At 61.0% G+C, this 109,749-nt stretch carries 121 protein-coding genes, 5 tRNA genes and 1 pseudogene (2 of these 127 cut by a window edge); 74 read left to right on the forward strand and 53 right to left on the reverse strand.

Features of this window, described 5'->3' with window-relative positions; genetic code table 11:
* Window positions 1-264: the 3' portion of an acyloxyacyl hydrolase gene (locus tag MOQ67_RS04855; RefSeq protein WP_017844396.1), read on the forward strand. It extends 255 nt beyond the left edge of the window; the window shows 264 of its 519 coding nt (coding positions 256-519); the start codon falls outside the window, past its left edge; the stop codon is at window positions 262-264.
* 439 nt (window positions 265-703) lie between these two features.
* Here MOQ67_RS04855 and MOQ67_RS04860 read toward each other — a convergent pair whose 3' ends face one another.
* The 11 genes from MOQ67_RS04860 to MOQ67_RS04910 form a co-directional block, all read right to left on the reverse strand.
* The gene (locus tag MOQ67_RS04860) at window positions 704-1,009 is read right to left on the reverse strand and encodes a YkgJ family cysteine cluster protein (protein WP_104903973.1); all 306 of its coding nucleotides are present in this window, start codon (window positions 1,007-1,009) and stop codon (window positions 704-706) included.
* A gap of 75 nt (window positions 1,010-1,084) precedes the next feature.
* Entirely contained in the window at window positions 1,085-2,356 is a 1,272-nt protein-coding gene (locus MOQ67_RS04865; RefSeq protein ID WP_017845512.1) for an SAM-dependent methyltransferase, read from the reverse strand.
* Window positions 2,343-3,152: a DUF1365 domain-containing protein gene (locus MOQ67_RS04870; RefSeq protein WP_198717095.1), complete on the reverse strand. Its 810-nt coding sequence runs from the start codon at window positions 3,150-3,152 to the stop codon at window positions 2,343-2,345. Before MOQ67_RS04870 ends, MOQ67_RS04865 begins: the two co-directional genes overlap by 14 nt.
* Window positions 3,149-4,396, reverse strand: coding sequence for an NAD(P)/FAD-dependent oxidoreductase (locus MOQ67_RS04875; RefSeq protein ID WP_079442823.1), 1,248 nt, complete (start codon window positions 4,394-4,396; stop codon window positions 3,149-3,151). Before MOQ67_RS04875 ends, MOQ67_RS04870 begins: the two co-directional genes overlap by 4 nt.
* Window positions 4,393-5,175, reverse strand: a complete 783-nt coding sequence (locus MOQ67_RS04880) for an SDR family NAD(P)-dependent oxidoreductase (protein ID WP_046384752.1) — start codon at window positions 5,173-5,175, stop codon at window positions 4,393-4,395. Before MOQ67_RS04880 ends, MOQ67_RS04875 begins: the two co-directional genes overlap by 4 nt.
* Window positions 5,172-5,594 carry a nuclear transport factor 2 family protein gene (locus MOQ67_RS04885; RefSeq protein WP_017845508.1) on the reverse strand — a complete coding sequence of 141 codons (423 nt, stop codon included), beginning with the start codon at window positions 5,592-5,594 and terminating at the stop codon, window positions 5,172-5,174. Before MOQ67_RS04885 ends, MOQ67_RS04880 begins: the two co-directional genes overlap by 4 nt.
* Window positions 5,587-7,032, reverse strand: coding sequence for a deoxyribodipyrimidine photo-lyase (phrB, locus tag MOQ67_RS04890; RefSeq protein WP_198717094.1), 1,446 nt, complete (start codon window positions 7,030-7,032; stop codon window positions 5,587-5,589). The genes MOQ67_RS04885 and phrB overlap by 8 nt, the downstream gene beginning before the upstream one ends.
* Entirely contained in the window at window positions 7,033-7,962 is a 930-nt protein-coding gene (locus tag MOQ67_RS04895) for a MerR family transcriptional regulator (protein ID WP_046384750.1), read from the reverse strand.
* 15 nt (window positions 7,963-7,977) lie between these two features.
* Complete coding sequence (locus MOQ67_RS04900) at window positions 7,978-8,943, reverse strand: YbgA family protein (protein WP_017845505.1); 966 nt, start codon at window positions 8,941-8,943, stop codon at window positions 7,978-7,980.
* Window positions 8,944-9,055: 112 nt separating this feature from the next.
* The gene (locus MOQ67_RS04905; protein WP_017845504.1) at window positions 9,056-9,271 is read right to left on the reverse strand and encodes a TIGR02450 family Trp-rich protein; all 216 of its coding nucleotides are present in this window, start codon (window positions 9,269-9,271) and stop codon (window positions 9,056-9,058) included.
* Window positions 9,271-10,254: an NAD(P)/FAD-dependent oxidoreductase gene (locus MOQ67_RS04910; protein WP_017845503.1), complete on the reverse strand. Its 984-nt coding sequence runs from the start codon at window positions 10,252-10,254 to the stop codon at window positions 9,271-9,273. Before MOQ67_RS04910 ends, MOQ67_RS04905 begins: the two co-directional genes overlap by 1 nt.
* 211 nt (window positions 10,255-10,465) lie before the next feature.
* On the opposite strand from MOQ67_RS04910, the gene MOQ67_RS04915 reads away from it, so the two are divergent.
* Entirely contained in the window at window positions 10,466-11,365 is a 900-nt protein-coding gene (locus MOQ67_RS04915) for a TIGR01777 family oxidoreductase (protein ID WP_046488062.1), read from the forward strand.
* Between the two features lie 14 nt (window positions 11,366-11,379).
* Window positions 11,380-12,405, forward strand: coding sequence for a ferrochelatase (hemH, locus tag MOQ67_RS04920; RefSeq protein WP_017845501.1), 1,026 nt, complete (start codon window positions 11,380-11,382; stop codon window positions 12,403-12,405).
* 102 nt (window positions 12,406-12,507) lie between these two features.
* On the opposite strand, the gene MOQ67_RS04925 is transcribed toward hemH, so the two are convergent.
* A complete protein-coding gene (locus MOQ67_RS04925) occupies window positions 12,508-14,604 on the reverse strand; it encodes a TonB-dependent siderophore receptor (RefSeq protein WP_198717093.1) in 2,097 nt (698 codons plus the stop codon).
* 114 nt (window positions 14,605-14,718) lie between these two features.
* Window positions 14,719-15,873 (reverse strand): Do family serine endopeptidase AlgW, encoded by a 1,155-nt coding sequence (algW, locus tag MOQ67_RS04930; protein WP_017845499.1) that lies wholly within the window; start codon window positions 15,871-15,873, stop codon window positions 14,719-14,721.
* A gap of 102 nt (window positions 15,874-15,975) precedes the next feature.
* Here algW and MOQ67_RS04935 point away from each other — a divergent pair, with 102 nt between their 5' ends.
* The 3 genes from MOQ67_RS04935 (at window position 15,976) to cysN (ending at window position 19,740) form a co-directional block, all read left to right on the forward strand.
* On the forward strand, window positions 15,976-16,734 hold the full coding sequence (locus MOQ67_RS04935) for a Nif3-like dinuclear metal center hexameric protein (RefSeq protein ID WP_102617163.1): 759 nt from the start codon (window positions 15,976-15,978) through the stop codon (window positions 16,732-16,734).
* Between the two features lie 180 nt (window positions 16,735-16,914).
* Window positions 16,915-17,832: a sulfate adenylyltransferase subunit CysD gene (cysD, locus tag MOQ67_RS04940; protein WP_010565604.1), complete on the forward strand. Its 918-nt coding sequence runs from the start codon at window positions 16,915-16,917 to the stop codon at window positions 17,830-17,832.
* Window positions 17,833-17,841: 9 nt separating this feature from the next.
* A complete protein-coding gene (gene cysN, locus MOQ67_RS04945; protein ID WP_104903965.1) occupies window positions 17,842-19,740 on the forward strand; it encodes a sulfate adenylyltransferase subunit CysN in 1,899 nt (632 codons plus the stop codon).
* 177 nt (window positions 19,741-19,917) lie between these two features.
* Here the strand turns inward: cysN and MOQ67_RS04950 are convergent, their stop codons facing one another.
* The 3 genes from MOQ67_RS04950 to MOQ67_RS04960 form a co-directional block, all read right to left on the reverse strand.
* The gene (locus tag MOQ67_RS04950) at window positions 19,918-20,817 is read right to left on the reverse strand and encodes an acyltransferase (protein ID WP_198717091.1); all 900 of its coding nucleotides are present in this window, start codon (window positions 20,815-20,817) and stop codon (window positions 19,918-19,920) included.
* Window positions 20,818-22,917, reverse strand: a complete 2,100-nt coding sequence (gene pta, locus MOQ67_RS04955) for a phosphate acetyltransferase (protein ID WP_017845495.1) — start codon at window positions 22,915-22,917, stop codon at window positions 20,818-20,820.
* Between the two features lie 79 nt (window positions 22,918-22,996).
* Window positions 22,997-23,287: a DUF3565 domain-containing protein gene (locus MOQ67_RS04960; protein ID WP_046384743.1), complete on the reverse strand. Its 291-nt coding sequence runs from the start codon at window positions 23,285-23,287 to the stop codon at window positions 22,997-22,999.
* Here MOQ67_RS04960 and MOQ67_RS04965 point away from each other — a divergent pair.
* The gene (locus tag MOQ67_RS04965) at window positions 23,286-23,771 is read left to right on the forward strand and encodes an FKBP-type peptidyl-prolyl cis-trans isomerase (RefSeq protein WP_017845493.1); all 486 of its coding nucleotides are present in this window, start codon (window positions 23,286-23,288) and stop codon (window positions 23,769-23,771) included. The two genes, MOQ67_RS04960 and MOQ67_RS04965, sit on opposite strands and share 2 nt — an antisense overlap.
* A gap of 164 nt (window positions 23,772-23,935) precedes the next feature.
* On the opposite strand, the gene rpsT is transcribed toward MOQ67_RS04965, so the two are convergent.
* Window positions 23,936-24,214, reverse strand: coding sequence for a 30S ribosomal protein S20 (gene rpsT / locus MOQ67_RS04970; RefSeq protein WP_003215870.1), 279 nt, complete (start codon window positions 24,212-24,214; stop codon window positions 23,936-23,938).
* 253 nt (window positions 24,215-24,467) lie between these two features.
* Between rpsT and murJ the strand changes: the two genes are divergently transcribed.
* From murJ to ispH, 6 genes are all read left to right on the forward strand, one after another.
* The gene (gene murJ / locus MOQ67_RS04975; RefSeq protein ID WP_017845492.1) at window positions 24,468-26,006 is read left to right on the forward strand and encodes a murein biosynthesis integral membrane protein MurJ; all 1,539 of its coding nucleotides are present in this window, start codon (window positions 24,468-24,470) and stop codon (window positions 26,004-26,006) included.
* 120 nt (window positions 26,007-26,126) lie between these two features.
* Window positions 26,127-27,065, forward strand: coding sequence for a bifunctional riboflavin kinase/FAD synthetase (ribF, locus tag MOQ67_RS04980; protein ID WP_017845491.1), 939 nt, complete (start codon window positions 26,127-26,129; stop codon window positions 27,063-27,065).
* A gap of 14 nt (window positions 27,066-27,079) precedes the next feature.
* The gene (ileS, locus tag MOQ67_RS04985) at window positions 27,080-29,911 is read left to right on the forward strand and encodes an isoleucine--tRNA ligase (RefSeq protein WP_102617161.1); all 2,832 of its coding nucleotides are present in this window, start codon (window positions 27,080-27,082) and stop codon (window positions 29,909-29,911) included.
* On the forward strand, window positions 29,904-30,413 hold the full coding sequence (gene lspA / locus MOQ67_RS04990; RefSeq protein ID WP_017845489.1) for a signal peptidase II: 510 nt from the start codon (window positions 29,904-29,906) through the stop codon (window positions 30,411-30,413). Before ileS ends, lspA begins: the two co-directional genes overlap by 8 nt.
* Before the next feature lie 7 nt (window positions 30,414-30,420).
* Window positions 30,421-30,858 (forward strand): FKBP-type peptidyl-prolyl cis-trans isomerase, encoded by a 438-nt coding sequence (gene fkpB / locus MOQ67_RS04995; protein ID WP_169850802.1) that lies wholly within the window; start codon window positions 30,421-30,423, stop codon window positions 30,856-30,858.
* 137 nt (window positions 30,859-30,995) lie between these two features.
* Window positions 30,996-31,943 carry a 4-hydroxy-3-methylbut-2-enyl diphosphate reductase gene (ispH, locus tag MOQ67_RS05000; RefSeq protein ID WP_017845487.1) on the forward strand — a complete coding sequence of 316 codons (948 nt, stop codon included), beginning with the start codon at window positions 30,996-30,998 and terminating at the stop codon, window positions 31,941-31,943.
* Here ispH and MOQ67_RS05005 read toward each other — a convergent pair.
* The gene (locus tag MOQ67_RS05005; protein WP_126585816.1) at window positions 31,897-32,478 is read right to left on the reverse strand and encodes a GspH/FimT family pseudopilin; all 582 of its coding nucleotides are present in this window, start codon (window positions 32,476-32,478) and stop codon (window positions 31,897-31,899) included. The two genes, ispH and MOQ67_RS05005, sit on opposite strands and share 47 nt — an antisense overlap.
* 204 nt (window positions 32,479-32,682) lie before the next feature.
* Between MOQ67_RS05005 and pilV the strand changes: the two genes are divergently transcribed.
* From pilV to thiO, 5 genes are all read left to right on the forward strand, one after another.
* Window positions 32,683-33,168: a type IV pilus modification protein PilV gene (gene pilV / locus MOQ67_RS05010; RefSeq protein ID WP_032804232.1), complete on the forward strand. Its 486-nt coding sequence runs from the start codon at window positions 32,683-32,685 to the stop codon at window positions 33,166-33,168.
* Window positions 33,165-33,872 carry a PilW family protein gene (locus tag MOQ67_RS05015; protein WP_198717090.1) on the forward strand — a complete coding sequence of 236 codons (708 nt, stop codon included), beginning with the start codon at window positions 33,165-33,167 and terminating at the stop codon, window positions 33,870-33,872. The genes pilV and MOQ67_RS05015 overlap by 4 nt, the downstream gene beginning before the upstream one ends.
* Window positions 33,873-33,918: 46 nt before the next feature.
* Window positions 33,919-34,410 carry a pilus assembly PilX family protein gene (locus tag MOQ67_RS05020; RefSeq protein ID WP_232925416.1) on the forward strand — a complete coding sequence of 164 codons (492 nt, stop codon included), beginning with the start codon at window positions 33,919-33,921 and terminating at the stop codon, window positions 34,408-34,410.
* A gap of 11 nt (window positions 34,411-34,421) precedes the next feature.
* Window positions 34,422-34,823 carry a type IV pilin protein gene (locus MOQ67_RS05025; protein WP_017845482.1) on the forward strand — a complete coding sequence of 134 codons (402 nt, stop codon included), beginning with the start codon at window positions 34,422-34,424 and terminating at the stop codon, window positions 34,821-34,823.
* A 62-nt stretch (window positions 34,824-34,885) separates the two neighbouring features.
* Complete coding sequence (gene thiO / locus MOQ67_RS05030) at window positions 34,886-35,995, forward strand: glycine oxidase ThiO (RefSeq protein WP_046488079.1); 1,110 nt, start codon at window positions 34,886-34,888, stop codon at window positions 35,993-35,995.
* Here the strand turns inward: thiO and MOQ67_RS05035 are convergent.
* Both MOQ67_RS05035 and MOQ67_RS05040 read right to left on the reverse strand, forming a co-directional pair.
* A complete protein-coding gene (locus tag MOQ67_RS05035; RefSeq protein ID WP_026139830.1) occupies window positions 35,982-36,215 on the reverse strand; it encodes a PP0621 family protein in 234 nt (77 codons plus the stop codon). The two genes, thiO and MOQ67_RS05035, sit on opposite strands and share 14 nt — an antisense overlap.
* Before the next feature lie 125 nt (window positions 36,216-36,340).
* The gene (locus MOQ67_RS05040; protein ID WP_017845480.1) at window positions 36,341-37,366 is read right to left on the reverse strand and encodes an outer membrane protein assembly factor BamD; all 1,026 of its coding nucleotides are present in this window, start codon (window positions 37,364-37,366) and stop codon (window positions 36,341-36,343) included.
* 149 nt (window positions 37,367-37,515) lie between these two features.
* On the opposite strand from MOQ67_RS05040, the gene rluD reads away from it, so the two are divergent.
* From rluD to MOQ67_RS05075, 7 genes are all read left to right on the forward strand, one after another.
* Window positions 37,516-38,478, forward strand: a complete 963-nt coding sequence (gene rluD / locus MOQ67_RS05045) for a 23S rRNA pseudouridine(1911/1915/1917) synthase RluD (RefSeq protein ID WP_046488081.1) — start codon at window positions 37,516-37,518, stop codon at window positions 38,476-38,478.
* A complete protein-coding gene (pgeF, locus tag MOQ67_RS05050; protein ID WP_104903961.1) occupies window positions 38,475-39,200 on the forward strand; it encodes a peptidoglycan editing factor PgeF in 726 nt (241 codons plus the stop codon). Before rluD ends, pgeF begins: the two co-directional genes overlap by 4 nt.
* Before the next feature lie 131 nt (window positions 39,201-39,331).
* Window positions 39,332-41,896, forward strand: coding sequence for an ATP-dependent chaperone ClpB (gene clpB / locus MOQ67_RS05055; protein ID WP_017845477.1), 2,565 nt, complete (start codon window positions 39,332-39,334; stop codon window positions 41,894-41,896).
* 304 nt (window positions 41,897-42,200) lie between these two features.
* Window positions 42,201-42,276: transfer RNA gene (locus MOQ67_RS05060), tRNA-Asn, on the forward strand.
* A gap of 10 nt (window positions 42,277-42,286) precedes the next feature.
* Window positions 42,287-42,363: transfer RNA gene (locus MOQ67_RS05065), tRNA-Pro, on the forward strand.
* Between the two features lie 5 nt (window positions 42,364-42,368).
* Window positions 42,369-42,444: transfer RNA gene (locus tag MOQ67_RS05070), tRNA-Lys, on the forward strand.
* 94 nt (window positions 42,445-42,538) lie between these two features.
* Window positions 42,539-42,615 (forward strand) — tRNA-Pro (locus MOQ67_RS05075).
* A 115-nt stretch (window positions 42,616-42,730) separates the two neighbouring features.
* Here the strand turns inward: MOQ67_RS05075 and MOQ67_RS05080 are convergent.
* The 3 genes from MOQ67_RS05080 to MOQ67_RS05090 all read right to left on the reverse strand — a co-directional run bounded on the left by MOQ67_RS05080 (window position 42,731) and on the right by MOQ67_RS05090 (window position 44,983).
* Window positions 42,731-44,029: an NAD(P)/FAD-dependent oxidoreductase gene (locus tag MOQ67_RS05080; protein ID WP_017845476.1), complete on the reverse strand. Its 1,299-nt coding sequence runs from the start codon at window positions 44,027-44,029 to the stop codon at window positions 42,731-42,733.
* A gap of 60 nt (window positions 44,030-44,089) precedes the next feature.
* The gene (locus MOQ67_RS05085; RefSeq protein WP_016976295.1) at window positions 44,090-44,263 is read right to left on the reverse strand and encodes a DUF3094 family protein; all 174 of its coding nucleotides are present in this window, start codon (window positions 44,261-44,263) and stop codon (window positions 44,090-44,092) included.
* Window positions 44,264-44,353: 90 nt separating this feature from the next.
* Window positions 44,354-44,983 (reverse strand): DUF1780 domain-containing protein, encoded by a 630-nt coding sequence (locus tag MOQ67_RS05090; RefSeq protein ID WP_017845475.1) that lies wholly within the window; start codon window positions 44,981-44,983, stop codon window positions 44,354-44,356.
* 99 nt (window positions 44,984-45,082) lie between these two features.
* Here MOQ67_RS05090 and MOQ67_RS05095 point away from each other — a divergent pair, with 99 nt between their 5' ends.
* The 3 genes from MOQ67_RS05095 (at window position 45,083) to MOQ67_RS05105 (ending at window position 46,528) form a co-directional block, all read left to right on the forward strand.
* Window positions 45,083-45,550 (forward strand): FAD/FMN-containing dehydrogenase, encoded by a 468-nt coding sequence (locus MOQ67_RS05095; RefSeq protein ID WP_198717405.1) that lies wholly within the window; start codon window positions 45,083-45,085, stop codon window positions 45,548-45,550.
* Window positions 45,547-46,236, forward strand: a complete 690-nt coding sequence (locus MOQ67_RS05100) for an energy-coupling factor ABC transporter permease (RefSeq protein ID WP_017845473.1) — start codon at window positions 45,547-45,549, stop codon at window positions 46,234-46,236. The genes MOQ67_RS05095 and MOQ67_RS05100 overlap by 4 nt, the downstream gene beginning before the upstream one ends.
* A gap of 76 nt (window positions 46,237-46,312) precedes the next feature.
* Window positions 46,313-46,528 (forward strand): hypothetical protein, encoded by a 216-nt coding sequence (locus MOQ67_RS05105; RefSeq protein ID WP_003171680.1) that lies wholly within the window; start codon window positions 46,313-46,315, stop codon window positions 46,526-46,528.
* On the opposite strand, the gene yacG is transcribed toward MOQ67_RS05105, so the two are convergent.
* The 4 genes from yacG to MOQ67_RS05125 are packed head-to-tail and all read right to left on the reverse strand — an operon-like array spanning window position 46,525 to window position 49,413.
* Window positions 46,525-46,725 carry a DNA gyrase inhibitor YacG gene (gene yacG, locus MOQ67_RS05110; RefSeq protein WP_017845472.1) on the reverse strand — a complete coding sequence of 67 codons (201 nt, stop codon included), beginning with the start codon at window positions 46,723-46,725 and terminating at the stop codon, window positions 46,525-46,527. The genes MOQ67_RS05105 and yacG overlap by 4 nt on opposite strands.
* Window positions 46,722-47,345, reverse strand: coding sequence for a dephospho-CoA kinase (coaE, locus tag MOQ67_RS05115; protein ID WP_017845471.1), 624 nt, complete (start codon window positions 47,343-47,345; stop codon window positions 46,722-46,724). Before coaE ends, yacG begins: the two co-directional genes overlap by 4 nt.
* Complete coding sequence (locus MOQ67_RS05120; RefSeq protein WP_448675822.1) at window positions 47,342-48,208, reverse strand: prepilin peptidase; 867 nt, start codon at window positions 48,206-48,208, stop codon at window positions 47,342-47,344. Before MOQ67_RS05120 ends, coaE begins: the two co-directional genes overlap by 4 nt.
* Window positions 48,205-49,413 (reverse strand): type II secretion system F family protein, encoded by a 1,209-nt coding sequence (locus MOQ67_RS05125; RefSeq protein WP_198717406.1) that lies wholly within the window; start codon window positions 49,411-49,413, stop codon window positions 48,205-48,207. Before MOQ67_RS05125 ends, MOQ67_RS05120 begins: the two co-directional genes overlap by 4 nt.
* A gap of 201 nt (window positions 49,414-49,614) precedes the next feature.
* On the opposite strand from MOQ67_RS05125, the gene MOQ67_RS05130 reads away from it, so the two are divergent.
* From MOQ67_RS05130 to MOQ67_RS05145, 4 genes are all read left to right on the forward strand, one after another.
* A complete protein-coding gene (locus MOQ67_RS05130; RefSeq protein ID WP_017845468.1) occupies window positions 49,615-50,028 on the forward strand; it encodes a pilin in 414 nt (137 codons plus the stop codon).
* 35 nt (window positions 50,029-50,063) lie between these two features.
* Complete coding sequence (locus MOQ67_RS05135) at window positions 50,064-51,473, forward strand: O-antigen ligase family protein (protein WP_448675823.1); 1,410 nt, start codon at window positions 50,064-50,066, stop codon at window positions 51,471-51,473.
* A gap of 39 nt (window positions 51,474-51,512) precedes the next feature.
* Window positions 51,513-51,585 (forward strand) — tRNA-Thr (locus MOQ67_RS05140).
* A gap of 167 nt (window positions 51,586-51,752) precedes the next feature.
* The gene (locus tag MOQ67_RS05145) at window positions 51,753-52,985 is read left to right on the forward strand and encodes a tyrosine-type recombinase/integrase (protein WP_448675824.1); all 1,233 of its coding nucleotides are present in this window, start codon (window positions 51,753-51,755) and stop codon (window positions 52,983-52,985) included.
* Here the strand turns inward: MOQ67_RS05145 and MOQ67_RS05150 are convergent.
* The 19 genes from MOQ67_RS05150 to MOQ67_RS05240 form a co-directional block, all read right to left on the reverse strand.
* On the reverse strand, window positions 52,955-53,197 hold the full coding sequence (locus MOQ67_RS05150; RefSeq protein ID WP_448675825.1) for a helix-turn-helix transcriptional regulator: 243 nt from the start codon (window positions 53,195-53,197) through the stop codon (window positions 52,955-52,957). The genes MOQ67_RS05145 and MOQ67_RS05150 overlap by 31 nt on opposite strands.
* Before the next feature lie 79 nt (window positions 53,198-53,276).
* Window positions 53,277-54,110 carry a hypothetical protein gene (locus tag MOQ67_RS05155; protein ID WP_448675826.1) on the reverse strand — a complete coding sequence of 278 codons (834 nt, stop codon included), beginning with the start codon at window positions 54,108-54,110 and terminating at the stop codon, window positions 53,277-53,279.
* Window positions 54,110-54,280 carry a hypothetical protein gene (locus tag MOQ67_RS05160; protein ID WP_448675827.1) on the reverse strand — a complete coding sequence of 57 codons (171 nt, stop codon included), beginning with the start codon at window positions 54,278-54,280 and terminating at the stop codon, window positions 54,110-54,112. Before MOQ67_RS05160 ends, MOQ67_RS05155 begins: the two co-directional genes overlap by 1 nt.
* Window positions 54,281-54,283: 3 nt before the next feature.
* Window positions 54,284-54,478, reverse strand: a complete 195-nt coding sequence (locus MOQ67_RS05165; RefSeq protein WP_448675828.1) for a hypothetical protein — start codon at window positions 54,476-54,478, stop codon at window positions 54,284-54,286.
* Window positions 54,475-54,903 (reverse strand): hypothetical protein, encoded by a 429-nt coding sequence (locus tag MOQ67_RS05170; protein ID WP_448675829.1) that lies wholly within the window; start codon window positions 54,901-54,903, stop codon window positions 54,475-54,477. Before MOQ67_RS05170 ends, MOQ67_RS05165 begins: the two co-directional genes overlap by 4 nt.
* A complete protein-coding gene (locus MOQ67_RS05175; protein ID WP_448675830.1) occupies window positions 54,903-55,223 on the reverse strand; it encodes a hypothetical protein in 321 nt (106 codons plus the stop codon). Before MOQ67_RS05175 ends, MOQ67_RS05170 begins: the two co-directional genes overlap by 1 nt.
* On the reverse strand, window positions 55,220-56,896 hold the full coding sequence (locus tag MOQ67_RS05180; RefSeq protein WP_448675831.1) for a DNA cytosine methyltransferase: 1,677 nt from the start codon (window positions 56,894-56,896) through the stop codon (window positions 55,220-55,222). Before MOQ67_RS05180 ends, MOQ67_RS05175 begins: the two co-directional genes overlap by 4 nt.
* A gap of 58 nt (window positions 56,897-56,954) precedes the next feature.
* Window positions 56,955-57,566, reverse strand: coding sequence for a 3'-5' exonuclease (locus MOQ67_RS05185; RefSeq protein WP_448675832.1), 612 nt, complete (start codon window positions 57,564-57,566; stop codon window positions 56,955-56,957).
* Window positions 57,563-58,054, reverse strand: coding sequence for a hypothetical protein (locus tag MOQ67_RS05190; protein WP_448675833.1), 492 nt, complete (start codon window positions 58,052-58,054; stop codon window positions 57,563-57,565). The genes MOQ67_RS05185 and MOQ67_RS05190 overlap by 4 nt, the downstream gene beginning before the upstream one ends.
* 63 nt (window positions 58,055-58,117) lie before the next feature.
* Window positions 58,118-59,875: an AAA family ATPase gene (locus MOQ67_RS05195; protein ID WP_448675834.1), complete on the reverse strand. Its 1,758-nt coding sequence runs from the start codon at window positions 59,873-59,875 to the stop codon at window positions 58,118-58,120.
* A gap of 3 nt (window positions 59,876-59,878) precedes the next feature.
* Window positions 59,879-60,718 carry a DNA translocase FtsK gene (locus tag MOQ67_RS05200; RefSeq protein WP_448675835.1) on the reverse strand — a complete coding sequence of 280 codons (840 nt, stop codon included), beginning with the start codon at window positions 60,716-60,718 and terminating at the stop codon, window positions 59,879-59,881.
* A gap of 9 nt (window positions 60,719-60,727) precedes the next feature.
* Window positions 60,728-60,928: a hypothetical protein gene (locus MOQ67_RS05205; RefSeq protein ID WP_448675836.1), complete on the reverse strand. Its 201-nt coding sequence runs from the start codon at window positions 60,926-60,928 to the stop codon at window positions 60,728-60,730.
* A 5-nt stretch (window positions 60,929-60,933) separates the two neighbouring features.
* Window positions 60,934-61,881, reverse strand: coding sequence for a hypothetical protein (locus tag MOQ67_RS05210; RefSeq protein WP_448675837.1), 948 nt, complete (start codon window positions 61,879-61,881; stop codon window positions 60,934-60,936).
* Window positions 61,882-61,887: 6 nt separating this feature from the next.
* The gene (locus tag MOQ67_RS05215; protein ID WP_448675838.1) at window positions 61,888-62,691 is read right to left on the reverse strand and encodes a RecB family exonuclease; all 804 of its coding nucleotides are present in this window, start codon (window positions 62,689-62,691) and stop codon (window positions 61,888-61,890) included.
* 125 nt (window positions 62,692-62,816) lie between these two features.
* Window positions 62,817-62,999, reverse strand: coding sequence for a hypothetical protein (locus MOQ67_RS05220; RefSeq protein WP_448675839.1), 183 nt, complete (start codon window positions 62,997-62,999; stop codon window positions 62,817-62,819).
* Window positions 62,996-63,133, reverse strand: a complete 138-nt coding sequence (locus MOQ67_RS05225; protein ID WP_448675840.1) for a hypothetical protein — start codon at window positions 63,131-63,133, stop codon at window positions 62,996-62,998. Before MOQ67_RS05225 ends, MOQ67_RS05220 begins: the two co-directional genes overlap by 4 nt.
* Complete coding sequence (locus MOQ67_RS05230) at window positions 63,130-63,348, reverse strand: hypothetical protein (protein WP_448675841.1); 219 nt, start codon at window positions 63,346-63,348, stop codon at window positions 63,130-63,132. The genes MOQ67_RS05225 and MOQ67_RS05230 overlap by 4 nt, the downstream gene beginning before the upstream one ends.
* Window positions 63,345-63,632, reverse strand: coding sequence for a hypothetical protein (locus MOQ67_RS05235; protein WP_448675842.1), 288 nt, complete (start codon window positions 63,630-63,632; stop codon window positions 63,345-63,347). Before MOQ67_RS05235 ends, MOQ67_RS05230 begins: the two co-directional genes overlap by 4 nt.
* A 65-nt stretch (window positions 63,633-63,697) precedes the next feature.
* On the reverse strand, window positions 63,698-63,829 hold the full coding sequence (locus tag MOQ67_RS05240; protein ID WP_448675843.1) for a hypothetical protein: 132 nt from the start codon (window positions 63,827-63,829) through the stop codon (window positions 63,698-63,700).
* A 541-nt stretch (window positions 63,830-64,370) separates the two neighbouring features.
* On the opposite strand from MOQ67_RS05240, the gene MOQ67_RS05245 reads away from it, so the two are divergent.
* Window positions 64,371-64,508 (forward strand): hypothetical protein, encoded by a 138-nt coding sequence (locus MOQ67_RS05245; protein ID WP_448675844.1) that lies wholly within the window; start codon window positions 64,371-64,373, stop codon window positions 64,506-64,508.
* A 45-nt stretch (window positions 64,509-64,553) separates the two neighbouring features.
* Here MOQ67_RS05245 and MOQ67_RS05250 read toward each other — a convergent pair whose 3' ends face one another.
* Genes MOQ67_RS05250 through MOQ67_RS05260 form a run of 3 tightly spaced genes read right to left on the reverse strand, consistent with a single transcriptional unit; the run spans window position 64,554 to window position 65,889 of the window.
* Complete coding sequence (locus MOQ67_RS05250) at window positions 64,554-64,823, reverse strand: hypothetical protein (RefSeq protein ID WP_448675845.1); 270 nt, start codon at window positions 64,821-64,823, stop codon at window positions 64,554-64,556.
* 10 nt (window positions 64,824-64,833) lie between these two features.
* The gene (locus tag MOQ67_RS05255; protein ID WP_448675846.1) at window positions 64,834-65,241 is read right to left on the reverse strand and encodes a hypothetical protein; all 408 of its coding nucleotides are present in this window, start codon (window positions 65,239-65,241) and stop codon (window positions 64,834-64,836) included.
* 15 nt (window positions 65,242-65,256) lie between these two features.
* On the reverse strand, window positions 65,257-65,889 hold the full coding sequence (locus tag MOQ67_RS05260; protein WP_448675847.1) for a LexA family protein: 633 nt from the start codon (window positions 65,887-65,889) through the stop codon (window positions 65,257-65,259).
* 115 nt (window positions 65,890-66,004) lie between these two features.
* On the opposite strand from MOQ67_RS05260, the gene MOQ67_RS05265 reads away from it, so the two are divergent.
* The 24 genes from MOQ67_RS05265 (at window position 66,005) to MOQ67_RS05380 (ending at window position 82,296) form a co-directional block, all read left to right on the forward strand.
* Entirely contained in the window at window positions 66,005-66,241 is a 237-nt protein-coding gene (locus MOQ67_RS05265; protein ID WP_169871265.1) for a helix-turn-helix domain-containing protein, read from the forward strand.
* Window positions 66,242-66,243: 2 nt separating this feature from the next.
* Window positions 66,244-66,552, forward strand: a complete 309-nt coding sequence (locus MOQ67_RS05270; RefSeq protein WP_172312210.1) for a CII family transcriptional regulator — start codon at window positions 66,244-66,246, stop codon at window positions 66,550-66,552.
* Between the two features lie 2 nt (window positions 66,553-66,554).
* Window positions 66,555-67,397 carry a DnaT-like ssDNA-binding domain-containing protein gene (locus MOQ67_RS05275; RefSeq protein ID WP_448675848.1) on the forward strand — a complete coding sequence of 281 codons (843 nt, stop codon included), beginning with the start codon at window positions 66,555-66,557 and terminating at the stop codon, window positions 67,395-67,397.
* 37 nt (window positions 67,398-67,434) lie between these two features.
* Window positions 67,435-68,043, forward strand: a complete 609-nt coding sequence (locus MOQ67_RS05280) for a replication protein P (RefSeq protein ID WP_448675849.1) — start codon at window positions 67,435-67,437, stop codon at window positions 68,041-68,043.
* A complete protein-coding gene (locus MOQ67_RS05285) occupies window positions 68,036-68,470 on the forward strand; it encodes a RusA family crossover junction endodeoxyribonuclease (RefSeq protein ID WP_448675850.1) in 435 nt (144 codons plus the stop codon). Before MOQ67_RS05280 ends, MOQ67_RS05285 begins: the two co-directional genes overlap by 8 nt.
* A gap of 40 nt (window positions 68,471-68,510) precedes the next feature.
* Window positions 68,511-69,392, forward strand: a complete 882-nt coding sequence (locus MOQ67_RS05290; protein ID WP_448675851.1) for a hypothetical protein — start codon at window positions 68,511-68,513, stop codon at window positions 69,390-69,392.
* Window positions 69,393-69,540: 148 nt separating this feature from the next.
* Entirely contained in the window at window positions 69,541-69,936 is a 396-nt protein-coding gene (locus MOQ67_RS05295; RefSeq protein WP_017847631.1) for a putative holin, read from the forward strand.
* Window positions 69,929-70,213: a phage holin family protein gene (locus tag MOQ67_RS05300; protein ID WP_017847630.1), complete on the forward strand. Its 285-nt coding sequence runs from the start codon at window positions 69,929-69,931 to the stop codon at window positions 70,211-70,213. The genes MOQ67_RS05295 and MOQ67_RS05300 overlap by 8 nt, the downstream gene beginning before the upstream one ends.
* Window positions 70,213-70,833, forward strand: coding sequence for a glycoside hydrolase family 19 protein (locus tag MOQ67_RS05305; RefSeq protein WP_448675852.1), 621 nt, complete (start codon window positions 70,213-70,215; stop codon window positions 70,831-70,833). The genes MOQ67_RS05300 and MOQ67_RS05305 overlap by 1 nt, the downstream gene beginning before the upstream one ends.
* Window positions 70,830-71,093 carry a hypothetical protein gene (locus MOQ67_RS05310; protein ID WP_448675853.1) on the forward strand — a complete coding sequence of 88 codons (264 nt, stop codon included), beginning with the start codon at window positions 70,830-70,832 and terminating at the stop codon, window positions 71,091-71,093. The genes MOQ67_RS05305 and MOQ67_RS05310 overlap by 4 nt, the downstream gene beginning before the upstream one ends.
* 26 nt (window positions 71,094-71,119) lie before the next feature.
* Window positions 71,120-71,488: a Gp49 family protein gene (locus MOQ67_RS05315; protein ID WP_448675854.1), complete on the forward strand. Its 369-nt coding sequence runs from the start codon at window positions 71,120-71,122 to the stop codon at window positions 71,486-71,488.
* Between the two features lie 11 nt (window positions 71,489-71,499).
* On the forward strand, window positions 71,500-71,967 hold the full coding sequence (locus MOQ67_RS05320) for a lysis system i-spanin subunit Rz (RefSeq protein WP_448675855.1): 468 nt from the start codon (window positions 71,500-71,502) through the stop codon (window positions 71,965-71,967).
* Between the two features lie 3 nt (window positions 71,968-71,970).
* A complete protein-coding gene (locus MOQ67_RS05325) occupies window positions 71,971-72,507 on the forward strand; it encodes a terminase small subunit (protein ID WP_443492846.1) in 537 nt (178 codons plus the stop codon).
* Window positions 72,485-73,996: a terminase gene (locus MOQ67_RS05330; RefSeq protein WP_448675856.1), complete on the forward strand. Its 1,512-nt coding sequence runs from the start codon at window positions 72,485-72,487 to the stop codon at window positions 73,994-73,996. Before MOQ67_RS05325 ends, MOQ67_RS05330 begins: the two co-directional genes overlap by 23 nt.
* Window position 73,997: 1 nt before the next feature.
* Window positions 73,998-74,345, forward strand: coding sequence for a hypothetical protein (locus tag MOQ67_RS05335; protein WP_448675857.1), 348 nt, complete (start codon window positions 73,998-74,000; stop codon window positions 74,343-74,345).
* A gap of 1 nt (window position 74,346) precedes the next feature.
* Entirely contained in the window at window positions 74,347-76,041 is a 1,695-nt protein-coding gene (locus MOQ67_RS05340) for a portal protein (protein ID WP_448675858.1), read from the forward strand.
* Window positions 76,041-76,334, forward strand: a complete 294-nt coding sequence (locus MOQ67_RS05345; protein WP_448675859.1) for a Bbp19 family protein — start codon at window positions 76,041-76,043, stop codon at window positions 76,332-76,334. The genes MOQ67_RS05340 and MOQ67_RS05345 overlap by 1 nt, the downstream gene beginning before the upstream one ends.
* Entirely contained in the window at window positions 76,331-77,044 is a 714-nt protein-coding gene (locus MOQ67_RS05350; protein WP_448675860.1) for a hypothetical protein, read from the forward strand. Before MOQ67_RS05345 ends, MOQ67_RS05350 begins: the two co-directional genes overlap by 4 nt.
* Before the next feature lie 29 nt (window positions 77,045-77,073).
* Window positions 77,074-78,069 (forward strand): major capsid protein, encoded by a 996-nt coding sequence (locus MOQ67_RS05355; RefSeq protein ID WP_078826087.1) that lies wholly within the window; start codon window positions 77,074-77,076, stop codon window positions 78,067-78,069.
* A 37-nt stretch (window positions 78,070-78,106) separates the two neighbouring features.
* Window positions 78,107-78,499, forward strand: coding sequence for a Bbp16 family capsid cement protein (locus MOQ67_RS05360; protein ID WP_448675861.1), 393 nt, complete (start codon window positions 78,107-78,109; stop codon window positions 78,497-78,499).
* Window positions 78,492-78,842, forward strand: a complete 351-nt coding sequence (locus MOQ67_RS05365; protein ID WP_448675862.1) for a hypothetical protein — start codon at window positions 78,492-78,494, stop codon at window positions 78,840-78,842. Before MOQ67_RS05360 ends, MOQ67_RS05365 begins: the two co-directional genes overlap by 8 nt.
* 58 nt (window positions 78,843-78,900) lie before the next feature.
* Window positions 78,901-79,500: a hypothetical protein gene (locus tag MOQ67_RS05370; RefSeq protein ID WP_448675863.1), complete on the forward strand. Its 600-nt coding sequence runs from the start codon at window positions 78,901-78,903 to the stop codon at window positions 79,498-79,500.
* Entirely contained in the window at window positions 79,497-81,839 is a 2,343-nt protein-coding gene (locus MOQ67_RS05375; protein ID WP_448675864.1) for a hypothetical protein, read from the forward strand. Before MOQ67_RS05370 ends, MOQ67_RS05375 begins: the two co-directional genes overlap by 4 nt.
* Window positions 81,826-82,296: a phage protein Gp13 family protein gene (locus MOQ67_RS05380; protein WP_448675865.1), complete on the forward strand. Its 471-nt coding sequence runs from the start codon at window positions 81,826-81,828 to the stop codon at window positions 82,294-82,296. Before MOQ67_RS05375 ends, MOQ67_RS05380 begins: the two co-directional genes overlap by 14 nt.
* Here MOQ67_RS05380 and MOQ67_RS05385 read toward each other — a convergent pair.
* On the reverse strand, window positions 82,271-82,798 hold the full coding sequence (locus MOQ67_RS05385) for an HNH endonuclease (protein WP_448675866.1): 528 nt from the start codon (window positions 82,796-82,798) through the stop codon (window positions 82,271-82,273). The genes MOQ67_RS05380 and MOQ67_RS05385 overlap by 26 nt on opposite strands.
* Before the next feature lie 144 nt (window positions 82,799-82,942).
* Here MOQ67_RS05385 and MOQ67_RS05390 point away from each other — a divergent pair, with 144 nt between their 5' ends.
* The 8 genes from MOQ67_RS05390 to MOQ67_RS05425 all read left to right on the forward strand — a co-directional run bounded on the left by MOQ67_RS05390 (window position 82,943) and on the right by MOQ67_RS05425 (window position 95,197).
* Window positions 82,943-83,404 carry a virion core protein, T7 gp14 family gene (locus MOQ67_RS05390; protein WP_448675867.1) on the forward strand — a complete coding sequence of 154 codons (462 nt, stop codon included), beginning with the start codon at window positions 82,943-82,945 and terminating at the stop codon, window positions 83,402-83,404.
* On the forward strand, window positions 83,405-85,441 hold the full coding sequence (locus tag MOQ67_RS05395; protein WP_448675868.1) for a hypothetical protein: 2,037 nt from the start codon (window positions 83,405-83,407) through the stop codon (window positions 85,439-85,441).
* Window positions 85,438-87,357, forward strand: a complete 1,920-nt coding sequence (locus MOQ67_RS05400; protein ID WP_448675869.1) for a hypothetical protein — start codon at window positions 85,438-85,440, stop codon at window positions 87,355-87,357. Before MOQ67_RS05395 ends, MOQ67_RS05400 begins: the two co-directional genes overlap by 4 nt.
* Window positions 87,357-89,909, forward strand: coding sequence for a hypothetical protein (locus MOQ67_RS05405; RefSeq protein WP_448675870.1), 2,553 nt, complete (start codon window positions 87,357-87,359; stop codon window positions 89,907-89,909). The genes MOQ67_RS05400 and MOQ67_RS05405 overlap by 1 nt, the downstream gene beginning before the upstream one ends.
* A 341-nt stretch (window positions 89,910-90,250) precedes the next feature.
* Window positions 90,251-90,604 carry a hypothetical protein gene (locus MOQ67_RS05410; protein WP_448675871.1) on the forward strand — a complete coding sequence of 118 codons (354 nt, stop codon included), beginning with the start codon at window positions 90,251-90,253 and terminating at the stop codon, window positions 90,602-90,604.
* A 119-nt stretch (window positions 90,605-90,723) separates the two neighbouring features.
* Window positions 90,724-93,249 carry a GDSL-type esterase/lipase family protein gene (locus MOQ67_RS05415; protein WP_448675872.1) on the forward strand — a complete coding sequence of 842 codons (2,526 nt, stop codon included), beginning with the start codon at window positions 90,724-90,726 and terminating at the stop codon, window positions 93,247-93,249.
* Between the two features lie 214 nt (window positions 93,250-93,463).
* A complete protein-coding gene (locus MOQ67_RS05420) occupies window positions 93,464-94,525 on the forward strand; it encodes an acyltransferase family protein (protein ID WP_448675873.1) in 1,062 nt (353 codons plus the stop codon).
* Window positions 94,526-94,891: 366 nt separating this feature from the next.
* On the forward strand, window positions 94,892-95,197 hold the full coding sequence (locus tag MOQ67_RS05425) for a DUF6388 family protein (protein ID WP_017845466.1): 306 nt from the start codon (window positions 94,892-94,894) through the stop codon (window positions 95,195-95,197).
* A gap of 43 nt (window positions 95,198-95,240) precedes the next feature.
* Here MOQ67_RS05425 and nadC read toward each other — a convergent pair whose 3' ends face one another.
* Window positions 95,241-96,089, reverse strand: coding sequence for a carboxylating nicotinate-nucleotide diphosphorylase (nadC, locus tag MOQ67_RS05430; RefSeq protein ID WP_198717408.1), 849 nt, complete (start codon window positions 96,087-96,089; stop codon window positions 95,241-95,243).
* Between the two features lie 242 nt (window positions 96,090-96,331).
* Here nadC and MOQ67_RS05435 point away from each other — a divergent pair, with 242 nt between their 5' ends.
* The 6 genes and pseudogenes from MOQ67_RS05435 to MOQ67_RS05460 all read left to right on the forward strand — a co-directional run bounded on the left by MOQ67_RS05435 (window position 96,332) and on the right by MOQ67_RS05460 (window position 102,689).
* Window positions 96,332-98,482, forward strand: a complete 2,151-nt coding sequence (locus MOQ67_RS05435; RefSeq protein WP_198717409.1) for a DUF1631 domain-containing protein — start codon at window positions 96,332-96,334, stop codon at window positions 98,480-98,482.
* 61 nt (window positions 98,483-98,543) lie between these two features.
* The gene (gene ampD, locus MOQ67_RS05440) at window positions 98,544-99,107 is read left to right on the forward strand and encodes a 1,6-anhydro-N-acetylmuramyl-L-alanine amidase AmpD (RefSeq protein WP_198717410.1); all 564 of its coding nucleotides are present in this window, start codon (window positions 98,544-98,546) and stop codon (window positions 99,105-99,107) included.
* A complete protein-coding gene (gene ampE / locus MOQ67_RS05445) occupies window positions 99,104-99,940 on the forward strand; it encodes a regulatory signaling modulator protein AmpE (protein ID WP_198717411.1) in 837 nt (278 codons plus the stop codon). Before ampD ends, ampE begins: the two co-directional genes overlap by 4 nt.
* Before the next feature lie 1,132 nt (window positions 99,941-101,072).
* Window positions 101,073-101,276 (forward strand): annotated as a pseudogene (locus MOQ67_RS05450) (HAMP domain-containing protein); the annotation flags it as partial.
* A 153-nt stretch (window positions 101,277-101,429) separates the two neighbouring features.
* Window positions 101,430-102,134 carry a methyl-accepting chemotaxis protein gene (locus MOQ67_RS05455; protein ID WP_370737529.1) on the forward strand — a complete coding sequence of 235 codons (705 nt, stop codon included), beginning with the start codon at window positions 101,430-101,432 and terminating at the stop codon, window positions 102,132-102,134.
* A gap of 126 nt (window positions 102,135-102,260) precedes the next feature.
* Window positions 102,261-102,689 (forward strand): hypothetical protein, encoded by a 429-nt coding sequence (locus MOQ67_RS05460; RefSeq protein WP_046488108.1) that lies wholly within the window; start codon window positions 102,261-102,263, stop codon window positions 102,687-102,689.
* Here MOQ67_RS05460 and MOQ67_RS05465 read toward each other — a convergent pair.
* Both MOQ67_RS05465 and cra read right to left on the reverse strand, forming a co-directional pair.
* Window positions 102,636-103,412 (reverse strand): TatD family hydrolase, encoded by a 777-nt coding sequence (locus tag MOQ67_RS05465; protein WP_046488111.1) that lies wholly within the window; start codon window positions 103,410-103,412, stop codon window positions 102,636-102,638. The two genes, MOQ67_RS05460 and MOQ67_RS05465, sit on opposite strands and share 54 nt — an antisense overlap.
* A 2-nt stretch (window positions 103,413-103,414) precedes the next feature.
* On the reverse strand, window positions 103,415-104,410 hold the full coding sequence (gene cra, locus MOQ67_RS05470) for a catabolite repressor/activator (RefSeq protein ID WP_017845458.1): 996 nt from the start codon (window positions 104,408-104,410) through the stop codon (window positions 103,415-103,417).
* 295 nt (window positions 104,411-104,705) lie between these two features.
* Between cra and ptsP the strand changes: the two genes are divergently transcribed.
* The 3 genes in view from ptsP to MOQ67_RS05485 are tightly spaced (at most 11 nt apart) and all read left to right on the forward strand, a layout consistent with a single transcriptional unit that may run on beyond the window.
* The gene (gene ptsP, locus MOQ67_RS05475) at window positions 104,706-107,564 is read left to right on the forward strand and encodes a phosphoenolpyruvate--protein phosphotransferase (RefSeq protein ID WP_017845457.1); all 2,859 of its coding nucleotides are present in this window, start codon (window positions 104,706-104,708) and stop codon (window positions 107,562-107,564) included.
* On the forward strand, window positions 107,565-108,506 hold the full coding sequence (gene pfkB, locus MOQ67_RS05480; protein ID WP_046384720.1) for a 1-phosphofructokinase: 942 nt from the start codon (window positions 107,565-107,567) through the stop codon (window positions 108,504-108,506).
* 11 nt (window positions 108,507-108,517) lie between these two features.
* Window positions 108,518-109,749: the 5' portion of a PTS fructose-like transporter subunit IIB gene (locus MOQ67_RS05485; protein WP_104903956.1), read on the forward strand. The gene runs 487 nt beyond the window's last position; the window shows 1,232 of its 1,719 coding nt (coding positions 1-1,232); its start codon is at window positions 108,518-108,520; its stop codon lies beyond the right edge, outside the window.

Consider the following 109,749-nt stretch of genomic DNA (forward strand, 5'->3'; position numbering starts at 1 on the left):
CCGGTATTTGTGTATGAGTTCGCCGGGGAATCGGTAAAGCCTTACATCGAGGCCGGGATCGGGGTGGCGGCATTCTCCCGCACGCGGTTGGAAGACAACAACCTCGGCCAGGCCTTCCAGTTCGAAGACCGCCTGGGCTTCGGTTTGCGCTTTAACGGCGGGCATGAAGTGGGCATTCGTGCCATGCACTACTCCAACGCCGGGCTCAGCGACCATAACGACGGCATCGAAAACTACTCGTTGCACTACACGATGCCGCTGTAACTTCAGAACCCTGCAAAACCCTGTGGGAGGGGGCAAGCCCCCTCCCACATTGAGATATTCATCGGCCTGAGATCAGCGGTAAGCGGTCGCGAATCCCTTCGCGTTCGGTGGCATCGAAAACTACTCGTTACCCTGCAAAACCCTGTGGGAGGGGGCTTGCCCCCGATAGCGCAGTGTCAGTCGCAGAATTTGCCAACTGACCCACTGCTATCGGGGGCAAGCCCCCTCCCACATTGAGATATTCGTCGGCCTGAGATCAGCGGTAAGCGGTCGCAATCCCTTCGCGTTCGGCGGCATCGAAAACTATTCGTTACCCTGCAAAACCCTGTGGGAGGGGGCTTGCCCCCGATAGCGCAGTGTCAGCCGCAGAATTTGCCAACTGACCCACTGCTATCGGGGGCAAGCCCCCTCCCACATTGAGATATTCGTCGGTCTGAGATCAGCGGTAAGCGGTCGCAATCCCTTCGCGTTCGGTCAGGCATTCCGGCGCGCCCATCTCGAATTCCCGGCAGATCAGCGGCCGACGCGTATAAATCGTACACATCATCGTGTCCCGGTCCAGCGCCGCGCACCAGCCGTCGTCCAGGCGCAGCATGACTTCGCCGCCCCAATCGTCGGTGTCGATAAAGCGCTCGGGCACGCCCGTGTCGGTGATCAGCATGACTTCCAGCTGGCAGCAGCAGGCCGCGCACGTCGAGCAGGTGACGGCGGGGGTGGTGATTTGGGTGTGGGGGATGTTGGTCATAGGCACGCAGTGTAAGGCAAGCGGGTGACACAGGTGTGAAAGGGCTGACAGACGTTAGCGTACCCGGCGCATTGGTTAAGCACTGAAACGCCCAAGCAACGGCGGGTTGATGGCTGCCGGCTTGGCCAGCAGCAACTGCGCGGTGCCGATGGTGCGCTCCATAAAGCCGCCTTCGCAGTAGCACAGGTAAAACTCCCACAACCGCAGGAAGTATTCGTCGTAGCCCAATTCCATGAGGCGGCCGTGGGCGCGGCGAAAGTTCTCATGCCACAGGCGCAGGGTTCGCGCGTAATGCAGGCCGAAATCTTCCATGTGCAGCAGGTTCATGTCGGTGTCGCGGCTGATGATCTGCAGCATGTTCTGCACACAGGGCAAGGCGCCGCCGGGGAAGATATAGCGCTGGATGAAGTCGACGCTGTTCTTGGCCTGTTCAAAGCGTTGCTCACGGATGGTGATGGCTTGCAGCAGCATCAGCCCATCGCTCTTGAGCAGGCGCGCGCACTGTTTGAAGTAGGTCGGCAGGAAGCGATGGCCCACCGCTTCGATCATTTCGATGGACACCAGCTTGTCGTATTGGCCGCTCAGGTCGCGGTAGTCCTGCAACAGCAGCGTCACCTGGTCTTGCAGCCCCATGGCGGCGATGCGTTGCTGGGTGTAGACAAACTGTTCCCTGGACAAGGTCGTGGTGGTGACTTTGCAGCCATAGTGCCGCGCCGCGTACAACGCCATGCTGCCCCAGCCGGTGCCGATCTCCAGCAGATGGTCGGTGGGTTTAAGCGCGAGTTTCTGGCAGATGCGTTCCAGCTTGTTCAGTTGCGCCTGTTCCAGGGTGTCTTCGGCGCTCAGGAACTGCGCCGCCGAATACATCATGGTCGGGTCGAGGAATTCTTCGAACAGGTCGTTGCCCAGGTCATAGTGGGCGGCGATGTTCTTCTGCGAACCCTTGCGCGTATTGCGGTTGAGCCAATGCAAGCCTTGGGTGAACGGCCGCGCCAGCTTGGCCAGGCCGCCCTCCAGCGCGTCGAGCACCTCCAGGTTGCTGACCATCACACGCACCACGGCGGTCAGGTCCGGGCTGCTCCAATAACCGTGGATAAACGCTTCGCCCGCACCGATCGAGCCGTTGGCCGCCACCAAGCCCCACACCGCCGAATCGAGGATCTGGATCTCGCCCAGCAGATGCGCTTCGCGGGCGCCGAACACTTGGCGTTCGCCGTCTTCGATCAGCACCAGTTGGCCGTGGCGCAATTGGCTGAGTTGCCGCAGCACGGCCTTGCGCAGCAGTGCGGTGGTCACGCCGTTGACGTTCAGGCGGTTGGCCTTGACCGATAAGCTAGGGGATTTCATGGCGGCGATCCTTGGTGTACCCGACGGCGGTGCGAGAGGCGCCATCGGCGGCCTGATGGGGAAAAATCGGTGTGCGTTTGAGCAACAGGCGCAGGGCCTGCCAATAAATCGCCAGGCAGGTCTTGGCGGTCATCCACGGAAAGCGCCACAGATAGCGGTGCAGGCTGGCGCGGTTGAGGGCTTCGCGCTGCAGGCTCAAGGTGGCGTCGAAGACTTTCCGATCGCCCTGCCAGTCGGCCATGTGGACCCCAAGCCTGGCGGCGGGCGGGCTGAAGCTCATGCGGTATTCCAGGTCGGGCGGCAGGAACGGCGATACATGAAACGCCTTGGCCACGGCGAAGTGCTGATGCTCCTCGGCGCCCAGCGCCAGGGCCGGCAGCACGTAGTGATAGCGCTCGCGCCATGGGGTGTTGGTCACTTCACACAGGATCGCGGCCAATTGTCCGTCGGCCTCAAAGCAGTAGAAGAAACTCACCGGGTTAAACGCCAGGCCCCAACTGCGGGCCTGAGTCAGTAGGCAGATAGCGCCCTGGGGTGTACGCCCCAGCGCCTTGCCGACGTGCTGGCGCACGGCATCGCTCAGGCTCATGCCGTGACGGGTGAGTTCACGCAGGTAATCCTGCTGGCGAAAGCCGAAGGCGGCCAGGCGACCTGCGCCGGCCAGGGGCGACAGCCCGAGCACTGCGTCCTGTTCGCTCAAGTCCAGGTACAGCAAGCCGATGCGGTAGCGAAACGCGTGGGCCTTGGGCGCAAACCGGCGATGGGCGATCCAGCCGCTGTACAAGGCGCTGTTCACAGGGCTTCTCCAAACGCCTGGGCCACGCGCAAGGCGCTGATCACGCCGTCTTCGTGGAAGCCGTTGGCCCAATAGGCGCCGCAATAATAGGTATGCTGCGCACCGTTCAACTCTTCCCAACGCGCTTGTGCGGCCACGGCCGCCAGGCTGTATTGCGGGTGGGCATAGGTGTAGCGGGCGAGGATCTTCAGCGGGTTGATCATCGATGTCTGGTTGAGGCTGACGCAAAAGGTCGTGGCGCTGTCGATGCCTTGCAGGATGTTCATGTCATAGGTCACCGCCGCCTGGCTCTGCGCATTGCCGCTGAGCCGGTAGTTCCAGCTGGCCCAGGCCAGTTTGCGGTCTGGCAGCAGGCGCGTGTCGGTGTGCAGCACCACGTCATTGTCGGCGTAGGGCAGGGCGCCGAGGATCTGCTGCTCGGCACTGCTCGGCTCGCCCAGCAGGCCCAGCGCCTGGTCGCTGTGGCAGGCGAACACCACTTTGTCGAAGGTTTCGGTGCCCGCAGCGCTGTGGATCGTCACGCCCTGTGCATCGCGCTCGACCCGATGCACGGGGCAATCGAGGCGAATCCGTTCACGAAAGCCGCGGGTCAGCGGTTCGATGTAGCGGCTTGAGCCGCCCTCGATCACGCACCATTGCGGGCGGTTGCTCACCGACAGCAAGCCGTGGTTCTTGAAGAAGCGCACAAAGAACTGCAAGGGGAAACCGAGCATGTCCGCCAGGGACATCGACCAGATCGCTGCGCCCATCGGCACGATGTAATGCCGGATGAATCGCGGGCCGTAGCCGCCGGCGTCGAGGTAATCGCCCAGGGTCATGTCGGCACTGATGCGTTGCGCTTGCAGGTCCGCCGGCGCCTCGCGGTTGAAGCGCAGAATATCGCGCAACATGCCCCAGAACCCCGGCGACAACAGATTGCGCCGCTGCGCAAACAGGCTGTTGAGGTTATTGCCGTTGTACTCGAACCCGCTGCGGCGGTCGCACACCGAAAAGCTCATCTCGGTGGGTTTGAACTTCACGCCGACCTGACCCAGCAGGCGGATGAAGTTGGGGTAGGTCCAGTCGTTGAATACGATAAAACCGGTGTCCACCGCATAGCTTTTACCCTCGACGGTGACGTTGACCGTGTGGGTATGCCCGCCTATGCGATCGCCCGCTTCGAACAGGGTGATGTCGTGGCGACGGCTGAGCAGGTAGGCGCTGGTCAGCCCGGCAATGCCGCTGCCGATAATCGCGATCTTCACAGGTCGTCCTTTTTTGGCGGCGGGCTGCGCAGCATGCGTTTGCCGATGATCAGTTGCGCGCGATTCGGCAGTTTCGACAACGGCCACAGGGTGGCGATGAACATCGCCGGGAAGGCGATTTCCAGTGGGCGTTTGTCCAGCTTGGCGAAGATATGCCGGGCCGCCTTGTCGGCAGACCAGGCCAGGGGCATCGGGAAGTCATTGCGCTCGGTCAGCGGGGTGTCGACAAAGCCCGGGCTGATCACGGTGACGTCGATGTTTTCCGGCGACAGGCTGATGCGCAGGGATTCGAACAGGTAGCGCAAACCGGCCTTGGACGCGCCATAGGCTTCGGCGCGCGGCATCGGCAGGTAGGTCACGGCGCTGGCCACGCCCACCAGGTGCGGTGCGCGCCCGGCGCGCAACAGTGGCAGTGCGGCTTCGATGCAATAACTGCTGGCGAGCAGGTTGGTGCGTACCACGTGTTCGACGATCGACGCGTCGAATTGCTTGGCATCGACATATTCACAGGTGCCGGCATTGAGGATCACGGTGTCCAGCGACCCCCAGACCTGGGCGATGTGTTCGCCGATTTCGCGCACGGTCTGGCTGTTGGTCAAGTCGCCCGCCACGACCAGCACTTGGCCGGGAAAGCGTTGGGCGAGCGCTTGCAGCGGGCCTTTGGAGCGCGAGCTGAGAGCGACGTGGGCGCCGCTGTTGAGCAGCTCCACGGCGAGGGAGGCGCCGATGCCACTGCTGGCGCCGGTCAGCCAATAACGACGGGGCGGTGTGAGGTTCATCCGACTCTCCTTTTCAGCCAACTGATCACACGGCCGAACACCGGCAAGTGTTCGTAAAGCATTGCGCCGGCATCGAAATAATCCCGATGGCGGTACACCTTGTCGCGCCACATCAGGTGCGAGCAGCCTTCCACTCGGATCACCTTGCCCTTGGCCAGGCGCGGGTGGCAAAAGCTCATTTTCCAGCGCAGGTAACCTTCGCCTTCGGCCACCTGGTCGAAGCCGTGGAAGTCGAAGCGCAACTGGCTGACATTACCGTACAACTGCGCGAAATAGTGGTGCAGCGGCGTGAGCCCGTGGACCTCGTGCAGCGGGTCGGTGAAGACGATGTCCTTGCTGTACAGGCTGTCGAGCAGGTGCAGGTTGTGCTTGTCCAGAGTGGCGAAGGCCTGGGCGAAGCGGCGCAGGAAGTCACTCATGTTCGGCTCCGACGGCCTGGCGCGACGGCAGGCTGCGGAATGCCGCCAATGCACGTTCGCGGGAGTGTTTCAGGTCGACGATCGAGCGCGGGTAGTCGGCCGCGCCGAACAGGCCGCCGACGGCCTGCGGGTTGTGTACGTCGTTTTTATTCAGCGTCGCCAGTTGCGGCAGCCAGTGCTTGATGAATACGCCGTCGCGGTCGAATTTCTGCGACTGGCTCAGCGGGCTGAAAATCCGGAAATACGGCGCCGAATCGGTGCCGGTGGAGGCGCTCCACTGCCAGCCGCCATTGTTGGCTGCCAGGTCGCCGTCGATCAGGTGGCGCATGAAAAAGCGCTCGCCTTCGCGCCAGTCGATCAGCAGGTTCTTGGTCAGGAACATCGCCACCACCATGCGCAGGCGGTTGTGCATCCAGCCGGTTTCCAGCAGTTGGCGCATGGCCGCGTCGATGATCGGCAAACCGGTGCGCGCCTGCTGCCAGGCGGCGAGGTCGTTGGGCGCGTCGCGCCAGGCCACTGCCTCGGTTTCGGGGCGGAAGGCGCGGTGGCGGGACACCCGCGGGTAGCCCACCAGGATGTGCTTGTAGAACTCACGCCAGAGCAGTTCGTTGACCCAGGTGATCGTGCCGATATCGCCGCTTTCGAACTCGCCCTGGTTGCGCTGCAGCGCGGCATGCAGGCACTGGCGCGGCGAAACCACACCCGCCGCGAGGTACGCCGACAGCTGGCTGGTGCCGGGCTTGGCCGGGAAGTCGCGCTCATCCTTGTAATAGCTGATCTGCTGCGCGGCGAATACGTCGAGGCGGCGGCGCGCTTCGTCTTCACCGGCGGGCCAGAGGGCGCGCAGCGTTTCGCTCGGCGTTTCGAAACCGTCGACCTGTTGCGGCACCGGGTCGCTGGTCAGCGCGAGGGCCGCTTGAGCCTTGGGCGTGGCCACCCGGCGCGGCAGGGCGCTGTGCAGGCGGGCGTAGCAGACTTTGCGGAACTGGCTGAACACCTGGAAGTAGGTGCCGGTCTTGGTCAGCACGCTGCCGGGCTGGAAAAACAATTGGTCCAGGTAACGGTGGAAGCTCACGCCGTCGGCTTCCAGGGCCTTGGCCACCGCCGCATCGCGACGGCTTTCGTGGATGCCGTATTCCTCGTTGACGTGGACCGACTCGACCGATAGCTCACGGCACAGCTGGCCGAGTACGGCGGGCGCCTGGTCCCAGGTCGCGGCGCGGCGGATCAGCAAGGGAATATTCAGCGCGCCGAGGGCCTGGCTCAAGTGCTGCAGGTTGCGCAGCCAGAAGTCGACTTTGCACGGCGCATCATCGTGGGCCAGCCATTGCTGCGGGGTGATCAGGTACACGGCCGCCACCGGGCCGCGCTGGCTCGCGGCGGTCAGGGCGGTGTTGTCATGCAGGCGCAGGTCGGTGCGCAGCCAGATCAAGTGCATTTAAACAAGTCCCTGCTGGATCAGTATCTGGTGAGCCGACAATGGGTCTTCGGCGACGAACAATTCAGGGGTGTCGCCAGCTAATGCCGTCAGCTCGGCCTGGTGGATGCATACCGTTGGTCCGACGATCAACTTTGGGCAAGCGATGCCGCCCAGAAGTTTTGCGAGTGCCGACAAATGGAGCGCCTGGCTGGAATACAGCAGCACCGCCCGCGGTTGCAGGTGTTCCACGGCCAGCGCCAGTTCACCGGTCGGCAGCGGCCAGTCGAAGACTTCCACCGGGCAGTCGGCGCTGCTGGCCAGCCAGGCGCTGAGCCACAGGTGCGGTGCCAGGGGCAGGTCGGAATGATTCACCAGCAGCAGCGGTGCGCCGTGCAACTGGCGATTGTTGTGATAGATCCGCGCGCCGAACTTGCTGCGCAACCAGGACAGGAAGAACACCCGTTCCATCTGCGCGCCGAATTGGCCCTGCCAGCGTTGCTCCAGTTCGCGGAGCAGCGGCAGCAGCAGTTGTTCGCACAGGGTGCGCGGCGGGTAGAGCGCCATGGCCTGGTTGAAGGCATCGTCGACCCGGCGTTCGGCCAGCTCGCTGATGGCCTGCACCAGGGTCTGGCGCAGGGTGTGCCATTCGTTTTCGACGGCGTCGGGAGCGACGTGCGCGGAGTCGATCAGGTTTTTCACCTGGCTGACCGGCACGCCGCGATTGAGCCAGGTGAGGATGGTGTGGATGCGTTGCACATGGTCGTGGCTGAACAGCCGGTGGCCCTTGGGCGTGCGCTGCGGCACGATCAGGCCATAGCGGCGTTCCCAGGCGCGCAGGGTCACGGCGTTGACGCCGGTCTGGCGCGCCACTTCACGGATCGGCAGCCAGCCGTCTTCGAGGGCTTGGGCGATATCTTCGCCGGGTTCGTCTTGCAAGGCTGCGGTCATGAGGTTTTTCATGGTTCAGATCGCATTGCGCAGGCTGAGATTTTCCGGGTGTGGCTGCAAGTAAGCCTGCTGCGCGATGTAGCGGTCCGGGTGGAGGCGAAAGTGGTGCTTGAGCAAGGTCAGCGGCACCACCAGCGGCACGATGCCTTGGCGGTATTGGCCGATCACGGTTTGCATTTCCTGTTTGTCGTCGGCGCTGATGGCCTGCTTGAGGTAACCGCTGATGTGTTGCAGCACATTGGTGTGGGTGCCGCGGGTGGCGCACTTTTTCAAGCCGCTCATCAGCGCGCTGAAATAGCCGCTGCCCAATGCGTCGAGGTCCTCGCCCTTGGCCATGCCGCCGAGCAGGTTGCCGAGGCTTTTGTAATGCGCCGGGCTGTGGGCCATCAGCAGGTATTTGTAGCGCGCGTGAAAGGCCAGCAGGCGATGGCGGCTCAGGCCTTCGCCGAGCAATTGTTGCCAGCTGGCGTAGACGAAGACGCGGGTCAGGAAGTTTTCCCGCAGCACCGGGTCATTCAGGCGGCCGTCTTCTTCCACGGGCAGGTTGGGGTGGCGCGCGCAAAAGGCTTGGGCATAGATGCCACGCCCGCCGCCGTCCACCGGTGCGCCGTTTTCACGGTAGACCTTGACCCGTTCCAGGCCGCAGGACGGCGATTTCTGCATGAAGATATAGCCGCACAGGTCGCTGTGCTCGGCGGCCATTTTTTCGCCGTATTCACCCAGCGGCGCGGTGACGTTCAGCTCGCGATGCACGCTGCCCACGGCTTGAGGGGACGCGGCATCGCCCACCAGGCGAATGGTCTCCCGGGGAATGCCCAGGCCGATCGCCACTTCCGGGCACAACGGCACAAAGTCGAAGTACGCAGCGAGCACCTCGCTGCAGAGTTGCGATTGCTTGTGGCCACCGTTGAAACGGACGTTCTCGCCCAGCAGGCAGGCGCTGATACCAATCTTCGGCTTGAAGGACGGGGTGCTGGACATGGGCAAACCTCTGCAAGATTCCTGTACAAGCGTAAAAGCATGTACAGCTAAATCTCATCATAGGTTTGATGCTGTACAAGTCAAATGGTTTGTACAAGTATTTGTGCGAGGGCTATTTCCAGCCGATTCGCCAGTCCTCGGCGCTTTGCAGGGTTTGCCAGGGCAGGCGTTCACCGCGCCGGGTCATGACGGCTTGCAGCTCGATGTCGAGCACGTTGCCTTCTTCATCACAAAACAGTTCGGTGACCAGGAAGTGTTTTTCCTTGTTGCGCGGGTGTGCTGCTGTCCACTTCGACAGCAGCAATTTAGCGGGGTTTATGCGGTTCATTACAGGTGCTCGATCAAGCGTCGCGCGGCTTCCTGGCCACTGAGCCAGGCGCCTTCCACGCGGCCCGACAGGCACCAGTCGCCACAGACGTACAAGCCCAGGTCGGCGTCGGCCAGCACGCCGAATTCATGGGCGCTGGACGGTCGTGCGTAGAGCCAGCGGTGCGCCAGGCTGAACGAAGGCGCGGGCATGGCGCTGTGCAGCAGTTCGGCGAAGGCGCCGTGCAGGTGTTCGATCACCGCTTCTTTGGGCAGGTCCAGATGTTCTTTGCTCCAGGCGCTGGTGGCGTGCAGCACCCAGGTGTCGAGAACGGTGTCGCGCCCCGGTTTGCTGCGGTTGCGGGCCAGCCAGTCGAGGGCGCTGTCTTGCACGAAGCAGCCTTCCATCGGGGTTTCCAGCGGCTTGTCGAAGGCCAGGGCAATGGCCCAGGTCGGGTCCATCTTCACGCCGGCGGCGGCACTTGCCAGCTTCGGTGCGGCGGCCAGCAGGGCGGTCGCTTGCGGGGCGGGCGTGGCGATGATGACGTGGCTGAACGGACCATGGTTGCCGCCGTCGGCGTCCAGCAGGTTCCAGTGCCGTTTGCCTTGGAACACTTCGGTGATACGGCAGCTGAACTGCACCGGCAGGTCGTCGAGCAGGGCGCGGGTGATGGCGCTCATGCGCGGCGTGCCGACCCAGCGGATCTGTTCATCGGGGGAGGGCGTGAGTTCGCCGGACTTGAAGTTATACAGCTGCGGCTTCCATTGCTCGGCCCAGCCATTACCTTGCCAGCGCTGCACTTCGTTGACGAAGCGGCGGTCGCGGGCGGTGAAGTACTGCGCGCCCATGTCCAGTGCGCCGGCGTCGCTGCGCTTGCTGGACATGCGGCCACCACTGCCGCGGCTTTTATCGAAGAGTTGTACAACATGCCCGGCGTCTCGTAACGCTCGGGCGGCGGAGAGACCGGCGATGCCGGTGCCGATGATCGCGATGGGGACAGTCATGGGAGGCCTCGTTTTACCGTTGGGTACAGACTACGCCGACACCAATAGCTGTACAATATTGTTTTTTGGTATAAGTTTTGGCGTACCTGATCGTTTGGAGTGACCTATGGTTAAAGCTGAGGCTTAAATCAATGTCACGCCCGATTGCAAATGATCCCTGCTTATAAAATAGACCAGTGATCGGTGGCGAACGTTACATGAGGAAGATCCCATGCATATTTTGCTGACCGGCGGTACCGGCCTGATCGGCCGTCAACTCTGCCAACATTGGCGGGCGCAAGGGCATCGCCTGACGGTGTGGAGCCGTCGCCCTGAACAGGTCGCCCGGTTATGTGGCGATGCGGTGCGCGGTGTCGCCAGCCTGCAAGAGGTTATCGGCCCGGTGGACGCCGTCATTAATCTGGCCGGCGCGCCAATCGCCGATCGCCCCTGGACGCATAAACGCAAGGCGCTGCTGTGGAGCAGCCGCATCAGCCTGACCGAAACCCTGCTGGTGTGGCTGGAAGGCCTGGCGGAGAAACCGGCGGTGTTGATTTCCGGTTCTGCCGTGGGCTGGTACGGCGACGGCGGCGAGCGCGAACTGACCGAAGCCAGCGGCCCGGTGCAGGACGATTTCCCCAGCCAGTTGTGCGTCGCCTGGGAAGAAACCGCCCAGCGCGCCGAAGCCCTGGGCATTCGCGTGGTGCTGGTGCGTACCGGGCTGGTGCTGGCGGCCGAGGGCGGCTTTTTGTCGCGGCTGTTGCTGCCGTTCAAGCTGGCACTGGGCGGGCCGATTGGGAATGGTCGGCAGTGGATGCCGTGGGTGCATATCCACGATCAAATCGCGCTGATAGATTTTCTTCTGCACCAGCACGACGCCCGCGGTCCCTATAATGCCTGCGCGCCGCACCCGGTGCGTAACCGCGAGTTTGCCAAGACGTTGGGCCAGGTGCTGCACCGCCCGGCGTTCATGCCCATGCCGGCCTTCGTGTTGAAGGTGGGGTTGGGCGAGTTGTCCGGTTTGTTGCTGGGCGGCCAGAAAGCTTTGCCCGAACGCCTGTTGGCGGCCGGTTTCACTTTCCAGTTCACTGAGTTGAAGGCGGCCTTGGACGACTTGTCCAGCCGCCTCTAGAGATAGGATGTTGCATGACGGATCACGCGTTGTTACTGGTCAACCTGGGGTCACCGGCGTCTACTTCGGTGGCCGATGTGCGCAGCTACCTCAATCAGTTCCTGATGGACCCTTACGTGATCGACCTGCCGTGGCCGGTGCGGCGCTTGCTGGTGTCGCTGATCCTGATCAAGCGTCCCGAGCAGTCGGCCCATGCCTATGCCTCGATCTGGTGGGAGGAAGGCTCGCCGCTGGTGGTGCTCAGCCAGCGCCTGCAACAGAAAATGACTGCGCAGTGGACCCAGGGTCCGGTGGAGCTGGCGATGCGTTATGGCGAGCCGTCCCTTGAAACGACCCTGACGCGCCTGGCCGCCCAGGGCGTTCAGAAAATCACCCTGGCGCCGTTGTACCCGCAGTTCGCCGACAGCACCGTGACCACGGTGATTGAAGAAGCCCAGCGGGTGGTGCGCGACAAGAAGCTCAAGGTGCAGTTCTCGATCCTGCAACCGTTCTACGATCAGCCGGAGTACCTCGATGCGTTGGCGGCGAGCGTGCGGCCTTACGTGGCGCAGGAGTACGACCACCTGCTCCTGAGTTTCCACGGCCTGCCCGAGCGCCATCTGACCAAGCTCGACCCTACCGGCGCGCATTGCTTCAAGGATGCCGATTGCTGCCGCAACGCTTCGCCGCAGGTGCTTGCCACGTGTTACCGCGCACAGTGCTTCAGCGTCGCCCGCAATTTTGCCGAGCGCATGGGGCTGCCGGACGGTAAATGGTCGGTGGCATTCCAGTCGCGCCTGGGCCGGGCGAAGTGGATCGAACCCTACACCGAGGCACGCCTGGAAGCGTTGGCCCAGCAAGGCGTGAAAAAGCTGCTGGTGATGTGCCCGGCGTTCGTGGCCGACTGCATCGAGACGCTGGAAGAGATCGGCGACCGTGGCCGGGAGCAATTCCGCGCAGCGGGCGGCGAGGAGTTGGTGCTGGTGCCGTGCTTGAATGACAGCGAGCAGTGGGCGGTGGCGCTTAACACCCTGTGCGAGCGGGCCCCCGTGGCACTGTAATGTGGGAAGGGGCTTGCTCCCGATAGTGGTTTGCCAGTCACCGGATGAGGTGACTGTTGTAGCGCTATCGGGGGCAAGCCCCCTCCCACAGGTTTGACCGTGTTACAGGTTGAGGGTCAGGCTGACCGTGAAGTTGCGCGGTTCACCGGGGCTGACCCAATAGTTGCTGTAGGAGCGTTCGTAGTACTTTTCATCAAACAGGTTGTTAAGGTTCAGGCCCACGGTGACGTTGTCGGTGGCTTTGTAATGCGCCAGCAGGTCCACGGTGTGATAGGCGGGCAGTTCGAAGCTGCCGCCGGCTTCACCGGAGCGATCACCGACATAGGTGAACGCCGCGCCCACGTCTGAACCGCGCAACGTGCCGTCCTGGAATTCATACACGCCCAACAGGCTGCCGCTGCGCTTGGCCACGCCGAGAATGCGGCTGCCGGTGGGGATGGCTTTATCGCCCTTGGTCACTTCGGCATCGATGTAGGCGAACGCGCCGATCACGCGCACCGCCTCGCTCAGTTGCCCGCTCAGTTGCAGGTCAAACCCTTGGCTGCGTGCCTTGCCCATGGCGCGTTGGGTGTCGGTGGCGGGGTCCACGGCCAGCACGTTTTCCTTCTCGATGTGGAACGCGGCGAGGGTCGCGCTGAGGCGCTCGTCGAACAGCTCGCTCTTGATCCCCACTTCATACCCCACGCCCTCTTCAGGCTTGAAGGATTGGCCGCCAGCGTCCAGGCCGTTGTTCGGCTTGAATGAGGTCGAGGCGTTGGCGAACACCCCGACTTCAGGTGTGAGCTGATAGAGCAGGCCGGCGCGCTGGGTCAGGGCGTCGTGGGTCTGGCGGCTCTTGGCGTGATCGCGGGTGAAGTCGTCGGTGTGTTGCTCGAAGTGCTCGAAGCGCGCGCCGAACATGCCGCGCAGGCGTTCGGTGAAGACGATCTGGTCTTGCAGGTTCAGTGCCTGGCTTTTTACCTGTTCGGAGAAGTCAGTGCCGGAGCGCTCGCCATCGGGTTTGGGCTGGCCGTAGACCGGGTTGTAGATGTCGATCGCGTAGGGGCTACCGGCGATGGCGGTCACGCGTTCCTTCTTGCGGTAATCCTCGTACTCGGTGCCGATCAGCAACTCGTGTTGCCAACGACCGATGTCGAACAGACCGCGCAGTTCCAGCTGGGTGATGCTGTCGTGCCAACCCATGGAGCGTTCGCGGTAGCGGCGGTTGACGGTGTGGCCGTCGCTGTTCAGCGCGCGGTTTTCCGAAGCGTCGCCCCACAGGCTGCCTTGTTTGTAATGGCTGGCCAGGCGCAGGGCCCACGTGTCGTTGAGGTGATGTTCGAGGGTGGCCTGGAGGCGGTTGTTGTGGTTGTTGATGTCGCCGTCGTTGGGCTCGCCGAGGAAGGTGGAGCGCGACATGCCGCGCGGCGCGACGATGCCGCGGTCGAAGGTGGAGCGGTGGCGCACGAATTCGCTTTCCACCAGCAGGTGCGTGTCGGGGGCCAGTTGCCAGCTGAAGGACGGCGCGACGAACACCCGCTTGGCGTCTACGTGATCGCGGAAACTATGGTTGTCTTCCACCGCCAGGTTGACCCGTGTCAGCAGTTGCCCTTCGCTGTCGAGCGGGGTGTTCACGTCCAGCGCGGTGCGATAGCGGTCCCAACTGCCGGCGCTGGTTTGCAGGGTGGTGAACGCGTCGGGCTGGGGTTTTTTGGTGACGATATTCACCGTGCCGCCGGGATCGCCGCGCCCGTACAGGCTGGCGGCGGGGCCTTTGAGCACTTCGATGCGTTCGAGATTGGCGGCGTCCGGCGTGCTCGGGTAACCGCGGTTGGCGCTGAAGCCGTCCTGGTAGAACTCCGACGTAGTGAAGCCGCGCACGCTGTATTCATAGAGGGTGAGGCCGCCGAAGTTGTTCTGCTTGGAGACGCCGCCGGCAAATTCCAGGGCGCGTTCCACGTCGGTGCTGCCCAGGTCCTTGAGCACGTTGGCGGGAATCACGCTGATGGATTGCGGGATGTCGCGCAGTGCGGTGTCGGTCTTGGTTGCGCTGGCGGAGCGGGTGGCGCGATAGCCGTTGACCGGGCCGGTGGCGGATTCGTAGGCGTCGGTGGTGACGCTGATGGCGTCCAGTTCAATGCGGGTGTCTTCGGCGCAGGCGGGGTCCAGCAGCAAACCCAAGGCCAGGCCGGCCAAGGGGGGAAACGTGCGAGGCGACATGATAGAGCGTTCCAATAGCGATATTGAAACAATATAACATGTCATTATGTCGGCGATTCGGTTCTGAAATATGTGCTTACAGGTGCCCGCAAACGGGCACCCGGAGGGCGCAGGTTATTCCTCTTCCGTCACCGGCGCGGGCGGTGGGCGCAGGCCGATTTCCGCCGTCAGGTTGAGCTCTTTACCGTTGCGCATCACCTGGATCGTGACCTTGTCGGTCGGCTTGATCCGCGCCACTTGGTTCATCGACTTGCGGCCATCACCGGCCGGTTCGCCGTCGATGCTGAGGATCACATCGCCCAGTTGCAGGCCGGCCTTTTGCGCCGGGCCATCGCGGAAGATCCCGGCGACCACGATGCCCGGGCGCCCGGTCAGGCCAAACGACTCGGCCAGTTCCTTGCTCAGCGGCTGCACTTCGATCCCCAGCCAGCCACGGATCACCTGGCCGTGCTCAATGATCGACTTCATCACTTCCATCGCCAGCTTGACCGGGATCGCAAAACCGATGCCCTGGGAGCCGCCGGACTTGGAGAAAATCGCCGTGTTGATGCCGGTCAGGTTGCCGTTGGCATCCACCAGCGCGCCGCCGGAGTTGCCCGGGTTGATCGCGGCGTCGGTCTGGATGAAGTCTTCGTAGCTGTTGAGGCCCAACTGGTTACGCCCGGTGGCGCTGATGATGCCCATGGTGACCGTCTGGCCGACGCCGAACGGGTTGCCGATGGCCAGCGCGACATCGCCGACCCGCAGCCCTTCGGAGCGGCCGATGGTGATCGCGGGCAGGTTTTTCAGGTCGATCTTCAACACCGCGAGGTCGGTTTCCGGGTCGCTGCCGACCACGCGGGCCAGGGTTTCGCGGCCGTCGCGCAGGGCTACCACAATCTGGTCGGCGCCGGTGGTCACGTGGTTGTTGGTGAGGATGTAGCCTTCCGGGCTCATGATCACCCCGGACCCCAGGCTGGATTCCATGCGTCGCTGCTTGGGGCTGTTGTCGCCGAAATAGCGGCGGAACTGCGGGTCTTCGAACAGCGGGTGCGCCGGCTTGTTGACGACCTTGGTGGTGTACAGGTTGACCACCGCAGGGGCGGCGATGACCACGGCGTCGGCGTAGGTCACCGGGCCTTGCACCATCGTATTGGTTTGCGGGGCCTGTTGCAGGTTCACATCAAGGCTCGGTAAGCCCACCCACTGGGGGTAACGCTGAATAATCATCATCGCGATCAGCACGCCAGCCAGCAATGGCCATCCAAAAAAACGCAGTGCCTTGAGCATCAAGTAAGTCCTGACAGGTTGCAGGGGGCGGGGGAGCGCCCATAATGTCGCGCATTATACGAGGCTGCGAGCGCCTCGGAACGGGATATTTAGGAGTCTTTTATGGCCGTTGCTTTGAGCACCCTCGTCGAGGAAGCGGACCGCTACCTTGGCAGCGCAAAAATTGCCGATTACTGCCCCAACGGCCTGCAGGTCGAGGGGCGCCCGCAGGTGATGCGTATCGTCAGCGGCGTCACCGCCAGCCAGGCATTGCTCGACGCCGCCGTCGAAGCCCAGGCCGACCTGGTGCTGGTCCACCACGGTTATTTCTGGAAGGGCGAGAACCCGTGCATCACCGGCATGAAGCAGCGCCGTCTGAAGACCCTGCTCAAGCACGACATCAGCCTGCTGGCCTACCACCTGCCGCTGGACCTGCACGCCGAGGTCGGCAACAACGTACAGCTTGCTCGGCAGTTGGACATCACCGTCGAAGGCCCGCTGGACCCGGCCGACCTCAAGATCGTCGGGCTGGTCGGCTCTCTCGCGGAGCCGCTGTCGCCGCGTGACTTCGCCCACCGCGTGCAGAGCGTGTTGGGGCGCGAGCCGCTGCTGATCGAAGGCAGCGAGATGATCCGCCGCGTCGGCTGGTGTACCGGCGGTGGCCAGGGTTACATCGATCAGGCGATTGCGGCCAGCGTCGACCTGTACCTGAGCGGCGAAGCCTCCGAACAGACCTTCCACAGCGCCCGCGAAAACGACATCAGCTTTATCGCCGCCGGCCATCACGCCACCGAGCGTTACGGTGTGCAGGCGTTGGGCGATTACCTGGCGCGGCGTTTCGCCCTGGAGCATTTGTTCATCGATTGTCCCAACCCGATCTAACGCACACCACCCTCCCACATTTGGGAGGGTTCGGCCGCCCATCGCCGCCAAACCTCGGGGCATATCCATATACCGTTTCGATCTAGTCGGCGCCCTGAATAGAAGCAGGTGCTGTGCTAGCATGCCTCGCTCGAACACGGCCCGCTGGCCGTCCATAAGATCGTTTTTCCGTGAGTAGCCATGGTCGACAAACTGACGCATCTGAAACAGCTGGAGGCGGAAAGCATCCACATCATCCGCGAGGTCGCCGCCGAGTTCGACAACCCGGTGATGCTCTACTCGATCGGTAAAGACTCCGCCGTGATGCTGCACCTGGCACGCAAGGCGTTCTTCCCGGGCAAGCTGCCGTTCCCGGTGATGCACGTCGACACCCAGTGGAAATTCCAGGAGATGTACACGTTCCGCGACCGCATGGTTGAAGAACTGGGCCTGGACCTGATCACCCACGTCAACCCGGACGGTGTGGCGCAGGGCATCAACCCGTTCACCCACGGCAGCGCCAAGCACACCGACATCATGAAGACCGAAGGCCTCAAGCAGGCCCTGGACAAGTATGGTTTCGACGCAGCCTTCGGCGGTGCCCGTCGCGATGAAGAGAAATCCCGTGCCAAAGAGCGCGTGTACTCGTTCCGCGACAGCAAGCACCGCTGGGACCCGAAAAACCAGCGCCCGGAGCTGTGGAACGTCTATAACGGCAACGTCAACAAGGGCGAGTCGATCCGTGTGTTCCCGCTGTCCAACTGGACCGAACTGGACATCTGGCAATACATCTACCTGGAAGGCATCCCGATCGTGCCGCTGTACTTCGCCGCCGAGCGCGATGTGATCGAGAAGAACGGCACGTTGATCATGATCGACGACGACCGCATCCTCGAGCACTTGTCCGACGAAGACAAAGCCCGCATCGTCAAAAAGAAAGTCCGTTTCCGTACCCTTGGCTGCTACCCGTTGACGGGCGCGGTGGAGTCCGAAGCGGAGACGCTGACGGACATCATTCAGGAAATGCTCCTGACGCGAACTTCCGAGCGCCAGGGCCGGGTCATCGACCACGATGGTGCCGGCTCGATGGAAGATAAAAAACGTCAAGGCTATTTCTAAGGGGTTGTCATGTCGCATCAATCTGATTTGATCAGCGAGGACATCCTCGCCTACCTGGGCCAGCACGAGCGCAAGGAAATGTTGCGCTTCCTGACCTGCGGCAACGTCGACGACGGCAAGAGCACCCTGATCGGGCGCCTGCTGCACGACTCCAAGATGATCTACGAAGATCACCTGGAAGCCATCACCCGCGATTCGAAGAAGGTCGGCACCACCGGTGACGACATCGACCTGGCTCTGCTGGTCGACGGCCTGCAGGCCGAGCGCGAGCAAGGCATCACCATCGATGTCGCCTACCGCTACTTCTCCACCGCCAAGCGTAAATTCATCATTGCCGACACCCCCGGCCATGAGCAGTACACCCGCAACATGGCCACCGGTGCGTCCACCTGTGACCTGGCGATCATCCTGGTCGACGCGCGCTACGGCGTGCAGACCCAGACCCGTCGCCACAGCTTCATTGCCTCGTTGCTGGGCATCAAGCACATCGTGGTCGCCATCAACAAGATGGACCTCAACGGCTTCGACGAAGGCGTATTCGAGCAGATCAAGGCCGACTACCTGAAGTTCGCCGACGGCATCGCCTTCAAACCGAGCACCATGGCGTTCGTGCCGATGTCGGCGCTCAAGGGCGACAACGTGGTGAACAAGAGCGAGCGTTCGCCGTGGTACACCGGCCAGTCGCTGATGGAGATCCTCGAGACCGTCGAGATCGCCAACGACCGCAACTACACCGACCTGCGTTTCCCAGTGCAGTACGTCAACCGTCCGAACCTGAACTTCCGCGGTTTCGCCGGCACCCTGGCCAGCGGCATCGTCCACAAGGGCGACGAAGTCGTGGTGCTGCCGTCGGGCAAGAGCAGCCGCGTCAAATCCATCGTCACCTTCGACGGTGAACTGGAACACGCCGGTCCCGGCCAGGCCGTGACCCTGACCATGGAAGACGAGATCGACATCTCCCGTGGCGACCTGCTGGTGCATGCCGACAACGTGCCGCAAGTGACCGACGCCTTCGACGCCATGCTGGTGTGGATGGCCGAAGAGCCGATGCTGCCGGGCAAGAAATACGACATCAAGCGCGCCACCAGCTACGTGCCGGGTTCCATCACCAGCATCGTGCATCGCGTGGACGTGAACACCCTGGCCGAAGGCCCGGCGAGTTCGCTGCAGTTGAACGAAATCGGCCGGGTCAAGGTCAGCCTCGACGCCGCCATCGCCCTGGACGGTTACGCGAGCAACCGCACCACCGGCGCGTTCATCGTCATCGACCGCTTGACCAATGGCACCGTGGCCGCGGGCATGATCATCGCGCCGCCGGTCAGCCACGGCAGCGTTGCGCAGCACGGCAAGTTGGCCCATGTGGCCACCGAAGAGCGCGCCCAGCGCTTCGGCCAGCAGCCGGCCACCGTGTTGTTCAGCGGCTTGTCGGGCGCCGGCAAAAGCACCCTGGCCTATGCGGTTGAGCGCAAGTTGTTCGACATGGGCCGCGCGGTGTTTGTGCTGGATGGCCAGAACCTGCGCCACGACCTGAACAAAGGTTTGCCGCAGGATCGCGTTGGGCGTACCGAGAACTGGCGTCGTGCGGCTCACGTCGCACGCCAGTTCAACGAAGCCGGCCTGCTGACCCTGGCCGCGTTCGTTGCGCCGGATGCCGAAGGGCGTGAACAGGCCAAGGCACTGATCGGTGCCGACCGCTTGCTGACGGTCTACGTGCAGGCTTCGCCGCTGGTGTGCGCCGAGCGTGATCCACAAGGCTTGTACGCGGCCGGTGGGGATAACATCCCTGGCGAGTCCTTCCCCTACGACGTGCCGTTGAATGCCGATCTGGTGATCGACACCCAGGCCCTGTCGCTGGAAGACAGCGTCAAGCAAGTGCTGGAGCTGTTGCGTCAGCGCGGCGCGATCTAAACCTCGCCGCTACAAAAAAGCCCGCCACCGAGTGATCGGTGGCGGGCTTTTTCACATCCTCAAGATCGGGCTCGGTCAAATGTGGGAGGGGGCTTGCCCCCGATTGCAGAGTGTCAGTCAGAGCATCGGGTGACTGAACCACCGCTATCGGGGGCAAGCCCCCCTCCCACATTTTGATCAGTGGCGGCCTGGGTAGTCGGTGTGCAACTGTTTCAGCAGCGCGTCCTTGTCTTCCCACAACCGGTTGATCCAGGCCTGGAACGCCAGCCGATACTCGCTATCCTGCTCATAATTCTTGCCAATGAACTCGGCCGGAATCTGCACCTCTTCGAACTGCACCACCACGTCCTGCACATTCCCACACAACAAGTCCCAGTAGCCTGGGCGCCCGGCGGGGTAGTGGATGGTCACATTGACCAACGACTTGAGCTGCTCACCCATGGCATCCAGCACAAACGCGATACCGCCAGCCTTGGGCTTGAGCAGGTAGCGAAACGGCGACTTCTGCTGCGCATGCTTGCCGACGGTAAACCGCGTGCCTTCGGCAAAGTTGAAAATGCCCACAGGGTTGGCGCGAAACTTCGCGCAGGTCTTGCGGGTGGTTTCCAGGTCCTTGCCTTTCTTCTCCGGGTGTTTTTCCAGGTAGGCCTTGGAGTAGCGCTTCATGAACGGAAAGCCCAACGCCCACCAGGCCAGGCCAATCACCGGCACCCAGATCAGTTCCTGCTTGAGAAAGAACTTCAGCGGGCGAATGCGGCGATTGAGCACGTATTGCAGGACCATGATGTCGACCCAGCTCTGGTGGTTGCTGGTCACCAGATAAGAGTGCTGGTAGTCCAGCCCTTCCAGGCCTTTGAGGTGCCAGCGGGTGCGCCGCACCAGGTTCATCCACGCCTTGTTGTTGCTGATCCAGGCTTCATGGGTGTGGTTCATCAGCCATTCGCTGAAACGTTTGGTGAACGGCAGGGCCTTGAACAGCGCGACGATGAACAGGAACGAACACAGCAGGATCGTGTTCAGCGCCAGCAGCAACGACGCGATTACCCCGCGCACGGCGGCAGGTAGAAAATCCAGCATTTAGATATCCATAGGTCGGTTGGCGGCTTGAATCGCGGTCAGGGCGATGGTGTACACAATGTCGTCGACCTGGGCGCCGCGCGGCAGGTCGTTCACCGGTTTGCGCAGGCCCTGGAGCATCGGCCCGAGGCTGACGCAATCGGCGCTGCGTTGTACCGCCTTGTGGGTGGTGTTGCCGGTGTTCAGGTCGGGGAACACGAAGACCGTGGCCTTGCCCGCCACCAGGCTGTTGGGCGCCAGTTGCCGGGCGACGGTTTCGTTGGCGGCGGCATCGTATTGCAACGGGCCGTCGATCAGCAGCGAACTTTGCTGTTCATGGGCGAGCAGGGTGGCTTCGCGGACCTTTTCCACCTCTTCGCCGCTGGCCGACTCACCGCTGGAATAGCTGATCATCGCCACCCGCGGGGTGATACCGAACGCGGCCGCCGAGTCGGCGCTCTGCAGGGCGATTTCCGCCAGTTCGACGGCGCTCGGGTGCGGGTTCATCACACAGTCGCCGTACACCAGCACCTGTTCGGGGAACAGCATGAAGAACACCGACGACACCAGGGTGCAGCCCGGCGCGGTCTTGATCAGTTGCAGGGCCGGGCGGATGGTGTTCGCGGTGGAGTGGATAACGCCGGAGACCAGGCCGTCGACTTCATCCAGGGCGAGCATCATGGTCGCGATCACCACGGTGTCTTCGAGCTGCTGTTCGGCCATCGGCGCGTTGAGGCTTTTGCTTTTGCGCAACGCGACCATCGGTTCGACATAACGCTCGCGGATCAGGTCCGGGTCGAGAATCTCCAGGCCTTCGGGCAATTCGATGCCCTGGGCGCGGGCGACCGCTTCCACATCCGCCGGCTTGGCCAGCAACACGCAGCGGGCAATGCCACGGGCCTGGCAGATCGCGGCGGCTTGCACGGTCAACGGCTCGCTGCCTTCGGGCAGGACAATGCGCTTGTTGGCGGCCTGGGCGCGTTGGATCAACTGGTAGCGGAACACTGCCGGCGACAGGCGCATCTCCCGTGGCGTGCCGCAGCGTTGGTGCAGCCAGCGCGCATCGAGGTGGCTGGCGACGAAATCGGTGATGATCTCGGCCCGCTCACGGTCATCGATGGGAATTTCCTTGTTCAGGTTGTTGAGCAGGTTCGCGGTCTCGTAGGAACCGGTACTCACCGACAGCACCGGCAGCCCGGCCTGGAACGCGCCTCGGCAGAGGTCCATGATGCGCGGGTCGGGCAGGGTGTCGCTGGTCAGCAGCAGGCCGGCCAGGGGCACGCCGTTGATCGCCGCCAGGCTGACGGCGAGGATGATGTCGTCGCGGTCACCCGGTGTCACCACCAGCACGCCCGGCTTGAGCAGTTCCACGGTGTTGCGCATGGTGCGGGCGCAGATGATGATCTTGGTCATGCGCCGGGTTTCGTAATCCCCGGCGTTGAGGATCTGCGCGCTCATCAGGTCGGCGACGTCACGGGTGCGCGGCGCGTTGAGTTCGGGCTGGAAAGGAATGCAGCCGAGCAGGCGGAAATCCCCGCTGCGCAGCAACGGCGAATGCTCCTTGAGGCGCGCCGAGAAGGCCTCCATGCTTTCATCGGTGCGTACCTTGTTGAGGATCACGCCGAGCACTTTCGGGTCCTTCGGGCCGCCGAACAGTTGGGCCTGCAGCTCCACGCGGCCGGAGAGTTCGGTGAGCACTTCGTTTTCCGGCGCCGAGACCAGGATTACTTCCGCATCCAGGCTCTTGGCCAGGTGCAGGTTGACCCGCGCCGCATAGCTGGCGCTGCGGGTCGGCACCATGCCTTCGACGATCAGCACGTCCTTGCCCACGGCGGCCTGCTGATACAGGGTGATGATTTCTTCGAGCAACTCGTCGAGCTGGCCGTCGCCGAGCATCCGCTCGACATGGGCCAGGCCCAGGGGCTGCGGCGGTTTGAGGCCGTGGGTGCGCGCGACCAGCTCGGTGGAGCGTTCGGGGCCGGTGTCGCCGGGGTGCGGCTGGGCAATCGGTTTGAAGAAGCCGACTTTCAACCCGGCACGTTCAAGGGTGCGGACCAGCCCAAGGCTGATAGAGGTCAGACCCACACCAAAATCGGTGGGCGCGATAAAAAAAGTCTGCATGCGAATTCTCTGGAGGTGCATGGCTTCGGTGGCGCTCTATGGTTGAGTGCCTACCGGGAATCAGGCGCCAAGGTTATCGTTATTCGCGCTCCTGCGCACACCAGCCGCAGGCAAAGGGCTGGCCTATTTTTTCCAGGCGGCGTGCGGGGTCGAGCACCCAGGCGCGCGATTGCCAGGGCGGCTGGTGGCGCAGGTGCTGGGTGTGGCCGCAGGACAGCTCGGCAACCCAGTGCCGGTCGTCGTCCTGGTGGAATCCGATGATGACGACGGCCGTTGATTGGTCCCGTCCGTCCGGGTTCTGTTCGCTTTCGGGCAAATCCTTGTTTAGACTTGTCCGTTCTTCATTCTTATGCAAAAGGTCTCGCCCCATGACGATCGCCGCTAACAAGGCTGTCTCCATCGACTATACCCTGACCAACGACGCTGGTGAGGTCATCGACAGCTCAGCCGGCGGCGCGCCGCTGGTCTACCTGCAAGGCGCAGGCAACATTATCCCGGGCCTGGAAAACGCCCTGGTCGGCAAGAGCGTCGGTGATGAACTGACCGTTGTCGTAGAGCCTGAAAATGCTTACGGCGAATACTCCGCCGAACTGGTCAGCACCCTGAGCCGCAGCATGTTCGAAGGTGTCGACGAACTGGAAGTGGGCATGCAGTTCCACGCTTCCGCGCCAGACGGCCAAATGCAGATCGTCACCATCCGTGATCTGGACGGCGACGACGTCACTGTCGACGGTAACCACCCTCTGGCAGGCCAGCGCCTGAACTTCCAAGTGAAGATCGTTGCCATCCGCGACGCTTCCCAGGAAGAAGTCGCTCACGGCCACGTCCACGGTGAAGGCGGTCATCACCATTGATCGATGTTTTGATCAGGTGGTAGCAAAAACGCCCCGACTGGTTCGGGGCGTTTTTTTGTGCGTGCAATAAAGATGTATGGCGCCCAAACAAAAATGCCCCGGACCTTTCGGTACGGGGCATTTCTTAACTGTTACGCAGGTAAACCTGCGTGGCAGTTTATCGCTTAGGCTGCAGCAGCAAGGTTCAGAGCCTTGATGTGGCCGTTCAGGCGACCTTTATGGCGAGCAGCTTTGTTCTTGTGGATGATGCCTTTATCGGCCATACGGTCGATAACTGGCACAGCCAGAACGTAAGCAGCTTGAGCTTTTTCAGCGTCTTTTGCGTCAATGGCCTTAACTACATTCTTGATGTAGGTACGAACCATGGAACGCAGGCTGGCGTTGTGGCTGCGACGCTTCTCAGCCTGTTTTGCACGTTTTTTGGCGGAAGGTGTGTTGGCCACCGTCGAGCTCCTCGAAAGACTTTTTAGGAAATAGCAAACAAAATAGGCCGCGAATCATGCCGATGAGTTGATGGGTTGTCAAGGGCGGTTGATGCGAACTGCTGAGTGGTCGATCTGAAGAGGCGGGTGATTTATTTCCGGCGCTTGACCTGTAAACTCGCGAGCTTTGGCGCTGTGCTGTTGCAGGCGCGCAGTATCGCATAAGTAGGCGCGTAGTTCGCCTGCTCTTTATCTATAGGCGCAAACTCTTTCAATGAATCTGCTCAAATCGTTGGCTGCCGTCAGCTCAATCACGATGATTTCCCGGGTATTGGGGTTTGTGCGTGACACCTTGTTGGCTCGCATTTTCGGCGCCAGCATGGCCACGGATGCGTTCTTCATTGCCTTTAAACTGCCCAACCTGTTGCGGCGGATCTTCGCCGAGGGCGCGTTTTCCCAGGCGTTCGTGCCGATTCTGGCGGAATACAAGACGCAGCAGGGCGAGGAGGCGACCCGCACATTCATCGCCTATGTCTCGGGCTTGCTGACCCTGGTGTTGATGCTGGTGACTGTGGCCGGCATGCTCGCCGCGCCGTGGGTGATCTGGGCCACGGCGCCTGGTTTTGCCAATACGCCGGAAAGATTCGCACTGACCACTGATCTGCTGCGGGTGACTTTCCCCTACATATTGCTGATTTCCCTGTCATCCCTGGCTGGCGCCATCCTCAATACCTGGAACCGTTTCTCGGTGCCGGCGTTCGTGCCGACCCTGCTTAACGTCAGCATGATTATTTTCGCGCTGTTCCTCACTCCCTACTTCGATCCGCCGGTCATGGCCCTGGGCTGGGCCGTCCTGGCCGGCGGCCTGGCGCAATTGCTCTACCAACTGCCGCACCTGAAAAAGATCGGCATGCTCGTGTTGCCGCGCCTGAACCTCAAGGACACCGGCGTCTGGCGCGTGATGCGCAATATGCTGCCGGCGATCCTCGGGGTTTCGGTCAGCCAGATTTCGCTGATCATCAACACCGCGTTCGCCTCATTGCTGGTGTCCGGTTCGGTGTCGTGGATGTACTACGCCGATCGCTTGATGGAGCTGCCGTCCGGCGTCCTCGGCGTGGCCCTGGGCACGATTCTGCTGCCGACGCTGGCGCGTACTTACGCGAGCAAGGACCGCCATGAATACTCGCGCATTCTCGATTGGGGCCTGCGCCTGTGCTTCGTGCTGGTGTTGCCGTGCTCCCTGGCCCTGGGAATCCTCGCCGAGCCGCTGACGGTGTCGTTGTTCCAGTACGGGCAATTCGGCGCACACGATGCCTTGATGACTCAGCGCGCGCTGATCGCTTACTCGGTCGGTCTGCTTGGGATTATCGTGATCAAAGTGCTGGCGCCGGGGTTCTACGCCCAGCAAAACATCCGCACGCCGGTGAAGATCGCGATCTTCACGCTGGTCGTCACGCAACTGCTCAACCTGGTGTTCATCGGTCCGCTGGCGCATGCCGGCCTGGCCCTGGCCATCAGCGCCGGTGCCTGTATCAATGCCGGCCTGCTGTTTTACCAACTGCGCAAACAGCAGATGTTCCAGCCGCAGCCTGGCTGGGGCATGTTTGCCCTCAAGCTGCTGGTGGCGGTGGCGATGATGTCGGCGGTATTGCTGGGCCTGATGCACTTCATGCCGGCCTGGGATCAAGGCCATATGCTCGAGCGTTTCTTGCGCCTGGGCGTGCTGGTGGTGGCGGGCGTGGTGGTGTACTTCGGGATGTTGCTGCTGCAAGGTTTCCGCCTGCGGGATTTCAATCGCAAGGCGCTGGGTTAGCGAGTTTGCCGCGATAAAACCGGTGTTTTATCGATTCCATCCATTTTGCCCTGCGCTGTTGCCTGTGATCCGGGGCCGGGTGTGGTTATAATCGACCACTTTATGAGCAAGAAGCGCGTTATGCAGCTGGTTCGAGGTCTCCACAACCTGCGCCCCCAGCATCGGGGCTGCGTCGCCACTATTGGCAACTTTGACGGTGTACACCGTGGCCACCAGGCTATCCTGGCCCGGCTGCGCGAGCGCGCGGTCGAGTTGGGCGTGCCCAGCTGCGTGGTGATTTTTGAGCCACAGCCGCGGGAATTCTTTACCCCGGAAACGGCGCCAGCGCGCCTGGCCCGCTTGCGCGACAAGCTGCAACTGTTGGCCGAGGAGGGCGTGGACCGTGTGCTGTGCCTGGCCTTCAACCAGCGTTTGCGCAGCCTCAGCGCCGCCGAGTTCGTCGACCGTATCCTGGTGGATGGCTTGGGCGTACAGCACCTGGAGGTCGGCGACGACTTCCGTTTCGGCTGTGATCGGGTCGGCGATTTCGATTTTCTGCAGCACGCCGGCGTAACCCAGGGTTTTACCGTCGAAGCCGCGCAAACCGTCGAACTGGACGGCCTGCGCGTGAGCAGTACCCAGGTGCGTAATGCCCTGGCCGCTGCCGACTTCGCCTTGGCCGAGCGTTTGCTCGGTCGCCCGTTCCGCATTGCCGGGCGGGTATTGCACGGCCAGAAGCTGGCGCGCCAACTGGGCACGCCAACCGCCAACGTGCAGCTCAAGCGCCGTCGTGTGCCGCTGACCGGGGTTTACCTGGTGAGCGTCGACATCGACGGCCAATCGTGGCCGGGAGTCGCCAATATAGGCGTCAGGCCCACGGTTGCAGGTGATGGCAAGGCCCACCTGGAAGTTCACCTTTTGGATTTTGCCGGTGATCTGTATGACCGGCGTTTGACGGTGGTTTTCCACCAAAAGCTGCGTGAAGAGCAGCGTTTCGCCTCCCTCGAGGCGTTGAAAACGGCGATCAATGCGGATGTCGCCGCCGCCCGTGCCCTAGCCGCACCTAGCGCCCATCGCTAACCGAAGAGCCTTAAATGACCGACTATAAAGCCACGCTAAACCTTCCGGACACCGCCTTCCCAATGAAGGCCGGCCTGCCACAGCGCGAACCGCAGATCCTGCAGCGCTGGGACAGTATTGGCCTGTACGGAAAGTTGCGCGAAATTGGCAAGGATCGTCCGAAATTCGTCCTGCACGACGGCCCTCCTTATGCCAACGGCACGATTCACATCGGTCATGCGCTGAACAAGATTCTCAAGGACATGATCGTCCGCTCGAAGACCCTGTCGGGATTCGACGCGCCGTATGTCCCGGGTTGGGATTGCCACGGCCTGCCGATCGAACACAAAGTCGAAGTGACCCACGGCAAGAACCTGGGCGCCGATAAAACCCGCGAACTGTGCCGTGCCTACGCCACCGAGCAGATCGAAGGGCAGAAGTCCGAGTTCATCCGCCTGGGTGTCCTGGGCGACTGGGCCAACCCGTACAAAACCATGGACTTCAAGAACGAAGCCGGTGAAATCCGCGCCTTGGCCGAAATCGTCAAGGGCGGTTTCGTGTTCAAGGGCCTCAAGCCCGTGAACTGGTGCTTCGACTGCGGTTCGGCCCTGGCTGAGGCGGAAGTCGAGTACGAAGACAAGAAGTCCTCGACCATCGACGTGGCCTTCCCGATCGCCGACGACGCCAAGCTGGCCGCGGCCTTTGGCCTGGCAAGCCTGGCCAAGCCAGCCGCCATCGTGATCTGGACCACCACCCCATGGACCATCCCCGCCAACCAGGCGCTGAACGTCCACCCGGAATTCACCTACGCCCTGGTGGATGTCGGTGATCGCCTGCTGGTGCTGGCCGAAGAGATGGTCGAAGCCTGCCTGGCGCGTTACGCGCTGGAAGGTTCGGTGATCGCCACCACCACCGGTTCCGCGCTGGAACTGATCAACTTCCGTCACCCGTTCTACGACCGCCTGTCGCCGGTGTACCTGGCTGACTACGTTGAACTGGGCGCCGGCACCGGCATCGTTCATTCCGCGCCTGCTTACGGCGTAGACGACTTCGTGACCTGCAAGGCCTACGGCATGGTCAACGACGACATCTTGAACCCGGTGCAGAGCAACGGTGTTTATGCGCCGTCCCTGGAATTCTTCGGTGGCCAGTTCATCTTCAAGGCCAACCAGCCGATCATCGACAAGCTGTCGGAAGTCGGCGCGCTGCTGCACACCGAGACCATCAAGCACAGCTACATGCACTGCTGGCGCCACAAGACCCCGCTGATCTACCGCGCCACTGCGCAGTGGTTCATCGGCATGGATAAAGAACCGGCCAGCGGCGACACCTTGCGCAACCGCGCGATCAAAGCCATCGAAGACACCAAGTTCGTCCCGGCCTGGGGTCAGGCGCGCCTGCACTCGATGATCGCCAACCGTCCGGACTGGTGCATCTCCCGCCAGCGCAACTGGGGCGTGCCGATCCCGTTCTTCCTCAACAAGGAAAGCGGCGAGCTGCACCCGCGTACCGTCGAACTGATGGAAGTCGTGGCCCAGCGCGTTGAGCTGGAAGGCATCGAAGCCTGGTTCAAGCTGGACGCCGTCGAGCTGCTGGGCGACGAAGCGCCGCTGTACGACAAGATCAGCGACACCCTCGACGTGTGGTTCGACTCCGGCACCACCCATTGGCACGTGCTGCGCGGTTCGCACCCGATGGGGCATGCGGCCGGCCCGCGCGCCGACCTGTACCTGGAAGGTTCGGACCAGCACCGCGGCTGGTTCCACTCGTCGCTTTTGACAGGTTGCGCCATCGACGACCACGCACCGTACCGCGAACTGCTGACCCACGGTTTCACCGTCGACGAAAACGGCCGCAAGATGTCCAAGTCCCTGGGCAACGTGATCGCGCCGCAAAAGGTCAACGACACCCTGGGCGCCGATATCATGCGTCTGTGGGTGGCCTCGACCGATTATTCGGGCGAGATGGCCGTGTCGGAGCAGATCCTGCAGCGTAGCGCCGATGCCTACCGCCGTATCCGCAATACCGCACGCTTCATGCTGTCGAACCTGACCGGTTTCAACCCGGCCACCGACATCCTGCCGGCCGAGGACATGCTCGCCCTGGACCGTTGGGCCGTGGACCGTACCCTGTTGCTGCAGCGCGAGTTGCAAGAGCACTACGGCGAATACCGCTTCTGGAACGTCTACTCGAAGATCCACAACTTCTGCGTGCAGGAGCTGGGCGGTTTCTACCTCGACATCATCAAGGACCGCCAGTACACCACCGGCGTCAACAGCAAGGCGCGCCGCTCGGCGCAGACCGCGCTGTACCACATCTCCGAAGCGCTGGTGCGCTGGATCGCACCGATCCTGGCCTTCACCGCCGACGAACTGTGGGAATACCTGCCGGGCGAGCGCAACGAATCGGTGATGCTCAACACTTGGTACGAAGGCCTGACCGAACTGCCGGCCGACTTCGAACTGGGTCGCGAGTACTGGGACGGCGTGATGGCGGTGAAAGTGGCCGTGAACAAGGAGCTGGAAGTGCAGCGCGCGGCCAAGGCCGTCGGTGGCAACCTGCAAGCCGAAGTCACCCTGTTTGCCGAGGAGGGCCTGAGCGCCGACCTGGCCAAGCTGAGCAACGAACTGCGCTTCGTGCTGATCACCTCCACCGCGAGCCTGGCGCCATTCGCCCAGGCCCCGGCGGACGCCGTGGCCACCGAAGTGCCTGGCCTGAAGCTCAAAGTCGTCAAGTCGGCCTTCCCCAAGTGCGCCCGTTGCTGGCACTGCCGTGAAGATGTCGGCGTGAACCCTGAGCATCCGGAAATCTGCGGTCGTTGCGTCGACAACATCAGCGGTGCCGGCGAGGTTCGTCACTATGCCTAACGCCAGTCGTTTCGGACGTCTTGGCTGGCTCGTATTGAGCGTGCTGGTCCTGGTCATCGACCAGGTCAGCAAGGCTCACTTCGAGGGCTCCCTGGAGATGTTCCAGCAGATCGTGGTGATCCCGGATTACTTCAGCTGGACGCTGGCCTATAACACGGGCGCGGCGTTCAGCTTCCTGGCCGATGGCGGCGGCTGGCAACGCTGGTTGTTCGCCCTGATCGCCGTGGTGGTCAGTGCGGTGCTGGTGGTCTGGCTCAAGCGCCTGGGGCGCGATGACACCTGGCTGGCCATCGCCTTGGCACTGGTGCTGGGTGGCGCGCTGGGCAACCTGTACGACCGCATCGCCCTGGGCCATGTGATCGACTTCATTCTGGTGCATTGGCAGAACCGCTGGTACTTCCCCGCGTTCAATTTTGCCGACAGCGCCATCACCGTCGGTGCAATCATGCTGGCACTCGATATGTTCAAAAGTAAGAAAACCGGAGAGACCGTTCATGACTGATCAGGTATTGGCTGAACAACGCATCGGCCAGAACACGGAAGTCACCTTGCATTTCGCATTGCGCCTGGAGAATGGCGACACGGTCGACAGCACGTTCGACAAATCCCCCGCGACCTTCAAGGTGGGCGATGGCAACCTGCTGCCGGGTTTTGAAGCGGCCTTGTTCGGCTTCAAGGCCGGCGACAAGCGTACCCTGCAGATCCTGCCGGAAAACGCCTTTGGCCAGCCCAACCCGCAAAACGTACAGATCATCCCGCGTTCGCAGTTCCAGGACATGGAGCTGTCGGAAGGCCTGCTGGTGATCTTCAACGATGCAGCGAACACCGAGCTGCCGGGTGTGGTCAAAGCCTTCGATGACGCGCAAGTGACCATCGACTTCAACCATCCGTTGGCCGGTAAAACCTTGACGTTTGACGTAGAAATCTTCGACGTTAAAGCGCTCTAACTGACAGAACCGGCTCCTGCGGGCGCTGGCTTGTGTGGGAGCTGGCTTGCCTGCGATGGCATCACCTCGGTGTACCTGATACACCGAGTCGACCGCATCGCAGGCAAGCCAGCTCCCACAAAGACACGAGGCACAGCATGCAAATCAAACTCGCCAACCCCCGTGGCTTCTGCGCCGGCGTGGACCGCGCGATCGAAATCGTCAACCGTGCCCTGGAAGTCTTCGGGCCGCCGATTTATGTGCGCCATGAAGTCGTCCACAACAAATTCGTGGTCGAAGACTTGCGCGCTCGCGGCGCCATCTTTGTCGAAGAACTCGACCAGGTGCCGGACGACGTTATCGTTATCTTCAGCGCCCATGGCGTATCCCAGGCGGTGCGGACCGAAGCGGCAGGCCGCGGCCTGAAAGTGTTCGATGCCACCTGCCCATTGGTTACCAAGGTGCATATCGAAGTCGCGCGCTACAGCCGCGATGGCCGTGAATGCATCCTGATCGGCCACGCCGGCCACCCGGAAGTCGAAGGCACCATGGGCCAGTACGATGGCAGCAACGGTGGCGCGATCTACCTGGTGGAAGACGAAAAAGACGTCGCCAACCTGCAGGTACGCAACCCTGAGCGTTTGGCCTTCGTCACCCAGACCACGTTGTCGATGGACGACACCAGCCGAGTGATCGATGCCCTGCGCACACGCTTCCCGGCAATTGGCGGCCCACGCAAGGACGACATCTGCTACGCCACGCAAAACCGCCAGGACGCAGTCAAGCAACTGGCCGATGAATGTGATGTGGTGCTGGTTGTCGGCAGCCCTAACAGCTCCAACTCCAACCGCCTGCGTGAACTGGCTGAACGCATGGCCACGCCGGCGTACCTGATCGACGGCGCCGAGGACATGCAGCGCAGCTGGTTCGACGGCGTCGAGCGCATCGGTATCACTGCGGGCGCCTCGGCACCGGAAGTGCTGGTGCGCGGTGTGATCCAGCAGTTGCAGGCCTGGGGCGCTACCGGTGCCGATGAGTTGGCCGGTCGTGAGGAGAACATCACTTTCTCCATGCCCAAGGAGCTGCGGGTGCGTTCGCTGCTCTGAGTCCCAGGGTGTTGAGCGAGCCCCGGCATAATGCCTGCTCGGTTTTATCCCGGCGCAGGCTGATGCGTCCGCTGGGGGCCAGCACCACTTGAAACAGGCTTTGTGCCTGATCCGTGGCGCATACATGCACGGTGCCGGCACGAAAGCCCCCGCCGGAAAAGACCGGCTCGCCCAGCCCGCTGAAGCGTACCTGGCTCCTGACCGGGCCATTGCCCACGATCGGTACGCGCCCATTGTCCTGGTGCTCCAGCAGTACGGGATTATCGTCGTCCAGATGGCCGCGCCCGTTCAGGTCCACGATCACCCGCCAGCCCCGGCTCCAATCGTCGTCCAAGGCATGAATGACTACCGCCCGGTTGCGTGCGATGGCTTCGCTGCGCGCATAGCGCAGGCCGCCAACCAGAGACTGGGCCGCACTGTGTCGCTGCTGGGACTCCAGCAACCCCTTGAAACTGGGGACCGCCAGCTGCGCGAGGATGCCGCTCAGGATCAGCCCGAGCAGTAGTTCGATCAGGGTGAAGCCTCGTTGTGTCATGTGCGGTCCCTCCGTGGACTCGATGAATATTCAGGTGGCATGCTTAGGTATAGCGCTCCGGTCGTGGCGTTGAATGCTGGCCTTTATGTCCAAAGTATTTCCCTTTGTTCCGGGAGCGGCACAGGCCGAAAACCGCCGCTAGTCTTGGGCCGCACAGCAGGTTTTTCCTGCTTTTTCCGGCCTCTGACAGGGATGACGACGGTAATGCTTGCTTGCTCGACTGCTTTGTTTCGACCAGTGACTTCCCGCCACCAAACCGGCATGACCCTGATCGAGGTGGTGGTGGCGGTGCTGATTCTGGTGATCGGCCTGCTGGGCGCTGCGGTGGTCCAGCTCAATGCGCTCAAGTACACCGACAGTACGCGGATGACCAGCCAGGCCAGCTTCATCGCCTACGACATGCTGGACCGCATTCGCGCCAATGCTGGCGCCGACTATTCGTGGGTGCGAACCGAGCGCGCGCCACTGTTCACGTCGACGGGCAGCGTGCGCGACCTCGACCTGCACGATTTCGAGGCCAATATCATCGGTTTCGCTGGCGACAGCGGCAGTGGCTCGGTGCTCGTTCGTGCCGACGAGGTGACCGTGAGCATCAGTTGGGATGATGCCAGGGGGGCAAAAAAAGCCGGGGCGAGGGAAACGCTCACACTCACCAGCCGCATCGCCGATGAATCGCAGGTGTCGCAATGAATCGGCGGGTGCGGGGTTTCAGTGTGTTGGAGCTGCTGCTGGCGTTGACGCTCGGGTTGGTGCTGAGCCTTGGGTTCAGCCAAATCGCCATCAGCGCTCGAACCACCGATGCCAGCCAGCAGGCCGCCATGCTGCTGCAGGATGATGCGCGGTTTGCGCTCGGCAAGCTGATTCAGGACATTCGCCTGGCGGGCATGTTCGGTTGCCTGGCTACGGCATCGATCGAAGGTGCGCCGTTGGCTTTCGATCGACCAATCAGCTGGAGTGCCACGGGTGACGCAAGGTCGCTGACGCTGGTCAGCGCTGAGGTCGGCGAGGACGGCGGCACGCCGGATTGGACCGTATTGTCCGACTGCTCCGGCTCTGCCCACGCTTATACCGGTACGCCACCACCCGCCGTGCCGGGGCAGATACGCTTTGCGATACGTCAGCTCACCTACACCTTCGAGGCTGGCCAGCTGAAAGTCAGTACCCCGTCAGCCCCGGCCAGGGCGGTGCTGGTGGACAACGTGCAGGCGTTCGAGATCAGTTTCGGCGTCGCAGCCAAGCCTGACTCGACGCCGGTGGTGGGGTATGACCCCGGCCCGGCCGACAATTCGCTGATACGCAGTGTACGCATCCGTTTGACGCTGCAAGACCCGGACGGGTTGGTGAAGGCGCAAACCTGGAGCGTGGTTGCAGCGCTGCGCAACCGGCTGGGGTAGGGCGACCATGGCAGGGTTTCGTGTTGTTGAACGACGGCAGGCGGGCATGGTGCTGCTGATCAGCCTGGTGTTCCTGTTGCTGTTATCGCTGATCGCGTTGTCTTCGATGCAGGGTGCGGTGTCCCAGCAGAAGGTCGTTGGCAGTGTCTGGCATCGCAACCAGTCGCTGCAAAGTGCCGAAAGTGGCCTGAGGCTGGGGGAGGCGGCCGTGCGGCGGGCAGGCGCCGCGTGGCCTGTGTGCGCGGCGATCATCACCTGTGCGCCGCCGCGCGAGTCGTCTTCGGTGATAGCTCCCGGAACCGATCCCGTTTCGAGGGTGAACTGGGCCGCCATGGACGGTGGTCTTTACGCGGTTCAAGCGCTCGGACCTGTCGTGGGGCTGGCTCATTTGCCTGCGCAGATGCCGGCAATGCTCTATCGGGTTACGGCGGTGGGGCTCCGTGGCCAATCGCGCACGGTGCTGGAGGCCATGTATGCGCGGGTGGACGAGGGGGGGCGCTCGCGGTTTCAGCGAGTGATGTGGCGACAACTTTACTGAGGAGCGGCGCAATGGGCATGGATAGCCAGGGTTTTACATTGATTGAGTTACTGACTGCCGTGGCGATCGTCGCGGTGCTGGCCGGTGTCGTTTATCCGGCGTATGTCGGCCATGTGAACAAGGCCTATCGCGCGGAAATTGTCGTGCTGTTGACCGAGCAAGCTCAGTCTCTGGAGCGGTATTACACGAGCAATGGCAGTTTTATTGATGCAAGCGGCGTCAGCGTCGGCAATGATCGCTATAGAATCACGGCTGCGCTGAACCCTCAGGATTTCAGCCTGTTGGCCACACCAGGCGTCGACTCTGTCATGGCAGGTGACGCTTGCGGGGCATTCAGCCTGACCAGTAGCGGTGCGCGGACCAACCCCGGAGCGGCCCCAGGCATGTCGCGCAAGACATGCTGGGGGCAGTGATGGGTGTACTCCATGAGTGGGCGCCGAGTGCGCTTTTCCCTTTTTATCGGCTGGATCAAATGATGGCTAAGCAACAGCGAGTGGTGGTGGTCGGTGGCGGAGTAATCGGCTTGTTGACGGCGTTCAACCTGGCGACCCAGGGCCTGGCAGTCGTACTGCTGGAACGCTCGGGGCTCGGGCAGGAGTCCTCGTGGGCAGGCGGCGGCATTGTCTCGCCACTGTACCCGTGGCGCTACAGCCCGGCAGTCACGGCTTTGGCTCATTGGTCCCAGGACTTTTATCCACAACTGGCCGAGCGCTTGTTTGCCGATACCGGCGTTGACCCGGAGGTCCACACCACCGGCCTCTACTGGCTGGACCTGGAGGATGAAGCCGACGCATTGGCCTGGGCCGCGCGCGAAGGGCGGCCATTGAGCAAGGTGGATGTGTCGGTCGCCCATGATGCGGTTCCGGTGCTGGGCGGTGGTTACTCCCAGGCGATCTACATGGCGAATGTGGCGAATGTGCGCAACCCGCGCCTGATCAAATCCCTCAAGGCGGCGCTGCTGGCGCTGCCAGGCGTGACGATTCATGAACAGTGCGAAGTTGACGGGTTTGTGTTGGACGGCGACAACATCGTCGGCGTGAATACGCCTGCCGGGCCGGTGCTCGGTGATCAGGTCGTGCTTGCGGCGGGGGCCTGGAGTGGGCAGTTGCTGGACAAGCTGGGCCTGTCGCTGCCGGTTGAGCCGGTCAAAGGCCAGATGATTTTGTACAAATGCGCCTCGGACTTTCTGTCGAGCATGGTCCTGGCCAACGGACGTTATGCGATCCCGCGGCGTGACGGGCACATTCTGATTGGCAGTACCCTGGAACATGAAGGGTTCGACAAGACGCCGACCGGATCGGCGCTGGAGAGCCTGAAGGCTTCGGCCGTGGAGTTGATTCCCGCCCTGGCGGATGCCGAGGTGGTGGGCCATTGGGCGGGCCTGCGGCCAGGCTCGCCGGAAGGTATTCCCTACATCGGTCCTGTCCCCGGTTTCAACGGGCTGTGGCTCAATTGCGGGCATTACCGCAACGGCCTCGTGCTGGCGCCGGCGTCGTGCCAGTTATTCGCCGATTTGTTGCTGGGGCACACGCCGATCATCGACCCGGCGCCCTACGCGCCCGCAGGTCGGATCAACGTTGGATAGCTTTCGGCCCTTGCTCCAGATGCGCCTGGGTGCAATACCATTCTTGCCGTGAGCTTAGTGCTCGGTCCTGCGGCAGATGTACGCCGCAGTGAGCGCAGCGCACCATTGGCGTTGCGTCGGGTTCGCCGGAGCGTTGTTGTTTGACGGCCGGGTTTTTGAATTTGCGCCAGAACCATACCGCGGCAGCAATGACGGCAATCCAGAACAGTAGACGAACCATGATGGGCAGTTTCTCGACAAGGAATGCGCCAGTTTAGCCAAGGACGTGGCAGGCGCACAGCGCAATAATGCTTGCGCATAAAAAAGGGAGCCTCGAGGGCTCCCTTTTTACGTTGCGTCGGATGATCAGTCGAACACACCGAAGGTCATGTAGCTGAACCACGAGCGGTCTTGGTTGTTGCCCAGGGCTTGCGGCGCTTGTTCTTCGATCACATCGCCATTTTCATCATGGGGCTTGAGGTCCGCAGGGATGGCTTCCTTGGCGTCCTGGAACTGTTTCATCACGTCCTGGTTGGCGCGGGTTTCACCCGGCGGCAGCGGTGGACGCGACTCGATCAGGCCCAGGGTGTACTTGCTCAGCCACGAACGGTTGTCCGCTTCGGCAACCTGAGGCACGAACTGGCCGTCTTTCAGGCTTGGGTGATCCGGGTAGTTGAGCTTCAGGGTTTCCAGGCTGGTGGCCGCCAGGGCGTCCAGGTGCAGGCGCTGGTAGGCCTCGGTCATCACCGCCAGGCCGTCACCCACGGAAGGGGTTTCCTGGAAGTTTTCCACGACATAGCGACCACGGTTGGCGGCTGCCACGTAAGCCTGACGGGTCAGGTAGTAGTGGGCCACGTGGATTTCGTAGGAGGCCAGCAGGTTGCGCAGGTAGATCATGCGCTGCTTGGCGTCCGGCGCGTAGCGGCTGTTGGGATAGCGGCTGGTCAGCTGGGCGAACTCGTTGTAGGAGTCGCGGGCAGCGCCCGGGTCACGCTTGGTCATGTCCAGCGGCAGGAAGCGCGCCAGCAGGCCAACGTCCTGGTCGAACGAGGTCAGGCCCTTGAGGTAGTAGGCGTAGTCGACGTTCGGGTGTTGCGGGTGCAGGCGGATAAAACGCTCGGCGGCGGACTTGGCGGCTTCCGGCTCGGCGTTCTTGTAGTTGGCGTAGATCAGCTCGAGCTGGGCCTGGTCGGCGTAGCGCCCGAACGGATAGCGCGACTCCAGGGCCTTCAGCTTGGCTGTGGCACTGGTGTAGCTATTATTGTCCAAGTCTTTTTGAGCTTGTTGATACAGCTCGACTTCGCTCAGGTTTTCGTCGACGACTTCCTTTGTTGACGAGCAAGCAGCAGTCATGGCGAGGATGGCGATCAGCAGCAGGTGTTTCACTTGCATGGCGGCTTGCGTCCCTATGACGGCCGCTGTCTTGGGCGGGGCCGTCCTGTTATGATGAGCGCCCCGTTGAAAGCATCGGGGCAAAAGACGCCGTATTTAACCACAAGCGCGCAGCCGAAACCAAAGGCTGTGCCACGCCTAGTCTGAGCATGTCCGATAAAATTGAACTTCGCGCAGAGGTGCCGTCCGAATTGGGCGGCCAACGCCTCGATCAAGTCGCCGCACAATTATTCGCTGAGCACTCGCGCTCGCGCCTTTCCGCCTGGATCAAAGACGGCCGCCTGACTGTGGATGGAGCGGTTATCCGCCCGCGAGACATAGTCCATGGCGGTGCGATTCTTGAGCTGACTGCCGAGCAGGAAGCCCAGGGAGAATGGATCGCCCAGGACATCGAGCTGGACATCGTCTATGAAGACGACGACATCCTGGTCATCAACAAACCCGCAGGCCTGGTGGTTCACCCGGCGGCCGGGCACGCTGATGGCACCTTGCTCAATGCTCTGTTGCACCATGTGCCGGACATCATCAATGTCCCGCGCTGCGGCATCGTACACCGCCTGGACAAGGACACGACCGGCTTGATGGTGGTGGCCAAGACCATTCAGGCCCAGACGCAGCTGGTTACACAGTTGCAGAGCCGCAGCGTCAGCCGGATCTACGAGTGCATCGTGATCGGCGTCGTGGTGGCGGGTGGCAAGATCAATGCGCCTATCGGTCGTCACGGCCAGCAGCGCCAGCGTATGGCGGTGATGGAAGGCGGCAAGCAGGCCGTCAGCCACTACCGTGTGCTGGAGCGTTTCCGGTCCCACACCCATGTGCGGGTCAAGCTGGAAACCGGCCGTACCCACCAGATTCGCGTACACATGGCGCACATCAACTTCCCGTTGGTCGGAGATCCGGCCTACGGCGGTCGCTTCCGTATTCCGCCGGCGGCCAGTGCCACCATGGTTGAATCGCTGAAGTCCTTCCCGCGTCAGGCGCTGCATGCGCGGTTCCTGGAGCTGGATCATCCGACGAGCGGTAAGCGGATGAGCTGGGAATCGCCTCTGCCGGACGATCTGGTCTGGTTGCTGTCGCTGCTCAGGCAGGATCGCGAGGCATTTATCGGATGAGTGACTGGCTGATTCCTGACTGGCCCGCGCCGGCTCAGGTCAAGGCCTGCGTCACCACCCGTGCGGGCGGCGTCAGCCTGGCGCCGTTCGACAGCCTCAACCTGGGCGATCACGTCGAGGACAGCCCCGAGGCTGTGCTTGAAAATCGCCGTCGCCTCACCGAAGTCTTTCATGTCCGGCCGGCCTGGCTCCGCCAGGTCCACGGCGTGAACGTGGTCGAGGCCGACCCCGAGCGCATTGCCGAAGCCGACGGCAGTTGGACCAGCACGCCGGGCATCGCCTGCACCTCCATGACCGCCGATTGCCTGCCTGCGTTGTTCTGCAACCGCGCCGGCACACGCGTCGCCGCCGCTCACGCGGGTTGGCGTGGCTTGGCCGCGGGCGTGCTGGAGGCCACCGCCGAAAGCCTGCAAGCCGAGCCTGCCGACATATTGGTCTGGCTGGGCCCGGCCATTGGCCCGCAAGCCTTCGAAGTCGGCCCGGAAGTGCGGGAAGCGTTCGTGCAGCAACTGCCGGGCACCGCCCAGGCCTTTGTGCCCAGCCTCAACCCTGGCAAGTTCATGGCCGACATCTACCAACTGGCCCGTTTGCGCCTGGCTGCCCGCGGTATCACTGCCGTTTACGGTGGCGGGTTCTGCACCGTGAACGATCCGCGCTTCTTTTCTTTCCGCCGCAGTCCACGCACGGGTCGGTTCGCCTCCCTTATTTGGCTGGAGCGCTAGACTCTTCTGATCTACGTCAACTGTCCGACGCTTGAATCTCCCAGAATCGACCACATCTATAGGGCTATCTGGCAGGTTTCTTCATTCAGGATGTGTTTGTAGCTCCGGCCTGCTCAAAAGGAAGGTGACTAATGCGTATTGATCGTTTAACCAGTAAATTGCAATTGGCCTTATCCGACTCCCAATCCCTGGCGGTCGGCCTCGACCACCCGGCCATTGAGCCCGCGCACTTGATGCAGGCGCTCCTGGAACAGCAAGGTGGTTCTATCAAGCCCTTGCTGATGCAGGTGGGCTTCGACGTCAACAGCCTGCGCAAGGAGTTGAGCAAAGAGCTCGACCAACTGCCGAAAATCCAGAATCCTACGGGCGACGTGAATATGTCCCAGGACCTGGCGCGCCTGCTCAATCAAGCGGACCGCCTGGCTCAGCAGAAGGGCGACCAGTTCATCTCCAGCGAGCTGGTGCTGCTCGCCGCCATGGACGAAAACAGCAAGCTCGGCAAATTGTTGCTGGGCCAGGGCGTCAGCAAAAAAGCCCTGGAAAACGCCATCAACAACCTGCGTGGCGGCGAAGCGGTGAACGACCCCAACCACGAGGAGTCGCGCCAGGCCCTGGATAAATACACTGTCGACCTGACCAAGCGCGCCGAAGAAGGCAAGCTGGACCCGGTGATCGGCCGTGACGACGAGATTCGTCGCACCATCCAGGTCCTGCAGCGCCGTACCAAGAACAACCCGGTGCTGATCGGTGAGCCTGGCGTGGGTAAAACCGCGATTGCCGAGGGCCTGGCCCAGCGCATCATCAACGGTGAAGTGCCGGACGGCCTCAAGGGCAAGCGCCTGCTGTCCCTGGACATGGGGTCGCTGATCGCCGGCGCGAAATTCCGCGGCGAGTTCGAAGAGCGTCTCAAATCCCTGCTTAACGAGCTGTCGAAGCAGGAAGGGCAGATCATTCTGTTTATCGACGAGCTGCACACCATGGTCGGCGCCGGTAAAGGCGAAGGCTCGATGGACGCCGGCAACATGCTCAAGCCTGCCTTGGCGCGGGGCGAGTTGCACTGCGTGGGTGCCACCACGCTCAACGAATACCGCCAGTACATCGAGAAGGATGCGGCCCTTGAGCGGCGTTTCCAGAAAGTGCTGGTGGAAGAACCGAGCGAAGAAGACACCATCGCGATCCTGCGGGGCCTGAAAGAACGCTATGAGGTCCACCACAAGGTAGCGATCACTGACGGCGCGATCATTGCGGCGGCGAAATTGAGCCATCGCTATATCACCGACCGGCAGTTGCCCGACAAGGCCATCGACCTGATCGACGAAGCGGCCAGCCGTATCCGCATGGAGATCGACTCCAAGCCGGAAGTGCTCGACCGTCTGGATCGGCGCCTGATTCAACTGAAAGTCGAATCCCAGGCACTGAAAAAAGAAGAGGACGAAGCGGCGAAAAAACGCCTGGAAAAACTCCAGGAAGAAATCCTCCGCCTGGAACGCGAGTACTCGGACCTCGAGGAAATCTGGAACGCGGAAAAAGCTGAAGTACAGGGTTCGGCACAGATCCAGCAAAAGATCGAGCAGTCGCGCCAGGAGCTGGAAACCGCACGCCGTAAGGGCGACCTGAACCGCATGGCCGAGTTGCAGTACGGGGTGATCCCGGACCTGGAACGCAGCCTGCAGATGGTCGACCAGCATGGTCACAGCGAGAACCAATTGCTGCGCAGCAAGGTGACCGAGGAAGAAATTGCCGAAGTTGTCTCGAAGTGGACCGGTATCCCCGTGTCGAAAATGCTCGAAGGCGAACGCGACAAGCTGATGAAGATGGAAAGCCTGTTGCACCAGCGCGTCATCGGCCAGGAAGAGGCGGTGGTGGCGGTGTCCAACGCGGTACGGCGTTCCCGTGCCGGGTTGTCCGACCCGAATCGCCCAAGTGGCTCGTTCATGTTCCTCGGCCCGACCGGTGTGGGTAAGACCGAGTTGTGCAAGGCCTTGGCCGAGTTCCTCTTCGACACCGAAGAAGCCATGGTGCGGATCGATATGTCCGAGTTCATGGAGAAACATTCCGTGGCTCGCCTGATCGGGGCGCCACCGGGCTACGTAGGCTACGAGGAAGGCGGTTACCTGACCGAAGCGGTACGGCGCAAGCCCTACTCGGTGATCCTGCTGGATGAGGTCGAGAAGGCCCACCCGGACGTGTTCAACATCTTGCTGCAGGTGCTGGAAGATGGCCGGCTGACGGACAGCCACGGGCGTACTGTGGATTTCCGCAACACGGTGATCGTGATGACCTCCAACCTGGGGTCGGTGCAGATCCAGGAACTGGTGGGCGATCGTGAAGCCCAGCGCGCAGCTGTGATGGATGCGCTGACCACGCACTTCCGTCCGGAATTCATCAACCGGGTCGATGAAGTGGTGATCTTCGAGCCTTTGGCGCGGGATCAGATCGCGGGCATCACCGAGATCCAGTTGGGCCGCCTGCGCAGCCGTCTGGCTGAGCGCGAGCTGGCGCTGGAGCTGAGCCCCGAGGCGTTGGACAAGCTGATCGCGGTCGGTTACGACCCGGTGTATGGCGCACGGCCGTTGAAGCGTGCGATCCAGCGCTGGATCGAAAACCCGCTGGCCCAGTTGATTCTGTCGGGCAGCTTTATGCCGGGCACCAGCGTCAAGGCCACGGTGGAAAACGACGAAATCGTCTTCCACTGAGTCCAGTCAGTAGGGCTATAAAGTGAAGGCCTCGCATTGCGAGGCCTTTTTTTTCGATAGGGCGTTGAACTGTAAGGCAAAGGCTTGTAAAGTGCGCCCCGCAGCAACGTCAGCCCACGGGTTTCTTCTCCCCAAGAAGAAATCAGAAAGAAGCGCAAATCATTGTCTTAAAAGCAATTTAAAGGGTTGACAGGGGTTTTTAAGATTGTAGAATAGCGCGCCTCAGAGACGCGAACGTAGCGATACGGACGCATCGAAGAGAAGGTTACACCGCAGTAAAAGTTGTACATTTGAAATGTGTAGTTCCGTGATAGCTCAGTCGGTAGAGCAAATGACTGTTAATCATTGGGTCCCAGGTTCGAGTCCTGGTCACGGAGCCAATTTCAAAACCGGGGTATAGCGCAGTCCGGTAGCGCGCCTGCTTTGGGAGCAGGATGTCAGGAGTTCGAATCCCCTTACCCCGACCATTTTTGGGTCGTTAGCTCAGTTGGTAGAGCAGTTGGCTTTTAACCAATTGGTCGTAGGTTCGAATCCCACACGACCCACCATTTTTGAAACCAGTTAACGCTGGAATCAGATCTTAAGATCAGAGGCCAAAAGCCCTGATCGAAGAAGGCGGCTGAGAGGTCGCCTTTGTTTTACCGGGGTATAGCGCAGTCCGGTAGCGCGCCTGCTTTGGGAGCAGGATGTCAGGAGTTCGAATCCCCTTACCCCGACCATATTAAAAATCCTCGTATCGAAAGATACGGGGATTTTTTTTGCCTGAAATTATCCCAAATCCAACACAACACCAATGTGGGAGGGAGCAAGCCCCCTCCCACATTGATCGCGTGTTTAGTGAAGTTTGAGACGTGGCTCAGTTCCGCGCCCAATCCGGCTGCCCAGCATCAGCATCGCCGTGCGGAAGACGCCATACAGCGCCATCTGGTGCATGCGGTACAGCGACACATAGAACATCCGCGCCAACCAGCCTTCCAACATCACACTGCCTGTGAGGTTGCCCATCAGGTTACCCACCGCCGAGAAGCGCGACAGCGAGATCAGCGAGCCGTAGTCGGTGTACTTGTACGATGGCAGGTCCTTGCCTTCGATCCGCAGCTTCAACGATTTGGCCAGCAATGAAGCCTGCTGGTGCGCGGCCTGGGCGCGTGGCGGTACGTTGCGGTCGGTGCCGGGTTGTGGGCAGGCGGCGCAGTCACCGAAGGCGAAGATGTTTTCGTCGCGGGTGGTTTGCAGTGTCGGCAGCACCTGCAGTTGATTGATGCGGTTGGTTTCCAGGCCGTCGATGTCCTTGAGGAAGGCGGGCGCACGGATGCCGGCGGCCCACACTTTCAGGCTGGCCGGAATCACTTGGCCGCTGCTGGTGATCAGCGCGTCGGCCGTCACTTCGCTGACCGCCGAGTTGGTCAGCACCGTCACGCCGAGCTTCTCCAGGGTTTTATGCACCGGCCCGCCGATCCGCTCTGGCAGGGCAGGCAGGACCCGTGGGCCGGCTTCGATCAGGGTGATGTGCATGTTTTCCGGTTTGATCCGGTCCAGGCCGTAGGCTGCCAGTTCATGGGCGGCGTTATGCAGTTCGGCGGCCAGTTCAACCCCGGTGGCGCCAGCGCCGACGATGGCCACGCTGATCTTTTCCACCACGTCGGTTTGCCCGGCATGGGCGCGCAGGTAGTGGTTGAGCAACTGCTGATGGAAGCGCTCCGCCTGTTTGCGCGTGTCGAGGAACAGGCAGTGTTGCGCCGCGCCTTCGGTGCCGAAGTCGTTGGTGGTACTGCCGACCGCGATCACCAGGCTGTCGTAGCCCAGCACGCGCGCAGGCACCAGTTCGCGGCCTTCTTCGTCGAGGGTCGCGGCCAGTTGAATTTTCTTCTGTTCACGGTCGAGCCCGCTCATGCGCCCCAGCTGGAACTCGAAGTGGTTCCATTTGGCCTGGGCGACATAATTGAGTTCGTCTTCCGAAGAGTTCAGCGAGCCGGCGGCCACTTCGTGCAGCAGCGGTTTCCAGATATGGGTCAGGTTGGTGTCCACCAGCGTGATGCTGGCGGTGCCGCGCTTGCCTAGAGTCTTACCCAGGCGGGTAGCCAACTCCAGGCCGCCGGCGCCGCCGCCGACGATAATAATACGATGGGTCATGGGGATATCTCGCAAGGCTAAAAGAAATCGGAGCGGTTACCCCCGCGAGCGCCAGGCAGCTCATAGCGTCAGGTAACTCAAAAGGCGGCTCAGCAGGCCGAGCCCGATCACCACCACCAGCACCACACCAAGGAGCAGCCACGGCCGGAAAGGCTTGCGCTCGACTCGGTTCTGGGAGAGTTGCAGGTACTCTTCGACATGCTGTTGGTCGTCGGGGTTCAGGCGGCTGGTCATATAAGGCCTCGTCAGGTAGACGTTGCAAAAGGGCGCCACGTTACGGTCAGGGGGTTGGCGGTATCGCCATAAGCGTAGCTTGTGCTCGCGTCACAGGCTGATGCCCACGTCGAACACGATGCTGCGCCCCAGATTGTTGCGCAAGAAATCCGGCGCGTCCGGGTGGGCGAACAGTACCCGGGCAAACGTCGGCCCCACCAGCGACAGCGAGCGCCAGCCCTGGCGCAAGTATTCGGTGGGCGGCGGGAAATGACTGTTGAGGTCCAGCACCTCGCGCTTGAGGCTGGCGAAGGCGACGATATCCAGCTCGCCCAGGTCCATCCCGCGTTCTTTGTAGTTGTGCGCTTTTTTGCGCAGGGTCGGCGCCAGGCGCAGCAGGAATTCATGGGCCGGAATCCGCCGCGGCTTGGCTTCGCGCCTGACCAGCTGGCTGAGGGAAAACGCACTGCGTCGACGCAGCAATTCGTCGCGCCATTCATCGTTCAGACGGCGTCCTTCGTCCAGCACGAAAAACACTTCGAAACTGGCGTCACGAAACAGCACGTCCGGCGGTTCTTGCCCGGCGGCATGAAACTCTTCGGCGCGGTACGGCACGTTCAAGCCTTGCAGCAGGCGCTGGCAGACCCAACGCTCACGCTCCCATTTACGGGCATTGGACAGGAACGCATTGGCTTGTTCGGCTGCCACGGTGAGCAGGCGCAAATAATCTGAGTCATCCATGCGTGCAGCTTAGCGCCCAAATGATGACCTCAGGAAGTCCCGACGTGAAAGCCCGGTGTAAACTGTCGACTCGGTTTTCTCTCAAGCATGAGGTGTGCAGTGAAGTTTTTCGCCGTGCTGTTGTTGAGCCTGTTGCCCGTGTGGGCCCAGGCGGTTGAAGTGGGTGAGCGCGTGGCGCCCTGGACTCTGCTGGATCAGTTCGATCAGGCCTACACCCTGGATGACCAGGCACAGATCCTGTTGGTGGCCCGCAGCATGGATGCCGCCAAGCTAGTGAACGCCGCCCTGCAAGGCCAGCCCAAAGGCTATCTCGAAGCACGGCATGGGGTGTTTGTCGCGGATATCCAGCGCATGCCTCGGCTGGTCGCCAAGCTGTTCGCGGTGCCGGCCATGCAGTCCTACAACTACCGGGTCATGCTGGACCGGGACGCACGCATCGCTCCGCGTTATCCCGCGCCTGTGGATAAGGTGCTGTGGCTGCAATTGGATAATGGCAAGCTGACAGCGCGCCACGAGTACGGCTCTGCGGCTGAACTGCGCGAGGCCCTGGAGCAGGTGAAACCGTGATCAGTGCCGCGGTGCTGGCGCCGGGAACCCTCGGCATCGGCTGGCTGTTGTACGCGCCGGTGCTGTTGTGGGCGATCTTGCGTTCGCCGTGGGTCGAGCTGTTTGCTGACCGGCGGCGCCAGCATTTGCTGTTCGGTACGGTGTTCGCGTTATTCATGTTGTGGTTGGTGAGGCGCGATTTCGATACTGGTGTCTCCTACCACTTTATCGGCATGACGGCCGTGACCCTGCTGCTCGACTGGCCGCTGGCAATCGTCGGCGGTTTCGCCGCGCAGTTGGGCTTGCTGTTGCTGGGTCGCCAGGACCTGGCCGCCGTGGGCATCAACGGCCTGCTGCTGATCGTGCTGCCGGTGCTGGTCACTGAAACCTGCGCGGTGCTTGTCGAGCGGGCACAACCGCGTAACCCGTTCGTCTATATCTTCTGTTCCGGCTTTTTCGCCGCTGCATTGTCGGCCTTGCTCTGCCTGTTGGCCGGGCTGGGGTTGCTGTGGTTCGACGGGCGTTTCGCGATGCCGGAATGGCTGGAGGATTTTATCGGTTACCTGTGGCTGATCATCTTCCCCGAGGCCTTCATCAACGGCATGGTCATCAGCGCCCTGGTGGTGTTTTGCCCGGAATGGCTGGAGACATTCAACCGCACGCGCTACCTCTCGGCGCCCTGGAAAGACGACAATTCGCAGACTTGACTCAGATCAAATCGCGCCCAGCGTGGCGGGCCCATGCTTTGCGAAACTTTTCCTGAGCAAGATGGGAGCACGGATCATGAGTGTGTATGAATGGGCACGTCAGGAGTTGCGCAGAAGCCAGGACGCGGCACAAGAAATCGGCTTTGATCCAGGCTTGACCTTGCGCGCGATGCTCAGCGCGGTGGTGCAGCAGAGCAAGGGCGTGCGCAGTTTCGAAGACCTGGCCGACGAGTTGCAATACCTGGCAGAGAACCTCGACGACCAGCAGGAATATGCCTTTATGCGGCCTTAATGGCGCGGTGGCAGGTCTTCGGAAAACAGCTCGTCTTCGGCGTCCGGCGCCACGGGGATCTTATGTTCCTCAGCGGCCCAGGCACCCAGGTCGATGAGCTTGCAACGGTCCGAGCAGAACGGCCGGTTGAGGTTGGTCGCTTTCCATTCCACGGGTGCGCCGCAGGTTGGGCATTCGACGGTCAAGGGTTGGCTCATGATCGGCCTCCACGCAAAGTAAGGTAAAAGTGGTGCAGTCGTTCGACCTCGCTGTGCAACCAGGCGAGGTCGCGGTCATTGACCAGCACGTCATCGGCATGGCTCAGGCGGTCTTCGCGGCTGGACTGGGCCTTGAGTATCGCCTGCACCTGTTGTTCGCTGATGCCGTCGCGCTGCAGGGTACGCTGAATCTGCAGGGATTGCGGCACGTCGATCACCAGGATGCGTTGGGTCATGCTGTGCTGGCCGGATTCGATCAGCAGCGGCGACACCAGGATCGCGTAAGGCGAGCGCGCACGCGCCAGGTGGTTGCGAATCTCTTCGCCAATCAACGGGTGCAGCAAGGCTTCCAGCCAGCGGCGTTCTTGCGGCACTTCAAAGATCAACTTGCGCAATGCGGCGCGGTCCAACTGGCCGTCGGGCTGCAGCACGCCGGCACCGAAGTGTTCGACAATGCTGGCGAGCGCCGGCCGGCCGGGTTCGACCACCCAGCGCGCGGCGTGATCGGCGTCTACCAGGTCTACGCCGAGGTCGCTGAAGTGCTGGGCCGCGGCGCTCTTGCCGCTGCCGATGCCGCCCGTAAGGCCAAGAATCCAGGGTGTTGCAACAGGAGTGGTCATTTGAAACCGACAGACTGCAAATAGAAGTCGGTTATTTGACCACCCCAGAGCACGGCAATCCAGCCGGCAATTGCCAGATAGGGACCAAACGGCATCGGCGTGGCCGCCTGGATCTTGCTCGGACGCAGCAGGATCAGCCCGCCGCACACGCCCACCAGCGATGACATCAGCAGCGTCATCGGCAGGATTTGCCAGCCACCCCAGGCGCCGAGCAGCGCCAACAACTTGAAGTCGCCGTAGCCCATGCCGTCCTTGCCGGTGGCCAGCTTGAACAGCCAGAACACCGTCCACAGGCTCATGTAGCCGATCACCGCACCCCACAGTGCATCGGGCAGGGGCACCAGCAGCTCGACGCTGTTAAGCATCAGCCCCAGCCACAACAGCGGCAGGACCAGCACATCGGGCAGCAGTTGGTGGTCGACGTCGATCAGGCTCATCGCCAACAAGCCCCAGCTCAACAGCATCACTGCGCCCGCTTGCCAGCCAAAGCCGAAATGCCAGGCCACCACGGCCGAGATCAACCCGCACGCCAGTTCGGTCAAGGGATAACGCGCACTGATCGCTTCGCGGCAATGGGCACAGCGGCCCCGGAGCATCAGGTAGCTGAGTAGCGGGATGTTTTCCCACGGCCGAATCGGCTGATTGCAGTGCGGGCAGCAGGAATTGGGCTGCATCAGGTTGTATCTCGGCCCGACAGGGTCGCCGGGCAAACCGAGCACTTCATGGGCCTGTGCGCGCCATTCCCGTTCAAGCATTTTCGGCAGGCGCCACACCAGCACGTTGAGGAAACTGCCCACGATCAAGCCCAGCACCATTGCCATGGCGACAAAGGCCCACGGCTGCTGGCTCAACAGCAGGCTCAAAATGCCGTACCGAGTTGGAAGACCGGCAGATACAGGGCGATTACCAAAGCGCCGACAATCCCGCCGAGCACCACCATGATCAGCGGTTCCATCAGGCTGGTGAGTTGGTCGACCAGCGTGTCGACGTCCGACTCATAGTGGCTCGCGACTTTTTCCAGCATGTGCTCCAGGGTGCCGGATTCTTCACCAATCGCCGTCATCTGGATCGCCATGCCAGGGAACAGACCGCTGGCGGCCATGGCCCGATTCAGCGGCATGCCTGTGGATACATCGTGACGCATATGTTCGATAGCCTGTTTGAATAGCTGGTTGCTGGCAGCGGCCGCCACTGAATCCAGGGCCTGCACCAACGGCACTCCGGCCGCGAACGTAGTTGAAAGCGTGCGTGCGTAGCGGGCGACCGCCGACTTTTTCAGCAGTGTGCCTGCCAGGGGCGCTTTCAACAAACCGGCATCCAGCCAATGACGAAAACCTGGCGATACGCGATAGGCCCGGCGCAACCCCAGACCTCCCGCGCCCAGGCTGAGCGCCAGCATCCACCAGGCTTGTTGCAGGAACTCGGACAAGGCAATCACGTACAGAGTAAAACCGGGCAACTCGCTGTCCACGCTGGCGAACAGGTTCTGGAATTGCGGCACCACATGGATCAGCAAGAGACTGCTGACAAGGCTGGCGACCACGATGACCGCGATGGGGTAGGTCATGGCCTTCTTGATCCGGGCCTTGAGCCGTTCGCTCTTTTCCAGGTGATCCGCCACCCGTTCCAGAAGGGTTTCCAGGGCGCCGGCCTGCTCACCCGCTGCCACCAGGTTGCAGTACAGGTCATCGAAGTAGCGCGGCTGTTTGCGCAGTGCCGACGCCAGGGTATTCCCGGCGCCGATCTCCTGTTTCAGGCCTTTTACCAGCCTGTACATGTGGCGGTTGTCGAAGCCTTCGCTGATCACGTCGAAGGCTTGCAGCAAGGCAATGCCGGCCTTCAGCAGTGTCGCCAGTTGGCGGGTGAACAGGGCAATTTCCGCCGGTTTGATCGGCGCAGCGAGGCTTGGCAGGCCGGCGGATTGTTTGCGCACGCGGCCAGGGCAAATCCCTTGCTGGCGCAGTTGTGCCTTGACCCGCGCGAGGTCGTGGCTGACGGTTTGCCCGGACACCCTGCGTCCCTGGCGGTTGATGCCCTCCCAGGCGTATGTCGTGGCAGCGTTGGTCATGTCTCTGTTCCGCACACAGGTCGTCGAATCTTTATAGCGTAGCCAGGTGACGGATTCGGATTGCTCGGCGTTCAACGATAAAATGTCAGATTGTGCGTCTTGGACGCGATTGGCCGCTCGCGGGTGAGTACACTGGCGCGGCTGCACGATACGGGGCGCAGGACGCGCCTTGTCATGGGTTCTGTTCTGGAGAGGAATGTGATGCGTCAGAAAGGTTTTACTTTGATCGAGTTGTTGATCGTCGTGGCAATCATCGGCATTTTGGCCACCATTGGCTTGCCCATGTACACCACGCATCAGGCCAAGGCCAAGTTCACGGCCGGGCTGGCTGAAATCACCGCGTTGAAAGCCGGCTACGAGGATGTATTCAACCAAGGCACAGTGCCAACCGTGGCATTGATCGGTGGCACCAGCCCGACCGCCAATTGCAAGATCGATGTGGCAGGGGATGTCGCCACCGGCGCCGGTTCCATCAGTTGCGAAATCCTCGATGCCCCGGCACCGGTACTGGGCAAGACCATTACCCTGACGCGCAGCGCCACCGCCGGCTGGAAATGCGCCACGACGGCAGAGGCCAAGTACGCCGCCAAAGGGTGTGGCGCCGACGGGGCATGACTGCCAAACCCTGCGCACGGACGTAAAGGTGGCCGATGTCGTTATCCCCGCAGCAGCGCGACAAGACGTTCCTGGTGATTGCAGCGTGCTTGCTCGCGCTGGGTATCTGCGCACCGTTCAGCGGGCATGACTGGCAGCGCGCAATGCAGGTGGCCATGGGCCTGGGCGCGGTGGTGTATGGGCTGACGGTCGTTCCCGTCGAGCGTCTGGTGGACCGGCCGACGGCCCTGGGCCTGGTGCTGATCGTTGGGCTGGGCCTGGTGTCATCGGCACTGGCCCATCAGCCGCTCTGGGCCTTCACCGAGGTCGCGCTGTTCATCAGTTGTGGGGCGATCGCCGTCGCGGTTGCCCTGCTGCGCCGACATGCAGGTGAGCCGTTGGACCGCGTGCTGATCCTGATGGTGGTGCTGTTGTGCCTGATCAAGTCAATCCAATATCTGTATGCCGGCGCGCTCGCCTTCGCCAGTGGCGCGCGGGTTCTTGATCCGGACGCGTTGCTGTCCGGGTTTTCCAACAAGCGCTTCTACGGTCAATTCCAGACCTTCACCCTGCCATTGCTGGCGCTGCCCTTGCTGATGCCCAAGGTCTCCCGCTCCGTGCGCGGCGCGGTGTTTGCGTTGCTGTGTGTGTGGTGGTTGATCGCGATCAGCGGCGGCACCCGCGGCACCTGGCTCGGCATGGCGGTGGCCGGGGTGGTATTGGCGCTGCTCGGGCCGTGGGGGCGACGCTGGTTGGCCTGGCAATTGGCTGCGGTGTGCGGCGGTTTGTTGCTGTATACGGCGTTGTTCACGCTGTTGACGGGTGCGCTGGGTGTCGAGGTCGGCAGTGGCGTCAGCGATCGCCTCACCACTTCGCTGTCGGGGCGTGGCCCGATCTGGTGGCAGGCCTGGCACATGATCGCCGAGCGTCCGTGGCTGGGGTTCGGGCCGATGCATTTCGCGGATATCGCCAACCCGGTCGCCGCGCACCCGCACCAGGCAATCCTGCAATGGGCCAGCGAGTGGGGCGTTCCCTCGGCCTTGTGCGTGGCTGCCTTGGCGTGGCGCGGTGGCTGGGCCACCCTCTGCGTGTTGCGGGCGCGGGCTTGTTCTACAGAGCGCGTGGACTTGCTGCGCGGGTGCCTGTTTGCGGCATTGCTGGGCGCGCTCACGCAAGCAATGGTCGACGGCGTCATCGTGATGCCCAACTCGCAGGTCTGGTTGGCGCTGGTGGTGGGCTGGTTGATGGCGCTGCACGTGTGGCGCGCCGCTCCTGGCGCGTCGCTGCCGTGGGCCTGGGCAGGGTGGCGGGTGGCGGCGGTGCTGTCCGTTGGCCTGCTGGTGTGGGTCGTGATGCGTGATGCCCCGCACATCGAGCAAGCCCAGCAAGACTATCTTGAAGGTGGCAACCAACACCTGCAGCCGCGCTTCTGGGCCCAAGGGGTGATTGCCCTGCGACGTCAGTGAGTTGCCGGACGCCCGATGCGGTGCTAGCTTTAGCCCACCGCCCGTGTAGCTCAGCCGGTAGAGCAGCGCACTCGTAACGCGAAGGTCGCAGGTTCGATTCCTGTCTCGGGCACAGTGTTAACTTCCCATGCGTTACCAAGCGTTCCCGTAGAACCAAATAAGAAGCCGCCTTGAGCGGCTTTCTTATTCCCGCCTCTTTTCACATCTTCCCACATCTTCCCGATATTTTTAGTACATTGCGCAGCACATGCTAATTCGATTGATCAGGCGATGTACTAAATGCCCCTCACTGATACCGCTGTTCGCCAGGCCAAGCCGGCCGACAAGGACTTCTCACTCACGGACGCCAGCGGCCTATCCCTGTTCGTCGCCAGCAACGGCACGAAGTCGTGGCACTTCCGGTTCTCCTGGCTCGGCAAGCAGCCGCGCTATTCCCTCGGCACCTATCCAGAAATAACCCTCAAGGAAGCCCGCGAACTACGGGACCAGGCGCGTGCGCTGGTGGCAAAGGGTATAGATCCAAGGGCCAAGCGGCGCGCAGAGAAGGACCAGGCCACGGCACAGGCGCTGCACACCTTTGAGGCGGTGGCCAACGAGTGGCACGCGTTTAAGACTCCGCGCATGGCGGCGGCGGTTCGCGGCGGCTCGGTGCAGGCCCGGTTCTACCTGGACAAGGATTTGATCCCGGCCATGGGCAAGATCCCGATAGCCGACGTGAAGCGGGCGGATGTACTGGCCGCGCTGCGCAGGGTCGAAAAGCGTGGGGCACTGAACTCGGCGCGCAAGTGTCGATCTTGGCTGAATGAGATTTTCCGCTATGGCATGGTCTCCGGGTACTTGGATATCAACCCGGCCTCAGATCTGGACATCGTGGCCCAGCCGGAACCGCCGGTGAGGCACAACCCAATGCTGGTGCGCAGTGAGCTGGCCGAGTTCTTCCGCACCCTGGAGGCATCCACGGCAGCGCCATACGTCAAGTGTGCGATCCGAATTTTGTTCCTGACTGGCGTGCGCACCACTGAGCTTCGCAACGCGATGGCGTCTCAGCTTGATCTTGACGCCGGTCTATGGACTATCCCGCCGGACGCGGTGAAGCAACTGAAAAAAAGGGTTAGGAGGCAATCTAAAGAGGATGAGGTGCCGCCTTATCTGGTGCCGCTGTCGCGGCAGGCGGTGGAGGTTATGCGCAAGGTGCACCAGTTGACCGGCGGTTACCGATTGTTGATCGCGGGTCGTAATGATCCACGGCAGCCAATCAGCGACGGCACGGTCAACTCAGCACTAAAACGCATGGGGTACGAGGGGAGGCTGACCGGGCACGGTATCCGCGCAACGATTTCAACAGCCTTAAACGAGATGGGATACAACGCGGATTGGATCGAGGCACAGCTATCGCACGCCAGCGGGAGCCAGGTGCGCAGGTCTTACAACCATGCCGAGTACGTGGAGCAGCGGCGGGTGATGATGCAGGAGTGGGCTGACTACTTGGATTCGGTAGCGGCTGGCGCCTGACCAGCCACCGTGCGCGACACGGCCCATTGTTCGACCTCGGCGCGTACCCAGGCCACGGCCTTGACGCCCAGCTTCCGCTGCTTGGGAAAGTCGCCAGCCACCGCCATGCGGTAAATGCTGGTGGTGCTGAGCCCGGAGATTTTGCGGACCTCGGGGAGCTTGATGTACTCGATGTGCTTTGCTTGTTGCTCGTCGGTGCGTGCAGCGTTCATAGAAATACCTCGCCACGCCGTTTCCGGCTGGATTCGTAGGGTTGTGTGGGAGTTTACAGCGTGGAGTACGGATGTACTCCTATCGGGATTTGAGCAAATCGCGCAGTTGTGCATCAGCGGCCTGCATATCGGCCATGGAACGGAACCCGATGCTGATGGCGTATTTTCCGCCGCCGGATTCAGTCGTGTAGAAACCAGTGTTGAGTACGTCCACCGCTACCGGCGCGGGCTGCTCGGCCTGCGGCGGTGTTAGATACACCTCGGCGCTGCCGTCCTCGTCGCAAAGTTCGTTCGCCTCGGGAATCGCAAACAACACCATGCCCGCGAACTCCATCTGGGCTATGCCTCCCTCAAGAAGCCATTCAAGGCGCAAGCTTCCATCGCCGTTGTCGCGAGTGACGGCTACTGCTTCAATCGTGACCGGCTCGCCCTGGGGCTGGGAGGCTGGCTTGCAGCTGTGACTGCAATCGCCGGGCTTGTAGTCATCGACCGCCCGGCATGCAGGGTGATGGCCTGCCACGGTTTCAGGTTTCGCAACCAGCAGGGCGCGCAGATCGCGCGTCGTCGGATCCTGGGCCATCATGTACTCAGGCGTGTCACATGTTCCGCCCGCTTCGATGATGCGGTCATACCCGGCCTGATAAATTCGCTTCATGGCGAGCAGCGAAGTGCGTAGCGCCCCTTCAAGCACATCCGCCCGCTCATCCGCTGCGGTCAGGCGCTGTTGCAGGGCGTCCACTCGCTTGCGCAGGTCTATCGCGTTCTGTGCGTAAGCCTCTCTGTCCGAGTTCGCACTCGCCAGCCCGGCGGTTACCCGGTCGAAGTCAGCCCCCAGCACAACGTTGATTCGCCCCAGTGCTTGGCCTTCAACAAGGCCCGCCTCGGTGACGTGGTATCGCTTTACTTCACTCATCACTGCTTCTCCCGTGCGCGCAGCTCGGCCATTTCCGCCTGCCGGGCCTTGCTGCATTTGTCGTGGTTGCCGTGGGCGCGGGACTTCCCGCACTGATCACAGATGGTTTGCAGATCCAGCGGGCGCATGGGCGCGCCGCGAATCTTTACGGTTCGGCGTAGGGCGGTCATTGATCACCTCCAGTACGTCACGCCGTCGTTGCAGGACCAGCCAACTTTCCCGGTCGAGTAGGTGGTTGTTGTGACCGGCTTGCAGTCATGGGACTTGGCAAAGGCCGCCCAGTCGTCATTGGTCTTGGCGGCCATGTACAGGCAGAAAAGGGTGGCGGCCATAAGCATGGCGGCGATGCAGATTTGTTTCGGGGTCATGACGTCACCTTCAACGCCGATTTGCCCAGCATGCGCAGCGCACGGCGGGCGCTGCCCAGTTCCTGGCGCACGTCGCGGCGTTCCTGGATAACCCGCCAGGCCGCATAGCAGTGTTCGCAGCCAGTGTCTTCTTGGGCGAGATAGTCTTGCTGCTCTTCGCTATCCATAGCTATCTGGTTGCCGTAGTCGCTTTCCACCGTCTCGTTGAAGGCTTCCCACAAGTGGGTTTTAACCAGCATCTTTTCGTCGTACAGGTCTTTGGTTTGTTCGGCGCTTAGCGTCCAGTCACCGGCCTTCTTCATCACCGGGCATTCTGCTAGGTGCGCGCCGATCTGTTTTTTCATCTGGCCAACCTGTTGCAGCAGACGTTCGTGGTTGGCCAGGGCAGTTATTACGCGGGTTTCAAACGGAATAACCTGTTTCATCACGCCTCCTTGAGCATGTCGATAACGATCTTGACGCCGCTGGCCACGCTTGCCGGCCGGGTGGCTGCATACCGCGTCAGGTCGGCAATGGCCTTGGCCCTGATGGGCTCGCGCCGAATGGAAGCGCCCAGGCCTTGCACGAAGTCCACGGCGTAACGCTTGCCCTCCAGTTCCATGACGCGGTTGATGGGGCCGGTGATGACCAGGGCGGGCAGCGGCTCGTTGACCAGGACGGGCGGGATAACCTTGGGATTTGGCGCGGGCGCCTGAAACTGGCGGTCGAGCGCGTCCGCCAGCGCTTTAAATGCGATTGGGTTCATGGTGTTACCTGCTGGGATACGCTCAGCGCCACCGCGACGGGTTGAACCCATATCGGCATGCTGTTGAGCATGAAGGTCTCGCCGGCTTCGGCCAGCAACAGTGTGGTGCCCATCACGTGGGCAATTGCTTCGGCGGCCGCCGGCGGAACTGCGTTGCCGATGCGCTCGCGCCATGCCTGGTCGCTCAGGCCGTCCAGTTCAAACAGTTCCTCGGGCTCAACCAAGCTTTGCAGCGCGGCCAGCTCAAGCGTGGTGAACGGTCTGTGCCAGGTGCCGTCGAGGCTTTCGATAACGCAGGTCAGCCGCTCGTTGGCTTCCGGCATGCGCGGATCTGCTACAGACCACCGGCCGTTGTCCTGGCGGGCACTGGCTGAAACGGCGCCGCACTGGTCGTTCCAGCTGGTGACGCCGTAGTGCCCACCGGTTAGGTAGGCGTCTCCCTTCGTGCGCTTCATGCCTGGGCGTGGGTCTTGAACAGCGAAAGCACCCTGGCCGGTTGTGCTGCCTGAAATTACCGTGCGCGATATCCCATCCCAGTGAGCCACGTTGTATTTCGCGTGCCCAATGCCAGGGTCGCGAGGATCTGCAACGCTGAATGTTCCTTGCCCGGGCGACTTGACGCCGATCACCGCGCCGCTCGTTTGGTCCCAGCGGCGGACGCCGTACTGCTGGTATTGAAGGGCACCGGCTTTGGCCCGTGGATCAGCTACCGAAAACTTGCCGTTGGTTGGCCCGCTGCGTGCCGCGACGGTGCCGGCTGTTTCGTTCCAGTCATGCACGCCCAGGAACCCATCCCGAAACTGGGGAACAATTACCAGGTCACGCAGATAGCCATCCTCGATCGCTAAATCATTCAGGCAGCGCCAGTCCTTGCCGGCTTCGACCAGGGCGAGGCGTACCCATGTTTTCCATTGCAGCGCTGGCACACGGTGCATGGGGCCGGCGGCTTCCACATCGCCAGCCATGGGCATGCGGCCAAGGATTGAACCGACCGATTTAAGGGTTTTCTTTTCCGGCTCATACAGGAATGGCGGCACCTTCTCGATATGGCGAGCAACCAGCAAGAAGCGCTTGCGGCTCTGAGCCAGGCCGCCGATAACGCCGCAATCGTGGGTGGTTTCTGCAACCGCGTAACCGTAGTGGTTCAACAGCTTGTTGATCTGGTCCAGCAGGTGGCGGCCACGGGTGGCCAGGCGCGGCACGTTCTCGAAAACGATCAACGATACCGGGTCGTCCTTCCAGGCCTCGCACATCAGCCACACACAGCGCAGCGTCAGCTCGTTCAGTGCCTGGTACTTCGGGGTAAGACTCATTGTTTCGGACAGCAAGCCCGATGCGCCTTTGCAGGGGCTGCTGATGAACACTGCGTCGGGACGTTCGTAGCCGGCGGCGCGGCGCACGTCGTCAGGACCAGCCTCAACCCAGCCTGGCGGTGGTTGCTTTCCGTGAAACGCGGTGTACATGCCGAGGGTGAAAAGGTCCATCAGGGTGCCGGGCACGCCTGATAGGCGCTGGAAGTCGCGCAACCCGGCCGGGTCTACGTCTATCCCGCCGATGCACTGCCATTCGGCCTGCATATTGCCCACCACGGGCTTGGCATTGTTGAACCCTTTGGCGCCGCCGCCGAGGCCGCAGCAAAAATGGAAGTGCTTAAAAATTCGCTTGAGCATCATGCGGCGATTCCTTGAAAGAGATTTGCGCCAGCGGTCGCCGGCGCATGGTGGGACTGGATCAAGCCACCTGAGCAGGCGGGTTCATGGCGAAGTAGATGCGGGCGCAGGCTTCGGTGTCGGGTCGTGCACGGTGGCCACCGACCAGTTCTTCACCGGTGAAGTGCAACAAGGCCTCGGCCACTGTCGGAACCTTGAACTGCTTGCCGAAGCCGGCGGCGATCATCTTTTGAGTCGGCGGGCACTGAACAATGTTCTTGCTCGACTGGCAGGTGCAGTACCCGGGCGTGACCTTGAAGGCGTCAGCCGCTTCCTTGCCCCGGTAGCGAGATAGGGCAATGCGCATGATCCGGTCATCGAATTGGATGTTGTGGGCAATGCGCAGGCCGGCGCGGTCGTGAATGGCCATGAAGCCGTCCAGCGCTTCCGATTCAGGGATGCCCAAGTCCATCGCCATTTCGTTGGTGATGCCGTGGATCGCTGTAACGTCGGCAGGGATTACCCAGCCATCAGGGCGCACCATCGCTTCGAAGGAATCGACCAGGGCGCCGTTGGCGTCGTAGGCCAGAATGCAGATGTCCACCAGGTGCGGCTGGCGAGGGTCTAGGCTCGACTCGCGGAACAGCGGCAGGCCACACGTTTCTGTGTCGTAGACACAAATCAAATCGCTCATATTGGTAGCTCCAGGGTGTGGTTGAGGTGGCGGCGCGACAATGATTTTCCCGCCTGAACTGGCTGGGTAACGGCGTCGGTGCCATTCCACCCAAGGTCAATTCGCCGCTGATAGGTGCCGCGCCCCACGCCGTTTCTGATTTCCCAGTCGCGGACGGTAAGGCTGATACAGCCAATGCGGATCACGTTGTTGCGACAGGTGTTTCGGCTCTGCTCGCCAGGCGTTGCCCAGCGACAGTTTTCCGGCTCATACGGGCCAGACGACTCTTTGCGATCGAGCGTGTGCAGTTCAGTTGGCGGCATTCCCATGTCTGCCACGAACAAGCCGAAGTCATTCCAGCGCTCACAGACCGTTACGCCTTTGCCGCCATAGTTGTGATAGGCAACGTGTTTGGGGTTGTTACAGCGTGCCCGCATGCCAGACCAGCGGGTGTAAAGCGGGTGTTTCCACGGCTTTCCATCCCAGCCGGGGATTGGCGTGTAAGGCATTTTGGTTTTCTCCAGGCACAAGAAAGGCGCCCTAAGGCGCCCGTGGTGTTGCGTGATTGATGGTCAGCCAGCTTTCTGCAACTGGACGTCGCTGCCGGCCATGCCGTTCTCGATCCATACAACCTGGAAGTCGGCGGGCAGCTTGGTTGGCTTCTCTTTCAGGGATCCGCAAATGATCGCCTGCAACTCACCAGCCTTGGTCAGGCTGCGCAGCAGACCCAGCAACTGGGCACGCACCGCTGGCAGCAGTACGTCGAAGCGATCCATCAGCACCAGGTTGAGACCGGACGCCAAGGCGATGGCCAGCGCGATCAGCGCGTCACAGCGCCATTTCTCCGACTCGGACAGCAGCGCGTACAGGCGCCCGTTGGCGGTGATCGCCATTTCTCCGCTGATTGCCACCGTTGGCCAACCTGCTGTTGCAGACAGGGTTGCTAGGCTGGCGTTGATAGGCTTCAAGGCTCCGGCCAGGATTTCGCCAGGAATGCCGTCCGGCGCCAGTGCGGTGGCGATGAGCGTCCAATCCTTCACGTCCTGGTGGTGCTTGGCTGCCTCGGTACCACGCTTGTGGGCGCCGGCGATCAGGTCCAGGCGCTCAGCCATCATTTCGACCTTGGCCTTGGCGCTGTCCCGCACATTGCGTTGTACCTGCAACGCCTTCTCAACGCGCTCAACCATGGCGTCGGTAATTTCCTCACCGGCAGCAGTGTTCAGCGCTTCAAGGTCGCGGCCGGCCTGTTCGGCGGCATGCACCGCTCTGGTGTCGTTGGTTTGGGTGCGGGCCATCAGGTTGTACGAATCGTTTGCCGTCTTGAGTTCCTGCTGTGCCTCGGCCAGCTTTTTGGTTTCAGCGGTCTTGCCCTTGAACACCTCGACAACCTGGCCAACAACCTTGAGCTTGACGCCGCAGCTTGGGCAGTCGCACGAACTTTCGCCGCCAGTGAAGGCCTGTACCTTTACCTCCGCCTCACTGACCTTACCGCGCCACAGTTCCAGCTCTTTGTTGGTGGCTTCCAACTTGGCCTGGGCTCGAGGAAGCAATGCGAATGCCTCGGCCAGTTCGATTTTGCGCGCAGCAGCAGCCTTTGTGGCCTGGCGCTTGGCGTTCAATCCGCCCAGGTGTTGATTGCCCTTTTCGATTTCAGCAGCGGCGGCAGTCAGTTCCGCCTGTGCCTGGGCCAGATCATCCTGCGTAACTTCCGGCGTGCCTTCTGGCAGTGGATCGATGCTCACAATCCAGCCTTCGGCCTTGTCGCTACCGTAAGCCTCGCCGGCGATGGCCTTCCAGGCTCCACGGCTTTCGCTGGTGTAGGTCTTTGCTTCATCCATCGCAGCGGCGAACCCGCGCAATAGTAAGGGCTTGATCTTCTCGACCTTGGCCGCGTCACAACCGCGCGCCGCCAGCTTTTCCACCACCACCTGGGGTTTGCCGCTGGACTTGGTCAGGGCGAACAGCAGCGAGCGGCGCGCCTTGTCGTCGAGCCGGGCGAACGCTTCGGGGTTCAGCACGTAGGGCAGATACTCCTGGCCCTCGATGTCGTTCCGCTCAAGCGTGCCTTTGGGCAGAGTAATGCTGCTGGCCACGCCGTCGTGCCCGATGATGATCTGGCCTTTCTTCTCACCCTCGGTGATCAGTTGGGCATAGTCCTTTTTAAGGGAAATCCGTGCGGCTTCGCCCAGGGCCAGGCCAATAGCCTCTTTCAGGCTCGACTTACCGGCACCGTTCAGGCCGCACACCATGGTGATTGGCGCGGAGGTCAGGTCCAGGTTTGCGCTGCGCAGACCCTGGAAGTTCTCGACGTAAATAGATTCGATGTGCATGACTTACTCCACACTCAGGTTGGGGCCGAGGTCGTCCAGGGTGGCGATGACCTTGTAGGTGTTGTCCGCCGAGGTGTCGCCCTCGGTGACCAGCTGGACCACTTCGTTATCGATCAGGCGCAGCAGCAGGGTGGTGACCTGGTCGCTGCTGATGGCCAGGCGGCTCTGCATCCAGTCGATGCCGAAGCCGTCGGACGCCTTGAGTACGATCAGTTGGGCCGCATCGTCGTAGGTGAACTCGCCGAACTCTTTTACTTCATCAAACTCGGGGGCCGGGCGATCGACATTGACCAGGGCATTCAGCTCGTCGGCGGTGCCCAGCGGGTGTTCGCCGTCCGGTTCGTCTGGGCCTTTTCCACCGGCGGGGAACAGGCTGCCGGTCAGGTCGCTGACATGCAGCGCCAAGTCCTTCTGGTCGCGATCTGGCTGGATGAAGTCGAGGCCGTCGTCATAGTCTGTCGGCGCCACCACCAACAGACACATCTTCCCGGGAACCTTGGCCAGGGCACCGCCGTTGGGGTCATTGACGTCAATGTTCGCGGTGATGGTGATCGCCTTTTCCTTGAACTTGGCATCGATCACCTTCACTTCAACGACGTCAACGTTGCGCGAGCTGATGATGTTGATCGCGGTGTGTGCCGCTTCGGTTGCGCTCTTGATGGCGCGGTCAATGACTTCCTGCTGGCAGCCTTCGTTCAGCTTGCTCCACGGGGAGTGGATGTTCTTCACTTCAAACAGGACCATGTTCACCAGGTCGTGTACCAGCAGTTCGTGCGCGAGCATGGATGGCTCAAAGCCCGCCAACTTGGCGCGCTCGATAATGTCACGGTGTTCAGTCTTCATTGGAAACCCTCAGTGCTCGGCGATGCGCTCAAGCTTCGATTGTTGAGCGGGGCTCAGATTGGTATGGGCGCCGTAACGCTTGAAGCTGGCGCGGATGTTCTCGACGAATTCCAGCTCCCAGCCGCCGCTGGCGTGCAGCTCAGCGGAGACCAGGATGGAAGCGAACTCCTCGACACTGTCGTAGATGTCGAGGACGGACTGTGCTGGCATGCCGGCTACTCGACTGCGAGGTCGTCGGTGTCGGCGGGTGTAGCGGTTTCAGCAGTTTTTGTTGCAGTTTCGGCCTGTTCTGTCGAGGAATCGGCTGGTTCTGTAACGATTTCGGCGTCTTGTGCATCATCTTCTTGGTCTGGAATAGGTGGTGCAGATTGGTTCTGCAGCTCGTCCAGGTTCACCGCGAAGTTGCCAGCCCCATCGGGCTTGGCGTCGATGAAATCGTGCACTTCCTCGGCACTTTGCAGGCCCATCAGTAGTTCAGGCGCATACAGGCGCCCGAAGAAACTGGCGCAGCGATAGCGCAACATCAGTTCAGGGATGGTCTGCCATTTGCTGCCTTTCTTCGTCAGCCAGCCTTCATCAAGCGCCATCTGAATGGATACGACAGGCGATTCAAGACGCTCGCCGGTTTCCTTCTCGATTGCCCAGGCCATACAGGTCTGGTGACGAACCTTGACGGTCTTGGTGATTTCGTTCGGCCGCTTCTTACCGCCGCCTGCTGGGGATACCCATTCGGTGACGGTGTAGGGCACGTCGATGACGTCACCCGGCTCCCCGAGGACAAAGCGCAACGATGAATACCGCCCGCAACTGTTGATAGACGCGATGATGAACGCGCTGGACCAGCTCGGACGCCCTTCGATGATGTGCAGGTTCTGCATGATCATCAGCGGGTCAGCGTTCATTCTCTGGGCCATGTTCAGGGCGACGGCGCAGTTCGCAATGCCGGCGCTGTTCTTCTCGTAGCCAGTTACTTGGCCGCCCTGCTTGATTTCCTTGTAGGCCCGGTAAGCAACCGGGACCATGGTGGAGCTGCTGAGCATGTTAGACACGCGCAACAACTGATCGAAACCGCCGCTGGTAAGGAAACCCATCGGCATGTCGGACTTGGGTTTGGCGACAGCACTGGTCTGCATTGCCGCCAGAGAGGTGGTTTGCTGGGTCATGGTCATTTACTCGTGGTAGGGACAAACGGACCAGCGCGGGCAGTACTTCGCGCTGCACAGGAAACTCTGTGGGTTGGGTGGGAACAGGCCGGTGCGGAACATTTCGGCGCCGATCTGGATCAGGCCGGGGAATTCTTCGGTGCCGACCATCATTTCTCTGGCGCCGCGTATCTCGCCGATGCCGGTTTCTGGCTTGCCCCGTGTTTTCAGGCCGATGATGTGAGCCGGTGCGGTGCAGGGCTCCCCGGTGGTGTGTTCTTCAAGGATTTCGTAGGTGCCGATTTGCGGGCTGTGGCCCTTCGTCTTGGCTACGCCATCCACGACAGCTGCGCCGCCGCTCTTTACATCGGCTATGCCCTTGCCGTCGCCGGCCTTGCAGATGCGCGCCCGGTCGAGCTGGCCCGTCAGCCGGATGACGATGCCGCCGCCACAGTCAATGTCCATGGGCTTGGCGGTGCGTTCGACGGCCACAAACTCATAGCGTGGGCTGATTTCGTTGCAGTACCTGGTGTGCAGCGGCAGGGCGATGCGCTCGGCTTCTGCCAGCGTCAGCTTGTCGGCCTTCCAGTCCACGTCATGTTCTGGATTGCGCAGCGTGTGTAACAGCATTTCGGCGGTGTCGTAGGCCGACAGGTCGCTGCCGTTCATGCGGGAAACGTCGAACGCCGCGGTGCCAGCGTGGATTGCGGTGCCAAGGTGGGCGCGGCCACTGCTGGGCGACCGATGCCCAAGGATGTGTATCCACTCCCACTTATAGGCGCAGTCGAACAGCGAGCCCCAGGAGGAGGCCCGCACGGTGGTGACGGACATGGTGTTTACCTATTGAGTGATCAGGCCGCCGATTGCGGGGCCCAAGAGAACGATGGTGAGGAAGGTCAGGCCAACGATGGCCGAGGTCCAGCGGATGGCGCGGCGCCGGTGCCGCTGGGGGGCGGTCATGGCTCCAAGTGCTCAATGTCCACAATGAAGGGCCAGAACGCGTAATCAACACAGATGGGTTGCAGTTCGTCTTCAGCGTCAATCTCCGTGACCTCTCCGGTGTGGCCAAGCGGCATGCTGGACAGGCATTTTTCCGTTACTCGGTGGGCGATATCGCCGACTTTCCATTCAATACTCATGACACCCTCGCAATCAGCATGCCGCGCCGCTGAGTGATGCGAACCCGCGTAGGCAGATCCGCGACCAAAGAAAAGCCCTGACGGTGCAGGGCTTGTTTAAGTGCCTCGTGGTTTCTGGCAATGATCGCGATCATGCGGCCCCCTTGAGCAGCTCCAGATAGCGGACCATTTCGGCGGCGCGGATGCGCTTGATGAAATCGTCACGCTCTTGAGTGGTAATCGCCGCCAGTTCCTCGGCGAGGAAAGCGGCCATGCAGGCCCGTTCGGCCACGTTGATGGGTAGAAGCGAGTTCGGTATCTGGATCAGCTCCGCCTCTATCCGTTTGGTTGCAATCTCCCGCGGCGTCATGCTGCCCACCGTTGCCGGCGCTTGCGGGCGTCAATCTCTACCCACAGCGCCAGTTCAATCTGCGGCCCGTACTGATGCGCCAGCACCGGCAGTTGGTAGTCCGGCACATCCATCCGCACGCCGTCTTCGTCGTAGCAGATGCCCGACACCAGCTTAAATTCCAGTTCCCGATCCCCCTGCGCATCCCAGTCACTGTTCCAGCTGGCCGGGCAGGGAGGATCATCAGCGAGTACGTTTACCTCCACCTGGAGGACAAACCCCTCAACAATTATTTCGTGTTCCATGGTCGCCTCCAGGGCGGTGATTACATCCGTCTGCCCACTTGGTGGAATGGGCAGAGGTGATGCGGTCAAAAGAAAACGAGACAGCAAGGGCCGTCATAGCCGTCCTCGCAGACAAATGCTTGCGCCTGCCCAGTTGCGACGGTCCAGCACTGGACATAAACGGTGCCTGCGAACTTGCTCTTGATCATGATTTGCATGGGTCTTGCTCCGGTTGTTTTCCCAATGCACCCGTCGCCAGGTGCATCAGTGAAAGGTTCCGGTGTTGCTGGCCGTAGTTACACGCCACATCGGCTGGGCGATTACTTTCTCGGGGGCCTTTGGAGCCCAACACCCAGCCGCGACACTGTCCGCTGGAAAACTGATTCGGGGCTTTGCGCTGCGCACCCAGGGACAGTTGCCATCCTTCTGGACCGTTGAGGCCGGTCCATCGCTTGCCTGTGAAACTGGGCCGGTGGTGATCCGGCAGGGTGAGGCGGTGGGACTAAAGAGCGGTGTTGAATCGCGTATAAATTTGCGTATTGCGCATTTGTGGTTTGCATAATGCGCAAAGAGATAATTTGCGTCAAGCGCAAACTGGAGGGCGAGCGAAAATAAATTGCGGTAGGTGCGCGACGGCCTTGCATATGAATTGCAGGCACAAGAAGCCCGCTCAGTGGCGGGCTCGGCGATAGAAACAAGAAGCCCGGCGCTAGGCCGGGCTGTGTATGCTGGTTAAAGTAAAATCAGAGGATGGAAGCCATGGAGACGCGATCAGGAGTCAGGCTGATCTATGGCGGCGATGACGCTGCCGAGAAATTCACCGCGATGGTCAAGGCTCTTTTACGGGCAAAAAAAATCACGCAGCCAGCAACCAAAGAAAAAGGGGGAGCGAAATGAGCAATCAACCTGCAACCAACGGCGAGTTTGATTTTAATGCAGTCATCAGTGCTTTGACTGATCGGTTCCCTGTGATGCATGCAGAGCAACGTGAAGCCTCGCTAGCTCGGATTCGAGATATTGAATGGTCTGTTGCATGCCCGAATTGTAATGGGACTGCTGAGATCCTGACTCATTCGGGATATAGGCAGCTTGCTTGCGAACCAACTCAATAAGCTCTGGCGACTTTGGGTGCGCAGCAAGTAACGCCAGGCAAACCCTGGTTAACGCTCCAATCTGTCCGTGCATCTCAGCAAGATAATCTTCAGCTTTCATGTTCTCTCCCCTACAGACGGCGCTGTATTTTCCAATTGGTTGCCAAATCTAGTTCCGGGCTTAACTCCGCAACGATCATCAGTGAAGGCACACCCAGGAAGTCAACAAAGTCACCCACAACGGCCAGGCAAAATTTGCCTTCAAGCTGCTTGCAATCTCGGTTATTTAGTAGTGAGGCAAGCATTCTGGCTTCTGGTCCTTCATTGGGGATCCGGACCGCAGCGACAGCGTTTCCATCCGGAGGAATGCTCACGGCATCCACAAAACAGGGCAGGAACTTATCCTTGATAATTTCATAGCGTTGATATTTGCATGCGTACTCGAAAGCACTTAGATCATCTTTGAAGTACAAGATCTGTGGTGTCGATGGATTTGGATTATTGCCAGCCAATTTAGAAATCCATGTCAGTAATCCCATCACAGCTTCCTTGAGTTAGAGGCCGGTCATCTTGGTATCGATCACACGCCCTATCACCTTGAATGGCCCTTCGACCTCAATAGTCCGATAGCTTGGGTTCAGGGGGCGCAAGTACTTGTTCCCCGCATCCTCGATGTACTGCTTGAATGTGCTTTCGCCGTTTTCCAGCTTTACCACGTAATACTTTCCGCTGATCAGATCGGCCTCGGGCATCACCAGGATGCGCGATCCTTCTGGAAAGCTGGGGTTACCGGCGCAGGTCATTGAGTCCCCGCGCACGTCCAGCCAGAAGCCGTTTTCACCTGCGTTTTCGGTGGACGCGAGCCAGGTATCTGCATCGCCCGGGTGGAATGTGTCGCACGACTCTGCCCATTCGCCAGCAATAACCCAGCTGATCAAAGGATATTCCTTAGAGCCCCGGCTCGGTTGCAGGGCCATCTGCACGTTCGACATACCAGCGTCTTGAATCTTCGCCAGCTCTATACCCAGTACGTTCATGATCCGTCCCAGCAATTCCTTGCTGGCGAACTGCTTGCCCCGTTCCAGTCGTGAAAGATTCCCGGAGTCAGTCTCAACCCGGTGTGATAGTTCGTCGAGCGTCCAGCCTTTAGCCTTCCGCGCGTCTCTGATTACTTTTCCAATATCCATTAGGTAATTCTCGTGATGCGTTGCGCGGCCCGCAAAGCGCATTGCGCAAATTTGGCTTGCACTTAATTTGCGCAATGCGCAAACTCAGTTCGTCTTTCATTCGAGGCGTACCGCCATGACCCCCTTAAAACGCGCACGAACCGCCAGGAAATGGACGCTCGCCGATGTTTCGGCACGTCTCTCCCAGCTCGGCGACACCATCGATTCCGGCAACCTGTCCCGCGTTGAGCGCGGTGTACAGCGGGCCTCGACCACTCTGGCCGAGAACCTGAGCCGCGTGTTTGACGGTGAAATCACCGAGATACACATCCTCTATCCGGAGCGCTTCAAAGGCGCTTCTGAGGCGGCATAGCCATGTCGACGAGCCCATTGAACCAAGAGCAGACCGCAAGGGCCCGCAGGAACTACGTGGTTCTCATGCAGGCGCTTGCATCCGTCGGCAATGCACCCGTGGCGCTTGCAGTAGGCGTCGATGAAGCAACGATCAGCCGGATGAAACCGGAGAAGTTTGAGCAGTTCTGCCAAATCCTGGCGGTGCTCGATCTGAAAGTTGTGCCTAAGGCAATGCAGTGCTTCGACAAGCGCGACATTGAGACCCTTCTGCACCAGGCCAAGCGGTACATGGATCTGATCCAGAACGTTGACCAGCTGCAGGAGGAATAACTGTGGACTGGCTCAGGCTCTGGCACGACATGCCCAACGATCCCAAGTGGAGGACGATTGCGCGCCTATCTGGTCGATCCATTTCAGAAGTGATGGCCGTCTACTGCCATCTACTGGTGATGGCGTCTTCTAATGCTGATCGCGGTCACATCGACGGCATCACATGTCACGACATGTCACGCGAAAACGTGACAAACGTGACATTCGTGACATGTCACGAAATCAACTTTATCGAAGGCTTATCGACTGCCATCGACATCGATATCGAGCACATAGAAGCCATCCTGACGGTGATGCAGGGGAGGGTCCTGTCCGGCTCGAAAATGTCTGGTTGGGATGCTCGCCAACCGAAACGCGAAGACTCCGGAACCAATGAAACCGGGGCTAAATCGGCTGCGCAGAGAAAACGGGACGAGCGAGAAAGGAAGAAGGCCGAGGCCCAAAATGCGGGATGTCACGATGTGTCACGCACTGTCACGCAAAGTCACGACAGATTAGATAAGAGAAGAGAAGATCAAGAGCACACACATACCGCGCAGACGAAATTCTCGCTTCACGACGCTTGGGAACCCGACCCAACCACGTTCACCGCCGTCCTGTTCCGCAATGGCATGGCAAACCAAACCTTCGAAGCCGACCAGCTTCTCGAATTCCGCTCGTACTGGATCAGCCGACCCGATGACCTGAAAACCCAGGCCCAGTGGGAGCACGCACTCGCCCAGCAACTGAAACGCCAAGCCCGCACCCAGCAAGCCAACGGGGGATCACCCAATGAAACCGGTAGACGAATTGCTCCAAGCCGCACGCGTAACGCTCACGACATCCTCACAGACCCAACCTGGTGAGCCGGAAGCGGAAAACGTAACCCCGCTGGAGCAGCAGGTGCACCGCGCAGTTCGTCGCGTGTTTGCCACGCTCAAGACCGCGTTCCCGGCCTGGTACGAGAAACACTACGGCAACGAGAAGGCCGAACAGCTCGCCCGCCGCGTGTGGATGACCGCGATCCAGGAACTGGGCGACGAGGCTGTGAACCGTGGCCTGCAACGCATGGTGCTGGAGTGCAAATTCCCGCCATCGCCCAGAGACTTCATGGACCTGTGCAAGCGCGTTGATGATCTGCCAACCGAGGCGCAAGCCTGGGACGAAGCCCTGCGCGGCACGTACAGCCACAAGGCCGTCAAGATCGCCGCCGAGGCCACCAGCACGTTCGATCTTCGAGCTGGCACGCACAACGACAAAGCGCTCAAGCAGCGCTTCGAGCGCAACTACGCCATCGTCATGCGCCGCGCACAGACCGGGCAGCCGCTGGAAGGGCGAATCTCCAAGGGCATTGGCCACGACAGCATGCGACCGCGTGAGCAGGTGCAGCTCGAGTACTCCCGCCAGGAGGCCGACCGCGTCGTCGACACCCTCGAAACCCCAAAAGACCCCCAAGCATGCCGTGCGCAACTGCTGGCAACGCTCGGCATTCGGAGAGACAAGCATGTCTGACCTCAAGCCCGTGTCGTTCTTCGTGCCAGGTGAGCCGCAAGGCAAGGGCCGCGCCCGTATCGGTAAGGTCGGCAACTTCGCCCGCATGTACACCCCAGCCAAGACCGTGGCCTACGAAGGGTTGATCGCGCTCGCCGCCCAGGACGTCATGCAAGGCCGTGCCCTGATCGAAGGCCCGGTGATGATCGAGCTGCGCATTGTCCACTCGGTGCCTCAATCCAAGTCGAAAAAGTGGAAGTTGCAGGCTTTGGCTGGGGAGGTGGCGTGCATGAAAAAACCGGATTCTGATAACTGCCTCAAAGCCGTCTGTGACGCTCTTAACGGCGTTGTGTTCAAGGATGACGTGCAAGTTACGGACGGATCGTTTAGACGGCGCTGGGGAGCTATACCGGGCGTACACGTGCGGATTGTGCCGCTGTGCCTGTGAAAGATCAGCAATACGCGAAAATACGCAATGAGGGGGATTTATGAGACTGATCAGCGCACGGCAAGCATGGCGGGAGGCGCTTCACGAGAGTCGCGACTCGGTGCTGGCAGCAGCCCAAGAGCGTATCAAGCTCGGTAAGCGGGGCAGGGTGATCGGTGAAACCATGCCCTCGATGCGTGACAGCAACGGCCGGTGCGCGCACATGCTCGCTGCCGGCCTTGTGCAATCTGCCATTGGGACGCTGCCAAAGCCGCTGCAGCACTTCGGGCACGCGCTGTACTCGCCGGTTGCCAATGGCCAGGACATCAACGTCGCTCATGCTCTGGTGTGGCTGACCGTGGACCTGGGCGAATGCACTGCCAAGCGCAAGGAAGTGGCGTACTGGATGGCCCTGGCCGCGATCAAGAGCCACCAGGCAGCAGTCAACGGGCGCGAAGCCTGGGGCCCTGGCCGGGTAGTTGAGTTCGTGCACGACTGGTACGGGACCAAGGTCAGCGTCAGTCATTGGGCGCGCGACTGGGCCGCGATCTGGGCAGCCATCGCCAGCACCGTGGACAGCCTGGACGCGAAGGCGTTGAGGCCTGTGGCGGCGGTCATCGTGAAAATGTCCGAGCGCGTGGGCGATGGCATGTCGCGGTGGGCTTCCCACGACCGCGAACACGTAGCGCAGGACCGCTCCGTTGCGTATCTGCCGCGCCGTGAGCAGTTCGTGCAATCGCTGCGTGACCGCCTGGTGGCGATGGATGATCAGGCGTTGCGCCGGTGGTTCAAGCGTATGCGGGTGTATTGCGAAGCCTACCGGGCAGAGTGGGGCAGCGACGTGGTGGAGAATCCCGGCAGGCACCTGATCTACCTCGATCGCCTGGGCGAGTACTGGAATCAGCGCCAACGCGTGGGTGACGTGAAAAAAATGGTCGCTTGACCATTTGGTGAGTGTTTTGGTATGTTTTTCCCACGTTGCAAAGTTACGTCCAGCTCCCAGAAACCCGCCAAGTGCGGGTTTTTTGTTGTCTGAATTTCAATCTTGAGCCTCGCCGTCGTGCGGGGCTTTTTCGTGTCTGGGGTCGCAAATGGCAGAGCCAAGCAGCGGTGCAGTGTTGGCCGCTCAGGCGGCTGCGGGCGTGGCGGGTGTAACTGGCGTGACGGCGGCGAGCATGATGCCCGGCGTGGATGTGAACGCAGTGGTTGGGGCGTTCGCCGGCGCCATGTTCTTCGTGGTGTTCGCCAAGGATCTAAAACCCTGGGCTCGCTTCGGCTACTTCATCGCGTCGTGGGTGCTGGGTTATTACGTGGCCAGCGAGGTCATCGGGCGCGAATGGGCCAGGACTTCCGGCCTGGTCGCCTTCTTCGGCGCGCTGTTCTGCGTTGTCGTGTGCATCAGTCTTCTGGAGTGGATCGATGGCGGCAAAATTCCGGGATGGCTGCAATGGGTCGCCGATAGATTCGGAGGTAGCCGTAATGGTTGATCCATGGACTTTGGCCGCTGCCGCAATTTGTGGCGCGATCTGCTTTCGAATCACGGTTTACCAGCGCCAGGGCGCCCGGTATCGCGCCGGCGTGTCTTGGTGTGCCTACGCCTTGGCTGCTGCAACTGGCTGCGAGTGGCTGTCGGTGATGTTGGCCATCCTGCTTGCCAAGCCAGCCACCGCCGTTTCCCCGTTCATCCTGATCGTGCTGCTGGTGCTGGCAGTACTTGTCTACCGCGCCGGCGGCAACGTCGCACGCATCCTGAGAATGGACTGATGAAAATCACACCTTCCCACCTGGTGGAAATCCTCCGCTGCCAGGACGCAACCGCGCGCCTGTGGGCTGACCCGCTCAACAACGCGTGCGCCCTGTACCAAATCGACACACCGTTGCGCCTTGCTGCGTTCCTGGCCCAGGTCGGGCACGAAAGCGCCAGGCTTTCACGGGTGGTCGAGAACCTGAGCTACAGCGCCACTGCGCTGCAGCGCACCTGGTCCAGCCTGTTCGATGCCAAGACCGCCGCCGAATACGCCCACCAGCCAGAGCGCATTGCCAACGTTGCTTACAACGGCCGGCTGGGTAATACCGCGCCTGGTGATGGCTGGAAGTACCGGGGACGTGGCCTGATCCAGATCACCGGCAAGACGAACTACACCCTGTACGGCCAGTTGATGGGGCTGGATCTGCTCAACACCCCGTCGCTGCTTGAATCCCCGAAGAACGCGGCTAGCTCTGCCGCCTGCTTTTGGCACACGAACGGGCTGAACGCCCTGGCCGACCTCGGGGACATCCAGAACATCGGCAGCATCATCAACACCGGGCGCCGTGGCCGCACACCGAATGGTGCCGCTGAGCGCCAGGCGCTGTACCAGGTGGCGCTGAAGGTGTTGGCATGAAATACCGCAAGCCGACTGAACACGTCGACGCCATGCAGTACACGGGCGCGAACCTCGACGAGGTCATGGCGTTCTGTTCGACCCTGGTCGAGTCGGGCGGCTTCGGCTTCACCGACCGCGTCAACGGCCAGTTGGTCATGAACTCAGCGGGCGGAACTGAGCGTGCAATGCCTGACGACTGGATCGTCATGGCTGCCGACGGATCGCTAAAGGCCATGAAACCTGAGGTGTTCGCCGCCACGTATGAGCTGGACGAATGAATCACCCAACCCGAGAGGCTTTCACCGTGAACGACACAGCAATCGAACAGGAAATCCAGGCCAAAGGTCTGACTGCGCCGCGCGTAACTCCGGCAGACCTGAAAGCTAACATCGTTGGCGAGTACTTCTTTACTGCTGCTGACGGTGTGCAGGCCGCTTTCCACGCACAGGATGAGTTGACCCGGCTCACCGGCGCGCACGGCGAATTGGCGTTGCTGACCTTCTGTGTTTTGGTGCTGCGCAACGGCTTTACCGTCACTGGTGAGAGTGCGTGCGCCAGCCCTGAGAACTTCGACGCGGAGATTGGTCGCAAGATCGCCCGCGAGAACGCGGTGCAAAAGGTCTGGCCGCTGATGGGCTACGCGCTCAAACAGCAACTGCACGAAGCCAAGTAAGGAATCCCGCCATGATCCGCTACCTCATTGCCGCACTCGCTGCATGCCTGGTGCTGATCTACGGCGGATGGAGCCACATCCAGGGACAGGCCAAGGACATGGCCGTTGCGACGGATCGCATTGACACCCTTGAGCGCGCGGCCGAGTCACGCAAGAACACCCAGCGCCTGCTGGCCAAGCTCGACACCGAACACACGAAGGCCCTGACCGATGCGCAGACCGCTAACAACCAGCTTCGTACTGATGTCGCTACTGGCGCTCACCGGCTGTCCGTCAAGGCCACCTGTCCCGCTGTGCGAAACACCGCCGCCACCGCCGGCCTGGGTGATGCAGAAGCGCGAGCCGAACTTGACCCAGCGGCTGGTCAACGAATTGTCGCCATCGCCAACGACGGTGACGAAGGACTGATAGCCCTGCGTGCGGCACAGGACTACATCAACACCGTCTGCCTGGGCGGTACCAATCAAAAGGGGCAGTGACCTATGGCCGCTCTAACCCCGAAGCAACAGGCGTTTGTTCTGGAATTCCTGGTTGACCTGAACGCCAGCCAAGCGGCCATCAGGGCCGGGTATGCGCGCAAGGGCGTAAACGCCGCGTCGTACTCCCTCATGCAGCGACCGCACATCGCAGCCGCGATCAAGGCAGCGATGGAGGCCCGCAGCCAGCGGACCAAGGTCGATGCCGATTACGTGCTGAACCGCCTCACCGAGATTGACCAGATGGACCTGCTGGACATTCTCAACGACGACATGTCGTTCAAGCCTCTATCCCTGTGGCCCAAGGTCTGGCGCCAGTCGCTGTCGGCGTTCGATATCGCCGAGATGTTCGAAGGCTCCGGCAAGGACCGCGACATGGTCGGGCTGATGAAAAAGATCAAGTGGCCGGACAAGGTCAAGAACCTTGAGCTACTGGGCAAGCACGTCAACGTCAATGCCTTCCGGGACCAGGTGGCGGTCGATGTAACCCTCACCCTTTCCGAACGGATGGCCAAAGCCCGTGAACGCGCCAGCAGAGGTTGACCAGGAACAGCAACTGGTCGAGGACATTCTCTCGTTTGCGCAGGACCCGCTTGGATACGTCTGGTACGCCTTCCCTTGGGGCGAGCCAGGCACAGAGCTGGCGAATAAGTCGGGCCCAAGGCCCTGGCAGATTGAAGTCCTCGACTCTATCGGCAAAAAGCTTCGCGCCGGCGCCAAGGATTTGGGCGAGGTAATCCACGAAGCCACGGCCAGCGGTCACGGCATCGGCAAGTCGGCCCTGGTGTCCTGGCTGATCAAGTGGTCTGTGGATACCTGCGTCGATGCACGCGGCGTCGTTACGGCGAACACCGAAACCCAGCTCAGGACCAAGACCTGGCCCGAGGTATCGAAGTGGAACCGGCTTTCCATCACGGCGCATTGGTTCCGCATCACGGCTACAGCGCTTATCAGCACCGACCCGGACCACGAAAAGAACTGGCGCGTGGATGCGGTGCCCTGGTCTGAGAGCAATACCGAGGCATTCGCCGGCCTGCACAACGAGGGCAAGCGCCTGCTGCTGGTGTTCGACGAAGCATCAGCCATCGCCGATACGGTGTGGGAGGTGGCCGAAGGTGCGCTCACCGACGAGAACACCGAAATCATCTGGGCGGCCTTCGGCAACCCGACCAAGACCACCGGCCGGTTCCGGTCATGCTTCACCCGGTACAAGCATCGGTGGTCTCACCGCCAGGTCGACAGCCGCACGGTTGAAGGCACCAACAAAACGCAAATCGCCAAATGGCAGCAGGACTACGGGGAAGACAGCGACTTCTTCCGTATCCGTGTGCGCGGCATGTTCCCGAGGGCTTCCGAATTGCAACTGATCCCGACTGACTGGGTTGCCGATGCGATGAAGCGGGAGCCGGTGTTTGGCCTGGACGACGCACTGGTATGCGGTATCGACATCGCCCGGGGCGGCGCCGACAGCAACGTGATTCGCTTCCGTCGCGGCCTCGACACCCGGTCAATACCCGCAATCAAGATCCCAGGCAGCGAGACCCGCAACACCACTTTGTTCATCGCCAAGGTGTGCACCGTGGTGCAGGAACACCGACCCGACGCGGTGTTTGTCGACGCCACTGGCGTTGGTGGTCCTGTAGCTGACCAGCTTCGCCGCCTGATGCCCGGCATCGTGATCATCGACGTCAACTTCGCCAGCATGGCGCCAGATCGGCACTACGCGAACATGCGCACCTACATGTGGTGGCAGATGCGCGAAGCATTGCGGGCGGGCCTGGCCATCGACAGCAGCGAGGAACTTGAAGCCGAGCTGACCTCGCCTATGTACACGCATAACGCCAGTGACCAGATCGCCCTGGAAAAGAAGGACGACATCAAAAAGCGCCTGGGCATCTCACCCGATGACGCCGACGCGCTGGCACTTACCTATGCCATGCCGGTGATGAAGAGCCAATACAACGACTACGGCGGTTCTGGCGCCAGCAACAACGGCCTGGAATCCGAATACGACCCCTACGCGAGTAACTGACATGTGCGGAAAGAGCATCAAGAAACTGGTCAACAAGGTGGTCGAGCTCGACCCGTTGCGCGGCGGCGACGTGATCCTAGAGGGAATGGGGCTGCCGAACATGTTTGGCGAGAACACCGGCATGTTCAACAAGGCCGAGCGGGAGAAGGCTGCTGCCGAAGCGGCGGCGGGGTCCACTGTATCCAGTTCCACGGCGCCTACTACATCCAGTGACTCCGTACAGGCCGCTGTTGAGGCCGAACGCAAGCGCCGTTTGGCCCAGTCTGGGCAGAACGGCACCATCTTGACCGGTTCGTCTGGCGTGCTTGGCGGCGCCAGTACCGGGCAGAAAACGTTGTTGGGGGTGTAAGTTGGCCGACTCCCTGCGCGAATGCTGCGAGAAGCGCTACACCGCTCTCAAGAGCGAGCGCGACAGCAACTGGCTACCTGAGTGGAAAGAGCTGGGCGACTTCATCAGCCCGCGTTCTGGCCGCTGGTACAACACCGACACCAACGACGGCAAGCGCCGCGACCAGAAGATCATCAACCCGCAGGCCACGTTTGCGGCTCGCACGCTTGGCGCTGGTATGCACACCGGCATGACCAACCCATCGTCGCCGTGGGTGAAGTTCGGCACTCCTGACCCAAGCCTTATGGATTACGCACCGGTCAAGGCCTGGCTGTTCGCCGCCGAGACTGCCATGCGCGAAGTCATGGCCAGGTCGAACCTGTACAGCGTGCTGCCCAACCGCTACAGCGAAGAAGGCATTTTCGGTACTGCCCCGATGGTGGTGATGCCCGACGACAGCGATTTGCTGCGCTCGTACCCGCTGGCCGTGGGCAGTTACATGCTCGCCAACAACAGCCGCAACCAGGTGGACACGCTCTACCGCGACTTCCGCATGACTGCGCGACAGATGGAGCAGCAGTTCGGCAAGGACAAGATGGACACCGCGTCCAAGAATCTGCTCAGCAGCAAGCCTGATGCCTGGATCGACATCTGCCACGGGATCGAGCCCAACGACACCCGCGAGAAAGGCCGCAAGGACAATACCAATATGCCGTTCCGCTCCGTGTACTGGGAGAAGGGCGGCGACAAGGATTCAATGCTGCGTGAGTCCGGCTTCAAGGTGTTCCCGGTCATGGCGCCGCGCTGGGATGTGCTGGGTGAAGACGTTTACGGTACCGGCCCTGGCTCGATATGCATCGGCACCACCAAGGCCATCCAGTTGATGGAGCGCCGTAAGGCCGAGTTGCTGGAGAAGGGCGTACGCCCGCCCATGGGCGCGCCGGCCAGCCTCAAGAATCAGCGAGCGTCCATACTTCCGGGCAGCATCACCTACCTCAACGATATGCAGGTAGGGGCCAAGTTTGCGCCGTTGTATGAGGTACAGCCTGCGTGGTTGAGCGCGCTTCGCGGTGAGATATCCGCCGACAGTTCGATCATCGACACCGCGTTCTTCGTCGACCTGTTCCTGATGATCAGCCAGATGGACAGCGTGCGCACCGCGTATGAGATCGCCACCCGCAAGGAAGAAAAGCTGCTGATGCTCGGCCCGGTGCTGGAGCGCCAGACCGATGACCTGCTCGATCCGCTGGTCGACATGTACTTCAACCAGATGCTCGAGCAATCCATTCCCCGCTGGACCGGTATGTTGCCTGGTGCGCCGCTGTTGCCGCCGCCACCCAAAGAACTGGCCGACATGGACTTGCGCATTGAGTTCACCAGCATCCTGGCTCAGGCACAGAAAGCCATCGGTGTGTCCAGCATTGAGCGCGCTATCGGTTTCGCCGGCACCGTGGCCACCACCACACAAAGCCTGGAACCACTCGACCTACTCGATGGCGACGAAGCCATGCGCCAGTACTTCGAACTGATCGGTGTTCCGCCAACCATGGTGCGCGCTGACGATATGGTCACTCAGATCCGCGAGCAGCGCGCCCAGCAGCAACAAGCGGCTCAGATGCAGCAGGAGTTGGGCACGGCCATCCAAGGCGCCCAGGTTCTGAGCCAGACCGACACCGGCGGGGATAACGCCCTGACCGCGCTTGCGGGGGCTATGTAATGGCTGATCAGCAACCCACCGAACAGGAACTGCAGGACATCGCCGACTTCAAGTGGCTGATGGGCGACCACCGCGGGCGCCGCTTCATGTGGCGAACCCTCGGCCATTGCCGGCTGTTCCAGGGCTCAATCGGCCCCACCGACGCAATCACGAACTTCAACGAAGGCCAACGCAATGTTGGCCTTCTTCTTTTGAGCCAGGTGAACGACCTGACCCCATCGCTGTACGCGGTAATGGCTGCCGAGAACGCGCCGCAGCCGATCGATGAACAACCCCAGGAGACAGATGAATGAGCCCTTTGATGATGAAGCTGCTTGGCCGCGTGTACATGAGCGAAGTGGATGCGGGCGGTGGCGGCGGTGGTGCAGATGCTCCGGCACCAGCATCCGCAGCAGACGCTCCAGCTCCGGCGGCTGACAGCACTTTACTGACCCCGCCGGCACCAGCAGCTGCGCCGGCCCCTGATGCAGCAAAAACCCCGGAGCAGATCCAGCAGGACGCTGACGCGAAGGCCAAGACCGAAGCCGACGCCAAGCTCACTGGCGCGCCTGAGGCCTACGAGGATTTCAAGCTGCCCGAAGGCATGGAGATGGACGCCGATGTCCTGGGTGAATTCAAAGGCCTGGCCAAGGAACTGAACATTCCGCAGGACAAGGCCCAGAAGTTAATCGACTTCCAGACCCAGCTGGCGAGCAAGCAGGCCGAGCAGTACCAGGCCGCCGTCACCAAGCAAGCCCAGGACTGGGCAGCATCCATCAAGAACGACCCTGAAGTCGGCGGCGATAACTATGACAAGAGCGTAGCCAGCGCCATCAAGGTCATTCAGTCCTTCGGCGACCCGGCATTGACCGAGTTGCTGAATACCTCCGGGCTGGGCAACCACCCGGCGCTGTTCAAGTTCTGCCACCGCATCAGCTCTGCGATCTCGGAAGACAAGTTCGTCATGCCCGGCAGCCAGACCAACGCACCGAAAGAAATGAGCATCATCGACGCCTTCAAGTAAGGCCCTGACCAACCGTAGGAGATACACAGATGGGCATTTTGACCTCTACCATGCCGACCTTGCTGGATAAGTTCAGCCGGGAAGACAGCCAGAAGAAGATCATGAAGATCGTCGAGCTGATGGCCAAGCAGAACGATATCCTCATGGACGCCGAATACCAGGAGTGCAACGACGGCTCCAAGCACAAGACCACTATGCGCTCGGGTATCCCTGAGCCGACCTGGCGCCTATTCAACAAGGGCATTCAGCCAAGCAAATCCACCACCGTTCCGGTACTTGATACCACCGGCATGATGGAGGACTACGGCCTGGTCGATAAGGCGCTGGCCGATCTGTCGGGCAATGCTGATGCGTTCCGCGTGTCCGAGAACATCGCCAAGCTGCAAGGCTTCAACAACAAAGCCGCGCGCTACATGTTCTACGGCAACACCGGTTCGGAGCCTGAAGCGTTCCTCGGCCTGGCGCCGCGCTACAACAGCCTGGCAGCAGAATCCGGCGCGAACATCATCGACGCAGGCGGCACCGGCTCCACCAACGCATCGCTCTGGTTCGTTACCTGGGGTGAAATGACCACCCACCTGCTCTATCCGAAAGGCAGCGTGGCCGGCTTCCAGCACCGCAACTTGGGCGAAGACACCGTCAAGGACGCAGTCGGCGGCGAGTACCAGGCCTACCGTGACCACTTCAAGTGGGATATCGGCATGTCGGTACGTGACTGGCGCGCCAACGCCCGTATCGCCAACATCGATGTAACCGCTCTGACCGCTGATGGCGCCACCGGTGCCAAGCTGATCGAGCAGATGATCAAGGCCTACTACCTGCTGGAAAACCCAATGCAGGGTGAAGGTCGCACGGTCATTTACGCCAACCGCACCTTGCAGACCTTCCTGCACCTGCAGGCCATGAACTCCAAGAACGTGAACCTGACTATCGGCGAGTACGCCGGCAAGAAGATCCCCGAGTTCCTGGGCATCCCAATCAAGCGTGTTGACGCACTGCTGAACACCGAAGCCCGCGTAGTCTAACGACTGCGTGGTTTTCCCCTATCCCGGAGAAACCATCATGCTTTTTGACGCAAAGCTGCTCATGTCGAGCGCCCAGGCCATCACCGCCACGGCTGCATCGACCGACATCATCGACCGCGGCGACACCAAGGACGTGGGCCGCGCCGGTGATATTCCCCTGCTGATCCAGGTCGTTGAGGCATTCAACACCCTGACCAGCCTCACCATCGAACTGCAAACCGATGACAACTCGGCGTTCAGCTCCCCGCGCTCGCTGTTTCAGGTTGTGGTTCCGCTGGCTGACCTGAAGCTGGGTTACCAGACCCCAGTCATCACCCTGCCGCAGAAGACCGAGCGCTATCTGCGCTTCAACTACACCGTGACCGGCACCGCGCCCACCCTGGGTAAGGTAACCGCCGGCGTGGTCGCTGGAGTGCAGACCAATGCCTAAGCGCTATGAAGTGCTGGAGCGGTCGTTTATCAACGGCCAGCTCTATGAGCCAGGCGAAGTGCTGGTGCTGGAGATCGACAGCCCTGGCGGCAACCTCAAGCAGTTGGGCGGCGCGCCATCCGCCGGCAAGCCGGGCGCTGACGCGGCCGAGTACACCTCCAAGCACAATGGCGGTGGGCGTTTCATCATCCTCGACAAGAGCGGTGATCGCGTCGGTGAGTTCACCGGCAGCAAGGACGAAGCGGAAGCGGAAGCCGCGCGCCTTAACGCTGGCGGTGAGGTAGCCGGCAAGCCGGGCGCTGACCAGGAAGGTGCAAGCGGCAACGGTCTGCCGGACGCCTGATCACCAGCAACAACCCTCAGGGCCCTTCGGGGCCCTTTTCTATTTATGAGGTTCCCGAATGTCCAGCGACGTAGAGATTTGCAACATCGCCTTGTCGCGGGTTGCCCATACCCAGCCGATTGTCGCGCTCACTGAAAGAAGCAAGGCCGCCGAGCTGTGCCGGGTGTTTTATGGCCCGCTTCGTGAACTGGTGTTGCAGGCGTTCCCCTGGCCGTTCGCGGAGTCGATCGTTGCCCTGGCCAGCCTTGGCAGCCCCGCACCTGGCTGGGCGTACCGCTATCGCTATCCGGCTGATTGCTTGCTGGTACGCGACATCGTCCAGCCTGGATGGCGCCGGGCGCTTTCCAGTGACCAACAGATCCCCTTCAAGATTGGCTATGACGCCGGCGGCCGGGTGATTCACACCGACCATCCCGAGGCCGCATGCCGCTTTACCTTCAAGGTCGAGGACTCAACGTTCTTCGACCCGCAGTTCGCTGATGCGCTGGCTTGGCGTTTGGCAATGGATCTGGCGTTGCCGCTCAGCTCTAAGCCGGACCTGCAGCAGTTCGCTGCCCAGCAATACCAGACGGCCCTGACCCTGGCCGAGGGTTCAGCCTTCGAAGAGTCTCGGGACGATGTAGAGCCTGAATCTGAATTCATTACGGTGCGAGCATGAGCGGAGTACTTCAGCCGACCTTCGCGGCGGGCGAGCTGTCGCCATCGGCCAGCGCCCGTACCGATATCGCCCGGTACTACACCGGTCTGAAACTGTGCCGCAACTTCATGGTGATGCCATACGGCGGCGTGCGTAACCGGCCCGGCACAAAGTTTGTGTGTGAGGTCAAGGACTCGACCAAGCGTTGCCGCCTGATCCCGTTTCAGTTCAACGACGTGCAGACCTACATCCTCCAGTTCGGCGACACGAACATGCGCGTTATCAAGGATGGCGGCCAGGTGCTGTACAGCTCGGGGCCAAGCGTGGGCCAACCTTTCGAGCTGGCGCTGCCGTACACCCAGACTGATCTGGACCTGCTCAACTTCACCCAGTCGGCCGATGTAATGACGTTCGTTCAGCCGAGCTACAAGCCACGGGAGCTGAGTCGTCTTGCCCATGACAACTGGACCACGGCCGAGATCAACCTTGCGCCGCGCATCGCCGCGCCGGCGTCCGCAACCGCCGTAGCAGTAGCAGGCACGGGCGTACCTCAGACCTGGCGCTATCAGGTCACCGCTGTGCTTGATGACGGCAACACCCTGGATGAGTCCCTGCCTGCAACGTCGAACGGTGTCACGATCACCTCCGATATCGCCACGGCCACAATTACTTGGGCTGCTGTGCCTGGCGCGACGTACTACATCCTTTACAAAGACAACGCCGGTGCCGGGGTCTATGGGTTCATTGGGCGCGCCACCGGTACCACGTTCACCGATCAGAACATCACCTCCGTCAAGACGGACACGCCGCCGAACGGTAATGACCCGTTTGTGGGAGCGGGCAATTATCCGGGCGCGGTTGGCTACTACCAACAGCGCCTGGTGTTCGCCGGCAGCAACAACAACCCGCAAACGGTCTGGATGAGCAAGACCGGGCTGTTCAAGAACTTCGGGTACTCCGTCCCCAGCAAGGACGACGACGCCATCACGTTCACCATCGCCAGCACCGAAGTAAACCGCATGCGTCACCTGCTGGGCCTTCGCAAGCTGATGGGGCTCACCTCGGGCGGGGAGTGGAAATTCTCCGGCGCTGACACAGGGTTGACCGCCAAGACCGTTCAGGCGAGCCAAGAGGGCTATGACGGCTCAGCGACGGTTCGCCCCGTGGTGGTGGGTAACAGCGCGGTGTATGTCCAGGCGCGAGGCAGCCGGGTTTCCTCGTTTGGCTACTCCCTCAATGCCGACGGCTTTGCAGCGGATGACCTCACCCTGTTCAGCGCTCACCTTTTCCGAGGTCATGAGCTGACCAATGTGGCCTACCAGAAAATCCCTGACTCCATCGTCTGGTATGTGCGGGACGACGGCATCCTTCTTGGATTGACCTATCTGCCGGAGCAGCAGCTTGTGGGCTGGCACTGGCATGACACGGACGGGTTTATCGAGTCCATCGCCTGTATCCCCGAAGGCCAGGAAGACGCCCTGTACATGGTGGTCCGCCGCACCATCAACGGCGTACAGAAGCGCTACGTGGAACGGATGGCCAGCCGCCAGATCCTCAGCATTGAGGATGCCTTCTTCGTTGATTGTGGCCTGACCTACGATGGCCGAAACACCGATCAGGCCAAGACCATGATCCTTGGCGGAGGTACCACCTGGGAATACCCGGAACTGGTCAACATGTCGGCGGTGGGGCACGCACCATTCACCTCAGGGAGCATAGGTCACAACTACTCGCTCAAGCGCACCATTATCGACGCCAATGGTGATGCCAGTACGGACATCGTCAGGGTCGAGGTGGTGAGCGTACCAACCACAAGCGTGACTATCGTTAAGCTACTGATCGCCTGCCCTGAATCGCTGCGCACGCATGCAACGGCGGACTGGTCGCGCCAGGTCAAGACGCTGTCCGGCCTGGACCACCTGGAAGGGAAGACGGTTTCAATCCTGACCGATGGCAGCGTTCACCCGCAGCGCGTCGTATCGGGTGGGGCAATCACTTTGCAGGAATACGCAGGCATCGCACACGTCGGCCTGCAGTACATCTCCGATATGGAAACCCTCGACCTTGAGCTCAAAAACGCCAACGAAACCGTGCTCGACAAGAAGATTGCCGTAAACAACTTGACGGTGGTAGTCGAGGAATCGCGCGGAATCCTGGCTGGCTCGGATAAAAACCACCTATACGCAGTCAAGACCGACCGCGACCAGTATGAGCCGCCTATCCCAATGATGACTGGGCAGGCCGAGATCCCCATATCCAACAACTGGCAAGGTAAGGGCCGGGTGTTTATCCGCCAGTCCGACCCGCTGCCACTGTCAGTCCTGGCTGTTATCCCGGAGGTGACAATTGGCGGTCGCTGATGTTTTGCCGATCGAGCCGGAGGACATCCCGGCAATCCTGCGTGACGTGCGCCAGGCGGATATCGACGAGATTGTCGAAGGCCTGGGTATCTCGCTCGAGCAGGAACTGATGTCAGGTATCAGTGAAAGCCTCAACGCCCGCAAGATCGTAGTGGGCGGGCACATAGTCGCCGTGTTCGGTGATGCTGTGCACAGCGTTCTGGGCTCCATTGGCGTGCCATGGCTGATCAGCACCACGCACGTAGAGCGTCACGCGCGGGCCTTCCTCAAGGTCTGCAAGCCCGAAGTGCAAGGGATGCTCACCCGGCACCGCCACCTCATCAACTACGTCGACGCCCGCAACACCTCGGCCATTCGCTGGCTGAAATGGCTGGGCTTCGACTTCGGCGAGGCCGTCCCTTACGGGCCAAAGCGCCTGCCGTTTTTCTGTTTCAGGATGGAGCGCGGCCATGATTGACATGAAAGCCATGTCGAATTTCTTCGGATTTTCTAGCGCAGACAGCATCGAATATTGTGTCGTAACAACCAATGTGCGTGGTCCTTCCATTGACTCTGAACTGAACTATAAAGCGCCCTGTTTGGGAGCTCATATGCACTCCGTTTACGCCCGTCTTATTTCGACTATGCCGCTTTTGGTTTCTTCCGTTCTCAAGCTGTGGTACGTCGCGAAGATTTTCAAGGCGGTTGTCAGAAGGATCCCCGTTTATATGGTCAATATTTTTACTTGGCCAACTGCCGTATTGGTAGAACCACGCAAGACGGTGTGCTTCCCATATGCCGCCGAAAATGCTGATCCTTATATTGCCTCTGCGCTTGGTCCTTGTACCCATGACATCGCCAGCCTTCCAGCGCGGGAACCTGCATCCAAATTGGTTTCCTCCTGCGTCTTTAAGGCGCGTGAATATCCCCGTTTCTGGGTCGTAATGAACGTATTCCTTAAGCTGTTCTTGGGTGAACATTTGGGCACCTTAGTCAAGGCGGTCTGAGGGTTGCGGCAGCCACTGACTAGGTGGGGTTCGGGTTGCATCCATAGCCGCGCAACTAGTCTACCGATATCAATTGGCATCAGGCAAAGCCTGAAATGGAAGTGACTTATTTGCTGGATGGCTTTAATACCCGTGGCCATTGGCCTGGCGGGCAGCATGATGCAGGCCCAGGGCCAAAAGCAGAACGCTGCATTTCAGTCGGACATGATGCAGCAGAACGCCGGGTTTAAACGGCAGACGGCTCAGGAGGTCCTTAATGCTGGCGACACCTCGGCGGACTGGCAGCGCGTGCGGACCGGGCAGGCGATTGGCACCCAGCGCAGCGTGCAGGCCGCCAACGGGATCGACGTGAACAGTGGCAGCGCTGCGCAGTTGCAGGACGACACCGCCATGCTCGGCGAGCTGGATGCCCTGACGATCCAGAACAACGCCGCGCGCGAAGCATACGGCTATCGCGTACAGGCCAAACAAGACCTGCTGAACGCCAACCAGACCGTACAGAACGGCAACACTGCCGCCACAGGCTCAATCCTCGGCGGCTTGGGTAGCGCCTTTGGCTCATTCGCGGGGGCTCGATAAATGCCACGGGTACCGACATACGACACGGCGCAGGTCCAGCAGCAGCCGACCAGACCTATTCAGTTGCAGGGCGTTGCACCTGACACCACGTCTATTGCCCAGGGGCTACAAACGCTTGGGCGCGGCGCACAGATGCTCATGGACAAGGAGCGCGAGAAAGCCGACACCGCGTTACTGATGGATGCCGATAACCAGCTCACCAAGTGGCAGCAGCAGTCCATGTACGGCGAGAACGGCGCCTACACCCGTAAGGGCCAGAACGCCCTGGATGTCACCAATCAAACCCTGGACCAATTCGAAAAGGCCCAGGCAGAGATTGCCAAAACCCTGACCAACGATCAGCAGAAGGCCAGGTATGCGCAGATCGTCAACAGCCGCCGCAACTCCCTGTCCAGTGACCTGAACCGGTACGAGTACGGCGAGCGGCAGAACTATTACGGCCAGGTCGAAAACGGGCAGATTGCGACATCTATGCAGGGTGCAGCACTTGATTACCGCGACCCGGCAAAGGTGCAGCAGTACCGGAGCAAGATTGACGCGGTGCTTGATAGTCGCGCCCAACGCCTTGGCCTTTCCCCTGAGGCTGCTCAAGCCGAAAAGCTGAAATACAACAGCTCACTTGTTTCCGACGTATTGCAACGTCAGGCCACCGATAACCCATATGAAGCGCAGAAAAGCCTCAAGCAGTTCGAGGGCGCCATGACCGCCGATGACTTGGTGCGCGTTGGCGGCATGATTGAGGGAAAGGTAGACCGGCTGCAGCAAAGGGCCGAGATGGCCCAGCTTCGCAACGAAGCCAAGGCCGAGCGCACGCTGGGCAAGATCAACGCCCAAATATCTAGCGGCATTCCTGCCACAGATGAAATGTGGAAACAGTGGGGGAGCCAGGTCCGTGGCACGCCTGCTCAGGCTGAGTTCAACGAGTTGATCAAGCAGGAGGTGGATACGCAAAAAATTCTTCGACTGCCCATAGATCAGCAGATTGCGGCGATAAACTCCAAAACCGCCAAGCTTCAAAAAGAGGGCGGAACTATCGCCGATGCCACGAACCTCAACAGGCTTTCCCGGGCCGTAGATGCCTCGGCGAAGATGATGACCGAATCGCCAATTGATTACTTTCAGCAGCGCCTGGGTGGTGATGTCGCCCCCGTAGACCTGAACTCCCCTGATCTTGGAGCGGTGCTGACTGATCGCGTCTCAGCCATTCAGGGCATGCAGCAGAAATTCGGATCGACCGTGGCGATGAAGCCGCTTCTGCCGCAAGAGGCCAAGCAGATCAGCGCCCAGCTCGCCGATATGTCTCCCGAGCAACAGAGCCAACTGTTTGCGACCTTGCACAGCGCCATGGGCGACGACAAAGCCTACTCCGGAGCCATGCAGCAGATTGCACCTGACTCTCCGATACGCGCTCTTACCGGTCTGCTGGCGGGCAAGCAGCGATCCATGGTCACAAACACCAATTGGTTTAAGCCTGACGACGTTGTCACCAGTGGAGACGTGGCCAAGACCATGGCCCTCGGTGAGTCGATCCTGAACAAGTCCAAAACTGAAAAGGGTTCAGACGGCAAGGGAGCATCCTTTCCATTGCCAAAACAGGAGGATTTCCAGCTTGAGCTGAACAAGCAACTGGGCAACGTTTTTGCTGGGCAACCCCAGTCCTACCAGCTAGCTGCCCAGGCTGTGAAGTCTTATTACACAGGGGCCGCAGCAGAGAAGGGGAACGTATCCGGTGTGGTCGACCGCAGCTTGTTGCGCGAGTCGATCAAGGCCTCCGTTGGCGAGGTGGTCGACTTCAATGGCGGTAAAACCTTGGCACCGTGGGGGATGCCTGGGCATACATTCCGCGACATCGCTACTGATCGGCTGGTGGGTACGATGAAGGCCCAAGGTATGAGCGAGGCGGACATCGCAACCGCTGATGCATTGACACTGCGCCAGTACAAAGACGGCATCTACTACGTCATGCAGGGCCAGCAATTCAAATACGGTGCCGATGGCAAGCCGCTAATGGTCAATGTCAATGAGGACGCGCAATGAGCCTTATAGGCGATCTGGCATTCAGCGACCAGCGCACTCTTGAGCAGGATGCGCTGGCCAATCCTGCTACGACCCTACCTGATCCCGGCTTCTGGGACGGATCAGGAACTGCGCTGTTCAGCGGTATCGGCCAGGGCCTTGCCCAGCTGACTCTGCAGGCGGCCCAGTACGGCAACGATCCTACGCAGATGATATCGCTCAACATTGAAAGCGATGAAGATAACCTTGCCCGCCGCGAACAAATCGGCGATATGCGCAATGAGCTGACAGAGCGTATGCGTCCTGACGCGGCCACCAGTGGCACGGCGGCGCAGGTTCTTTTCGGCCTGGGTGATGCCGGTTCTCGGTTTGCGTTTGGCCTTGCTTCTGGCGGTATGCCGGTTGGCGCACTGACTGCCGGATCGTCGATGGGTGAGCAGCGATTTACCGAGCTGAAAGGCCAGGGTGTTGATACCAAAACGGCCGCGATTGCTGGTGTGATCGAAGGCAGTGTTATCGGCGCCGGGGCCTTCCTGCCCGCTGCTCGCCTGTTTAGCGCTCCAGCTGTCGACCTGGCCGCGACTGCTGGAGCTAACGTGGGCCTGGGTATCGCTGCCCGTGGCGGCGTTGGGGCGGTGCTGGAAAAGAATGGGTATACGCAGCAGGCCCAGCAATACAAGGCGCTGGATGCGACTGGTCTTGCCGTTGACGGATTGCTGGGCGGCCTGTTTTGGGTGGCAGGCCGTGCCATGACTCGGGGAGTTTCGGCTGGGGAGGTTGACGCCGCTTTGGCGGCAAACAATGGGCTTCACCATCAGCACGGAACCGCACCAGGCGCGCCAGTGGATGCGCCCTCAAGTATCGCGCATCAGGCAGCCCTTGATCAGGCCATTGCGCAACTCGGCCGGGGAGAGCCAGTCAACTTGGGTGGCATGGCGGATGGCGCGACTTTCATCAGGACCGACAAGGTCGGACCGCGTCGCGAGGTGGTTCGCCAGCAGGCCGAGCAAGAGGTGTTCGCGGCCGCGCGCGCCGAACTGGAGCCGGTCGCCGCATCGGGCTTACCAAATGTGCGGGATCTGCGCACCGAGTTGGGATCCCTGCAAAAGACCGTAGACGGCCTGGACGGTACCTACCGCGAATCAGCCAAGGCGTTCCAGCGGCAGGGTATGAGCCGTAAACAGGCCGAGCGCGCCACGCGGGACAGCATCGCTGAGCAGCGACAAGCTGCCCAAACAAGAATGAACGAGATCAACCAGGCGCTTGATGGTAACCGTGCAGCTGAGCGAGCTGGCGCAGACCTGGCTGCCATGGACCGTGGACAGGTACCGGACCGCTTTGCAGGTAAGGTCGACGAACGCGCCGAGCAGATCGGCAACGCATTCAAGCGTACAGCCATTGCCAGCAGCGTTTCTCCCGACCACGGCGCAGCACTGATGCGTGCTGCCGGCAAGGAAATGGAACGGCTGTTACGGGAGGGCGGGCATATCGTTGACGATATAGAAGCGGCCCCGGTCCGAGATCTTGACGCTGGCGCAGTTGCTCGACCGGGTGGCGAGGCACCCAGAGCGCCGGAATCAACAGCGCCTCCAGACATCTCAGTTCAGCCCGAAGGCGCACGCGCAGGTGCCGAGCAGCAGGGGCAGCCAACGCAAGAGGCGCCGACACCTGGCCCTGAACAGATCCGCGAGCCTTCAGCGGCTGCCACAGACCCACTGGCCGATATTGACACCGCATTACCAGCGCTCATTGATTCCATTGTTTCAGGTGAACGCGATGTGCAAGTTCCCACCGGGGCATTCAATGAGGATGGTTCAGCGGTCACCGTGTCTGCCCGCGAAATGTTGGCCGAGGCAGATGGAAACATCGCCCGTGCTGAAAATGACTCGAAAGGGTTTCTTGCTGCCGCCCTGTGCGCGCTGAGGTTTGGTAACTGATGAAACAACAATGTATCCAGGCGGTTCAGCAGGCCATTGGCCGCACGCTCAACCAAGCCGAAATCAAAGACATTCAGGCCCGCATTTCTCGGAACATGCGTCAGCTCGCTCAAACAGATCCCGCTTGGCAGTCGTTAACCGCGGCGGATCGCCTGACCCAGGCGGCGAGCAGTGCGGCCAAGGAATTGCGCGCCGAGGCGGAAAAGAGCAAGCAGCGCGTGGGGTTGACCATCCTGGCGCATGACCGCGTTGCCAACTACATGAAGCAATTCCCGGATGACCCGCTACTGGCGCTTGACCGGATGCTGGCTTTTTCCTCCGACGGTCCCGGCATATTCTCGATTGAGTCGGCAACGAACGGGATTCGCGCGGAAGCCATGGGCAGCATGCTGGATGCCATCGACTTCACCAGGGGCAAGATGATGGGGCTGTTCGCCGATGCCGAAAAGGCCCGTTCTCTGGTGCAGGAGCTCCACGGGGAGAACAGTGGTGTTCCCGAGGCGAAGGTGGCCGCAAAGCAGTTTCATGACATCGCGGAAAGACTGCGGCAGCGGTTCAACCGGGCGGGCGGTGATGTTGGTCGACTTGATGATTGGGCAATCCCGCGCAGCCATAGCCAGTTGAAGGTGGCGCGCAATAAGGATGCCTGGATTAATGACCATGTGGCCTGGGCCAACCGTTCCAAGTACCTCAACGAAGACGGCAGCCGCATGACCGACGCGGAGCTGAACGAGTTCTTCGGCCATGCCTGGGAGACGGTGTCTACCGGCGGCGTCAACAAGATCACGCCAGGTAGGGTAACCGGTGGCAGCGCCCGCGCGAACAGAGGCAGCGAATCCCGCCAGATCCATTACCGCGATTCTGAGGCCTACATGGCAGCCCAGGCGAAGTACGGCGACCGGGGGTTGATGGACCTTATGTTCGGCCACATCGATCGCGCCGCCAGGGATATTGCCTTGGTCGAAACCCTGGGCCCAAACCCTAACAACGCCATGCGCTTTCACACCGAGACCGCCTACAAGCAGGCCGTCTCAGCCAAGCCCGAGAAGATGAAAGCCTTGGGTAAGAAAGTTCGGCGCCTGGAGAACCTGTACATCGAGGTGGCCGGCACCCGAGAGCCACCGGCATCGGCGCGCTTGGCCAATGCCTTCGACACCTACCGAGCGACCAACGTGGCCGGTAAGTTGGGATCTGCGGTAATCACCGGGCTTAGTGACCAAGGAACCATTGCCCTTACTTCAAAGCTCAATGGAATGCCGGTGATGAAGGTATTCGCCAATGAAGCTCGGATGCTTAACCCGGGCGACGCCACGCACCGCCGCACCGCCATGCGCGCTGGCCTGGGCATTGATCAATTGATTGGCAGCCTCAGCCGCTGGGGAACAGAGGGGCTTGGCATTGATGGCGAGGTAGCCGGCCGGATGTCCAAGTACTCGCAGACGGCTGCCACCAAAGTCCTGCAGTTGTCTGGCATGAATGCGATCGATGGCGGAAACCGCCGCGCGTTCGGTGCCGTAATGATGGACGTGACCGGCGATCTTACCCGGCGCTTTGACTCTTTGGCTGCGCTTGAGGCTGGCGACAGGAAGATCATGCAGTCACGCGGCATAACTGACCAGGACTGGTCTGTATGGCGTCTGGCCCAGCCTGAGGATTGGCGTGGAGCTGGCGACCAGGTGTTGACCGCCGGAAGTATCTACCGCATTGCGGATGCTGATCTGGCGCCGCTGGTTGGGCAGTTGGGTGTATCCGCCAGTCGGCTCAGGGAGCAGGCCGCCACCAAGCTGCTGGGCGTTGTCCTTGATGAGACCAGCATGGCGATACCTGCACCGGGTGCCCGTGAGCGCGCATTCATGCATGGCAACAACAAGCGCGGTGAATGGAGCGGGGAGTTGATGCGCAGCTTCTGGCAGTTCAAATCATTCTCCGTATCGATGATTTCCAAGCACTTCAAGCGCGCGCTGGCACAGGAAACTGGCTGGGGAAAGGCTGGTTACACTGCCGCACTGTTCGCCACCACCACCGTACTCGGTGCGATGGCACTTCAACTCAACGAGATAGCCAGCGGCCGCGACCCAAAGAACATGGCGGACGATAAGCTGGGCGGTATTCCGGGCCTTCGTTTTGGCATGGCCGCCATGCTCAAAGGCGGTGCTCTGTCGCTATACGGTGACTTCCTGTTTTCCAACACCACGCAAGGCGGCACATCTGCGGTGGCGGCGTTCCTCGGGCCACTTGCCGGCGACGTAGAGACAGTGCTCAACCTGCGCGGGATGACTGCCAACGCCGTACTTGACGATAAAGACCCTTCAAGCATTGGTGCGCGCCTGCTCCAGCTGGGCAAAGGGCACATCCCTGGTGCAAACCTCTGGTACACCAAGGCCGCCACGGACCACATGATTTTCCATCAGTTGCAGGAATACTTCTCGCCCGGCTACCTTAGCCGCATGGAGCAACGCGCGCAGAAAGATTTCGGGCAAAGCTTCTGGTGGGAGCCGGGGGAAATAGCCCCGTCGAGGCCGCCTAACGTTGGGGCATCTTTAGGAGATTGAATGTGCGAGTGCTTGCCGTGTTGTTGAATGTCGCCCTAATTGTCACTGTGGCGGTGCTGCTATATGGCAACGGGGTGCCTCATGACGAAGAGGCATTTCTAGCGGCCCTGATGCTTCTGGCTCCTGCGTCTGCGCTGATAGTGTTGCTGCTTGAGAAGCACCAAAAAAGCGAGAGCCTTATAGCTTTGTACTTAAAGAGGCGCCGGCTTGAGGAGACTCAGAGGATCAGGGATTTATCCGAGTGACTTACAGACCCCGCGGCGGGGTTTCCTTTGGGGGCGCGGCATTCGACAATCGAGTTAAGCATTAACTATCGAAGGCCACGAATAGGGCGAAACAATATGAAATGGATGATCGCAATTTATTTTCTGATTGTGAGTGTTGAGGCATCAGCGTTTGGCCTCGGTGACATGGAAAGCCTCGTCGGCAAGACAGTAGTGGCTGGCGGGCGGACAGAAAGTGTTGAGTGCCCACCAAACGGCAAATACAACTGCGCCACATGGCCTTTCAACCTACTAAAAATACCTGGGAAAAATGTTTGCTTTACCGCTGATAACGCGCGCTGCAGCTTCTCGTGCAAGGGGTTTCTCGCGATGGGGGATGACAAGCAGATATTTTTCTTCCAAACAGAAACCATCGGTGACGACCTGAACAGCTCGTCAGTGCAGCTTGTGAAGTGCCCCGACGTTTACTAACGGACAAATTTAAACAACCCGCTTCGGCGGGTTTTTTTATGCCCTGAAAACAGCACGCCTCCCCATCGAAGCCCGCCTTGAGCGGGCTTTTTTTTGCCCAAAGGAAAGGAGTCACAACCGTGACCGTCAACACAATCAGCAGCGTTGCAGAGTTTGAGACCAATGGGGTGACGACCAATTACCCGTTCTATTTCAAGTTCCTGGCAAATGAGGATCTGGTCGTTACCTACGTTGACCCGCTGGGCGTCAGCTCAACACTGACCCTCGGCACGCACTACTCCGCGAATGGCGCAGGCAATGACCAGGGCGGCAGCGTTGTAACCACTACCGCATTGGCTGGCCCTGGACAGCTTGTGGTGTCGCGCGAAATGGATGTCTACCAACAAACCAGCCTGCGCAACCAGGGCAAGTTCCTGGCCGAAACGCACGAGGATGTTTTCGACAGGTTGACGATGCTGATTCAGCAAGGCTTCGCAATTTTCAAGCGAGCCTTGGTCCGCCCGTATGGTCGCGACTATTACGATGCTGAAAACCGAAATATTTCAAATCTCAAAGATCCCATTTCCGCACAGGACGCAGCGACTAATAATTGGGTGCGTACATATCTGGCCGCTGTGCTTGGCGCCATCACAGGCCCAATCAACAACGCGCTGAACATCTTTTTCAAGGGGCCGGACAATCTCAACTATGTGGTGCAGGACTTGTCCGATAAGTTTGATCCGGCTAAGGGGGCTGCTCTTGTTGGGTATCAAGGAAGGAGTTTGCGCACAAAACTTCTTGAGCGCGTATCTATTGCAGATACAGCTGGCGTCGATGATGGCGTTTTCGATAATGCGGCGTCTTTTATTGCTGCGAAGGCGCTTGTTGCTTCGGGTGGGGTGATTTATTTTCAGCGACAGCGTGCAAACTCAAACTACCTGATTTCTGGATCGCCTGATTTTTCTAATGTTATTCTTGATGTTGACGAAGGAGTAAAGATCACTGGCGGATTTATTCCACCCACTAACCTGCGAGTGCGCAGAAGCTCTACATTAATAAATAGCACTCAGAATTACCCGTATGAGCTTTCGTCACAATACAAAAAGCCTTGGGCAGATCGTTCAATCTTTATGTCTGATGGGGATAAAGACAATTCCTTCATTACAGCTCTCAATACGACAAACGATTTTGTCTCACTAAGCACTGACTATTTAACTGGTGATGTTTTTGCAGCCTCGTCCGCTGTTCCGCAGACAGATGGAATCTTCTGGAGTCAAACAAATACCGCAAAGCTGTTTGCCTCTATGACATCAAACTGCCGCCCAGGCGATGAGATTACTTGTTCATTCAGCACTGGTGGAGCCTATACCCGCGTAGCGATCATCAGGACCACTGCCGGTTATCACATGGTCTCCTGCGTATCTGGTAACGCGCAGCCGAATTTCACTTATAAACCTATAGGTTCTGCCGCTACTACAAATGCCTTCACATTCACTGGTCAGGGCACGTATCAGAGTTACTACGGCGAGAATAGCCATTGGGGCATTCGCATCTACGATCACCAGTCGTATTCTGTTCTTTGGAGTGGGCAGGAGATTACTGGTAAGCAGATCGCCAACGGAACCATTATCCAGGTAGGCTTCGGCTGGGTTCCTGGAACTGTTACAGCAATCAGCATGCAGGGTTTCGCTCGCGCTCGTAATGTAGTTACCGGCGGCAAGAGAGATATTAGCGTTCTTACTGTTGGCGACTCTCTTAGCGAGCCAATCCAAGGAGGTTGGCAGTCAGCCCTTCAGGAAGCTATGGACCTAACCGATGGTATCCGCATAAACGCCGTTATCAACCAGGCAATAGGCGGACAAACATCTGCACAGCAATTGGCAATTCTGCAATCCCAGGGGATTCAGGGATGTCAGTACGTTTTTCTTAACGTCGGAACTAACGATATCCAGCAAGGGGTTGCGCCGGCAACAACAATTTCGAACGTTTCGGCAATGATTGATTATGTTCGTGCTCAAGGCGCAAACCCAATCACATGGATACCGCCTCTTTGGTATCCAAATACATTCACCTCTGGAACTGGTCAGAACACCTCAGGCTATCAGTCTGGATCTGCTTTGAGAGTTCTGCTGCTAAGGCTTGCCGGCACTAAGACCTGCAAGTGTGTAGACCTGACGCAGGTCATGGGGACAGCCGTGGCCGATTATCGCAATAACTACATAACATCCGGGTTTGATCCAGTCCTACGCGACAACATTCACCCAACAACCTACGGCTACAGAATGATCGGGTGGGCGCTCGCTAAGGCGCTTCTAAGCTTGCATGGAGGGGTAATATCGCGGGAGCAGGATCAGACATTCCTGCCATCCTCAGGCCTTAAAAATGGGTGGGGAATGACGTTTGACCCGCCGACATTCAGCTTCAATGCTTCCGGTGAGCTTAAGCTAACTGGCGTGCTTGACGCCGGCACGGTAACGGCCGGCACTGTCATGTACACGCTGCCTGAGACCATGAGGCCAGTTCGCACGTCGAGAACGACGGTTCCGACAAACAATGGTAGCTGTTCGCTCCAAGTTGCAACCAGTGGCGATGTCTCACTTATCACGGCAGCAACAGGAGCAATATGGGTGTCGATTGATATCCCAGCTTTCAAAACGCTGCAATAGCTATTTCTGTGAGTTTGCAGCAGGGGTGCCGCGCCCAAGATCAATGGAAGACGGGCCAAGCAATGCGGCGGCTACTGCTGCAGCGACAAGGAATGTAAAAACAAGTACGTTTGATTTAGTGAGCACTTTGGTGGTCCTGATTAGGTGTGCGCGAAGAATAGGCGATTAAGCCGTTTGCGGCTATCATCGCGCGCACATTTTATGGGGGCTGTAAATGAAATTCTATAACCTTCAGGCCATGCGCGGCGTTGCTGCGTGCATGGTCTTTCTAATTTACCTGCTCAGCACCAAGCATGGGCTTGGCGCTGACTGGTTTCTGTACAAATGGTGGTGGGTTGGTCCGGCTGGCGTAGATCTGTTCTTCGTCATATCGGGCTTCATCGTCTGCTACACGGCGGCGAAGGCTGGTCGAGAGGATCTTGCCCCGATAGTGGCTGCTTCGCGCTTCGGTATAAAGCGGCTGTTTCGAGTATATCCCGTGTACTGGGTTGTTCTGGCAATGTCATTTGCTCTTGCTCCGTATGTGCAGACCTCAGATCCCAGCATGGCGGCTGAGCGCGTTTGGCGCCTGATAACGCTTACCACCACGAACAACAACAGGGTGGTGCTTGCATGGACGCTTTTCTATGAACTGTTTTTCTACTTGGTTCTGGCGCTGATTATCTTGATTAGGCCGAAACAGGTTTACGAAATGGTGCTGGGCTGGATAGTAATCCAGATTGCACTGACCATGTGGGCGAGCGGGTATGGGCTCGATATGCTTCGCATTGTTCCTTTGAGCCCGCTTATCCTTGAATTCGGCGCCGGTTGCATCCTGGCATTCATGGTTGACCGTGGCGTAAAATCCTATGGCTGGCAGTCACTAGCGGCAGGCGCCGTACTGTTTTGCTTTGCTGTATGGGGTCATTCTCAGAACGGCAATTGGGGGGCTTGGTGGAGAGCTCTCTACTTCACTATCCCTTTTGCCCTGATTGTGTATGGCGCCATTGCAATTGAGATATCCAGCGGGGTTACGCTGCCTAAGTGGTTGCAGCGCGTAGGCGATTCTTCCTACTCGATCTACATCTGGCACCAGTTGGTGCTGGCGGTACTGCTCAAGCTGACCGAAATGTCCGGGCTATTCGATGCCTTGCCGGGCCTGATGATCCTGTTCATCTGGGGCGCGATAGCACTCGCTTTCGGGTTCCTGAGCTACCAAGTGATCGAGAAACCAAGCCAGAACTGGATACACCGCGTAATGAAACCTAAAGAGCGCAAGGAATTGGCGCACATTTAATAGGGATGGCAGATGTTAATAATGAGCCCGCCAATCGGCGGGTTTTTTACGTCTTGGATATATGGTGGCGATCTTTAGGTGGAATGCCTATTATCGGATGGCGACCTTGGCCCGCAACGGCCCAGCGATGCAGAAAAAGTACATGGGTTAGTACATTGGCAGGATGAATTGACATTTTCGCCCAGTAAAATAAGTGCTTCAGGCGGTAAATTCGACTCCTGTCTCGGGCACCAAAGCAACACCGTTTTCAGATGATCCCAGAATGGTTCTGAAGGCCAGGCGAGTCGGCATTCGTGCCCGCTCTTTTGTATCTGCGCAACCTTGATGACCCAGATGCATCCCCATTCCTCGATCTAAGAGAACAACATGACCACGACTGAAATGACCCAGGAAGTTCGGCACCAAGCAGCCCTCGACAAATACCTCGGGGAATCGCCGCAGCTTAAAGAAGAGATCAAGGACCTGAGCGCTGACGATCAGCGCGACCAGATCCAGTGGGCATTTGAGGACGAGGCCGAGAGCCAGGGCCTCCAGCCATGGGAGCTGAGCCTCAAGTACACCTCGTCAGCGGACGAGTTCGAAGCCGCACGGCTGGCCTTGCACCAAGAGGCGGCTGAAGTGCTCGGTGTCGAATGGGAAGAGTATTGCGAGATGAATAACCTGGTGGTCTGAACCGCTGTTGCAGGAGCCGGCAACCCGGCTCCTGCAACGGGCTTCAGATACTGAGGCGCATCGACAGGTCCACCGCTTTCACATCCTTGGTCATCGCGCCGATGGAGATGTAGTCCACCCCGGTTTCAGCGATGGGCAGCAGGGTTTTTTCGTTGATCCCGCCGCTGGCTTCCAGCTTGGCTTTGCCGCCGTTCAGGCGCACGGCTTCACGCATGTCGTCCAGGCTCAGTTCGTCGAGCATGATGATATCGGCGCCCGCCGCCAATGCTTCGCGCAATTCGTCCAGGCTTTCCACTTCGACTTCCACCGGTTTGCCCGGGGCGATCTTGTGCGCGGCCGAAATCGCCTGGACGATACCGCCACAGGCGGCGATATGGTTTTCCTTGATCAGGAACGCGTCATACAAACCGATGCGATGGTTGTGGCAACCGCCACAGGTCACGGCGTATTTCTGCGCCAGACGCAGGCCCGGCAGCGTCTTGCGCGTGTCGAGCAACTTGACCTGGGTGCTCGCGACGCTATCCGCCAGGTACTGGGCGCGTGTGGCGACGCCGGAGAGCATCTGCAGGAAATTCAGCGCGCTGCGTTCGCCGCTGAGCAGCGAACGTGCCGGGCCTTCGAGGTGGAACAGTGCCTGGTTGGGGCTGACGCGTTCACCGTCGGCCACCAGCCAATGCACCGCGACCCGCGGGTCCAGTTGGCGGAACACCGCGTCCACCCAGGCCGTGCCAGCGATAACGGCCGCATCGCGGGTGATGATCGTGGCCTTGGCCAGCCGTTCGGCCGGGATCAATTGCGCGGTGATGTCGCCGCTGCCGATGTCTTCGCGCAATGCACGGCGCACGTTGGCTTCGATTTCGGCGGTGAGGTCGGCAAGACGGAGATTCGGCATAACAGGCTCCACAAACAAAGTGCGCCGATTATAGGGGCTGTGCGCGTTTGAACCCAGTGGCGTGCTCATTTACAGCGTTATGACAGAGTTCGCTGGCGCAACGACCCCCATTTGCAAGATAATCTCGCGCCTTGCAATTGGCGTCATAGCTTTGACGTCCTGGTGGTAACCGGATATTCGCAGTGCCCCACTGGGCCTGCCCCGACTTTGCCCTACCCACACCGCCGTTTCAGGAGGCCTGGATGCACAACGACGGAAAGGTGGTGCCGATCAATAAGGCACAGACCACGCCATCGCCGCTCGCGCGCCTACCGGTGGTGTTGCTGCAGGTTCGCGACAAGGCTGCGCAGCAACTGCAGCAAGGTTTGCAGGAGCTGTTCGATAACGCCGACGACACCCTGTTCGAAATGGCCGACAAGGCCCTTAACAACGTCGACCACCATATTTTCTTTGAAGCCATGCGCGACCTGCGTCTCAAGCGCAAGAATTTCGAGCGCGTGTTCATGGGGCAACTGTTCGAGGCCTTTGCCAACCTGGGCGGGGCAGGGCGCGGTGAACGGCAGTTGGTGCCGGTGGTGTCCTACGATAAGGTGCCCGGCATCCTCAGGGAGGACCTGGAAAAAGCCCTGGCGCTGGAGGCAATGCTCGGGCGGGTGCAGCATCGCGACGGCCTCGCCCTGGGGCAACTGACCACTCGCCTGGGCGCCTTGCTCGGCAGGTCCATGGATGACTGCGAGAACCCCCTGGGGCCGGCGCTGCTGTGCGAGTTTTTCCTGCGCGCGGGGCGCAGCCTGGGCGTGGAAATTCGCGTCAAGCTGGTCATGCTCAAGCTCTTTGAAAAGTACGTGCTCAGCGACGCCGACCACCTGTACGGTGAGGCCAATCAGTTGCTGGTCGCCACCGGCGTGCTGCCTGAACTCAAGGCGGTGCCGGCCCGTCGTTCCGGCGGGCGCGTACCGTGCAAGCACACGCGTGAAGCCCGGTTGCCAAGCGCCGACCAGCCAGTCGACGAAAATGGCGAGCACGCCTTTTCTACCTTGCGAGCGCTGCTGGGCGCCGTGCGCGGCAGTGTCGCGCCGACCCTGGAAGCCAGCGCCGAGCCCCAGCCCATTGCCACCCGCGACCTGCTGCGGCTGTTGTCCCATTTGCAGCAATACGTGCCGGAACCGGATGTCGAGGACGACTTCGACCTGCGCAACCAGTTGAAGCAACTGCTGACCCGAGTCAGCGTCAAGAGCGGCAAATCCCGGGTCGTGGAAGAGGCCGACGAAGACGTGATCAACCTGGTCGCGCTGTTGTTCGAGTTCATCCTCAATGACCACGCCGTCCCGGACGCCTTCAAAGCCTTGATCGCCCGGTTGCAGATCCCGATGCTCAAACTGGCGGTGCTGGACAAGAGCCTTTTCAGCCGCGCCGGCCATCCGGCGCGGCGGCTGCTCAACGAAATCGCCGGTGCCGCCATTGGTTGGAGCCCGGCTGAGGGCAACCCGCGTGACAGCCTGTACCTGCGCATCGAGCAGGTGGTGCAGCGGTTGCTGAATGATTTTGCCGAAGACCCGGCGATTTTTTCCGAACTGCTGTCGGAGTTCTGCGCGTTTACCGCTGACGAGCGCCGGCACAGTGCATTGCTCGAACAGCACACCCGCGATACCGAGGAAGCGCGCCTGCGTAACGAGGCGGCCCGACAGCGCGTGGCCGACGTGCTGAACCGGCGTTTGCTGGGCAAGGTCCTGCCGCGCTCGGTGGTGCAGTTTGTGCAACAGGCCTGGAGCCAGGTGCTGTTGCTGGCCAGCCTCAAGCACGGTGAGCAATCGGTGCAGTGGCAGGCGGGGCTGCGCACCCTGGACGAGTTGATCTGGAGCGTTGGCCTGCACGACGACACCGAGGCCGGGCGGCATCTGCTGGAGCAGTTGCCGGCGTTGCTCAAGGCCTTGCGCGACGGGATGAGCGGCGCGGGGTTCGACCCTTTCAGCACCCGTGAGTTCTTTGTTCGGCTGCAGGCCTTGCATGTTCAGGCGTTCGAGGGCGGCGAGAGGTTGATCGAGGTGCAGGAGCCCTTCGTGTTCGACCCTGGCTTGCCCGATGCCGCGCAGGACCTGGCCGCGGATGATCCCGACCTGCTCAAGGTGCGCCAATTGCGCGTTGGCGTTTGGCTCGAGTTCCTGGAACCCGAGAAAACCGCTCTGCGCGGCAAACTGAACGCGATCATGGCACCGGCCGATCGCTATGTTTTCGTCAACCGCGCCGGGCTCAAGGTGCTCGAGCGCAGCGCCGGCCAACTGGCCCTGGCGTTCAAGCGTGGTGCGTTGCGTATCCTGGACGAGGCCCTGCTGTTCGAGCGTGCGCTGGCGACGGTGGCGGGTAACTTGCGTCAACTCAATCGCGGCAAGTGATCGCAACCATAGGGCTGAACGCGGCATACTGGTCAGACTTAGTCACGTTCAAGGAACCTGTATGCAGTTGGACCCCACCAGCGGTTGGTGCCAGGGTGTTCGTCATTGCCCTTCGCCCAACTTCAACGAGCGCCCCGCAGGTGAAGTCTCGCTGTTGGTGGTGCATAACATCAGCCTGCCGCCGGCGCAGTTCGCCACCGGCAAGGTGCAGGAATTTTTCCAGAATCGCTTGGATGTCACGGAACATCCTTACTTTGCAGGGATTGCCGACCTACGCGTGTCAGCGCATTTTCTGATTGAACGCGACGGAGGGGTGACGCAGTTTGTGTCCTGCCTCGACCGCGCCTGGCATGCCGGGGTTTCCAGCTTCGAGGGGCGCGAAACGTGCAATGACTTTTCCCTGGGGATCGAGTTGGAAGGCACGGATGACCTGCCGTTTACCGATGCCCAATATGCGTCACTGATCGACCTGACACGTCAGTTGCTGGCGACTTACCCGGGCATCACCCGTCAGCGCATTTGTGGTCACAGCGATATCGCCCCGGGGCGCAAGACCGATCCCGGGCCCGCTTTTGATTGGATGCGCTTTCGCAGCGCCCTGCAGTATGGAGGACACGCACAATGAGTTTCCTGGTGTTGGTGCTGGCGGTCTGGATCGAGAAATTCTCGGCCTTGCGCCAAAAGTTGCAGCGCGACGGCAGATGGCTGCGCGAACTGGCCAGATTGGAATCGAGCCCGCGCCTGGGCGAACAGCCCTGGTTGATTCTGGCGCTGCTGGTGTTGCTGCCGGTGGCCGTGCTGGCGTTGTTGCTGCTGATGCTGGAACCGGTGGCCTACGGCCTGTTGGCGCTGCCGGTGCATTTGCTGGTGCTGATCTATAGCCTGGGGCGCGGTGACCTGCTGGCCGGGCTTGGCCCGTTCCGCGATGCCTGGCGGCGCGGCGACCTGCAGGCCGCCGAGCATGTGGCCGAGCGTGACCTGAAGGTCGCTGCCGACAGTGGCGAGCAGTTGCTGGAGCGTGTCCAGGGGTATCTCTTGTGGCAGGCCTATCAGAGCTTCTTTGCGGTGATCTTCTGGTATTTCCTGTTGGGCCCGGTCGCAGCCCTGGCCTATCGCCTGCTGGCGCTGGCCAGCGAACACAGTCAGAACCCTCTGGTGGCCGAGCGTGCCGCGCAACTGCGGCATGCCTTTGACTGGTTGCCGGTGCGCTTGCTGGCGGCGAGCTTCGCCTTGGTGGGCAACTTTGTCGCGGTCAGCCGAGTGATGCTCCACGAGCTGTTGAGCTGGGACATCAGTGCCGCGCAACTGGTGAACAAAGTCGGCCTGGTGGCCGCCGAAATCCCGCCGCCGGTGGTGGGGGCCGACGGCATCAACAGCCTGGATCGCCTGTGGGAACTGCTGCTGCGCGCGGCGGTGCTGTGGTATGCCGGTTTCGCCATCTGGACCGTGTTGCCCTAGCGGTCACGCTCAATCCCTGTGGGAGCAAGCCTGCTCCCACAGCGCGTTAACTTTACGTTACAAAACTCCCTTGCGATTTGAGCTATACAAGTAGAGCGCCAAATAGTGGCTATCTGCCGCCGCCCTGCGCCTCAAATAAAAATAATAGGAAGGGAGTTCACCTGTGAAGAGCTTGCTCTATCCCGCCGTCGCGCTGATGAACCGCCTGAGCTTCGGCATGAAGTTCAGTTTGATCAGCGTGTTGTTCCTGTTGCCGATGCTGGCGACCAACTATTTCCTGGTGCGCGATTCCTGGCGTGAATTCCAGGGCACCCGCATCGAACTGCAAAGCCTGGATTTGCTCGGCAGCAGCCTGGCCTTGCGCCGTGACCTGGAAACCCTCAACAACCAGGTGCAGATCAACGCGACCCTCGGCCAATCCGGCAAGGCGGGCGATCTGGAGGGCGCGATCAACACCCTGGAGCAGAGTGTGCTGGCGCGCCTGCAAGGCCTGAGCGCGATGGCCACCGACCCCGAGCAAGTCGCCGTATTCGACGCCAAGCGCGACGAGCTGGTTGGCGCCTTCAAGGCCCAGCAACAGGAGTCATCGCTACAGAGCAAAAGTGCGCTGATCGGCAAACTGCTGAACAAGGCGCAGATGCTCAGCCAGATCATCGCCAGCCAATCCGGCTTGAGCCGCGACCCCCAGAGTGATCTGCGCCAGCTCAGCGAACTGATCACCGGCGTCACGCCGCAAGTCACCCAGACGTTGGGCGAAGGGCGGGCAATGGGCGCGTACTCCCTCGGCCAGGGTTTTCTCAACTCCTCCTCCAGCACGCGCTTCGACGAGCTGTTGCAGCAGTTGGAAAAACTCCAGGCCGAATACGGCTTGAAGCTGCAGGACGCCCTGGGCTCCAGCAAAGCCGCCCACACAGCGCTCGACAGCCTGGCCAAGGCCAGCAACGCGAGCCTCAAGCAAGGCAGTGAACTGTTTGAAGAGCAGGTGGTGATGGCCGAAACCCTCGACGCACCGTGGCAGGGCTTCTACGACGACGTGAGTCAACTGATGGCCCAGACCTACCAACTCAATGAGGCCACCCTGGGTTTCCTCGGACAACAGTTGGAGCAACGGCTGACGCAAAACCGCACGCACATGGTCGTACTGGTGTCGGCCCTGGCGGCGGTGTTTTTGCTGATCTTTTATCTGTACGCCGGTTTCTATGCCTCGACGCGCACCACGTTGCGGCGCTTGGGGGCGATGATGGACAAGGTGGCGGCGGGCGATATGACCGTCACGTTTGTCGCCCGCAGCCGCGACGAGTTGGGCGACCTGGGCCAAGTGTTCAATGGCACCGTGGCCAAGATCCACGACCTGATCGAGCGCGTCGGGCACACCGTCAGCCAGGTTGAGTTGCAGGCCGGCCAGGTCGAGGCGGTCTCGGCCCGCAGTAACCAGGCGGTCTCCGGGCAGCGCAGCCAGATCGAACAGGTGGCGACGGCCATGAACCAGATGTCCTCCACCGCCCAGGAAGTGGCACGCAGCGCGGCCGCAGCGGTGAGCAGCGCCCATAGCGTCAACGATGAAACCGTCAGCGGCCGTGGCCTGGTGCAGTCCCAGCAAGGCAGCATTGCGCGGTTGGCATCGGAGATCGATGAGTCGGTACGCGTGATCAATCAACTGGCCACCGACAGCCAATCCATCAGCAGCGTGCTGGAAGTGATCAAGAGCATCGCCGAGCAAACCAACCTGCTGGCGCTCAACGCCGCGATCGAAGCAGCCCGCGCCGGGGAGCAGGGCCGCGGCTTTGCGGTGGTGGCCGATGAAGTGCGGACCCTGGCCCGGCGCACCCAGCACTCCACTGAAGAGATCGAGCAGATGATCAGCCGATTGCACAGCGGTGTCGGCGCGGCGGTCAAGGCCATGGGCACCAGCCATGCCATGGCTGAAGGCACCGTGGGCCAGTCGGAAAAGGTCCAGCAGGCCCTGGAAAATATTCTCGGCGCCGTCGGCATGATCGTGGATCAGAACCAGCAGATTGCCGCCGCCGTCGAGCAGCAAACCGCGGTCGCCCACGACATCGACCGCAACATCGTCGAAATCAACCGCGCCGGAGAGCATGCGGCCGACGGTGCGTACCAGACCGAAGCGGCCAGCCGGCAGTTGTCGCAGCAGGTGATCGAGCTGAAGCAACTGATCGGCGCATTTCGGGTGTAGGGCCTGTTAGTAGGATTTGTCCTTTGTGGTTGTGGTGATTGTCTTAATTTTGCGGCGTATCTTTTCTCGCGGCGTGAATAGGTGAAAATTTGTTTCACCTGGTCACAGTCCCAAAGAGGCACGGCGATGATTGCTGCATTCGGTATCAGAGGGCGCTGTGCGCGATGCGACATGACGTTTGAACTCAAGCCTTGGCAGTTGAACGCGATTGCCATCGACGAGCCGTTCGAGTGCGTGTATTGCCAGTCGGGCCTGCAGTTGCGGGGTCGCAAACAGCAGCGTCAATTTCGTGCGCTGGACCAGTGGGCGCTGGTTCGCCCGAGCATGATCATCCTGACCTGCGTGACCTTGCTGGTCGCACTGGTGGCGGAGTGGGTGGGGTTGCTCAGTGTGATCGAGCAGCTCAACCTTTCACTGGTGACGGTGCTGATCCACTGCCTGGTGCTGCGTTTTGCCCGCCATCGGCAACGCATGACCCTGGACCTGCAGGCCGTCAGCCCGCTACCAATTGAACAGCTCGCACGCGTTGCGTGTGCTCGCCTGCGCCAGCGATAACGGGCTCAGGCCCATGCGCTCGGCCAACGCGGCGCAGATCTCGGGCAGGTGTTCCGGGCTGTTGCGCTGGCCGGGATGCATGGCGGGGGCCATGTCCGGTGCATCGGTTTCCAGTACCACGGCGTCCAGGGGCAGTTGCGCGAGTACTTTGTGCATGCGCAGCGCCTGTGGCCAGGTGGCCGCGCCGCCCAGGCCCAGTTTGAACCCCAGCTTGATGTACTCGCGCGCCTCTTCGCGGCTGCCGGCGAAGGCGTGGATGATGCCGCCCCGTGGCAGGCGGATGCGCTTGAGGGTGGCGATCACGGCGGCATGGCTGCGGCGCACATGCAGCAGGGCCGGCAGTTGGAAATCCACGGCCATCTTGAGTTGGGCTTCGAACAGGTGTTGCTGGCGTTCGCGATCGAGGTGTTCGAGGAAGTAATCCAGGCCGATCTCGCCCACCGCGCACAATTGCCGATGGCCCCGCAGGCGGGTCAGCCAGTCGCCCAGGGCCGTCAGGTCGGCGGGGCGATGCTCGTCGAGGTACACCGGGTGCAGGCCGAAGGCTGCGAACAAACCTTCATCGTCTTGCACCAGATCCCACAGTCGTTGCCAATTTTGCTGATACACCCCCAACACCACCATGCGCTGTACGCCGAGTTGGCGGCTGTGCGCGAGGACTTGCCGGCGATCGCTGTCGAAGTCCGGGAAGTCCAGGTGGGTGTGGGTGTCGATCAGCTCCACGCTCAAACCTCGTGAATGCGCTGCTTGAAGGTGCGGCCGATGGCGTTTACGCCGGGTTGATACTGTTGTTCTTCAATCGCAGCCAGGGCCAGGCGCAGCGCGGTGTCGGCGATCAGTTGATGTTGCTGGGCCATGGCATTCACCGGCAGCGGCAGGAAATCCAGCAGTTGGGTATCACCGAAGGTGCCCAGGCGCAGCGGCCGCGTCTTGAGCGGGAAGTCATGCAGTGCGTCGAACACGCCTTGCAGCAGCACGTAGGACGTGGTCACCAGCGCGTCAGGCAAATGCCCCAGGCGCTGCAGTAATTGCTCCATCAGTTGCCGGCCGCAGTCGCGGCTGAACGCCTCGCCGTGTTCGACGATCACTTCACCGCCGAATCCCTGCAGCGCTTCACGGAAACCGGCGGCGCGCGCCTGGCTGATACTCAGCTCGGGTCGCGCGCCGATCAGCGCGATCTGCTTGGGCAGCGGTTGCAGCAGGCTGCTGGTCAGTTGCTGGCAGGCCTGGCGGTCGTCGCTGACCACCGAGCAGAACTGCGCGGGGTCCATCTCGCGGTCGATGGCGATGACCGGCAAACCCTTGGCTTGCAGCTCGCGATAACTGTCGTCGCTGGCCGGCAGGCAGCTGGCAACGAACAGCGCGTCGCAACGTCGGGCGCGGAACAGTTGCAGCAACTGGCGCTCGCTGTCGGCGTCATCGTCGGAGCTGGCGATCAGCAATTGATAGCCTCGCGCGCGCGCGCCCTGTTCCAACAACTTGGCAATTCGTGCGTAACTGGGGTTTTCCAGGTCTGGCAGGATGAAACCCAAGGTGCGCGTATGCCGGCTGCGCAGTCCCGCAGCCTGGGGGTTGGGCGTGAAACCATGGGCTTGGACCACCGCACGCACGCGCTCGACGGTTGCGCTGCTGATGCGTTGTTGTTCGGCTTTGCCATTGATGACATAGCTGGCGGTGGTCACGGACACACCGGCGAGACGGGCGATATCACTGAGTTTCAAACCGGGATTTCCTTGTTTTCTGGAGCTTGCCCCGACATTTTGTCCAATCGTAACCGATTACTGCAGACGACCAATGTCTCAGCTCAAGTGCCGAGTGGGTCTTCAAGGATGCGCAATTAACGCGTAATCTGCCACGAATTCTAGATTAAACGTTTCAGCAGGCGTATTTTTGCGATGTTCGCTACTGAGTGGCTACTGCCAACCGACTGCTCAGTCAGTTTGTTCATGAACGACTTTAGACTGATTTATTCAAAACAATACCTAGTGCGCCCGACGCACTAACTAGGAGAACGGCATGCTTGAGCTCACCATAGAGCAGATTTCCATGGGCCAGACGGCTGTGGATAAATCTGCTGCCTTGCACCTGCTCGCTGACAAACTGGTGGCCGACGGCCTGGTCGCCGAGGGTTATCTCAGCGGCTTGCAAGCCCGTGAAGCCCAAGGTTCGACCTTTCTCGGTCAAGGCATCGCGATCCCTCACGGCACCCCCGAAACCCGCGATCAGGTATTTTCCACCGGCGTGCGCCTGCTGCAGTTCCCCGAAGGGGTGGACTGGGGCGATGGCCAGATCGTCTACCTGGCCATCGGCATTGCCGCCAAATCCGATGAACACCTGCGCCTGCTGCAATTGCTGACCCGCGCCCTTGGGGAAACCGACCTGGGCCAGGCACTGCGCCGCGCCGCTTCCGCCGAGGCCCTGCTGAAACTGTTGCAGGGCGCGCCGCAGGAACTGGCATTGGACGCGCAAATGATCGGGCTCGGTGTGTCCGCCGATGATTTTGAAGAGCTGGTGTGGCGCGGCGCCCGCCTGCTGCGCCAGGCCGATTGTGTGAGCAATGGCTTTGCCGCCGTGTTGCAGCAGGTCGATGCGCTGCCCCTGGGCGATGGCCTGTGGTGGCTGCACAGCGAGCAGACCGTCAAGCGCCCGGGGCTGGCGTTTGTCACCCCGGACAAACCCATGCGTTACCTCGGCCAGCCCCTCAATGGTCTGTTCTGCCTGGCCAGCCTCGGCGAGGCGCACCAGACCTTGCTCGAACGCCTGTGTGCGCTGTTGATTGAAGGGCGTGGCCAGGAACTGGGCCGCGCCACCAGCAGCCGTGCGGTGCTTGAAGTATTGGGTGGTGAGCTGCCACCCGACTGGCCCAGCGCACGCATCGCCCTGGCCAATGCCCATGGCCTGCACGCGCGGCCGGCGAAGATCCTCGCGCAACTGGCGAAAAGTTTTGACGGCGATATTCGTGTACGCATCGTCGATGGTGCGGTGGGCGCCGTGTCGGTGAAAAGCCTGAGCAAGCTGCTCAGCCTCGGCGCCCGGCGTGGCCAGGTGCTGGAGTTTGTCGCAGAGCCGACGATTGCCGACGATGCGCTGCCCGCCTTGCTGGCCGCGGTACAAGAGGGGCTTGGCGAAGAGGTCGAGCCGCTACCTGTCGCGAGTGTGCAAGCCGCCGCCGTGGTGCTCGAACCGACGCTCAGCGCGCCCCTGGCCGGCAGCCAGATCCAGGCCATCGCCGCCGCACCGGGCATCGCCATCGGCCCGGCGCATATCCAGGTGCTGCAACCGTTCGACTATCCGCTGCGTGGCGAGTCCTCGGCCATCGAGCGCCAGCGCCTGCACGCCTCACTGGCCGATGTGCGCGGCGATATCCAGGGCCTGATCGAACGCAGCCAGGCCAAGGCGATCCGCGAGATTTTCATCACCCACCAGGAAATGCTCGACGACCCGGAACTGACCGACGACGTCGACACCCGCCTCAAACAGGGTGAAAGCGCCGAAGCCGCCTGGATGAGCGTGATCGAAGCCGCCGCCAAGCAGCAGGAATCGTTGCAGGACGCCTTGCTCGCCGAGCGCGCCGCCGACCTGCGCGACATCGGTCGCCGTGTGCTGGCGCAGTTGTGCGGTGTCGAAACCGTCCAGGAACCGAACGAACCCTACATCCTGGTGATGGACGAAGTCGGCCCGTCGGATGTGGCGCGCCTCGACCCGGCCCGCGTCGCCGGCATTCTCACCGCCCGTGGCGGCGCCACTGCCCACAGCGCCATCGTCGCCCGGGCCCTGGGCATCCCCGCCTTGGTGGGCGCCGGCCCGGCCGTGTTGCTGCTGGCCGCCGGTACGCCGTTGCTGCTCGACGGTCAGCGCGGCCGCCTGCATGTCGACGCCGACGCCGCGACCCTGCAACGCGCCAGCGTCGAACGCGACACCCGTGAACAACGCCTGCAAGCCGCCTCGGCGCAGCGCCATCAGCCGGCCCTGACCCGGGATGGGCACGCCGTGGAAGTGTTCGCCAACATCGGCGAAAGCGCCGGCGTGGCGAGCGCGGTGGAGCAGGGCGCCGAAGGCATTGGCCTGCTGCGCACCGAGCTGATTTTCATGGCCCACCCCCAAGCGCCGGACGAAGCCACCCAGGAAGCTGAATACCGCCGCGTGCTCGATGGCCTCGGCGGTCGCCCGTTGGTGGTCCGCACCCTGGATGTGGGCGGCGACAAACCGCTGCCGTATTGGCCGATCGCCGAGGAAGAAAACCCCTTCCTCGGCGTGCGCGGCATTCGCCTTACGCTGCAACGCCCGCAGATCATGGAAGCGCAATTGCGCGCACTGCTGCGCTCGGCGGATAACCGGCCGCTGCGCATCATGTTCCCCATGGTCGGCAGCGTCGATGAGTGGCGCGCAGCGCGGGACATGACCGAGCGCCTGCGCCTGGAAATCCCGGTGGCCGACCTGCAACTGGGGATCATGATCGAAGTGCCGTCCGCCGCGTTGCTCGCGCCGGTGCTGGCCAAGGAAGTCGACTTCTTCAGCGTCGGCACCAACGACCTGACCCAGTACACCCTGGCCATCGACCGTGGCCACCCGACGCTGTCGGCCCAGGCCGATGGCCTGCACCCTGCCGTGTTGCAACTGATCGACATCACCGTGCGCGCCGCCCATGCCCATGGCAAATGGGTCGGTGTGTGCGGTGAGCTGGCCGCCGATCCGCTGGCGGTGCCGGTGCTGATCGGCCTCGGCGTGGATGAGTTGAGCGTGTCGGCCCGCAGCATTCCCGAGGTGAAGGCGCGGGTGCGAGAATTCAGTCTGAGCGAGGCCCAGGGCCTGGCGCAACAAGCACTCGCGGTGGGTTCGCCCGCTGAAGTGCGAGCCCTTGTGGAGGCCGTGTAGATGGCAAGGATTTTGACCCTGACGCTGAACCCGGCGTTGGACCTCACGGTACGCCTGGCGCGCCTGGAACCCGGTGAAGTCAATCGCAGCGAGACGATGCTGACCCACGCGGCCGGCAAGGGCGTGAACGTCGCCCAGGTGCTGGCCGACCTCGGCCATCAGGTCACCGTCGGCGGTTTTCTCGGCGCGGACAACCCCCAGGCCTTTGACGCGCTGATCGCGCGCCGTGGGTTTGCCGATGCGTTCATCCGCGTGCCCGGCGAGACCCGCAGCAATATCAAGATCGCCGAACAGGATGGCCGCGTCACCGACATCAATGCGCCGGGGCCGCTGGTCAGCGAGCAGGCGCAGCAGGCGTTGCTCAACCAACTCACGCTGATCGCCCCGGGGCACGATGCGGTGGTGGTCGCCGGCAGCTTGCCGTGCGGTGTCAGCCCGCAGTGGTTCCAGGGCTTATTGGTGCTGCTGAAAGACCTCGGTTTGAAAGTCGCCCTGGACACCAGTGGCGCAGCCCTGCGCGCCGGGTTGCAGGCCGGCCCGTGGTTGATCAAGCCCAATACCGAAGAACTTGCCGAAGCGCTGGACTGCCCGACCGACTCCGTCGACCAACAGGCCCAGGCCGCCGCGCGTTTGCATGCGAGCGGCATCGAGCATGTGGTGATTTCCCACGGTGCCGACGGCGTCAACTGGTTCAGCCCCGGCACGGCGCTGCATGCCACGCCGCCGAAAGTCAGCGTTGCCAGTACGGTCGGCGCCGGCGATTCGCTGCTGGCCGGGATGCTCCACGGTTTGCTCGGGTTCGATCTGCCCGAGACCACCTTGCGCCGCGCCACGGCGATTGCCGCGATGGCCGTCACGCAGATCGGGTTTGGCATCAGCGATGATGCGCAATTGGCGCGTCTCGAAAGCGGCGTCCATGTGCGCCCGCTGACAGAACAATAAGAGGGTTTGTGATGAATTTAGCCATTGTTACCGCCTGCCCGAACGGCATGGTCACCAGTGTGCTGTGCGCCCGTTTGCTCGACGCCGCCGCGCAGCGCCAGGGCTGGAGCACCAGCGTCGAAGTGGTAGACGTGCAGCGCCCGGAACGCCAGTTGTCCCAGGCCACGCTCGATGCTGCCGAGTGGGTGTTGCTGGTCAGCAGCACGCCGCTGGATATGCAGCGGTTTGTCGGCAAGCGTGTGTATCAGAGCACCCCGGCCCAGGCCTTGCAGGACGTCGAGGCGGTGTTGCGGCGCGGCGCCGAAGAGGCTCAGGTGTATGTCGCCAGCGAAGCCCCGGTGGCAACGAAACAGGCCCCGCGGATTGTCGCGATTACCGCCTGCCCGACTGGCGTAGCCCACACCTTCATGGCCGCCGAAGCGTTGCAGCAGACCGCCAAGCGCCTGGGCTATGACTTGCAGGTGGAAACCCAGGGTTCGGTCGGCGCACGCACACCGTTGAGCCCGCAAGCGATTGCCGAGGCGGATGTGGTGCTGCTGGCGGCGGATATCGAAGTCGCCACCGAGCGTTTCGCCGGCAAGAAGATCTACCGCTGCGGCACCGGCATCGCCCTCAAGCAAGCCGAAGCGACCCTCAACAAGGCCCTGGCCGAAGGCACCGTGGAAAGCGCGGCGAGCGGGGCGGTGGCCAAGTCGGAAAAAACCGGGGTCTACAAACACCTGCTGACCGGCGTGTCGTTCATGTTGCCGATGGTGGTGGCGGGCGGTCTGTTGATCGCCTTGTCGTTCGTGTTCGGCATCCATGCCTTCGAAGAAAAAGGCACCCTGGCGGCGGCGCTGAAAACCGTCGGCGACCAGGCCTTCATGCTCATGGTGCCGCTGCTCGCGGGCTATATCGCCTATTCGATTGCCGACCGCCCCGGCCTGGCCCCCGGCATGATCGGCGGCTTGCTGGCCGGGACGTTGGGCGCGGGCTTTATCGGCGGGATTATTGCCGGTTTCCTCGCCGGTTACTGCGTCAAGCTGATCACCGGCGCGGTGCGCCTGCCGCAAAGCCTGGAGCCGCTCAAGCCGATCCTGATCATCCCGTTGCTGGCGAGCCTGTTCACAGGCCTGGCGATGATCTATCTGGTAGGCCCGCCGGTGGCGCGGCTGCTCACCGGGCTGACCGACTTCCTCAGCACGATGGGCACCACCAATGCCGTGCTGCTCGGTATCCTGCTCGGCGGCATGATGTGCGTTGA

The sequence above is a fragment of the Pseudomonas sp. LY-1 genome, from assembly GCF_053502595.1.

Bases quoted from the DNA above. Each gene is read 5' to 3' on its own strand.
- MOQ67_RS05435 (WP_198717409.1), top strand. From the start codon at position 96,332: ATGCACAACGACGGAAAGGTGGTGCCGATCAATAAGGCACAGACCACG.
- MOQ67_RS04935 (WP_102617163.1), top strand. From the start codon at position 15,976: ATGGCCGTTGCTTTGAGCACCCTCGTCGAGGAAGCGGACCGCTACCTT.
- MOQ67_RS05375 (WP_448675864.1), top strand. From the start codon at position 79,497: ATGAGCGGAGTACTTCAGCCGACCTTCGCGGCGGGCGAGCTGTCGCCA.
- MOQ67_RS05090 (WP_017845475.1), bottom strand. From the start codon at position 44,983: ATGGATGACTCAGATTATTTGCGCCTGCTCACCGTGGCAGCCGAACAA.
- MOQ67_RS05160 (WP_448675827.1), bottom strand. From the start codon at position 54,280: ATGACCGCCCTACGCCGAACCGTAAAGATTCGCGGCGCGCCCATGCGC.
- MOQ67_RS05455 (WP_370737529.1), top strand. From the start codon at position 101,430: ATGTCCTCCACCGCCCAGGAAGTGGCACGCAGCGCGGCCGCAGCGGTG.
- MOQ67_RS05305 (WP_448675852.1), top strand. From the start codon at position 70,213: ATGAAAATCACACCTTCCCACCTGGTGGAAATCCTCCGCTGCCAGGAC.
- MOQ67_RS05285 (WP_448675850.1), top strand. From the start codon at position 68,036: ATGTCTGACCTCAAGCCCGTGTCGTTCTTCGTGCCAGGTGAGCCGCAA.
- MOQ67_RS04860 (WP_104903973.1), bottom strand. From the start codon at position 1,009: ATGACCAACATCCCCCACACCCAAATCACCACCCCCGCCGTCACCTGC.
- MOQ67_RS05270 (WP_172312210.1), top strand. From the start codon at position 66,244: ATGTCGACGAGCCCATTGAACCAAGAGCAGACCGCAAGGGCCCGCAGG.
- ampD (WP_198717410.1), top strand. From the start codon at position 98,544: ATGCAGTTGGACCCCACCAGCGGTTGGTGCCAGGGTGTTCGTCATTGC.
- MOQ67_RS05250 (WP_448675845.1), bottom strand. From the start codon at position 64,823: ATGAAAGCTGAAGATTATCTTGCTGAGATGCACGGACAGATTGGAGCG.
- ispH (WP_017845487.1), top strand. From the start codon at position 30,996: ATGCAAATCAAACTCGCCAACCCCCGTGGCTTCTGCGCCGGCGTGGAC.
- MOQ67_RS05205 (WP_448675836.1), bottom strand. From the start codon at position 60,928: ATGCCAGCACAGTCCGTCCTCGACATCTACGACAGTGTCGAGGAGTTC.
- MOQ67_RS05355 (WP_078826087.1), top strand. From the start codon at position 77,074: ATGGGCATTTTGACCTCTACCATGCCGACCTTGCTGGATAAGTTCAGC.
- MOQ67_RS05105 (WP_003171680.1), top strand. From the start codon at position 46,313: ATGAGTGTGTATGAATGGGCACGTCAGGAGTTGCGCAGAAGCCAGGAC.
- MOQ67_RS05460 (WP_046488108.1), top strand. From the start codon at position 102,261: ATGATTGCTGCATTCGGTATCAGAGGGCGCTGTGCGCGATGCGACATG.
- MOQ67_RS05225 (WP_448675840.1), bottom strand. From the start codon at position 63,133: ATGATCGCGATCATTGCCAGAAACCACGAGGCACTTAAACAAGCCCTG.
- MOQ67_RS04965 (WP_017845493.1), top strand. From the start codon at position 23,286: ATGACGATCGCCGCTAACAAGGCTGTCTCCATCGACTATACCCTGACC.
- MOQ67_RS05190 (WP_448675833.1), bottom strand. From the start codon at position 58,054: ATGCCTTACACGCCAATCCCCGGCTGGGATGGAAAGCCGTGGAAACAC.
- MOQ67_RS05210 (WP_448675837.1), bottom strand. From the start codon at position 61,881: ATGACCCAGCAAACCACCTCTCTGGCGGCAATGCAGACCAGTGCTGTC.
- MOQ67_RS04885 (WP_017845508.1), bottom strand. From the start codon at position 5,594: ATGAGTGACTTCCTGCGCCGCTTCGCCCAGGCCTTCGCCACTCTGGAC.
- murJ (WP_017845492.1), top strand. From the start codon at position 24,468: ATGAATCTGCTCAAATCGTTGGCTGCCGTCAGCTCAATCACGATGATT.
- MOQ67_RS05135 (WP_448675823.1), top strand. From the start codon at position 50,064: ATGTCGTTATCCCCGCAGCAGCGCGACAAGACGTTCCTGGTGATTGCA.
- ampE (WP_198717411.1), top strand. From the start codon at position 99,104: ATGAGTTTCCTGGTGTTGGTGCTGGCGGTCTGGATCGAGAAATTCTCG.
- MOQ67_RS04895 (WP_046384750.1), bottom strand. From the start codon at position 7,962: ATGACCGCAGCCTTGCAAGACGAACCCGGCGAAGATATCGCCCAAGCC.
- MOQ67_RS05320 (WP_448675855.1), top strand. From the start codon at position 71,500: ATGATCCGCTACCTCATTGCCGCACTCGCTGCATGCCTGGTGCTGATC.
- MOQ67_RS05295 (WP_017847631.1), top strand. From the start codon at position 69,541: ATGGCAGAGCCAAGCAGCGGTGCAGTGTTGGCCGCTCAGGCGGCTGCG.
- MOQ67_RS05180 (WP_448675831.1), bottom strand. From the start codon at position 56,896: ATGATGCTCAAGCGAATTTTTAAGCACTTCCATTTTTGCTGCGGCCTC.
- coaE (WP_017845471.1), bottom strand. From the start codon at position 47,345: ATGACCACTCCTGTTGCAACACCCTGGATTCTTGGCCTTACGGGCGGC.
- MOQ67_RS04900 (WP_017845505.1), bottom strand. From the start codon at position 8,943: ATGTCCAGCACCCCGTCCTTCAAGCCGAAGATTGGTATCAGCGCCTGC.
- ribF (WP_017845491.1), top strand. From the start codon at position 26,127: ATGCAGCTGGTTCGAGGTCTCCACAACCTGCGCCCCCAGCATCGGGGC.
- MOQ67_RS05370 (WP_448675863.1), top strand. From the start codon at position 78,901: ATGTCCAGCGACGTAGAGATTTGCAACATCGCCTTGTCGCGGGTTGCC.
- MOQ67_RS05175 (WP_448675830.1), bottom strand. From the start codon at position 55,223: ATGAACCCAATCGCATTTAAAGCGCTGGCGGACGCGCTCGACCGCCAG.
- MOQ67_RS04910 (WP_017845503.1), bottom strand. From the start codon at position 10,254: ATGACTGTCCCCATCGCGATCATCGGCACCGGCATCGCCGGTCTCTCC.
- MOQ67_RS05360 (WP_448675861.1), top strand. From the start codon at position 78,107: ATGCTTTTTGACGCAAAGCTGCTCATGTCGAGCGCCCAGGCCATCACC.
- MOQ67_RS05345 (WP_448675859.1), top strand. From the start codon at position 76,041: ATGGCTGATCAGCAACCCACCGAACAGGAACTGCAGGACATCGCCGAC.
- pta (WP_017845495.1), bottom strand. From the start codon at position 22,917: ATGCAGACTTTTTTTATCGCGCCCACCGATTTTGGTGTGGGTCTGACC.
- MOQ67_RS05025 (WP_017845482.1), top strand. From the start codon at position 34,422: ATGGGCATGGATAGCCAGGGTTTTACATTGATTGAGTTACTGACTGCC.
- MOQ67_RS05005 (WP_126585816.1), bottom strand. From the start codon at position 32,478: ATGACACAACGAGGCTTCACCCTGATCGAACTACTGCTCGGGCTGATC.
- lspA (WP_017845489.1), top strand. From the start codon at position 29,904: ATGCCTAACGCCAGTCGTTTCGGACGTCTTGGCTGGCTCGTATTGAGC.
- MOQ67_RS05240 (WP_448675843.1), bottom strand. From the start codon at position 63,829: ATGCAAATCATGATCAAGAGCAAGTTCGCAGGCACCGTTTATGTCCAG.
- cysN (WP_104903965.1), top strand. From the start codon at position 17,842: ATGTCGCATCAATCTGATTTGATCAGCGAGGACATCCTCGCCTACCTG.
- MOQ67_RS05170 (WP_448675829.1), bottom strand. From the start codon at position 54,903: ATGAAACAGGTTATTCCGTTTGAAACCCGCGTAATAACTGCCCTGGCC.
- MOQ67_RS04960 (WP_046384743.1), bottom strand. From the start codon at position 23,287: ATGGGGCGAGACCTTTTGCATAAGAATGAAGAACGGACAAGTCTAAAC.
- MOQ67_RS05245 (WP_448675844.1), top strand. From the start codon at position 64,371: ATGGAGACGCGATCAGGAGTCAGGCTGATCTATGGCGGCGATGACGCT.
- MOQ67_RS05310 (WP_448675853.1), top strand. From the start codon at position 70,830: ATGAAATACCGCAAGCCGACTGAACACGTCGACGCCATGCAGTACACG.
- MOQ67_RS05215 (WP_448675838.1), bottom strand. From the start codon at position 62,691: ATGTCCGTCACCACCGTGCGGGCCTCCTCCTGGGGCTCGCTGTTCGAC.
- rluD (WP_046488081.1), top strand. From the start codon at position 37,516: ATGTCCGATAAAATTGAACTTCGCGCAGAGGTGCCGTCCGAATTGGGC.
- MOQ67_RS05085 (WP_016976295.1), bottom strand. From the start codon at position 44,263: ATGACCAGCCGCCTGAACCCCGACGACCAACAGCATGTCGAAGAGTAC.
- MOQ67_RS05420 (WP_448675873.1), top strand. From the start codon at position 93,464: ATGAAATTCTATAACCTTCAGGCCATGCGCGGCGTTGCTGCGTGCATG.
- MOQ67_RS05290 (WP_448675851.1), top strand. From the start codon at position 68,511: ATGAGACTGATCAGCGCACGGCAAGCATGGCGGGAGGCGCTTCACGAG.
- MOQ67_RS04925 (WP_198717093.1), bottom strand. From the start codon at position 14,604: ATGTCGCCTCGCACGTTTCCCCCCTTGGCCGGCCTGGCCTTGGGTTTG.
- MOQ67_RS05365 (WP_448675862.1), top strand. From the start codon at position 78,492: ATGCCTAAGCGCTATGAAGTGCTGGAGCGGTCGTTTATCAACGGCCAG.
- MOQ67_RS05300 (WP_017847630.1), top strand. From the start codon at position 69,929: ATGGTTGATCCATGGACTTTGGCCGCTGCCGCAATTTGTGGCGCGATC.
- MOQ67_RS05255 (WP_448675846.1), bottom strand. From the start codon at position 65,241: ATGGGATTACTGACATGGATTTCTAAATTGGCTGGCAATAATCCAAAT.
- pfkB (WP_046384720.1), top strand. From the start codon at position 107,565: ATGGCAAGGATTTTGACCCTGACGCTGAACCCGGCGTTGGACCTCACG.
- ptsP (WP_017845457.1), top strand. From the start codon at position 104,706: ATGCTTGAGCTCACCATAGAGCAGATTTCCATGGGCCAGACGGCTGTG.
- MOQ67_RS05130 (WP_017845468.1), top strand. From the start codon at position 49,615: ATGCGTCAGAAAGGTTTTACTTTGATCGAGTTGTTGATCGTCGTGGCA.
- MOQ67_RS04905 (WP_017845504.1), bottom strand. From the start codon at position 9,271: ATGAACCGCATAAACCCCGCTAAATTGCTGCTGTCGAAGTGGACAGCA.
- MOQ67_RS05325 (WP_443492846.1), top strand. From the start codon at position 71,971: ATGGCCGCTCTAACCCCGAAGCAACAGGCGTTTGTTCTGGAATTCCTG.
- MOQ67_RS05200 (WP_448675835.1), bottom strand. From the start codon at position 60,718: ATGAAGACTGAACACCGTGACATTATCGAGCGCGCCAAGTTGGCGGGC.
- cysD (WP_010565604.1), top strand. From the start codon at position 16,915: ATGGTCGACAAACTGACGCATCTGAAACAGCTGGAGGCGGAAAGCATC.
- MOQ67_RS05260 (WP_448675847.1), bottom strand. From the start codon at position 65,889: ATGGATATTGGAAAAGTAATCAGAGACGCGCGGAAGGCTAAAGGCTGG.
- MOQ67_RS05425 (WP_017845466.1), top strand. From the start codon at position 94,892: ATGACCACGACTGAAATGACCCAGGAAGTTCGGCACCAAGCAGCCCTC.
- MOQ67_RS04880 (WP_046384752.1), bottom strand. From the start codon at position 5,175: ATGAACCTCACACCGCCCCGTCGTTATTGGCTGACCGGCGCCAGCAGT.
- ileS (WP_102617161.1), top strand. From the start codon at position 27,080: ATGACCGACTATAAAGCCACGCTAAACCTTCCGGACACCGCCTTCCCA.
- hemH (WP_017845501.1), top strand. From the start codon at position 11,380: ATGACGGATCACGCGTTGTTACTGGTCAACCTGGGGTCACCGGCGTCT.
- MOQ67_RS05395 (WP_448675868.1), top strand. From the start codon at position 83,405: ATGCCACGGGTACCGACATACGACACGGCGCAGGTCCAGCAGCAGCCG.
- phrB (WP_198717094.1), bottom strand. From the start codon at position 7,032: ATGCACTTGATCTGGCTGCGCACCGACCTGCGCCTGCATGACAACACC.
- thiO (WP_046488079.1), top strand. From the start codon at position 34,886: ATGGCTAAGCAACAGCGAGTGGTGGTGGTCGGTGGCGGAGTAATCGGC.
- MOQ67_RS05035 (WP_026139830.1), bottom strand. From the start codon at position 36,215: ATGGTTCGTCTACTGTTCTGGATTGCCGTCATTGCTGCCGCGGTATGG.
- pgeF (WP_104903961.1), top strand. From the start codon at position 38,475: ATGAGTGACTGGCTGATTCCTGACTGGCCCGCGCCGGCTCAGGTCAAG.
- MOQ67_RS05185 (WP_448675832.1), bottom strand. From the start codon at position 57,566: ATGAGCGATTTGATTTGTGTCTACGACACAGAAACGTGTGGCCTGCCG.
- MOQ67_RS05390 (WP_448675867.1), top strand. From the start codon at position 82,943: ATGGCTTTAATACCCGTGGCCATTGGCCTGGCGGGCAGCATGATGCAG.
- algW (WP_017845499.1), bottom strand. From the start codon at position 15,873: ATGCTCAAGGCACTGCGTTTTTTTGGATGGCCATTGCTGGCTGGCGTG.
- yacG (WP_017845472.1), bottom strand. From the start codon at position 46,725: ATGAGCCAACCCTTGACCGTCGAATGCCCAACCTGCGGCGCACCCGTG.
- MOQ67_RS04950 (WP_198717091.1), bottom strand. From the start codon at position 20,817: ATGCTGGATTTTCTACCTGCCGCCGTGCGCGGGGTAATCGCGTCGTTG.
- MOQ67_RS05350 (WP_448675860.1), top strand. From the start codon at position 76,331: ATGAGCCCTTTGATGATGAAGCTGCTTGGCCGCGTGTACATGAGCGAA.
- MOQ67_RS05165 (WP_448675828.1), bottom strand. From the start codon at position 54,478: ATGACCCCGAAACAAATCTGCATCGCCGCCATGCTTATGGCCGCCACC.
- MOQ67_RS05265 (WP_169871265.1), top strand. From the start codon at position 66,005: ATGACCCCCTTAAAACGCGCACGAACCGCCAGGAAATGGACGCTCGCC.
- MOQ67_RS05235 (WP_448675842.1), bottom strand. From the start codon at position 63,632: ATGGAACACGAAATAATTGTTGAGGGGTTTGTCCTCCAGGTGGAGGTA.
- MOQ67_RS05405 (WP_448675870.1), top strand. From the start codon at position 87,357: ATGAAACAACAATGTATCCAGGCGGTTCAGCAGGCCATTGGCCGCACG.
- MOQ67_RS05080 (WP_017845476.1), bottom strand. From the start codon at position 44,029: ATGACCCATCGTATTATTATCGTCGGCGGCGGCGCCGGCGGCCTGGAG.
- MOQ67_RS04915 (WP_046488062.1), top strand. From the start codon at position 10,466: ATGCATATTTTGCTGACCGGCGGTACCGGCCTGATCGGCCGTCAACTC.
- clpB (WP_017845477.1), top strand. From the start codon at position 39,332: ATGCGTATTGATCGTTTAACCAGTAAATTGCAATTGGCCTTATCCGAC.
- MOQ67_RS05150 (WP_448675825.1), bottom strand. From the start codon at position 53,197: ATGAACGCTGCACGCACCGACGAGCAACAAGCAAAGCACATCGAGTAC.
- MOQ67_RS05230 (WP_448675841.1), bottom strand. From the start codon at position 63,348: ATGACGCCGCGGGAGATTGCAACCAAACGGATAGAGGCGGAGCTGATC.
- MOQ67_RS05400 (WP_448675869.1), top strand. From the start codon at position 85,438: ATGAGCCTTATAGGCGATCTGGCATTCAGCGACCAGCGCACTCTTGAG.
- MOQ67_RS05335 (WP_448675857.1), top strand. From the start codon at position 73,998: ATGTGCGGAAAGAGCATCAAGAAACTGGTCAACAAGGTGGTCGAGCTC.
- MOQ67_RS05015 (WP_198717090.1), top strand. From the start codon at position 33,165: ATGAATCGGCGGGTGCGGGGTTTCAGTGTGTTGGAGCTGCTGCTGGCG.
- pilV (WP_032804232.1), top strand. From the start codon at position 32,683: ATGCTTGCTTGCTCGACTGCTTTGTTTCGACCAGTGACTTCCCGCCAC.
- MOQ67_RS05155 (WP_448675826.1), bottom strand. From the start codon at position 54,110: ATGAGTGAAGTAAAGCGATACCACGTCACCGAGGCGGGCCTTGTTGAA.
- MOQ67_RS05195 (WP_448675834.1), bottom strand. From the start codon at position 59,875: ATGCACATCGAATCTATTTACGTCGAGAACTTCCAGGGTCTGCGCAGC.
- MOQ67_RS05410 (WP_448675871.1), top strand. From the start codon at position 90,251: ATGAAATGGATGATCGCAATTTATTTTCTGATTGTGAGTGTTGAGGCA.
- MOQ67_RS05040 (WP_017845480.1), bottom strand. From the start codon at position 37,366: ATGCAAGTGAAACACCTGCTGCTGATCGCCATCCTCGCCATGACTGCT.
- MOQ67_RS04865 (WP_017845512.1), bottom strand. From the start codon at position 2,356: ATGAAATCCCCTAGCTTATCGGTCAAGGCCAACCGCCTGAACGTCAAC.
- MOQ67_RS05145 (WP_448675824.1), top strand. From the start codon at position 51,753: ATGCCCCTCACTGATACCGCTGTTCGCCAGGCCAAGCCGGCCGACAAG.
- MOQ67_RS05385 (WP_448675866.1), bottom strand. From the start codon at position 82,798: ATGTTCACCCAAGAACAGCTTAAGGAATACGTTCATTACGACCCAGAA.
- MOQ67_RS05220 (WP_448675839.1), bottom strand. From the start codon at position 62,999: ATGAGTATTGAATGGAAAGTCGGCGATATCGCCCACCGAGTAACGGAA.
- MOQ67_RS05020 (WP_232925416.1), top strand. From the start codon at position 33,919: ATGGTGCTGCTGATCAGCCTGGTGTTCCTGTTGCTGTTATCGCTGATC.
- MOQ67_RS05125 (WP_198717406.1), bottom strand. From the start codon at position 49,413: ATGACCAACGCTGCCACGACATACGCCTGGGAGGGCATCAACCGCCAG.
- nadC (WP_198717408.1), bottom strand. From the start codon at position 96,089: ATGCCGAATCTCCGTCTTGCCGACCTCACCGCCGAAATCGAAGCCAAC.